The sequence below is a fragment of the Flavobacterium longum genome, from assembly GCF_965137575.1.
Taxonomy (GTDB): domain Bacteria; phylum Bacteroidota; class Bacteroidia; order Flavobacteriales; family Flavobacteriaceae; genus Flavobacterium; species Flavobacterium longum.
The window spans coordinates 57672-173014 of the sequence record NZ_CBCRZJ010000006.1 but is presented as its reverse complement, the minus strand read 5'-3'; the positions used below and the strand labels follow the sequence as shown (position 1 = coordinate 173014).

106 protein-coding genes, 4 tRNA genes and 1 pseudogene (2 of these 111 cut by a window edge) are annotated in these 115343 nt (G+C 49.1%); 60 read left to right on the top strand and 51 right to left on the bottom strand.

Translation table 11 applies throughout. The features are described from left to right. Both ACM9J1_RS11890 and ACM9J1_RS11885 read left to right on the top strand, forming a co-directional pair. On the top strand, positions 1 to 584 hold the 3' portion of the coding sequence (locus ACM9J1_RS11890) for a pyridoxine 5'-phosphate synthase (RefSeq protein WP_415582267.1). The gene continues 130 nt to the left of window position 1, outside the view; only the last 584 of its 714 coding nucleotides appear in the window; the start codon falls outside the window, past its left edge; its stop codon occupies positions 582 to 584. Positions 585 to 746: 162 nt separating this feature from the next. After that, positions 747 to 1508: an alpha/beta fold hydrolase gene (locus ACM9J1_RS11885; RefSeq protein ID WP_415582283.1), complete on the top strand. Its 762-nt coding sequence runs from the start codon at positions 747 to 749 to the stop codon at positions 1506 to 1508. A gap of 53 nt (positions 1509 to 1561) precedes the next feature. On the opposite strand, the gene ACM9J1_RS11880 is transcribed toward ACM9J1_RS11885, so the two are convergent. Continuing rightward, entirely contained in the window at positions 1562 to 2023 is a 462-nt protein-coding gene (locus ACM9J1_RS11880) for a T9SS type A sorting domain-containing protein (protein ID WP_415582282.1), read from the bottom strand. A 1100-nt stretch (positions 2024 to 3123) separates the two neighbouring features. Between ACM9J1_RS11880 and ACM9J1_RS11875 the strand changes: the two genes are divergently transcribed. The 4 genes from ACM9J1_RS11875 (at position 3124) to clpX (ending at position 6878) form a co-directional block, all read left to right on the top strand. Continuing rightward, positions 3124 to 3468: a phage holin family protein gene (locus tag ACM9J1_RS11875; RefSeq protein ID WP_415582266.1), complete on the top strand. Its 345-nt coding sequence runs from the start codon at positions 3124 to 3126 to the stop codon at positions 3466 to 3468. Between the two features lie 79 nt (positions 3469 to 3547). Further along, on the top strand, positions 3548 to 4873 hold the full coding sequence (gene tig / locus ACM9J1_RS11870) for a trigger factor (protein WP_415582265.1): 1326 nt from the start codon (positions 3548 to 3550) through the stop codon (positions 4871 to 4873). An 82-nt stretch (positions 4874 to 4955) separates the two neighbouring features. Beyond that, on the top strand, positions 4956 to 5630 hold the full coding sequence (clpP, locus tag ACM9J1_RS11865; protein ID WP_415582264.1) for an ATP-dependent Clp endopeptidase proteolytic subunit ClpP: 675 nt from the start codon (positions 4956 to 4958) through the stop codon (positions 5628 to 5630). Between the two features lie 15 nt (positions 5631 to 5645). After that, positions 5646 to 6878 (top strand): ATP-dependent Clp protease ATP-binding subunit ClpX, encoded by a 1233-nt coding sequence (gene clpX, locus ACM9J1_RS11860; protein WP_415582263.1) that lies wholly within the window; start codon positions 5646 to 5648, stop codon positions 6876 to 6878. Between the two features lie 40 nt (positions 6879 to 6918). Here clpX and ACM9J1_RS11855 read toward each other — a convergent pair whose 3' ends face one another. From ACM9J1_RS11855 to ACM9J1_RS11845, 3 genes are all read right to left on the bottom strand, one after another. Then, the gene (locus tag ACM9J1_RS11855; protein WP_415582262.1) at positions 6919 to 9384 is read right to left on the bottom strand and encodes a TonB-dependent receptor domain-containing protein; all 2466 of its coding nucleotides are present in this window, start codon (positions 9382 to 9384) and stop codon (positions 6919 to 6921) included. Positions 9385 to 9476: 92 nt separating this feature from the next. Then, a complete protein-coding gene (locus ACM9J1_RS11850; protein WP_415582261.1) occupies positions 9477 to 9605 on the bottom strand; it encodes a hypothetical protein in 129 nt (42 codons plus the stop codon). A 7-nt stretch (positions 9606 to 9612) separates the two neighbouring features. Continuing rightward, positions 9613 to 11139 carry a GH3 auxin-responsive promoter family protein gene (locus ACM9J1_RS11845; protein ID WP_415582260.1) on the bottom strand — a complete coding sequence of 509 codons (1527 nt, stop codon included), beginning with the start codon at positions 11137 to 11139 and terminating at the stop codon, positions 9613 to 9615. A gap of 59 nt (positions 11140 to 11198) precedes the next feature. Here ACM9J1_RS11845 and ACM9J1_RS11840 point away from each other — a divergent pair, with 59 nt between their 5' ends. Next, entirely contained in the window at positions 11199 to 11993 is a 795-nt protein-coding gene (locus tag ACM9J1_RS11840; RefSeq protein ID WP_415582259.1) for a DUF2797 domain-containing protein, read from the top strand. A 27-nt stretch (positions 11994 to 12020) separates the two neighbouring features. Here the strand turns inward: ACM9J1_RS11840 and ACM9J1_RS11835 are convergent, their stop codons facing one another. Together ACM9J1_RS11835 and sppA are read right to left on the bottom strand one after the other, a co-directional pair. Next, positions 12021 to 14639, bottom strand: a complete 2619-nt coding sequence (locus ACM9J1_RS11835; RefSeq protein WP_415582258.1) for an AsmA-like C-terminal region-containing protein — start codon at positions 14637 to 14639, stop codon at positions 12021 to 12023. Positions 14640 to 14859: 220 nt separating this feature from the next. Next, the gene (sppA, locus tag ACM9J1_RS11830; RefSeq protein ID WP_415582256.1) at positions 14860 to 16623 is read right to left on the bottom strand and encodes a signal peptide peptidase SppA; all 1764 of its coding nucleotides are present in this window, start codon (positions 16621 to 16623) and stop codon (positions 14860 to 14862) included. A 155-nt stretch (positions 16624 to 16778) separates the two neighbouring features. Here sppA and folK point away from each other — a divergent pair, with 155 nt between their 5' ends. After that, positions 16779 to 17912, top strand: coding sequence for a 2-amino-4-hydroxy-6-hydroxymethyldihydropteridine diphosphokinase (gene folK / locus ACM9J1_RS11825; RefSeq protein WP_415582255.1), 1134 nt, complete (start codon positions 16779 to 16781; stop codon positions 17910 to 17912). On the opposite strand, the gene ACM9J1_RS11820 is transcribed toward folK, so the two are convergent. After that, positions 17906 to 18436, bottom strand: coding sequence for an RNA methyltransferase (locus ACM9J1_RS11820; RefSeq protein ID WP_415582254.1), 531 nt, complete (start codon positions 18434 to 18436; stop codon positions 17906 to 17908). The two genes, folK and ACM9J1_RS11820, sit on opposite strands and share 7 nt — an antisense overlap. 60 nt (positions 18437 to 18496) lie before the next feature. Then, positions 18497 to 18967, bottom strand: coding sequence for a DUF1573 domain-containing protein (locus tag ACM9J1_RS11815; protein ID WP_415582253.1), 471 nt, complete (start codon positions 18965 to 18967; stop codon positions 18497 to 18499). Positions 18968 to 19163: 196 nt separating this feature from the next. Between ACM9J1_RS11815 and mutS the strand changes: the two genes are divergently transcribed. The 4 genes from mutS (at position 19164) to ACM9J1_RS11795 (ending at position 23507) form a co-directional block, all read left to right on the top strand. Continuing rightward, positions 19164 to 21725, top strand: a complete 2562-nt coding sequence (gene mutS / locus ACM9J1_RS11810) for a DNA mismatch repair protein MutS (RefSeq protein WP_415582252.1) — start codon at positions 19164 to 19166, stop codon at positions 21723 to 21725. 133 nt (positions 21726 to 21858) lie between these two features. After that, positions 21859 to 21934: transfer RNA gene (locus tag ACM9J1_RS11805), tRNA-Gly, on the top strand. A gap of 13 nt (positions 21935 to 21947) precedes the next feature. Continuing rightward, positions 21948 to 22033 (top strand) — tRNA-Leu (locus tag ACM9J1_RS11800). Between the two features lie 106 nt (positions 22034 to 22139). Then, positions 22140 to 23507, top strand: coding sequence for an exonuclease domain-containing protein (locus tag ACM9J1_RS11795; RefSeq protein WP_415582251.1), 1368 nt, complete (start codon positions 22140 to 22142; stop codon positions 23505 to 23507). A 65-nt stretch (positions 23508 to 23572) separates the two neighbouring features. Here ACM9J1_RS11795 and ACM9J1_RS11790 read toward each other — a convergent pair whose 3' ends face one another. The 5 genes from ACM9J1_RS11790 to ACM9J1_RS11770 all read right to left on the bottom strand — a co-directional run bounded on the left by ACM9J1_RS11790 (position 23573) and on the right by ACM9J1_RS11770 (position 28233). Beyond that, entirely contained in the window at positions 23573 to 23797 is a 225-nt protein-coding gene (locus tag ACM9J1_RS11790; RefSeq protein ID WP_415582250.1) for a hypothetical protein, read from the bottom strand. Positions 23798 to 23946: 149 nt separating this feature from the next. Further along, positions 23947 to 26073 carry a S46 family peptidase gene (locus ACM9J1_RS11785; protein WP_415582249.1) on the bottom strand — a complete coding sequence of 709 codons (2127 nt, stop codon included), beginning with the start codon at positions 26071 to 26073 and terminating at the stop codon, positions 23947 to 23949. A gap of 9 nt (positions 26074 to 26082) precedes the next feature. After that, positions 26083 to 26559, bottom strand: a complete 477-nt coding sequence (locus tag ACM9J1_RS11780) for an SseB family protein (RefSeq protein WP_415582248.1) — start codon at positions 26557 to 26559, stop codon at positions 26083 to 26085. After that, the gene (locus tag ACM9J1_RS11775; protein ID WP_415582247.1) at positions 26559 to 27008 is read right to left on the bottom strand and encodes a GNAT family N-acetyltransferase; all 450 of its coding nucleotides are present in this window, start codon (positions 27006 to 27008) and stop codon (positions 26559 to 26561) included. The genes ACM9J1_RS11780 and ACM9J1_RS11775 overlap by 1 nt, the downstream gene beginning before the upstream one ends. Continuing rightward, on the bottom strand, positions 26992 to 28233 hold the full coding sequence (locus ACM9J1_RS11770; RefSeq protein ID WP_415582246.1) for a 3-deoxy-D-manno-octulosonic acid transferase: 1242 nt from the start codon (positions 28231 to 28233) through the stop codon (positions 26992 to 26994). Before ACM9J1_RS11770 ends, ACM9J1_RS11775 begins: the two co-directional genes overlap by 17 nt. Positions 28234 to 28528: 295 nt before the next feature. Here ACM9J1_RS11770 and ACM9J1_RS11765 point away from each other — a divergent pair, with 295 nt between their 5' ends. Beyond that, positions 28529 to 29659: a DegT/DnrJ/EryC1/StrS family aminotransferase gene (locus ACM9J1_RS11765; protein WP_415582245.1), complete on the top strand. Its 1131-nt coding sequence runs from the start codon at positions 28529 to 28531 to the stop codon at positions 29657 to 29659. An 86-nt stretch (positions 29660 to 29745) separates the two neighbouring features. Beyond that, positions 29746 to 30759, top strand: a complete 1014-nt coding sequence (gene galE / locus ACM9J1_RS11760; RefSeq protein WP_415582244.1) for a UDP-glucose 4-epimerase GalE — start codon at positions 29746 to 29748, stop codon at positions 30757 to 30759. A gap of 104 nt (positions 30760 to 30863) precedes the next feature. Here the strand turns inward: galE and fabD are convergent, their stop codons facing one another. From fabD to ACM9J1_RS11720, 8 genes are all read right to left on the bottom strand, one after another. Then, positions 30864 to 31739, bottom strand: coding sequence for an ACP S-malonyltransferase (gene fabD, locus ACM9J1_RS11755; RefSeq protein WP_415582243.1), 876 nt, complete (start codon positions 31737 to 31739; stop codon positions 30864 to 30866). A gap of 233 nt (positions 31740 to 31972) precedes the next feature. Next, on the bottom strand, positions 31973 to 32503 hold the full coding sequence (locus ACM9J1_RS11750) for a YceI family protein (protein WP_415582281.1): 531 nt from the start codon (positions 32501 to 32503) through the stop codon (positions 31973 to 31975). Positions 32504 to 32544: 41 nt separating this feature from the next. Further along, complete coding sequence (locus tag ACM9J1_RS11745) at positions 32545 to 33255, bottom strand: pirin family protein (protein WP_415582242.1); 711 nt, start codon at positions 33253 to 33255, stop codon at positions 32545 to 32547. A gap of 112 nt (positions 33256 to 33367) precedes the next feature. Then, on the bottom strand, positions 33368 to 33946 hold the full coding sequence (locus ACM9J1_RS11740; RefSeq protein ID WP_415582241.1) for a Crp/Fnr family transcriptional regulator: 579 nt from the start codon (positions 33944 to 33946) through the stop codon (positions 33368 to 33370). Position 33947: 1 nt separating this feature from the next. Continuing rightward, positions 33948 to 34292 carry a DUF6370 family protein gene (locus ACM9J1_RS11735; protein ID WP_415582240.1) on the bottom strand — a complete coding sequence of 115 codons (345 nt, stop codon included), beginning with the start codon at positions 34290 to 34292 and terminating at the stop codon, positions 33948 to 33950. Between the two features lie 3 nt (positions 34293 to 34295). Next, positions 34296 to 35456 (bottom strand): formate-dependent phosphoribosylglycinamide formyltransferase, encoded by a 1161-nt coding sequence (purT, locus tag ACM9J1_RS11730; protein ID WP_415582239.1) that lies wholly within the window; start codon positions 35454 to 35456, stop codon positions 34296 to 34298. 204 nt (positions 35457 to 35660) lie between these two features. Continuing rightward, positions 35661 to 36848, bottom strand: coding sequence for a pyridoxal phosphate-dependent aminotransferase (locus tag ACM9J1_RS11725; protein ID WP_415582238.1), 1188 nt, complete (start codon positions 36846 to 36848; stop codon positions 35661 to 35663). Positions 36849 to 36860: 12 nt separating this feature from the next. Then, on the bottom strand, positions 36861 to 37958 hold the full coding sequence (locus ACM9J1_RS11720) for a fatty acid desaturase family protein (RefSeq protein ID WP_415582237.1): 1098 nt from the start codon (positions 37956 to 37958) through the stop codon (positions 36861 to 36863). 143 nt (positions 37959 to 38101) lie between these two features. On the opposite strand from ACM9J1_RS11720, the gene rsmG reads away from it, so the two are divergent. After that, entirely contained in the window at positions 38102 to 38731 is a 630-nt protein-coding gene (gene rsmG / locus ACM9J1_RS11715; protein WP_415582236.1) for a 16S rRNA (guanine(527)-N(7))-methyltransferase RsmG, read from the top strand. Positions 38732 to 38759: 28 nt separating this feature from the next. On the opposite strand, the gene ACM9J1_RS11710 is transcribed toward rsmG, so the two are convergent. Together ACM9J1_RS11710 and pruA are read right to left on the bottom strand one after the other, a co-directional pair. Beyond that, positions 38760 to 40430 (bottom strand): T9SS type A sorting domain-containing protein, encoded by a 1671-nt coding sequence (locus ACM9J1_RS11710; protein ID WP_415582235.1) that lies wholly within the window; start codon positions 40428 to 40430, stop codon positions 38760 to 38762. A gap of 120 nt (positions 40431 to 40550) precedes the next feature. Then, entirely contained in the window at positions 40551 to 42179 is a 1629-nt protein-coding gene (gene pruA / locus ACM9J1_RS11705) for an L-glutamate gamma-semialdehyde dehydrogenase (protein ID WP_415582234.1), read from the bottom strand. Between the two features lie 324 nt (positions 42180 to 42503). On the opposite strand from pruA, the gene ACM9J1_RS11700 reads away from it, so the two are divergent. The 4 genes from ACM9J1_RS11700 to pdeM all read left to right on the top strand — a co-directional run bounded on the left by ACM9J1_RS11700 (position 42504) and on the right by pdeM (position 48407). After that, positions 42504 to 43571 carry a ligase-associated DNA damage response exonuclease gene (locus tag ACM9J1_RS11700; RefSeq protein WP_415582233.1) on the top strand — a complete coding sequence of 356 codons (1068 nt, stop codon included), beginning with the start codon at positions 42504 to 42506 and terminating at the stop codon, positions 43569 to 43571. Next, positions 43568 to 45169 (top strand): ATP-dependent DNA ligase, encoded by a 1602-nt coding sequence (locus ACM9J1_RS11695; RefSeq protein ID WP_415582232.1) that lies wholly within the window; start codon positions 43568 to 43570, stop codon positions 45167 to 45169. Before ACM9J1_RS11700 ends, ACM9J1_RS11695 begins: the two co-directional genes overlap by 4 nt. A gap of 140 nt (positions 45170 to 45309) precedes the next feature. Then, the gene (locus ACM9J1_RS11690; protein WP_415582231.1) at positions 45310 to 47772 is read left to right on the top strand and encodes a ligase-associated DNA damage response DEXH box helicase; all 2463 of its coding nucleotides are present in this window, start codon (positions 45310 to 45312) and stop codon (positions 47770 to 47772) included. Then, complete coding sequence (gene pdeM, locus ACM9J1_RS11685) at positions 47769 to 48407, top strand: ligase-associated DNA damage response endonuclease PdeM (protein WP_415582230.1); 639 nt, start codon at positions 47769 to 47771, stop codon at positions 48405 to 48407. The genes ACM9J1_RS11690 and pdeM overlap by 4 nt, the downstream gene beginning before the upstream one ends. 3 nt (positions 48408 to 48410) lie before the next feature. On the opposite strand, the gene apaG is transcribed toward pdeM, so the two are convergent. The 7 genes from apaG to ACM9J1_RS11650 form a co-directional block, all read right to left on the bottom strand. Beyond that, a complete protein-coding gene (gene apaG / locus ACM9J1_RS11680; RefSeq protein ID WP_415582229.1) occupies positions 48411 to 48797 on the bottom strand; it encodes a Co2+/Mg2+ efflux protein ApaG in 387 nt (128 codons plus the stop codon). 78 nt (positions 48798 to 48875) lie between these two features. Further along, positions 48876 to 50132, bottom strand: a complete 1257-nt coding sequence (locus ACM9J1_RS11675; protein ID WP_462916988.1) for a type IX secretion system plug protein — start codon at positions 50130 to 50132, stop codon at positions 48876 to 48878. A gap of 90 nt (positions 50133 to 50222) precedes the next feature. Further along, the gene (locus ACM9J1_RS11670) at positions 50223 to 50990 is read right to left on the bottom strand and encodes a class I SAM-dependent methyltransferase (RefSeq protein WP_415582227.1); all 768 of its coding nucleotides are present in this window, start codon (positions 50988 to 50990) and stop codon (positions 50223 to 50225) included. Next, positions 50987 to 51808, bottom strand: a complete 822-nt coding sequence (gene map / locus ACM9J1_RS11665; RefSeq protein WP_415582226.1) for a type I methionyl aminopeptidase — start codon at positions 51806 to 51808, stop codon at positions 50987 to 50989. The genes ACM9J1_RS11670 and map overlap by 4 nt, the downstream gene beginning before the upstream one ends. Positions 51809 to 51853: 45 nt before the next feature. Next, positions 51854 to 52621 carry a DUF2490 domain-containing protein gene (locus ACM9J1_RS11660; protein WP_415582225.1) on the bottom strand — a complete coding sequence of 256 codons (768 nt, stop codon included), beginning with the start codon at positions 52619 to 52621 and terminating at the stop codon, positions 51854 to 51856. After that, positions 52621 to 54138, bottom strand: a complete 1518-nt coding sequence (gpmI, locus tag ACM9J1_RS11655; protein WP_415582224.1) for a 2,3-bisphosphoglycerate-independent phosphoglycerate mutase — start codon at positions 54136 to 54138, stop codon at positions 52621 to 52623. Before gpmI ends, ACM9J1_RS11660 begins: the two co-directional genes overlap by 1 nt. A gap of 41 nt (positions 54139 to 54179) precedes the next feature. Continuing rightward, positions 54180 to 56597 (bottom strand): DUF5916 domain-containing protein, encoded by a 2418-nt coding sequence (locus ACM9J1_RS11650; RefSeq protein WP_415582223.1) that lies wholly within the window; start codon positions 56595 to 56597, stop codon positions 54180 to 54182. 269 nt (positions 56598 to 56866) lie between these two features. Here ACM9J1_RS11650 and ACM9J1_RS11645 point away from each other — a divergent pair, with 269 nt between their 5' ends. Then, complete coding sequence (locus ACM9J1_RS11645; protein ID WP_415582222.1) at positions 56867 to 57577, top strand: murein L,D-transpeptidase catalytic domain family protein; 711 nt, start codon at positions 56867 to 56869, stop codon at positions 57575 to 57577. On the opposite strand, the gene ACM9J1_RS11640 is transcribed toward ACM9J1_RS11645, so the two are convergent. Beyond that, a complete protein-coding gene (locus ACM9J1_RS11640; RefSeq protein WP_415582221.1) occupies positions 57566 to 59152 on the bottom strand; it encodes a L,D-transpeptidase family protein in 1587 nt (528 codons plus the stop codon). The genes ACM9J1_RS11645 and ACM9J1_RS11640 overlap by 12 nt on opposite strands. 526 nt (positions 59153 to 59678) lie before the next feature. Then, on the bottom strand, positions 59679 to 59969 hold a 291-nt coding region (locus ACM9J1_RS11635; RefSeq protein WP_415582220.1), incomplete at its 3' end, for a hypothetical protein. A 51-nt stretch (positions 59970 to 60020) separates the two neighbouring features. Between ACM9J1_RS11635 and ACM9J1_RS11630 the strand changes: the two genes are divergently transcribed. Further along, positions 60021 to 60093 (top strand) — tRNA-Gly (locus ACM9J1_RS11630). A gap of 207 nt (positions 60094 to 60300) precedes the next feature. On the opposite strand, the gene pepE is transcribed toward ACM9J1_RS11630, so the two are convergent. Beyond that, positions 60301 to 61011 carry a dipeptidase PepE gene (gene pepE / locus ACM9J1_RS11625; RefSeq protein WP_415582219.1) on the bottom strand — a complete coding sequence of 237 codons (711 nt, stop codon included), beginning with the start codon at positions 61009 to 61011 and terminating at the stop codon, positions 60301 to 60303. A 189-nt stretch (positions 61012 to 61200) separates the two neighbouring features. Here pepE and ACM9J1_RS11620 point away from each other — a divergent pair, with 189 nt between their 5' ends. From ACM9J1_RS11620 to ACM9J1_RS11595, 6 genes and pseudogenes are all read left to right on the top strand, one after another. Further along, positions 61201 to 61953, top strand: a complete 753-nt coding sequence (locus tag ACM9J1_RS11620; RefSeq protein ID WP_415582218.1) for a peptidase associated/transthyretin-like domain-containing protein — start codon at positions 61201 to 61203, stop codon at positions 61951 to 61953. Further along, entirely contained in the window at positions 61937 to 62671 is a 735-nt protein-coding gene (locus ACM9J1_RS11615; protein WP_415582217.1) for a hypothetical protein, read from the top strand. The genes ACM9J1_RS11620 and ACM9J1_RS11615 overlap by 17 nt, the downstream gene beginning before the upstream one ends. Next, the gene (locus ACM9J1_RS11610) at positions 62668 to 63168 is read left to right on the top strand and encodes a DUF6702 family protein (RefSeq protein WP_415582216.1); all 501 of its coding nucleotides are present in this window, start codon (positions 62668 to 62670) and stop codon (positions 63166 to 63168) included. The genes ACM9J1_RS11615 and ACM9J1_RS11610 overlap by 4 nt, the downstream gene beginning before the upstream one ends. Before the next feature lie 2 nt (positions 63169 to 63170). Next, positions 63171 to 65378: a M1 family metallopeptidase gene (locus tag ACM9J1_RS11605; protein ID WP_415582215.1), complete on the top strand. Its 2208-nt coding sequence runs from the start codon at positions 63171 to 63173 to the stop codon at positions 65376 to 65378. A 72-nt stretch (positions 65379 to 65450) separates the two neighbouring features. Continuing rightward, a pseudogene (locus tag ACM9J1_RS11600) lies at positions 65451 to 65610 on the top strand (Sec-independent protein translocase subunit TatA/TatB); the annotation flags it as partial. Between the two features lie 271 nt (positions 65611 to 65881). Continuing rightward, positions 65882 to 66475, top strand: a complete 594-nt coding sequence (locus ACM9J1_RS11595) for a phosphatase PAP2 family protein (protein ID WP_415582214.1) — start codon at positions 65882 to 65884, stop codon at positions 66473 to 66475. Here ACM9J1_RS11595 and ACM9J1_RS11590 read toward each other — a convergent pair. Next, positions 66452 to 67093 carry an O-methyltransferase gene (locus tag ACM9J1_RS11590; RefSeq protein WP_415582213.1) on the bottom strand — a complete coding sequence of 214 codons (642 nt, stop codon included), beginning with the start codon at positions 67091 to 67093 and terminating at the stop codon, positions 66452 to 66454. The two genes, ACM9J1_RS11595 and ACM9J1_RS11590, sit on opposite strands and share 24 nt — an antisense overlap. Positions 67094 to 67296: 203 nt before the next feature. Between ACM9J1_RS11590 and rlmN the strand changes: the two genes are divergently transcribed. Next, positions 67297 to 68337, top strand: a complete 1041-nt coding sequence (gene rlmN, locus ACM9J1_RS11585) for a dual-specificity RNA methyltransferase RlmN (RefSeq protein ID WP_415582212.1) — start codon at positions 67297 to 67299, stop codon at positions 68335 to 68337. A gap of 411 nt (positions 68338 to 68748) precedes the next feature. Further along, positions 68749 to 69723: a polyprenyl synthetase family protein gene (locus ACM9J1_RS11580; RefSeq protein ID WP_415582211.1), complete on the top strand. Its 975-nt coding sequence runs from the start codon at positions 68749 to 68751 to the stop codon at positions 69721 to 69723. A 30-nt stretch (positions 69724 to 69753) separates the two neighbouring features. Here ACM9J1_RS11580 and ACM9J1_RS11575 read toward each other — a convergent pair whose 3' ends face one another. Continuing rightward, positions 69754 to 70704: a hypothetical protein gene (locus tag ACM9J1_RS11575; RefSeq protein ID WP_415582210.1), complete on the bottom strand. Its 951-nt coding sequence runs from the start codon at positions 70702 to 70704 to the stop codon at positions 69754 to 69756. After that, on the bottom strand, positions 70704 to 71081 hold the full coding sequence (locus tag ACM9J1_RS11570) for a TM2 domain-containing protein (RefSeq protein ID WP_415582209.1): 378 nt from the start codon (positions 71079 to 71081) through the stop codon (positions 70704 to 70706). Before ACM9J1_RS11570 ends, ACM9J1_RS11575 begins: the two co-directional genes overlap by 1 nt. Before the next feature lie 47 nt (positions 71082 to 71128). Between ACM9J1_RS11570 and ACM9J1_RS11565 the strand changes: the two genes are divergently transcribed. The 5 genes from ACM9J1_RS11565 (at position 71129) to dnaG (ending at position 76615) form a co-directional block, all read left to right on the top strand. Continuing rightward, positions 71129 to 72004, top strand: coding sequence for a hypothetical protein (locus ACM9J1_RS11565; protein WP_415582208.1), 876 nt, complete (start codon positions 71129 to 71131; stop codon positions 72002 to 72004). Positions 72005 to 72132: 128 nt separating this feature from the next. Continuing rightward, entirely contained in the window at positions 72133 to 72693 is a 561-nt protein-coding gene (locus ACM9J1_RS11560) for an RNA polymerase sigma factor (RefSeq protein ID WP_415582207.1), read from the top strand. Then, entirely contained in the window at positions 72680 to 73402 is a 723-nt protein-coding gene (locus tag ACM9J1_RS11555; protein WP_415582206.1) for a hypothetical protein, read from the top strand. The genes ACM9J1_RS11560 and ACM9J1_RS11555 overlap by 14 nt, the downstream gene beginning before the upstream one ends. Positions 73403 to 73430: 28 nt before the next feature. Next, positions 73431 to 74492, top strand: a complete 1062-nt coding sequence (locus ACM9J1_RS11550; RefSeq protein ID WP_415582205.1) for a hypothetical protein — start codon at positions 73431 to 73433, stop codon at positions 74490 to 74492. A 137-nt stretch (positions 74493 to 74629) separates the two neighbouring features. Further along, positions 74630 to 76615 carry a DNA primase gene (gene dnaG / locus ACM9J1_RS11545; RefSeq protein ID WP_415582204.1) on the top strand — a complete coding sequence of 662 codons (1986 nt, stop codon included), beginning with the start codon at positions 74630 to 74632 and terminating at the stop codon, positions 76613 to 76615. On the opposite strand, the gene ACM9J1_RS11540 is transcribed toward dnaG, so the two are convergent. Continuing rightward, positions 76612 to 77241: a LuxR C-terminal-related transcriptional regulator gene (locus ACM9J1_RS11540; protein ID WP_415582203.1), complete on the bottom strand. Its 630-nt coding sequence runs from the start codon at positions 77239 to 77241 to the stop codon at positions 76612 to 76614. The genes dnaG and ACM9J1_RS11540 overlap by 4 nt on opposite strands. A gap of 81 nt (positions 77242 to 77322) precedes the next feature. Further along, positions 77323 to 78135 carry an NAD(+) synthase gene (nadE, locus tag ACM9J1_RS11535; RefSeq protein ID WP_415582280.1) on the bottom strand — a complete coding sequence of 271 codons (813 nt, stop codon included), beginning with the start codon at positions 78133 to 78135 and terminating at the stop codon, positions 77323 to 77325. 89 nt (positions 78136 to 78224) lie between these two features. Between nadE and gldB the strand changes: the two genes are divergently transcribed. From gldB to ACM9J1_RS11520, 3 genes are all read left to right on the top strand, one after another. Beyond that, positions 78225 to 79193, top strand: coding sequence for a gliding motility lipoprotein GldB (gldB, locus tag ACM9J1_RS11530; protein ID WP_415582202.1), 969 nt, complete (start codon positions 78225 to 78227; stop codon positions 79191 to 79193). After that, positions 79180 to 79515 carry a gliding motility protein GldC gene (gene gldC, locus ACM9J1_RS11525; protein ID WP_415582201.1) on the top strand — a complete coding sequence of 112 codons (336 nt, stop codon included), beginning with the start codon at positions 79180 to 79182 and terminating at the stop codon, positions 79513 to 79515. The genes gldB and gldC overlap by 14 nt, the downstream gene beginning before the upstream one ends. A 65-nt stretch (positions 79516 to 79580) precedes the next feature. Then, positions 79581 to 80165: a hypothetical protein gene (locus ACM9J1_RS11520; protein WP_415582200.1), complete on the top strand. Its 585-nt coding sequence runs from the start codon at positions 79581 to 79583 to the stop codon at positions 80163 to 80165. Between the two features lie 64 nt (positions 80166 to 80229). Here ACM9J1_RS11520 and yihA read toward each other — a convergent pair whose 3' ends face one another. Beyond that, a complete protein-coding gene (yihA, locus tag ACM9J1_RS11515; protein WP_415582199.1) occupies positions 80230 to 80850 on the bottom strand; it encodes a ribosome biogenesis GTP-binding protein YihA/YsxC in 621 nt (206 codons plus the stop codon). After that, a complete protein-coding gene (locus tag ACM9J1_RS11510) occupies positions 80847 to 81623 on the bottom strand; it encodes an alpha/beta fold hydrolase (protein ID WP_415582198.1) in 777 nt (258 codons plus the stop codon). Before ACM9J1_RS11510 ends, yihA begins: the two co-directional genes overlap by 4 nt. 356 nt (positions 81624 to 81979) lie before the next feature. On the opposite strand from ACM9J1_RS11510, the gene mraZ reads away from it, so the two are divergent. From mraZ to ACM9J1_RS11410, 20 genes are all read left to right on the top strand, one after another. Beyond that, complete coding sequence (gene mraZ / locus ACM9J1_RS11505) at positions 81980 to 82453, top strand: division/cell wall cluster transcriptional repressor MraZ (RefSeq protein ID WP_415582197.1); 474 nt, start codon at positions 81980 to 81982, stop codon at positions 82451 to 82453. After that, positions 82428 to 83336, top strand: a complete 909-nt coding sequence (rsmH, locus tag ACM9J1_RS11500) for a 16S rRNA (cytosine(1402)-N(4))-methyltransferase RsmH (protein WP_415582196.1) — start codon at positions 82428 to 82430, stop codon at positions 83334 to 83336. Before mraZ ends, rsmH begins: the two co-directional genes overlap by 26 nt. A gap of 2 nt (positions 83337 to 83338) precedes the next feature. Beyond that, the gene (locus ACM9J1_RS11495; RefSeq protein ID WP_415582195.1) at positions 83339 to 83689 is read left to right on the top strand and encodes an FtsL-like putative cell division protein; all 351 of its coding nucleotides are present in this window, start codon (positions 83339 to 83341) and stop codon (positions 83687 to 83689) included. Beyond that, complete coding sequence (locus tag ACM9J1_RS11490) at positions 83683 to 85692, top strand: penicillin-binding protein (RefSeq protein ID WP_415582194.1); 2010 nt, start codon at positions 83683 to 83685, stop codon at positions 85690 to 85692. The genes ACM9J1_RS11495 and ACM9J1_RS11490 overlap by 7 nt, the downstream gene beginning before the upstream one ends. Next, entirely contained in the window at positions 85692 to 87152 is a 1461-nt protein-coding gene (locus ACM9J1_RS11485; RefSeq protein WP_415582279.1) for a UDP-N-acetylmuramoyl-L-alanyl-D-glutamate--2,6-diaminopimelate ligase, read from the top strand. Before ACM9J1_RS11490 ends, ACM9J1_RS11485 begins: the two co-directional genes overlap by 1 nt. 3 nt (positions 87153 to 87155) lie before the next feature. Then, on the top strand, positions 87156 to 88385 hold the full coding sequence (gene mraY / locus ACM9J1_RS11480) for a phospho-N-acetylmuramoyl-pentapeptide-transferase (RefSeq protein ID WP_415582193.1): 1230 nt from the start codon (positions 87156 to 87158) through the stop codon (positions 88383 to 88385). Then, positions 88386 to 89720 (top strand): UDP-N-acetylmuramoyl-L-alanine--D-glutamate ligase, encoded by a 1335-nt coding sequence (gene murD / locus ACM9J1_RS11475; protein ID WP_415582192.1) that lies wholly within the window; start codon positions 88386 to 88388, stop codon positions 89718 to 89720. 185 nt (positions 89721 to 89905) lie between these two features. After that, a complete protein-coding gene (locus ACM9J1_RS11470; protein WP_415582190.1) occupies positions 89906 to 91270 on the top strand; it encodes an FtsW/RodA/SpoVE family cell cycle protein in 1365 nt (454 codons plus the stop codon). 11 nt (positions 91271 to 91281) lie between these two features. Continuing rightward, positions 91282 to 92409 carry an undecaprenyldiphospho-muramoylpentapeptide beta-N-acetylglucosaminyltransferase gene (gene murG, locus ACM9J1_RS11465; RefSeq protein ID WP_415582189.1) on the top strand — a complete coding sequence of 376 codons (1128 nt, stop codon included), beginning with the start codon at positions 91282 to 91284 and terminating at the stop codon, positions 92407 to 92409. Between the two features lies 1 nt (position 92410). After that, positions 92411 to 93751: a UDP-N-acetylmuramate--L-alanine ligase gene (gene murC / locus ACM9J1_RS11460; protein WP_415582188.1), complete on the top strand. Its 1341-nt coding sequence runs from the start codon at positions 92411 to 92413 to the stop codon at positions 93749 to 93751. Beyond that, a complete protein-coding gene (locus ACM9J1_RS11455; RefSeq protein WP_415582187.1) occupies positions 93748 to 94473 on the top strand; it encodes a cell division protein FtsQ/DivIB in 726 nt (241 codons plus the stop codon). The genes murC and ACM9J1_RS11455 overlap by 4 nt, the downstream gene beginning before the upstream one ends. A 6-nt stretch (positions 94474 to 94479) precedes the next feature. Further along, positions 94480 to 95898, top strand: a complete 1419-nt coding sequence (ftsA, locus tag ACM9J1_RS11450) for a cell division protein FtsA (RefSeq protein WP_415582186.1) — start codon at positions 94480 to 94482, stop codon at positions 95896 to 95898. Positions 95899 to 95960: 62 nt separating this feature from the next. Beyond that, positions 95961 to 97934, top strand: a complete 1974-nt coding sequence (gene ftsZ / locus ACM9J1_RS11445) for a cell division protein FtsZ (RefSeq protein WP_415582185.1) — start codon at positions 95961 to 95963, stop codon at positions 97932 to 97934. Between the two features lie 85 nt (positions 97935 to 98019). Then, the gene (locus tag ACM9J1_RS11440; protein ID WP_415582184.1) at positions 98020 to 98469 is read left to right on the top strand and encodes a GatB/YqeY domain-containing protein; all 450 of its coding nucleotides are present in this window, start codon (positions 98020 to 98022) and stop codon (positions 98467 to 98469) included. 32 nt (positions 98470 to 98501) lie between these two features. Then, positions 98502 to 98573, top strand: a tRNA-Arg gene (locus ACM9J1_RS11435). 322 nt (positions 98574 to 98895) lie between these two features. Further along, a complete protein-coding gene (locus tag ACM9J1_RS11430) occupies positions 98896 to 99483 on the top strand; it encodes a hypothetical protein (RefSeq protein WP_415582183.1) in 588 nt (195 codons plus the stop codon). Between the two features lie 57 nt (positions 99484 to 99540). After that, positions 99541 to 100359 (top strand): zinc-dependent peptidase, encoded by an 819-nt coding sequence (locus ACM9J1_RS11425; RefSeq protein ID WP_415582182.1) that lies wholly within the window; start codon positions 99541 to 99543, stop codon positions 100357 to 100359. Between the two features lie 34 nt (positions 100360 to 100393). Then, positions 100394 to 101167, top strand: coding sequence for an exodeoxyribonuclease III (gene xth / locus ACM9J1_RS11420; protein WP_415582181.1), 774 nt, complete (start codon positions 100394 to 100396; stop codon positions 101165 to 101167). A gap of 101 nt (positions 101168 to 101268) precedes the next feature. Then, positions 101269 to 101688 (top strand): CBS domain-containing protein, encoded by a 420-nt coding sequence (locus tag ACM9J1_RS11415; RefSeq protein ID WP_415582180.1) that lies wholly within the window; start codon positions 101269 to 101271, stop codon positions 101686 to 101688. Positions 101689 to 101740: 52 nt separating this feature from the next. Then, positions 101741 to 102631: a DUF72 domain-containing protein gene (locus ACM9J1_RS11410; RefSeq protein WP_415582179.1), complete on the top strand. Its 891-nt coding sequence runs from the start codon at positions 101741 to 101743 to the stop codon at positions 102629 to 102631. 11 nt (positions 102632 to 102642) lie between these two features. On the opposite strand, the gene ACM9J1_RS11405 is transcribed toward ACM9J1_RS11410, so the two are convergent. The 5 genes from ACM9J1_RS11405 to ACM9J1_RS11385 form a co-directional block, all read right to left on the bottom strand. After that, positions 102643 to 103071, bottom strand: a complete 429-nt coding sequence (locus ACM9J1_RS11405; protein ID WP_415582178.1) for a response regulator — start codon at positions 103069 to 103071, stop codon at positions 102643 to 102645. A gap of 110 nt (positions 103072 to 103181) precedes the next feature. Then, on the bottom strand, positions 103182 to 103844 hold the full coding sequence (rpe, locus tag ACM9J1_RS11400) for a ribulose-phosphate 3-epimerase (RefSeq protein WP_415582177.1): 663 nt from the start codon (positions 103842 to 103844) through the stop codon (positions 103182 to 103184). A gap of 334 nt (positions 103845 to 104178) precedes the next feature. After that, positions 104179 to 105042 carry a sigma-70 family RNA polymerase sigma factor gene (locus ACM9J1_RS11395; RefSeq protein WP_140508168.1) on the bottom strand — a complete coding sequence of 288 codons (864 nt, stop codon included), beginning with the start codon at positions 105040 to 105042 and terminating at the stop codon, positions 104179 to 104181. Between the two features lie 91 nt (positions 105043 to 105133). Next, entirely contained in the window at positions 105134 to 105838 is a 705-nt protein-coding gene (locus ACM9J1_RS11390) for a hypothetical protein (RefSeq protein ID WP_415582176.1), read from the bottom strand. Positions 105839 to 105906: 68 nt separating this feature from the next. Next, the gene (locus ACM9J1_RS11385; RefSeq protein ID WP_415582175.1) at positions 105907 to 106875 is read right to left on the bottom strand and encodes a helix-turn-helix domain-containing protein; all 969 of its coding nucleotides are present in this window, start codon (positions 106873 to 106875) and stop codon (positions 105907 to 105909) included. An 82-nt stretch (positions 106876 to 106957) separates the two neighbouring features. Between ACM9J1_RS11385 and ACM9J1_RS11380 the strand changes: the two genes are divergently transcribed. Genes ACM9J1_RS11380 through ACM9J1_RS11370 form a run of 3 tightly spaced genes read left to right on the top strand, consistent with a single transcriptional unit; the run spans position 106958 to position 108944 of the window. Continuing rightward, positions 106958 to 107446, top strand: coding sequence for a hypothetical protein (locus ACM9J1_RS11380; RefSeq protein WP_415582174.1), 489 nt, complete (start codon positions 106958 to 106960; stop codon positions 107444 to 107446). Between the two features lie 2 nt (positions 107447 to 107448). Then, positions 107449 to 108306 (top strand): LA_2272 family surface repeat-containing protein, encoded by an 858-nt coding sequence (locus ACM9J1_RS11375; protein WP_415582173.1) that lies wholly within the window; start codon positions 107449 to 107451, stop codon positions 108304 to 108306. Continuing rightward, on the top strand, positions 108306 to 108944 hold the full coding sequence (locus ACM9J1_RS11370; RefSeq protein WP_415582172.1) for a hypothetical protein: 639 nt from the start codon (positions 108306 to 108308) through the stop codon (positions 108942 to 108944). The genes ACM9J1_RS11375 and ACM9J1_RS11370 overlap by 1 nt, the downstream gene beginning before the upstream one ends. A gap of 46 nt (positions 108945 to 108990) precedes the next feature. Here the strand turns inward: ACM9J1_RS11370 and ACM9J1_RS11365 are convergent, their stop codons facing one another. The 6 genes from ACM9J1_RS11365 to ACM9J1_RS11340 form a co-directional block, all read right to left on the bottom strand. After that, positions 108991 to 110451, bottom strand: a complete 1461-nt coding sequence (locus ACM9J1_RS11365) for a hypothetical protein (RefSeq protein ID WP_415582171.1) — start codon at positions 110449 to 110451, stop codon at positions 108991 to 108993. Next, positions 110441 to 110989 (bottom strand): RNA polymerase sigma factor, encoded by a 549-nt coding sequence (locus ACM9J1_RS11360; RefSeq protein ID WP_415582170.1) that lies wholly within the window; start codon positions 110987 to 110989, stop codon positions 110441 to 110443. The genes ACM9J1_RS11365 and ACM9J1_RS11360 overlap by 11 nt, the downstream gene beginning before the upstream one ends. A 29-nt stretch (positions 110990 to 111018) precedes the next feature. Further along, entirely contained in the window at positions 111019 to 112161 is a 1143-nt protein-coding gene (locus tag ACM9J1_RS11355; RefSeq protein WP_415582169.1) for an RCC1 domain-containing protein, read from the bottom strand. 34 nt (positions 112162 to 112195) lie between these two features. Beyond that, positions 112196 to 113332 (bottom strand): RCC1 domain-containing protein, encoded by a 1137-nt coding sequence (locus ACM9J1_RS11350; protein ID WP_415582168.1) that lies wholly within the window; start codon positions 113330 to 113332, stop codon positions 112196 to 112198. Between the two features lie 15 nt (positions 113333 to 113347). Then, on the bottom strand, positions 113348 to 114652 hold the full coding sequence (locus tag ACM9J1_RS11345) for an Lcl C-terminal domain-containing protein (protein WP_415582167.1): 1305 nt from the start codon (positions 114650 to 114652) through the stop codon (positions 113348 to 113350). A 108-nt stretch (positions 114653 to 114760) separates the two neighbouring features. Further along, positions 114761 to 115343, bottom strand: the 3' end of a protein-coding gene (locus tag ACM9J1_RS11340) for a polyribonucleotide nucleotidyltransferase (RefSeq protein ID WP_415582166.1). The gene runs 1727 nt beyond the window's last position; 583 of the gene's 2310 nt are visible here — the last part of the coding sequence; its start codon lies beyond the right edge, outside the window; its stop codon occupies positions 114761 to 114763.

Sequence of the window (115343 nt, the reverse complement as noted above, 5' to 3'; positions counted from 1 at the left end):
CGCGCCCGGACGAGCGGCACATCCGCTACCAAGACGCGCGCGATTTGCGCCCGGTGGTGTACACCGAGTTCAACATCGAAGGCAATCCGCAGCACAATTTCATCGATCTGGTGCTTGAATGCAAGCCCGAACAAGTCACGCTCGTGCCCGACGCCATTGGTGCCATCACGTCCAATGCGGGTTGGGATACCGTAACGCACAAAAATTACCTGATTGACGTCATCGCCGAATTTAAAAGGAACGGCGTCCGGACATCGATTTTCGTCGATCCGCGGCTTGATATGATAGAAGGCGCGAAAGCCACGGGCACAGACCGCGTCGAATTGTACACCGAATCTTTTGCGCACGAGTACGGCCTCGGAAATCACAAGGCCATTGAACCATACATCCAATCGGCGCAACTGGCCAACGAACTTGGACTCGGCATCAACGCCGGCCATGACTTAAGCCTGGACAATATCAAATTTTTCAAGGACAACATTCCGGGATTGCTCGAGGTTTCCATCGGGCACGCACTCATTTCCGAAGCATTGTATCTCGGTCTGGAGAACGTCGTTCAAATGTATTTGCAGAAATTAAAATAAGAATTTGGGCGTTGCCTGCGGCCGGGCTGTACGCGCTCGCTTTTGGGAAACCCATAAGGTTTGTAACCCGAGGCAAAGCCGAACTGCAGCGCTGCGCAATAAAAACTTTTGGGTTTCCCAAAGAGCTCAAACAACGCTTCCATCCCTAACGCACAAACCATGATGTTGCATTCAAAAATCGAAGGTACCGGAACACCGCTCTTGATCATTCACGGATTCTTGGGCATGTCAGACAACTGGAAAACCTTGGCTACGCAATACGCCGCCGAAGGTTTTCAAGTCTATGCGCTCGATCTGCGCAACCACGGCCGCAGCTTCCATTCTGAAGAATTTACGTATGAAGCCATGGCCAAAGACATTCTGGACTATTGCGACGCGCACGGTCTGGCTACGGTGGACATCATTGGTCATTCCATGGGCGGGAAGGTAGCCATGTTGTTTGCCGTAACGCATCCTGAAAAAGTCGGGAAACTCATCGTTGCAGACATCGCCCCAAAATATTACGCGCCACATCATGACGAAATCCTCGATGCGTTGAATGCGGTCGATTTTTCCCGAAAACCTTCCCGTGCCGATGTCGAGGAAATCCTCAAACCCGGTATTCCAGATTTCGGTACGCGGCAATTCCTGATGAAAAACCTCTATTGGAAAACGCCCGAGCAGTTGGCTTTCCGCTTCAATCTGGATGTGTTTTCCCGAAACCGTGACATCGTTGGCGAACAGCTGCCCGAGTATTCGGTTTTCGAAAAGCCGGTGTTGTTTATACGCGGTGCGAATTCCCGTTACATCAAGGACGAAGATATGGACTTGATCAAGGCACACTTCCCGAACACGCAACTGCAAACGGTTGCCAACGCCGGACATTGGTTGCACGCTGAGAACCCGCAGGTGTTTTTTGAGAAAACCGTATCTTTCTTAAAATAAAGCACAAAAAAACCCTTCCAATCGGAAGGGTTTCTTATATCTAAAAGAACAAATTAGTTCTTCATGATTTTGATGGTTTGCTTCGCGCCGTTGTCAGCAGTAGCGGTCAAGATGTAAGCGCCAGCGTTTAACGAAGTCAAATCAAGGTTTACTTCGTTCAATGCGCTGAATTTACCATTGTAAACTTGCTTGCCCAACAAATCGAACACAACCACGTCAGTGATGTTTGCGTTTTCGTTAGCCACATTCAAGATGCCGTTGGTTGGGTTTGGTGTAGCCGTAAATTGTTGACGGTTGGCCACCGTAGGGATGCCCAAAGAAGCGCCAGTGTACTTGTAAATGCCGCCAGTAGTCGCATCTTCATTGAAGCCGCCAGCCCAGCCAGTTGAACCGTCCAGGAATGAAATAGACGTCTTCTGCAAATCGTCTGCTTCGATTTCAATCCAACTAGCGCCCAAATCCGTGCTATAAGCTGAAGTATACGCCGCGCCGTTGTTGCCGGTAGCCACCAACATTGTAGTGCCAGGAATGAACTCCATGTTTTGGTATGCCGCAGTGTATGGCGTTGCTGCACTCCATGTTGCGCCACCGTCTGTGGTGGTGTAACGTGAATACGATGTGCCGCTGTTTGCTGTTGCAATCAAAACACCTGTTGCACCTGCCAATGTTCCATTCAAATTGGTAAAATGAACACGTCCGTTTGAGGTCGCGCCGCCGAAATCGGCGATTGGCGTATTCAATCTCTCCCAGCCAGTCGGGCTATTCATCGTGTTCTTAGTAGTACGATACAATTTACCGTTGTTCGTTACGAACCAGAACAGTTCGCCGTCGCCTGTGTTGCCTCCGTTGTAACCGTACTCCGCAGAATTGGTGGCGTTTGGCAAGTTGGCTGCAGGGATGCGTGCCCAAGTGGCGCCGCCATCTGTAGTTGTGTAAATTTCATAGTCGTAGATCAGGCCAACGTTAGTCGGGTCGCCCTGAACCAAACCGTTGTTTGCGTCAAAGAAATGAACTACGTTTTGGAATGAAGCAGCATAGCCAAAAGCTGGTGTGGCTTGCCCGATAGGTGTTGGGTCGATGAAATCCCAAACGGTACCGCCATCAGCAGTTTTGAACAATGAACCACCGCCTACATCACCATTGATGGATGATACATATGCAGTATTTTCGTCAATCGCTTGAAGGTTATTGATTGCCAAGTCCGGATCGCCGCCCAAATCAACGAAACCAGCTACCCAGTTTTCACCGCCGTCGGTTGTTTTAGTGAACTCTTGAACATTGTTTGCGGTGTCAACGCCATCATAAGCGACGCACCATACAACATTTGCGTTTACAATACGGATTTCATTAATGCCACGGCTGGCAGCATTAAAGCCTGTAGCCTGCTCAGTCCATTGTGCTGAAGCTACTCCTGCCGACAACATTAAAGCAGATAGTAATAGTTTTNTCATANTGTTTTTTAAGTTTAAATTAATTAATCCAAGTTCCAAAAATAAGAATTAAATCCGAATAATCTATAGTCGCAAAAAAATAATGACGGTAAGCCATTGAAAATTAACAGTCGGTCTTTTCGCGGGATTTTTTGTTACCTTTATGTCGTTTAATTTTCAGAAAAATGAATCTACTCTTAAGAATATTGGTTACGGCCGTATTGGTTACGGTCATCTCACATTTCCTTCCAGGCGTTGCCGTTGACAGCTTTTTGACTTCGGTCATCGTGGCGGTGGTTTTAGGATTGCTCAATGTTTTTATCAAACCGATTATCGTCTTGTTTACGCTGCCGGTCACGATCGTCACGCTCGGGCTCTTCCTGTTGGTAATCAATTCCTTGATGATTTTACTTTGCTCGGAAATCGTGGGCGGTTTCCATGTAAAGACATTTTGGGCTGCGCTGCTATTCAGCGTGATCCTTTCGCTGACCCAATCTATTATTTACAAGCTCGGCGGCGAAGAAAAATAATCCTGCAAACCGTTTGCTAAAAACTTGTCAGGCTGGCAAAAAAGCTATAATTTTGCCAGCCAATTTTATGCATCAACAAATGGAGATTACCAAAAAGAATATCGACGACTTGAACGCTGTCGTTACCTTGAAAATTACGAAAGACGACTACGCCGGAAACGTAGAGAAAACGCTTGACAACTACCGCAAAAGCGCCAACATTCCCGGATTCAGGAAAGGCGCGGTACCGATGAGCCTCGTAAAAAAGCAGTACGGAAAAGCCGTGTTGCTGGAAGAAGTCAATAAATTGATCCAGGAAAAACTGAATGGTTTTCTGCAAGAAGAAAAAATAGATCTTTTGGGCAATCCGTTGCCGAAAGCCGATTTGGACATTGATTGGGATGCCGACGATTTCCAATTTGAATTCGAGTTGGGCTTGGCGCCGACGTTCGATGTTGACCTTTCCGCTAAAAACAGCATTACACAATATAAAATTGTCGCCGACGAGAAAATGATCGACGATCAAGTGCGTCGCATCCGCAAACAGTTCGGGAAACTCATCTCGCAAAATGAAATCACCGAAGACGCTGATGTAACCGGTGTTTTCCTCAACGAGGACAAAGGCATCGAAAACCGCACGACGATTTCACTTGACATTTTCAAAGACAAGAAAACAAGTAAGAGTTTTATCGGGAAAAAGGTAGGCGATATTGTGTCGCTCCAAACCAAAGGGCTTTTTGACGATGACCATAAATTGATGGATTATCTGAAAGTGTCGCACGACGATGTGCACGGCCTTGATGTGACCGTCGATTTCAAGATCGAAGAAATCACCACCAGCGAGCTGGCCGAGTTGAACCAAGATTTGTTCGACAAGCTCTTCGGTCCGGGCGTCATCAGTTCCGAAAAAGAACTCAAAGCCAAGATAAAGGAAGACGCCGAGAAGCAATTTGCCACGTCGTCAGACCAGAAATTCCTGAATGACGTTACGGACTTCTTGTTGAAAAACACCAAATTCGACTTGCCGTCAGCCTTCCTGAAAAAATGGATCCAGACCGCAGGCGAAAACCCGATGACGCCGGAAGAAGCCGAAGCGGAATACAACAAATCAGAAAGTGGATTGCGCTACCAATTGATCGAGGGCAAAATCATGACCGACAACAACCTCCAACTGACATTCGATGAACTTAAGGCTTACACGTCCAACATCATCAAACGTCAGATGGCACAATTCGGCCAGATGAATCCAACCGATCAGGACGTAGAAGGCATCGTTGCCCGTGTATTGTCTAACCAAGACGAAGCCAAGCGTTTGTCTGAGCAGGTCATGAGCGAAAAAATGCTCAACCTTTTCAAGGAAAAAGTAAAAGCCAAGACCAAAGAGGTTCAGTACGAGGCGTTTGTTAAAGAACTCTACGGCGAGTGATTCAATTAAAATAATTGTATCTTTATCCGGCCTTTTATCGGCAAAAAACAACGTTTAATCGGATAACGACTTACTTAATTATATGAACTACGGTAAAGAATTCAGGAAATTTGCGGTAAAACATCACGGTGTCAACAGCTTGTATTTCGACAAGATCACGGCGGCCATGACACCTACGAACATGACGCCTTACATCATTGAGGAGCGTCAACTCAACGTGTCGCAGCTGGACGTTTTTTCGCGTCTGATGATGGACCGCATCATTTTCCTCGGCACCGGTATTGACGACCAGATCGCCAATATCGTTCAGGCGCAGTTGCTGTTCCTTGAAAGTGCTGATTCCTCTAAAGACATCCAGATTTACATCAATTCTCCGGGTGGAAGCGTTTACGCAGGCCTCGGGATTTACGATACCATGCAATTCATCAAACCCGATGTAGCCACCATTTGTACAGGAATGGCTGCCTCAATGGGTGCGGTGTTGCTGTGTGCCGGTGCAGCCGGAAAACGTTCGGCGCTGCCACATTCACGGGTAATGATCCACCAGCCGTCGGGCGGTGCGCAAGGCGTAGCCACAGACATGGAAATCAACCTGCGTGAGATGTTGAAGCTTAAAGAAGAACTTTACAAAATCATTGCGCACCATTCCGGCCAGTCTTACGATCGCGTCCACCAAGACAGCGAACGCGATTACTGGATGAAGGCCGACGAAGCCAAAGAGTACGGAATGATCGACGAGGTTTTAAGACGAAGCTAATCGCAACCTACAAAAATGGCTAAAGAAGTATTAGAATGCTCGTTCTGCGGCAGAAAGAAACCGGAAACCAATCTTTTAATTGCCGGAATCAATGCCCACATTTGTGACCGCTGTATCGAACAGGCGCATGGCATCGTGCTCGAGGAGCTGAAATCCCACGGGAATTCAAAAGTCATCGCCGACCTCATTCTCAAAAAACCAAAAGAAATCCGCGCATTCCTTGACCAGTATGTCATTGGGCAAGACCAGACCAAAAAGGTCATGTCTGTCGCGGTGTACAACCATTACAAGAGATTGATGCAGCAGCAATTCGAAGACGATATTGAAATCGAAAAGAGCAACATCATCATGGTCGGGCAAACCGGAACCGGCAAAACGCTCGTGGCCAAAACCATCGCAAAAATGCTCGACGTGCCATTGGCGATTGTCGACGCGACCGTACTCACAGAAGCCGGTTATGTAGGCGAAGATGTAGAAAGCATCCTGACGCGTCTGCTCCAAGCCGCCGACTATGACGTGCACAAAGCCGAACGCGGCATCGTCTTCATCGACGAAATCGACAAGATTGCCCGCAAGAGCGATAACCCGTCCATCACGCGTGACGTATCGGGCGAAGGCGTGCAACAAGCGCTGTTGAAATTGCTCGAAGGAACCGTGGTGAACGTTCCGCCGAAAGGAGGCCGCAAACACCCGGACCAAAAATTCGTCGAGGTCAATACACAAAACATCCTGTTCATTGCAGGCGGCGCTTTTGACGGCATCGAGCGCGTCATCTCCAAGCGGCTTAACCGCCAGGCCGTAGGTTACGCGACCGCGAAAACCACGGACAGCATAGACAAGGACAATCTTTTACAGTACATCATCCCGAAAGACATCCGTGAATTTGGGTTGATTCCGGAAATCATTGGCCGTCTGCCGGTCGTGACGCACATGGATCCGCTGGACCGCGAAACCTTGCGTGCCATCTTGACCGAACCGAAGAACGCACTCGTAAAACAATACACGAAGTTGTTCGCCATGGACGATGTGGATTTCAGCATCGGCGAAGAAGCGCTGGACTTTATCGTAGACAAGGCGCTCGAATACAAACTCGGTGCGCGCGGTTTGCGTTCCCTTTGTGAAGCGATTTTGACCGATGCCATGTATGATCTCCCGGGCACCGACGACAAGACTTTGCACATCGATAAAGGTTATGCCGAAGACAGGCTCAACAAGAACTTACTGCAACGTTTAAAAGCAGTATCATAAAAAGAAAAATCCCGTCGCAAAACGGGATTTTTTTTATGGGTTATTTCAGGCCGCCGCCGCTTTGGTTTGTCTTCTCGATGTTGATGTTCGTGTCGTCCTTTTGCAAAGACAAGTTCCCGAAATTGTACGTCAGTGAAATCCTAAACGTGCGCGAATCCATCTTTTCGTGGAAATTCGTGTTGAGGTTTCGGCCCGCAATCAACGCATTTACTTGGTACGTATTGAACACATCAAAACAATGCAGCCCGATATTTAGTTTTTTGTTCAGGAAAGACCGCGTAAAAGAAATGTCAAAAGACTGGAACGGCTTGTCGATGCGGTAGATTTCCCAACTGCCTTTCGTAAGGATGTTGTAAGACATGGTGTTGGTGATTTCCCACGGCAGGATAATTTGCGCCTGGGCCGAATAATTCATGATGCTCTCGTGCGGGAACTCGAAAGGAAAGCCTTCCACTTCTGTCTTGATGTACGCGACATTCAGGTAAATGTAGTTCATCGTCTCGATGGCATTCATGCGCTTTTGAAATTCTTCCTTGCTTTTCAGAAAATAATCCAGCGGGATCGGGAACGACACATATCCGGTAAGCGTTTTCATCTTGTCGAACGACGCGAACGTTTGGTTGCTGACCAGTTCATTGTCGTCGGCGGAAAATACGAATTGGTTTTTGTCTTTTGACACGACATAATTCACGCCAGCCTGTACGTATTGGAACGCCGTCAGTTTCAACTCGTAGATGTCAAAGAACACCGGTCGCAATTCGAGGTTGCCTTCCGAGGTGTTGTATTGATTGAAGAACGTGCTGGTATTCGGGTCTATGGTGAAGTAACCCGGTTGCGCGATCTTTTTGGTGTAGGTCGCATTGAGATTGATGTTGTTGTTGAATTCATACAAAATCCCCGCAGTAGGGAAGAAGTTGGTCGTGTTGAATTCCAGTTCGTCGGCTACCGTGCTGGCGTCGCGCTTGACGCGGAAATCCTCAAAACGTACACCTGCCGAGAAATTGAACTTTTTGTATTTCTTGCGCGCTTCCACGTAAAAGGCGAGGTTGTTCTCCAGATAATCGAAGTCTATGGCCGAGCCGTACACGTCAGAGTCAAAAATCGCATCGCTAGCGCTGTTGAAATTGTATCGCCCAAAATCCGTGACTTTCGTGACATTGAATTTGCCACCGGTATTCAGCGACAATTCCAATTTCTCGAACGGAAATGCAAAGTCATATTTTACATAGTAGTTGGCCAGCCTGAAATCCGCGTCGGAGTTGTTGTAGGTGGCCGCGGTGTTTTCGAATGCCCGCGATTGTGTCATCGGGTTTCGGCCAAAAAGGTTGGTGTACAGCGTGACGTCAAAAGTGCGGCCCAACGTGTCGAGTTTGGTCTTGTATTGCAAACTGAATTCATGCACGTAGCTCTTGTCTTTCGAGATGCCATCGGTACGGAAGTCGATGCCAGTCCCGACGGTCGTGCCATCGTTCACCTGATGGTCGTTGCCCAAGTTCAGGTTGTAGTTGAACAACAGGTTCGATTTTTCGGTCAGCCGGTAGTTCGTGCCTGTCCTAAAATAGAAATTGCGGTTGGTCGTTTCCGAAAAACTCTGCTGACGCAAGATTTCGTTAGGCTCGAACGAGGTAAATTCCTGGATGTTGTCGCGTCGCATTTCGCCATCGATATAATTGTACCCGATCATGGTTTGCCAGCTCAAGCGGTCTTTCTTGCCGTTGAGCAAAATCTGCGGACTGGGTTTCTGGTATTTGTTGAAATTATAATTGATGTTGAAACTCGCATTCATGCCTTTCATCTTGCGCATCGTCGTAACGATGTTGATGATCGAGCCGTTGGTGTTGGCATCGTACGCCGCGCCCGGATTGTAGATCAACTCGACTTTCTCGATGGATTTGGCCGGAAGCCCGGCAAGATAATTCTGCAAATCGGTTCCCGACAGCGAACTTGGCGCCCCGTCGATGTAAATCGTGACGCCTTTTCCGTTTAGCGTCAGTCCACCAACAGGCGAAGCAATCACACCCGGTAATTTCTTGACCGCTTCGAGTGCGTTGCCGCTGTTGAGCATGCCGTTTTCCTTGACGTTGACCGTGGTTTTGTCCGCATCGACCTTTATGTATTGCCGTTTGTTCCCGAAAATCGTTACCTCATTTAAATTGGTAGTGGAAGGTTTCAGTGTCACCGGCGGTAAGGTGAATGTGGCCGTTGTGCTGCCATCGATCGAGAAAGGGATTTGTTCCGGAGCAAAACCCAACGCCGATACGGTCAAGACATAATTTCCGGCAGATAACGCCGCCGAAATGGTCGTTTTGCAACCTTCGCCGCGGTAGTCGCCGATGGCTCTTGCAGATTGTCCGTCGATGCGGTCCAGGTGGTAGAATCGTTCGGCTTGGTCATTGTCGCAACTGACCGTTTGCATCGGGGCAGAAACTTCAAGGGAAACTGGGTTTTCTTGCGCAAAGGCAAGTCCGCCGGTCAGGAAGACCAGCAGGGTAAGGATTGATTTCATGATGATTGATGATGATTGATGATTTCCCTTAGTCTAAGAAGGCGTTGTGCTGTTACAAAATTGCCATAAAAAAATCCGAAAAGTTTCGGATTCTAGGCAACGGCCTTTTGCTGGTTGGTCTTGGGTTGCTGTTCAACATAGCGCTTTTTACAACTCCAACCCTGACAGGCGCACGAAGCGAACACCGTCGAGGCCAGCGCAATCAATAATATTTTCTTCATTTTAAAATCAGTTGGTCACGCGAACCTGCATGTCTTTCAATTGTTCCAGGTAATCGCGCTGGTTAGACAAACGCGGGATTTTGTGTTGTCCGCCCAATTTGTCCTGCTCTTTGAGCCAGTCGTAGAACAGTTTCGGACGTGCCACGTTCAATATTAACGGATTTAACGTCATATTGTTGTACCGCTTGGCTTCGTAGTCGGAATTGAGCGATTGCAACGCGTTGTCCAGGAAAGTCGAGAAACCATCGATGTCGTGCGGCGGATTTCGGAATTCAATCATCCACTCGTGTGCGCCTTTTTCTTTTCCTTCCATGAACACCGGTGCCACGGTATAATCGATGATTTCGACCTCGAAAGCTTTGGCGGCCCTGGCGATGGCTTGGTCGGTATTTTCCACCATGAGCTCTTCGCCGAATACGTTGATGTGGTGTTTCGTCCGTCCGGAAACCCGGATGCGGTATGGGCTGAGCGATGTAAAACGAACCGTGTCGCCAATCATGTAACGCCACAATCCGGAATTGGTCGTGATGACAATTGCGTAATTCTTGTACAATTCCACTTCGGCCAAGCGCACGGCATATTGTTGCGGCGTCCCGAAAACGTCCATCGGGATGAATTCGTAGAAAATCCCATAGTCCAGCATCAGCAGCAAATCGCTGGAATCGTTCAGGTCCTGAATGGCAAAAAAGCCTTCGGACGCATTGTAGATTTCGTAGTAGCGGAAACTGTTCTTGGGCAACAACTTCTTGTATTGGTCGCGGTATGGGTCAAACGACACGCCGCCGTGGAAATAGACTTCGAGGTTTGGCCAGACTTCCAGCAGGTTTTCCTTTCCGGTGGTTTCCAAAACGCGGTTCAACAGCACGAGCATCCACGACGGAACGCCTGCAAAACTGGTCACGTTTTCGCGTAGCGCTTCCGAGATGATGGCCGGGATTTTTGCTTCCCATTCGCTCATCAGCGAGGTTTTGCTGCTGGGCGTACTGGAGAATTCAGCCCACATGGGCATATTTTCGATCAATATCGCCGACAAGTCGCCAAAAAAGGAATTGTTGTCTTCGTAAATCTGGCGGCTGCCGCCCAATCTCAGGCTTTTCCCGATGAACAATTGCGAGTCGTCGTTGTTGTTTAAATACAAACAAAGCAAATCCTTGCTGCCTTTGTAGTGGCAATCTTCGAGCGCTTCGCCTGATACCGGAATGTACTTGCTTTTCGCGTTGGTCGTGCCGCTGGACTTGGCGAACCACTTGATCTGCGAGTTCCAAAAGACGTTCTGTTCGCCTTTTCGGGTGCGCTCGATCATCGGTTCCAGATCTTCGTAGGTTGAAATCGGGACGCGCTCTTGAAAGGCATGATAGGACCGCACGGAAGTGAAATCGTATCGCCGACCCCATTCGGTATTTTCCGATGACTTGACGAGATTCATCAGGAGTTCTTCCTGGACTTCATTTGGATATTTGAGAAACAGCTCAATTTGGTGGATGCGCTGTTTCAACACCCAAGAAGCAATCGAATTGATAATCGGCAACGGCATTTTCGTGAATTGGGTTTATTGGCTAACTTTACCAAAAGTAGCTAAAAATTCACAAACCCATGCAATACGAAGGCGTCCTGGAGAAAATGCAAACCGAATACGGCAAACCGATTCAATACTATCTGGTGTTCGAAGACAGCTTCATCAACATGAACCAACTGCTGGGCAAAGACTTAGAAATCCGGTTCGTCGGGTACCAATGCCTGCATTGCGGCAAGAAGAAAAAAATTTACCGCCAAGGTTTTTGCTACGATTGTTTTTACGCCAGTCCGTCGGCCGGAGACTGGATCATGCGCCCGGAATTGAGTACCGCGCATTTGGGCGTCCCGGACCGCGATCTCGAATATGAAACGCGCGTTCAAATCCAGCCGCATATCGTTTATCTGGCGTTGGCCACCGAGGTCAAAGTGGGCGTCACCCGAAAAACCCAAGTTCCGACGCGTTGGATCGATCAGGGCGCGAGTTCGGCCATTGCGATAGCAGAAGTCCCGAACCGTTATCTCGCCGGAATTACTGAAGTCGCCCTCAAGAACCATTTCACCGATAAGACCAATTGGCGCAAGATGTTGTGCAATGAATGTCTTGATGCCGATTTGGTTTCCGAACGCGCCAAGTTGGCGGACTTGCTTCCGGCGGAAATCCGTGAATACTTTACCGCTGAAGGTCATGAAATCTACCAATTGGATTACCCGGTGTTGGATTATCCCAAGAAAGTCAACAGTTTGAATCTTGATAAAACGCCCTACTACAAAGGCAAACTCACGGGCATCCGTGGGCAGTATCTGTTGTTTGAAGATGGAACAGTTTTCAACGTGCGCGGGTACGAAGGTTACGTGGTGCGCATGACGATATAAAAAATCCCGGACGTGCCGGGATGTTTTTTATTGGGTTGTGGTTTCCTTTTTCGGTTCTTCCTTTTTCTTTTTCCCGAACAAATCCTTGATGACATTGCCCGCTTGAGTTTTGATGTCGTTGTTCTTCGGTTGCGCCGCTTTCGTGGTATCTTTCGGTTTCGGATTGGCGGCGTTGTTCAGGATGTTTTGCAAGGTGTTCGTGCCTTGTTTGACCAGATTGTCTTTTTGTTGCTTGACGAGTTGCGTGGTCAAATTGGTCACCGCTTGCTTGACGTCGGTCTTGATTTTTGGGCTTTTGAAATTGCCCGTAATGTTGGCCATGACCGGCACATTGTCTATTTTCTTGGCGTCGGCGGGCGTGAGTTTCGCCAATAGGTTGTTCACTTCGGTACCGAGGTATTTCGCCGGAACGTCAAACTTCACATTGTAATCCATCAATTGGTCAAAGCCGTGGGCACCACTGAATTCAACCCCGACATCTTTGTATTTCAATTGTACGGGTTTGAGGTTGACTTTGCCGTTTTCAAAAGTCAGCGCGGCCTTCAAATCGTTGAGGTTGACTTTGCTCAGGTCGATAAAGTTCAGGCTATTGTCGAGCGAGGTCAGCAGCGGCGATGTCGTGCCGTTGACCACGGTCGAAAGCAACTGTCCGGTCATGTTGCCGCTGATGGTTTTCAAGTCCGGCGTCATTTCCGTCGGGTTCAGGTTGCCCGAAACCTTCACGCCGGAATTCAGCTTTCCGTTCACCACGCCAGCCAGCGGCGCAATGCTTTTCATCATGTCGAGTTGCGTAAAAGTCTGTGAAATATCGACCGAATTCAAACTCAGGTTCATGTCGAACGTCGGGATTTTTCCTTTCGTCGAGACATTTCCCGCCACGCCAATCAAGCCGCCGAACATATTGGTCTTGACGTTTTCCAGCGTCACTTTTTCGTCGCGGATGGTGAGCTTGCCCGAGACATTCTTCAGCACGAGATTGTCATATAACACCGTGTTGGCTTTCGCGTTGAGCGTGCAATCGAGGAACGCCGGGATTTTAAGCGCATCTTTCTTTGTCGTCGTGTTTGTTTTCGCCGTTTTGTCTTCGGTCATGAAATCCGACACGGCCAATTGGTTGGACTGCAAGTTGAAATTGCCCTTCAATACCTGGTTCTTGAATACAAATCCGTAAAAGTTGTCCAGCGTACCGTTCACGTTCAAATCGCTTTTTCCGGTGGCGGCATTGAGTTGTTGCAAATTGATGCGGCTCGGGTTGAATTGCACGATGGCGGTATTGATCGTGAGCGCTTTGCCGTTGTCGTCGGTATATTTGAATCCGGTCAGGTTAATGTTGCCCGAATTCTGAATTTTCTCATACTCACTTTTTTCTACCGACTGCATATCGAATTTCGTGACGACGTCGGCTTTCAAAATTCCCGAAAGCGGCTTTTTCAGCTTGATTGGGTACGCTTTGGATAAGTTTCCAAGGTTGACCGTGCCCTTCAATTCGGCATTCACCAAAGCGTTCTGGGTAATATTCCGGATGTTGGCTTTTGCATTAAAAACGTCCTGGTCAATCGCAAAAGACAGTTTGTCTAGATTGACATAGGTGTCATTCAACACGCCGGTATCGTTGACGATTTTGGTGTCGATGACGATATTGCGTACGGTTTTGGGCAAGTCCGGATATTTGAATGACGCGTCGTTCGAGGCGATGGCGATATTGAATTTCGGAACAGTCGATTCCGTGTAAACACCTTTCGCAAACCCATTAACCGTAAAGTTTCCGGTGGTTTGCACGTTGGCCAAGCTTCCGGAATATGACGACGGAATCAGCGCCAAGAAGTTCTTGAAGTCTGAACTCGGCGTCTTGAACGTCAAATCGTATTGTTGCCCTTTCTCGAGGATTTGCACGAAACCATCGAACTCCAGCGGCAATTTGTTGATGAGTGCTTTGTTCTGCTTGAAGCTGTATTTCTTTTTTGCATTGTCGATGCCCAGCGTGGCATTGAGCGTGAGCGGCACTTTGTTGAGGTAATTGACCTTGTCCATATCGAGCGATACTTTCGCCGTCGATTCTGTGACGAGATCGAGCGTGGTTTCTGTGAAATCGCCCGAGCCCGAATGGTTCAGGCTATCGATGGCAAGCTTCATTTTTGACTTGTCATCGGTGTATTTAAAACGGAAATTCTCGATTTTGTATGCCTTGATTTTCAGCGCCAACGGATCACTTTTGTCATTGTCTTTTTTCTTTTCGGCATTCTCGATCGCAATGTCAAAGTTGCCGATGCCGTCTTTGTTGAAATGGATGTTGACCAAACCATTTTTAGACCGGATTGCATCGATGTTGATGGGCTCGCCCGCGTCTTTAAACAACTCTTTAATAGACATGTCCAAGTCGAGCTCGCCGAATGAAAGCAAGGTGTCGCCTGCGAATGGCGCTTTGTTCACAATCGTAAGCTTCTCGAGATTCACACTGGCATCCGGAAAATTCCGGAACAGGCTCAAATCATAATCTTCCAACGACACGGTGGCATCGAGATTTTTGTTGACTGTGGCGATGATTTTGTCCTTGATGGCGTCCTTGAAAAAGTAAGGGATCGCAAACAACGCGACGATGAGCAAAAGCAGGGTTATACCGGTGATTTTGAGGATTTTCTTGAGCATGGCAATCTGGTTTTAAGAAAAATAACGAGCAAATGTAAACGTAATAAACGGAAAAAGCGCGACAAAATTTAACACTTGTCGCGCTTTTAGAATTTAATTAACGTTGGTATTTCGACTTTTTTGGGTCTGGGCCAAACCTGCAAGGTTTTCAAAACCTTGCAGGTTTAAACCTACGCGAAATCCGGTAGCCTCATTACGGTAAACCCGCAGCAATTATAAATTACTGGATCCGCAACTCAAAAGGCATCAACGCCTGTACGCCTTGCGTAGCCGTCGCTTTCTTGAGTTTTTCCAGTATGGCGTAATTTTCCGCGCCCAATTCCTCTTTCAACAATGCCGCTTTTGACCGTGTGAACGGCAACCCGAGCGAAGCCAATAAGTCGTCAAAATCCTTTTCGTACTCTGGATAATTCCGGGTCGAGTACTTCTTTATTTTCGCTTTTTCCGCCGCAGCCTTAATGGCATCATCCAGCCCGCCGATTTTGTCCACCAAGCCAATCTTGAGCGCATCCGTGCCAGACCAGATGCGGCCTTGCCCGATGTTGTCAACTTGTTCAAAAGTCATCCTGCGTCCGGCCGCGACACGGTTTACGAAAGTGGTGTAAATCGTTTCCACTTGTTCTTGCGCCAAAGCCCTGAATTTTGGGTCAACCGGCATGAATGCGCTGTAATCGGCGCCGTTGTCGTGTGTGGCAACCTTTTCGGTGTGGAGCCCAATCTTGTTCCCCAAATTGGTCAAATTAGGCAACATACCGAATACGCCAATCGATCCAGTGATGGTATTTTCCTCGGCATAGATTTCATTGGCGTTGCAGGCGATGTAGTAACCTCCGGAAGCCGCCAGATTGCCCATGGAAACCACTACGGGTTTCACCTTTTTCGTGAGTTCGATCTCACGCCAGATTAACTCGGCAGTAAGTGCGCTGCCGCCTGGTGAGTCAATCCTCAGGACGACGGCCTTTACATCTTTGTCTTCACGGGCATCGCGCAACGCCCGGCGCATCGAGCCTTCGCCGATGTAGGTTTCATTGCCTTCGCCGCCAATCAATTCGCCTTGCGCGTAAATGATGGCAATCCGGTCTTTCGCGCCACCTGAAGTCGCGGTTGTCGCCACGTTTTTCGCGTAGTCGAGGATTTTCACGGTTTCGTAGTCTTTGTCTTTTTTCACATCCAGTGATTTCCGGATGGCGTCGTGATACGTGTCTTCGTAGGCGATTTTGTCCACCAGCTTTTGCGCTTTGGCCATCTCCGGGGTACGCGCCGATACGTTTGTCGCAATGTCGTTGAGTTTGTCCACGGAAATCTTGCGGCTGGCCGAGATGTCTTTCAAGAGCGATGCCCATACCGAGTTCAACAGCGTCGAAATCTGTTCACGGTTGGCGTCACTCATTTTGTTGTCCAAGAACGGTTCAACCGCGCTTTTGTATTTTCCATGACGGACGACTTCGATGTTTACACCCGATTTGTCCTGTAAATCCTTGTAATACATCACTTCCGAAGACAGGCCTTTGAATTCAAATATCCCAACGGGGTTGATGTAAACCGTATCGGCTACTGACGCGAGATAATAGTCTTTCTGGGTATAATAATCGGCGTAAGCCAATACGAACTTGCCGGATTTCTTGAAGCCTTCCAACGCATCGCGCAACGCCTTGGTTTGTGCGACGCCCAACGCCGCAGCCGGGTTCAAGATGGAAATGCCTTTGATTTTGTCGTCGGTTTTTGCATAATCGATGGCTTTGATGATGTCCGACACACCGTCGTGATTTACTTCGGAATAGTCAAAATCCTTGTAAAATGATTTTCCACCGTAATCCAGCGTAACTTGCCCGAGGTCGAGTTCGATGACCGAATTCCTTGATACATGCGTCGTTTCGTCGCCGCTCCCTGCGATGGCGCCAATGAGCAAAATCCCAAAAAAGAAAATCATGGTGAAAAGAAAGAGGCCAACCAACACGGCCAATACGTTAGATAGGAATTTCATGTTTTTTATTCGTTTAGTGCGCTAATCTACCGAAAAGTTACAACTTTTTGCGGTGAAAAGAAGTTATCAACAGACGGTAAATATAGTTTTATTCTGCTGTTCTTTTTAGTTAATTTGTGCTCCGCAAACCGTTGCTGGCCGCAGGCCGGAATTTTATGAGGGTACAAAATCTGGTCGTTTTATCGTTGGGCAGCAACTTGGGTGACAAACTGGAAAACATCCGCAAAGCCATTGCATTGGTGCACCAAAAGGCAGGCACGGTCATCAAGGTTTCCAGGCTTTACGAAACGCCGGCCTGGGGTTTCGATGGCGATCCGTTTTACAATTGCGCGCTGACGCTTCACACCACACACGAGGCGGCAGAAATCCTGGATCGCATTCTTGGCATCGAAAAGGAAATGGGCAGGGAACGCGCCGATGCCCAAGGTTATCAGCCCCGGCTTATCGATATTGATTTGATTGCGTTCAACGAAGACATCATTTCCGATGCGAATCTCAGCGTGCCGCATCCGCACATGCAAGACCGCTTGTTCGTGCTTTTGCCGATGCGCGATTTGAACCTGGACTGGCGGCATCCGATCCTGCAAAAACACCTGCCCGATTTGCTCCGGGTATCTGAAGACCAAAGTCTTTGCAAAATGGTCGGAAAGCTGGACAATCCTTTGGACGACATCGATTTGTCGCACTACAATTATATCGCGATTGAAGGAAATATTGGTGCCGGAAAAACAACATTGACCACAAAAATCGCCGAAGATTTTAACGCAAAAACCGTCTTGGAGCGGTTTGCGGACAACCCGTTTCTACCGAAATTTTACCAAGACCAAGCGCGGTATGCATTTCCGCTTGAGATGTCGTTCCTTGCCGATCGCTATCAGCAAATCGCCGACGACTTGGCGCAATTTGATCTTTTCAAGGATTTCATCGTGGCCGATTACCACATTTTCAAGTCTTTGATTTTTGCGAAAGTGACCTTGACCGAAGACGAATACCGGTTGTATCGGAAGTTATTCGAGATCATTTACCGGGAAATGCCCAAGCCCGATTTGTATATCTATTTATACCAGAATACCGAACGTTTGCTGGAAAATATCCGGTTACGCGGACGCAGCTACGAACAGGAAATTCCGGCAGATTACCTCGAGGCCATCAACCGTGGTTACCTCGATTACATCAAGTCGCAGACCGGGTTGAACATCTTGATCATCGATGTTTCAGACAAAGACTTCGTCAAGAATCAGTCGGATTATATCGCAATCTTGGACGAAATCAAAGCCAGTATTCAGTAATGTAGTTTCTGGAATAAATCCCAGACGACAATCCCGGCGCTGACCGAAATATTCAGCGAATGTTTTGTACCCAGTTGTGGAATCTCGATGCTGCCGTCGCACAATGCAATGGCTTGTTGCGCCACGCCAAAGACTTCATTTCCGAAAACCAGCGCGTATTTTTCATCGCCGTTGATTTGGAAATCCTGGAGCATGACTGCGCTTTCTACCTGTTCAACCGCAAAAACCTTGATGCTTTGTTGTTTGAGTTTGAGAATGGCATCCGTAACCGATGGAAAATGTTCCCATGCGACGGTTTCGGTGGCGCCCAAAGCGGTCTTATAAATTTCCTTGTTCGGCGGTGTCGCCGTAATCCCGCACAGGCAAATCTTCTCTAGCAGGAACGCATCAGCGGTGCGGAATACCGAGCCAATGTTGTGACCGCTGCGGACATCGTCCAGGACGATGGTGATTGGGGTTTTTTCGGCGTTGATGAAATCATCCACCGATTTGCGTTCGAGCTCGCTGTTTTGGAGTTTTCTCATGGCGAAAGTGTATAAAAAAAGCTTCCGATTGGGAAGCCTTTTTATGATGGTATGCGGTAATTAGCTCTTAGGTGTTTCCTTCGGTGCTTCTTCGGGCATTACGTTTCCTTTGATGGTCAATACTTTTGACGGTTCTGTTGCGTTCGTAGTCAGTGTTACTGTTTTCTGGAACGCGCCGTTGCGGTTGGTGTCATATTTTACACCGATGACGCCTTTTGCACCCGGAGCGATTGGCTCCTTTGGATACGTAGGAACGGTACAACCACATGAACCTTGAGCATTGGTGATTACCAGCGGCTTGTTGCCGTTGTTGACGAACACGAATTCACGCTTTCCGTCTGCACCGTGAGGAACGGTTCCGTAGTCAATGGTTTCGCTTTCGAAAAGCATTCCGGCACCGTCAACTTTTGGTGTCGTTTCCACTTTAGTGACTTTTGCGTCGCCGGATTTCTTGGTTGATTTCGCTGTCTGGGCGTGTGCAGCCGTCATTCCGAAAACTGCAATCACCGCTAACATGGCTATTTTTTTCATTTTGTTATTAAATTTTAATTAACGAACAAATCTATCGAAAAAATAAAAACGGCCGCTTTTTTTTCGTCTTAAAATTAATTTAATTTTTCCCGACGGCCTTTTTTCGGGGTGAAATCTTTAAATTCGCGGGTTCAGAAATTCCAAATAAAAGTCGGTTTTGGCATCAAACGAAAAGCTTCCGAAGGAAACCCCTTTGATGAAGCAATACAACGAAATCAAGCGCAAATATCCAGACGCATGCCTGCTGTTTCGGGTCGGCGATTTCTATGAAACCTTTGGAGAAGATGCCATCCGCGCGGCAAAAATCTTGGGAATTGTCCTAACCAAACGCGGTTCGGGCACGGAAACCGAAACGGCCTTGGCAGGATTTCCGCACCATTCGCTCAATACGTACTTGCCAAAACTCGTGAAAGCCGGCCTCCGGGTGGCCATTTGCGACCAACTGGAAGATCCGAAGATGACCAAGACCATCGTCAAACGTGGCGTGACCGAACTCGTGACGCCCGGCGTTGCCATGAACGATGAAGTGTTGCACGCCAAGACGAACAATTTCTTGGGATCCGTCCATTTCGGGAAGAAAGCCGTCGGGATTGCCTTTCTGGATATTTCTACCGGAGAATTCCTCACGGCGCAGGGCAACGACGAATACATCGACAAATTATTGCAGAACTTCGGGCCTAGCGAAGTCTTGGTGCCGAAGGCGAACAAAGCGGACTTCCGCGACAGATTCGGCGACCGTTTCAATACATTTTTCCTGGAAGATTGGGTCTATAAACCCGATTATGCCTTGGAAACGCTCACCAAACACTTCCAGACGAACTCGCTCAAAGGTTTCGGTGTTGAAGATTTGCCGGAAGGCATTATCGCTTCGGGCGCGGTGTTGTATTATTTATCGGAAACCCAACACAGCCGTTTGGGCCATATCACGAGCATCCAACGCATCGCCGAAGACGCGTATGTCTGGATGGATCGCTTCACCATCCGCAACCTTGAACTTTATCATAGCTACAATCCAAATGCGGTAACATTGCTTGATGTGATAGACCGTACGCTCTCGCCTATGGGCGGCCGTTTGCTCAAACGCTGGCTGGCGCTTCCCTTGAAAGACATCGGCAAAATCAGGAATCGTCATGAAATTGTTTCTTACCTCATGGAAGACCGCGACGCCCTGTCGAAAATCCAACAGCAGATCAAGCTTATTTCAGACATGGAACGCCTGATCTCGAAGGTTGCCGCCGGAAAGGTTTCGCCGCGTGAAGTGGTTTATTTAAAGGATTCGCTCGACGCCATCATTCCCGTTAAGACTTTGGCCACCGCCAGTAGCCAACCTGCGGTGAAAGCAATGGGCGAGCAGCTGCACGCCTGCGATGTACTCCGTGAGAAAATCCGGACGATGCTCAATCCGGACGCGCCGGTAGCCATTGCAAAAGGCAACGCGATTGCGACGGGCGTAAATGCCGAATTGGACGAACTGCGCAGCATCGCCTATTCCGGAAAGGAATTCTTGGAAGGCATCGAAAGGCGCGAATCGGAACGCACCGGGATTTCTTCGCTCAAGATATCGTTCAACAATGTATTCGGATATTACATCGAAGTCCGGAATACGCACAAGGAAAAAGTGCCCGAGGAATGGATCCGCAAGCAAACCTTGGTCAACGCCGAGCGTTACATCACCGAGGAATTGAAGGAATACGAAACGAAAATCCTGGGCGCCGAAGAGAAAATCCAAAAACTCGAATCCGAACTTTTCGAGCAATTGGTGATCTGGATTGGGTCTTACATCCAGCAGGTGCAGCAAAATGCGATGCTGGTCGCGCAGCTTGATTGCTTGGCGTCGTTTGCGCAATTGGCCATCGAGAACAAGTACGTTTGCCCTGTATTGGATGAAAGTTTTTCACTGAAAATCAACGCTGGCCGCCATCCGGTCATCGAAAAGCAATTGCCGGTAGGAACGCCGTACATCGCCAATGACGTTCTGCTCGACCGCGATAGGCAACAAATCATCATGATTACCGGGCCGAACATGTCTGGTAAATCGGCTATTTTACGGCAAACGGCACTCATCGTACTGCTCGCGCAAATGGGAAGTTTCGTGCCTGCCGAAAGTGTTGAAATGGGTGTGGTTGATAAGATTTTTACCCGCGTGGGCGCGTCGGACAACATCTCAATGGGCGAATCTACATTTATGGTTGAGATGAACGAAACGGCGTCTATCCTCAACAATATTTCAGATCGAAGCCTGGTGTTGCTCGATGAAATCGGGCGCGGCACCAGCACGTACGACGGCATTTCCATAGCTTGGGCGATTGCGGAATACCTGCACGAACATCCGGCAAAACCCAAAACACTTTTCGCAACACATTACCATGAACTCAATGAAATGACGGATTTGTTGCCTCGAATCAGGAATTTCAACGTGTCGGTCAAAGAACTGAAAGACGATGTCTTGTTCCTGCGTAAACTCGTGGAAGGCGGCAGCGCGCATAGTTTCGGTATCCATGTCGCGAAAATGGCCGGCATGCCGCAAACGGTAATTTCAAATGCGCAGAAACTCCTGAAGAAATTGGAGAAAGACCATTCGGGCGAAGCTTTAAATGGAAAGTCCGACCCGGAAATGCAGCTCAGTTTCTTTAATCTTGATGATCCGCTTTTGGAGGAAATCCGCGAGGAAATCATCGGGATTGACATCAATACACTTACGCCGGTGGAAGCCTTGATGAAACTCAACGAAATCAAACGGATGCTCGGGAAGAAATAAGTTGTTGACGAAAACCTGACTTTCAGGAACTTAGTTTTTGCGACGATTTTTTTTGAAAAAAGGCTTGCTTAATCAGATTTAAGTTTTAAATTTGCCTCCGCAATACAGCAGTTGTATTGGTTCTTAAACATACGCGAAAATAGCTCAGTTGGTAGAGCGCCACCTTGCCAAGGTGGAGGTCGCGGGTTCGAATCCCGTTTTTCGCTCCATTGTGTACTCCGGGCTCGAGTGGTGGAATCGGTAGACACGCTGGACTTAAAATCCAGTGGGCAGCAATGTCCGTGCGGGTTCAAGTCCCGCCTCGAGTACAAGAAAATTTAAAAGCTCAACTTCGGTTGGGCTTTTTGTTTTTTAACAATCCCCGTTTTTTGATTTGGCTTTTTCATGCGTGCCAAAATTTTATTTTTGTAAGTCATGAACAATCTCCTATACGCTATTGTCGATATTGAAACTACCGGCGGAAACGCCAGTGGCAGCCGCATTACCGAAATCGCAATCTTAATCCACGATGGCATGAATGTCATTGAGCGCTTCGAGACGTTGGTCAATCCGGAGCGGGAAATCCCGTTGCCTATTTCGGCCCTGACAGGTATCAGCAACGATATGGTACGCGCCGCGCCACGGTTTCAAGACGTCGCAGAGACAGTTTACACGTTGTTGTGCGGAAAGATTTTTGTGGCGCACAGCGTCAACTTTGACTATTCTTTTGTCCGTCACCAATTGCAGCAAGCCGGTTTCAAATGGACCGCCAAGAAACTTTGCACGATCCGCGCCGCGAGAAAAATCAGGCCTGGACTGGCTTCGTACGGTCTGGGCAATCTCTGTCGCGCATTGGAAATCCCTATTGAAAACCGTCACCGTGCCGGCGGCGACGCGAATGCCACCGCTATCTTATTCTCAAAGTTACTTGCGTGGGATGTTGATGGTGTCATCGAAAAAATGCTCAAAAAGGCAGCGCACGACCAACGGCTACCGCCCAATCTGCCGCCCGAGGATTTTGAGAAATTGCCATCCAAACCGGGTGTTTATTATTTCTACAACCAATACCGGAAAGTAATCTATGTAGGGAAGGCCGTGAATTTGAAAAAGCGTGTTGCATCGCACTTTTCAGGCCACAGCGTCAAGCAGCAAAGACAACACTTTCTGCGCGACATCCATGGAATTTCGTTTGAAGTATGCGCCACCGAATTGATGGCGTTGCTTCTGGAGTGTGTCGAAATCAAGAAATTGTGGCCAACTTACAACACGGCTTTGAAGCGTTTTGAACCCAAGTTTGGCCTGTTTGAATACGAGGCGCGTAACGGTTACCGGTATCTGGCGGTCGGAAAGCGGGCGAAACTCCAGCGTTGTGTTCGGGAATTCGGGACGTTGTACGATGGGGTAGAAACGTTGCGGACTTTGGTGGATCAGTTCGCTATAGACCAACGGTTTGTGAAATTTGGGTTGGTCAACAATGGCGAGTTTTACGTGAGTTCCGAAGTGTCGAACTTGCCGGATTTGCGCAAGCACAATCGTAAAGTGCAAAAGGCGATTAATTTTTTGGCGCAACAAGCGTACAGTTTTGCCATTATCGATAAAGGAAGATCCGCTGAAGAGCGAAGTTGTATTTGGGTTGAAGATGGCTGTTTTTACGGAATGGGTTACTTGCCGTCAAGTCTCGACATTGCAACGGCCACGTTGAAAAAATACGTTACGCCCTACGGCGGAAACCCTTACATGCTACAACTGGTCCTGTCTTTTGCAAAAAAGTATCCCGAAAAGGTGTTGTTGCAACAATTTTAGCGTCACTTCGGTGCATAAAAAAAGCCGCGACATGCGCGGCTTGATTTTTTTCAGTAATCCTGAAATTACTTTTTCTCAGCTGGTGCAGCCTCAGCAGCAGGAGCAGCTTCAGCAGGAGCAGCAGTAGCTGTAGTGTCAGCAGCAGGAGCAGCTTCAGCAGGAGCAGCTTCAACTGGTGCAGCCTCTTCAGTTGGAGCTACAGTTTCTTCAGTAGTTTCAGTTTTAGTCTCTTTGCAAGATACTACTGTCAAAGTAGCGATCATAGCCAAGCTCAAGAATACTTTTTTCATCTTACTTAATTATAAAAGGTTAATTATTAATTCGAGGCAAAGATATAAATTTTTTAATATGTAAAATTATTTTTGAATTTTTTTTTCAAAAATGGGATTCGGCTGTTTTTCAGTGCAAAAAAGCTTTAAAAGCAGGACGTTACCTGCGGTTACTTCACGATTTTCATTTCATCGATCAGGCGTCGGCAACCGGCGAACTTGTCAATGACAAACAGGACATATCGCAAGTCAACCATAATGTTGCGGCAAATCTCAGGATCGTAGTAAATATCACTCATCGTGCCTTCCCACACGCGGTCAAAATTCAGTCCGACCAAGTTGCCTTTTGCGTCTAATGCCGGGCTTCCGGAATTTCCGCCGGTGGTGTGGTTCGTGCCGATGAAACAAACCGGCATCCTACCGTTCACGCCATATGGGCCGTAATCTTTGTTGTTGTAGAGTTCAATGAGTTTTTTCGGGACATCGAATTCGTAGTCGCCGGGAATGTATTTTTCCATGACGCCATCCAGATAGGTAAATGCGCCGTAGGTCACGGCATCGGCGGGTTTATAGCCTTTCACCTTGCCGTAGGTAACGCGGAGTGTGCTATTGGCATCGGGGAAAATGCGGTCGTTCGGGCTCATTTCCAGAATCGCTTTCATATACGTGCGTTGCAATCCGGTAATCTTCAGGTTGATTTCGTCATATTTTGGGACAATGCGCTGGAGGTAATTTTCCGACACCGATTGCATAAACGCAAATCCTTTGTCGGCGGCCAATTTCGCCATGACCGTTTTGGCATCGCCGTCGAGCAATTCCTTCAGGCCGTCGTACGATACCAGTTTGGACGTATAGACTTCTGTAGCGAGTTTTTGTGCATCGGCATTTTTCAGCGATTCGGGCAAGAACTGTTGCGGCGCTTTTTTCGCGTAGATGTCAATGAGTTGTTCGAACACTTTCTGATCCACGACCTTATTGAAATCCTTGTAGAATTCTGGTGTGTTGGCCAGCATGTTTGCTTTTCGGTCATTGAATGCTTGTTCGCCTTTGTTCTGGTACACTTGCGTGAGCTGATACACTTGGTATCCCACCAAGGTCAGTTCGGTGTTGCGCAGGAATACTTCCTGGAAATAGTCACGGCTCAAGGCATACGGCGCAATATCCTGATAAGCTTTCTCAAATTCCGGAAGCAAGTGGCCGTACTGGTTTTGCTTGCCCGCGATGGCGATATTCTTTTTGAACGCTTCCTCTTTTTGGCGTTTGATGGCTACGGCGTTCGATTTTTTCAAGCCCTTCACTTCACCAATCCATTTTTTCCAATAGTTGGCCACGCTTGCGTATTTTGCGGCATATTGGATTTTGATCGCTTTATCGGCGCGCATAAAGCCGTCTTGCACTTTGAGCGCGGCATCCCGGACACCAATCCTGGCCGGATCCAAATCATTGACGATCTGTTCCACGGCTACGGCGGGCAAGTATTCTGTTGTGCGGCCCGGGTAACCCATGACCATCGTGAAATCGTTTTCCTTCATGCCTTTGATGGACACCGGGAAATAATGCTTTGGCACGTACGGCACGTTGTCCTTGGAATATTCGGCCGGGCGGTTGTCTTTGCCGGCATACACGCGGAAGATGGAAAAATCGCCGGTATGCCTCGGCCAAACCCAGTTGTCGGTATCGCTTCCGAATTTGCCGATGGACGATGGCGGCGCGCCCACAAGCCTGATGTCTTTGAACGTCTCGGTCACGAACAACAAATATTGGTTTCCGTCGTAAAAAGTCCTGATGCGGTTTTCCTGCCATTTTTCTTTTGGGAACGACGCGGTAACAGCGGTAATGTTATCTTGTATTTTCTTTTGTTTTTCAGCTTCAGAACCCAAAGATGCGACGCCATCAAGCACTTGCGTCGTTACGTCTTCTATCTTCACGATGAACGACACAACCACGCCCGGGTTGGGCAATTCTTCTTCCATGGTCATCGCCCAGAAGCCGTCGGTAAGGTAATCATGATCGATGGTTGAATGGGATTGGATTTGCTCGAAACCGCAGTGGTGATTGGTCAACAGCAGTCCTTTGGGCGAAATCATCTCAGCCGTGCAACCGCCGTTGAATTGCGGCACTGCATCCTTGATTCCGGGTTTGTTGGCATCGTAAATATCGGCTGCCGAGATTTTCATCCCGAGTTTTTTCATTTCGCTTTCGTTCATGCCGCGCAACAAAGACGGAACCCACATGCCGCCTTGTTGGGCACTGGCGTTAAAGACTAACAGTAAAAGGACTAAACGGAGTAATTTCATGGGAGTGGTTTATCGGTTCTGGAAAAGTTCTGGTCGTTTCTCGGTCAAGTTGCGGTTGCCGATGTAAAGGTTGGCTTGTAACAACTCGGTTATTTCTTCTGGTTCAAGAATGATACTGTGCTCAGAATACGGGTTGATGATAATGCGGTTTCCGCGTGTTTTCATCAGGGCAATCCGGCCAGGGAACATCAGGCATTGCAAATTACTTCCCTGAACCGCTTTGTTGTCGTCTAATCTGTCCGGCGATGTAAAGACGCCCAGCGCGCCGTTCTCGTACACCCGCAGTTTAAAATACGTATCTTCTGTAGCCACTTTTTTGTCCTTCGGAAAAGTGTCGGCATCGGTCGCGATCCATAGTTTTTCGGCCAACAATGCCCGATAAAAATCAGGCAATACCGACGGATGGTTGACGGCTTCGCAGAGCAAATCATCAACGGTTGCCGAATGATGTGGTTTGCTTGCCTTTAAAAAATCGAATAATCCCATCAGTCAATCCTGAGTTGCATGAATTTGCGTTTGTGCTCCGAAAAGCCGCCCGAAAGATACAGTTTTTGCGCGAGCGTGTTGTGGTGTTCCACTTCCAGATACAGCATTTTAACATCCAAAAGTTTCGCTTCCTTCTTGATGAACGACACGGTTTCCCGGCCGATTCCTTTTCCTCTTGCGCGGTCGGAAAGGTACAATTCGTCCACGAATGCGATCTTTCCGCCGAATTCAAAACTGAAAATAAACGTCAGGATAGCATACCCGACAACATCGCCATCGGCCAAAATCAGCCAGCATTTTCCGAGGGTTTCGTCCTGGATGAATTCCGCGAACAATTGCCGCGAACGGCGTTCATCCAAAGGATAACCGTCGATGGCGTAAAACTCGCGCATCATCGCCATCACGAGGTCAAGGTCTGAAGCCGAAATCGGTTTATACGTCGTGGCCATCGGGTAAATGTTTCAATATGGTTGGCGTCGCGCCTTTATTCATCTCGACAAAAGTGCTGCAAATGTGGCCTTTTTCATGGCGTTCATCTTCGTTTCTGAGCAGCAATTCCAAAATATCGTCGAGTTGTTTTTGGTTTGCGATCGATACACAGCCGCCGGCATGCACCAATGCCGTGGCTTCTGCAAAATGGCTGTAATTCGGGCCGATGACAATCGGAACGCCGAATGTGGCAGGTTCCAAAATATTGTGAACGCCCGGATTCCCGAAGCCGCCGCCTACATAAGCCACATCGGCATAACTGTAAATCTTGGTCAGGATTCCGATGGTGTCGATGAGGAACACGTCAAAATCAGCCAGGTTTTCACCGTCTTTTTCCGAAAACAAAACCGTCTTTTTATTGATGGCGTTCCGCAAGGACAATATTTGCGCTTCCTTGATGTTGTGCGGGGCGATGATGAATTTCACGCCAGACGACGCGTTGATATAGGCCGTGAGCAATTCCTCATCTTTCGGCCATGAACTTCCTACGACAACGGTGGCGATGTTGTTTTTGAACGATGCAATGAAATCCAGCGTGTTGTCTTTTTCGAGTATTGCCGCCACGCGGTCAAATCTTGTATCGCCCGAAACGGTTACATTGGTTTTCCCAAGTTGCCCCAATAAATCCTTCGATGCCGCGTTCTGCACAAAGAAATGGGTAAACGTATCGAGCGCGCTGCGGTAAAACCCGCCGTACCATTTGAAGAACATTTGCTGCGGACGGAAAATCCCCGAAATCAGATACGTGGGCGTGCCCGCTTTTTTGAGCTGGTTGAGGTAATTCGGCCAGTATTCATACTTGATGAAAAACACAAAGTCGGGATGCGCCAGTTTCAGGAATTTTCGGGCGTTGGCTGCGGTATCGAGCGGCAAATAAACCGTTACGTCGGCTGCTGTATTGTTCTTGCGGACTTCATATCCGGAAGGCGAAAAAAAAGTGAGGATGATTTTGTGTTTGGGGTATTTCTCGCGTACTTTTTCCATCACCGGAAGGCCTTGTTCGTATTCGCCCAGCGATGCGGCGTGGAACCAAATGGTTTTATCCGTATTGGAGATTTCCCTCTGCAAGGTCTGGAAAACGGTCTTTCGTCCGCCGACGAACAATTTGAGTTTTTTGCTCCACAACGCGGCAATCCTGAGAAAAAATCCGGCAATGATGACCAGCAGATTGTAGAGGAAAAACATAGGCTGTGTATTGCGGCGCTAAAATACGGCAGTTTACAGAATTTTCATTGCGATACATCATTTAATTAGTAGTTTTGCCGGAACTTATTTAAAATTTTTCCAATTGGTTGTAAAATGATCTTTTCCTTTTATATTTCACCTTTTTCTTGTCCGTAGCGCTGCTATGAAACGCGAAAAACACAAAATCTAAAAGAAAGATCTCTATTTTACGCCTCACCCGAGGGCTAGCCCGAACTGGCTGAACGAAGGTGAAGCAATCAAAAAACTTTAAATCAGTTCAGTTAAAATTCGCCCGATGAAAAAAATCCAGATGGTCGATCTCAAAGGCCAATACGATCAAATCAAGGAAACGGTTAATGCGTCGATCCAGGAAGTGCTCGACAACACGGCTTACATCAACGGCCCACAAGTGCATGCGTTCCAGAAAAACCTGGAAGAATACTTGGGTTGCAAACACGTTATTCCGTGCGCCAACGGTACCGATGCCTTGCAGATTGCCATGATGGGTTTGGATCTAAAACCGGGCGATGAAGTGATTACGGCCGACTTTACCTTTGCCGCAACCGTTGAAGTTATTGCCTTGTTGCAACTCACTCCGGTATTGGTGGATGTGAATTTGTTCAATATGAACATCGATATCGATGCCATCAAAAAAGCCATCACACCAAAGACAAGAGCAATTGTCCCGGTCCATTTGTTCGGGCGTGCCGCGAATATGGAAGCCATTATGGAAATCGCTGCCCAACACAATCTTTACGTGATAGAAGACAACGCTCAGGCCATAGGCGCGAATTGCAAATTCTCCGACGGCAGTAAACGAAAGGCCGGAACAATCGGGCATGTAGGCGCTACCTCTTTTTTCCCGTCTAAAAACCTTGGCGCGTATGGCGATGGCGGAGCGATATTTACCAATGACGACGAATTGGCGCATAAACTTCGGGGCATTGTAAATCACGGCATGTATGTGCGCTACCATCATGACGTTGTGGGCGTGAACTCCAGATTGGACAGTGTCCAGGCTGCGGTGCTCAATGCAAAACTGCCAAAACTCGATGAATACAACAGGGCGCGTCAGGAAGCAGCCAGGAAATATACGAAAGCCCTTTCGGGACATAAAAACATCATTGCGCCTGAAATTTGCGACGTGTGCGATTGCCACGTGTTCCATCAATATACGCTGCGCATCGTTGGGGCAGACCGCAATGGGCTGATGCAACACTTGCTTGACAAGGGCATTCCGTGTGCGATTTATTACCCGATTCCGTTGCATGCACAGAAGGCATATCTTGATCCGCGTTACAAGGAAGAGGATTTTCCGGTGACCAACCTTTTGGTGAACGAGGTGATTTCGTTGCCGATGCATACAGAACTCGATGACGAACAAATTCAATTCATCACCGATTCTGTTTTAGAGTTTTTAAAGTAAACCGCGAATTCGCGAATTTGTAATTTATAAAAATTAAATGCTCCACGAGAATCGTAATTCGCGAATTCGTGGTCAAATCAAAGCATATGAAGGTACTTGTTACAGGAGGTTTGGGTTTTATCGGTTCGCATACCGTAGTCGAATTGCAGAATGAAGGTTTTGAAGTCGTCATCATCGACAACCTTTCGAATTCTTCGGAAAAGGTAATGGATGGAATCGTGGCCATTACGGGTAAGAAGCCGATTTTCGAAAAAATGGACTTGCGCGACAAAGCAGATGTGGTCGATTTCTTTAAAAGACATTCAGACATCACCGGAGTGATTCATTTCGCGGCGTCAAAAGCAGTAGGCGAGAGCGTCGAAAACCCTTTGTTGTATTACGAAAACAACATCAATACGCTTGTGTACGTCTTGCAGCAATTGCAGGAAAAGGCCGAAGCTAATTTCATTTTCAGTTCCTCTTGTACGGTGTACGGCGAGGCTGAAAAAATGCCGATTACCGAAGATGCGCCGGTACAGGTTGCCATGTCACCATACGGAAACACCAAGCAAATCGGCGAGGAAATCATCACCGAAACTTGTAAAGTAAGTTCAATCAATGCGATTTTGTTGCGTTATTTCAACCCGATTGGTGCGCACCCGAGCGCTGAAATCGGGGAATTGCCGATTGGCGTGCCGCAGAACCTCGTACCGTTCATCACCCAGACCGGCATTGGGATGCGCGCGCAATTGTCTGTTTACGGTAACGATTACCCTACGCCGGACGGCACTTGCATCCGTGATTACATTCACGTCGTCGATTTGGCGAAGGCGCATGTCGTGGCGTTACAGCGTTTGTTGAATAAGAAGAATGTCGATAAAGTCGAAACCTTCAACCTCGGCACGGGAACCGGAAGCTCTGTGCTCGAAGTCATCCAGGCCTTTGAAAAGGTAAGTGGGAAACCTTTACCCTACAGAATAGTTGACCGACGCGAAGGCGATATCATCTCTGCTTACGCCAATACCGACAAAGCGAACAATATATTGGGCTGGAAAGCGCAATCAACGCTCGAAGACGGTTTGGCGAGCGCGTGGAAATGGGAGCAGAAAATACGGAGTTAATGGAAAATCGACAACAAAGTTTCCATCATATGTTCTGATAAAAAAAAACCGGCATCAGCCGGTCTTTTTTTTTTAATTATCCATTATTAATCACTAGCGAATAACTATCCCGCCGCCACTTCCGCCGTCGGGTCAATCTTCTTCACCAATCCTTGCAACACATTGCCCGGACCAATTTCGGTGAACAATGTAGCGCCATCTTTCACCATTTGTTGTACCGATTGCGTCCATTTTACCGGCGCCGTCAATTGGATGATGAGGTTTTTCTTGATCTCGTCTGGGTCGGACACCGCGCTGGCCGTGACATTCTGGTAAATCGGACAGATTGGTTTTGAGAATGTCGTTTTTTCGATCGCGGCGGCCAATTCTTCGCGTGCCGGTTCCATCAATGGCGAATGGAATGCGCCGCCGACGGGTAATACGAGTGCGCGTTTTGCACCAGCGACGCGCATGGCTTGGCAGGCCATTTCAACAGCGACCGTTTCGCCGGAAATCACAAGTTGCCCCGGACAGTTATAGTTGGCCGGAACCACAATCCCGTCAGTGGTCGCACATATTTCTTCCACGATTTTGTCGTCGAGACCTAACACTGCTGCCATCGTGGAAGGCTTGATTTCGCAGGCTTTCTGCATCGCCATCGCACGGGTTGAAACCAATCTCAGCCCGTCTTCGAACGATAGGCCGCCAGCCGCTACAAGCGCTGAGAATTCACCTAACGAATGTCCCGCAACCATATCTGGGGCGAAACTTTCGTTTAGTGTTTTTGCTTTGATGACCGAATGCAGAAAGACGGCAGGTTGCGTGACTTTGGTTTCTTTGAGTTCGTCGGCGCTGCCTTCAAACATGATGTCCGTAATCCGAAATCCTAAGATGGCGTTGGCGCGTTCAAAGAGTTCTTTTGCCAGATCCGAGTTTTCATAAAGGTCTTTTCCCATTCCGGTAAACTGCGCGCCTTGGCCCGGAAAAACGTATGCTTTCATTGTTGGTGTTTTTTGGTTTTGTTTGGTTTGCTTTGCTGTGAGTGCCGCTAATTTAGGAAAAATAGTTAAATGTCTGTGTTTGGGGTTTTGGGCATGCGTTGTCGCGTAAAACCTGAAAGGTTTTTTTAAACCTTTCAGGTTTTACCACACTAAAAGTAACATTATCAATTCAAACGGGGATGCGGAAATCCCGCATCATTTCATAAAAAAAGCTCCGTTTCCAGAGCTTTCATTTAGGCTTTCACAAGCTGTATCTCGATATGGAGCCGCACTTCCTCGCTCACCAGCACACCGCCGGTTTCCAAAGCCGCATTCCAGTTCAAACCAAAATCCTTACGGTTGATTTTCCCTGAAATGCTCCAGGCCGATTTGCGATTGCCCCAAGGATCGGTCATCAAGCCACCGAATTCGGCGTCGAGACGTACGAATTTAGTAACGCCATGCAAAGACAAGTCGCCAGAGATTTCGTAGTCGCTTTCACTTTTCTTGACCACAGATGAAGACTTAAACGTCAATTTTGGATGGTTGGCTGCGTCGAAGAAATCAGCGCTGCGCAAGTGATTGTCGCGATCGGTGTTTCCGGTATTGATGGAGTCCACGTCGGCAGAAAACGTTACTTCTGCATTTTCGAAATGGTCACCGTCCGTAAGGAATTGGCCTTGGTAACGGTCAAATTTTCCGGATACATTGGTGAACATCATGTGCTTTACTTTAAACCCGATTTCAGAATGGGTTGTGTCGATATTCCAAGTAGTATTCATAATATATAGATTAAAGATTTAAAAATGATAAGATTGAATCGGTCTTATTTCATCGGGACTTCCATCAGCAGAAACTCGCTGTCCTGATTGGCTTTAATTTCGAGCGTGTCAAAATCAGTTACGCCCAATCCGTCACGGGTTTCCAGCGTCTGCCCGGCGATTTCAATGTTGCCTTTCAGGACAAAAACGTACAATCCGTTGCCTGCTTTTTTCAATGGGTAATTTGCCGTTGCGCCCGCATCGAAATTGCCCATATGGAACCACGCATCCTGATGGATCCAAACACCGTCGTCATCTGGGTTGGGTGACAGGACTTGCTGCAATTTGTTGTGCCGGTCGGCCACGTCAAGCGTAATTTGCTGGTAGCGTGGCGTCACGTTTTCGGTTTTAGGAAACAACCAAATCTGCAACAATTTGGTTTGACGATCATGATTCGGGTTGAACTCACTGTGTTGGATGCCTGTTCCGGCGCTCATGACCTGAATATCGCCACTTTTTATCGTGGCGGCATTTCCCATCGAATCCTTGTGGGCCAAATCGCCCTCGAGGGGAATCGTGATGATTTCCATATTGTCGTGCGGATGCGTACCGAAACCCATTCCGGCGGCAATCGTGTCATCGTTAAGTACGCGCAAAACGCCGAAGTTGTGTCTTTCAGGGTTAAAGTAACCGGCGAAACTGAAACTGTGGTACGCATTAAGCCAACCGTGATTGGCATGGCCGCGTGTGTTTGATTTGTGAAGTGTTGTTTTCATTGCATTACCTATTTTGATAACGCAAAGTTATGGCAGCAATCCACTTGCGGCTGTTAATGTAGATTAAGAAATGGCAGGATTGGTAATGCTGTCTGGAAAAATATACGCTGTTTCAAGACCTTTTCAGCATCCGCGCTTTCATGGCGCTGAAGAATTCCGGTGTGACGCCCAAATAGGAAGCAATGTGTTTCTGCGGTACGCGGTGCGCCAAATTGCCAAACTTTTGCAGGAATTTGTCATAGCGCGCTTCAGCCGTAAACGATAAATTGTCGAGCAGGCGTTGTTGGTTGGCCACCAGTGAGTTGCCAATCAAAATCCTGAAAAACCGTTCCATCTTGGGCACTTGATCGTACATTTTCTCTTGATTTTCGCGCGTGATTTCCGTGACTTCGGCGTCTTCGACTACTTCAATATAGAGGTTGCCCGGTCGGCCCGAGATAAAACTGTACATGTCTGCGATGAACCAATTGGCGCACGCAAAACTGACCACGTGCTCCACGCCGTTCTGGTCGATGGAGTAGCTTCGCAAAATGCCGCTATGGACAAAATACGATACGCTGCAAACATCGCCGGCCTTGAGCAGTACGGTTTTCGCTTTGTAGGTTTGTACGGTCACCAACGCCATCACTTGCTCTTGTTCAGACGGTGTCAGCGATACGTGTTTGGCGATGTTCTGCAGGAACAGGTTCAACTTATTTTTTCTTTTTGCCTTTATCGGTTGCAGGCAGCAATTTAAATGAAGTCGCTTTGAATTTGTCGCCAACAAGCTCGCCTTGCACTTCGGCCTGGCGGACAGCATTGCACATGCCATCGTGTGCGTGCGCGTCGCCTTGCTGGTCTAGCGTGACGCCTTCAACGAAGTAAGGTTTGCCGTCGAGCATCACCGCCAGCGTACAGCCTTTGCCATCCATTTTAAACTGGCATTGGCCGCAAGCCACGTCCACGACTTTCGCCCTCGGCGGTTCGGGGCGTGTCATGTCTTGCGCAGCCATCGACGCTGAAAAAACCAATGCCAAAAAGAGAATAATTTTTTTCATTTCCTAAGGGTTAACGGTTACTGATTGGGCAGCCGAAACTGCCGTTTGCACGACCTCTTCCACTGGTGTTTCCAATGGCGCTTTGGCCAGTGCCACGCCCATGCGGCGGTAAGGCCGCGAGGTCGGTTTTCCAAATATACGGAAATCAACGTTTGACAGCGAAGCAATTTTTTCGATGCCGGAATAGGTAGGGTTTTGTGAATCTGCGGAAGCTAGGATTACCGCACTGGCGCCTGCTTTTTCCAATGTTATTTCAGCAATCGGCAACCCGAGGACGGCGCGCAGGTGCAATTCAAATTCATTGAAATTTTGCGTGCCCGAGAGCGTGACCATTCCGGTGTCGTGCGGCCGTGGAGACAATTCGGAGAAATAAACGCCGTCATCGGCCAAGAAAAACTCCACGCCAAACAAACCCGCGCCACCGAGTGCTTCGGTGACCTTTCGCGCCATGTTTTGCGCTTCTTGTAAATCTTTGTCCGAGACGTTTGCCGGTTGCCAGCTTTCCTGATAGTCGCCGCGTTCCTGCCGGTGGCCGATGGGCGCACAGAACAAGGTATTTCCGTTTCGTTGCGTCACGGTGAGCAAGGTGATTTCGGAATTGAACTTGACGAAGGCTTCCACGATGACTTCCACAACGTCGCCACGCGAACCTTCGACGGCGTACTGCCAGGCTTTTTCGATGTCGCTTTCGGTCTTAATCGTGGATTGTCCTTTCCCTGACGACGACATGAGCGGTTTGACCACGCACGGCATGCCCACGGCTTCGACGCCTTTCCGGAGTTCTTCGGCCGATGTTGCGTAAAGGTAATTGGCGGTTTTCAGGCCCAGCTCTTTGGCTGCCAGGTCGCGGATGGCTTTGCGGTTCATGGTGAAGTTGGCCGCTTTGGCCGACGGTACGACCGTGATGCCTTGTTTTTCGTAGTCGTAAAAGCGTTCGGTGCGAATGGCCTCGATTTCCGGGACGATGTAGTCGGGTTGGTGTTTGGACACGACTGCATCGAGCGCGTTTCCGTCGAGCATGTTGATGACTTCGAACCCGTGTGCGACCTGCATGGCCGGTGCATTTTCATAAGAATCGACGGCTATTACGGTCTGGCCGATGCGCTGTGCGGCGATAACGAATTCCTTGCCGAGTTCGCCGGAGCCGAGAAGAAGGATTTTCATTTGGTTGCTAGTTTATAGTTGCTAGTTGTTGTTTGTTCTGGGTGATCGGCTGCGTTAGCGATTGCAGCGGCTATCCTTTTTTGAGTGCGCGAAAAAAAGATAAGAGCGGAAAGCGCGGCGCTTGCGCAACGCCCAAAAAAAACACGAATCCACGAATTTTTTGTTATTCGCGAATTCGTGGCTTTTTTTTCATTTCAATGTAATCTACGCCAGAGCTTCCTTGATTCTTTTGATGGCCTCGGTGAGCAAGGCTTCGCTGGTGGCGTACGACAGGCGCAGGCAGTTGGCGTTTCCAAAGGCTTCACCGGTCACGGTAGCGACGTTGGCTTCGGATAGTAAATACATGGCCAATTCGTCGGCGGTGTTGATGGTTTTGCCGCGGAGCGTCTTGCCGAAAAACGACGATACATCCGGAAAAACGTAAAACGCGCCTTCGGGTACGTTGAGTTTGATGCCCGGGATTTCCTGCATGAGTTTTACGACCAAATCGCGGCGGTTGTGGAAGGCTTTCACCATATCGTTCAAAACCGAAGGATCGGCATCAACGGCGGCAATGGTGGCGCGTTGTGCAATACTGTTGGCGCCGCTGGTCACTTGGCCTTGCATTTTCGTACAGGCTTTGGCGATGAACTCTGGCGCGCCGATATAGCCGATGCGCCAGCCGGTCATGGCAAATGCCTTGGCGACGCCGTTTACGGTAATGGTGCGTTCGAACAGTCCGGGAATGGAACCAATACTGCAGAAGTTTCCTGAAAAATTGATGTGCTCGTAGATTTCGTCGGAAACAATGTAAATGTTCGGGTGTTTGTCGAGCACTTTGCCCAATGCCGTCAACTCTTCGCGGTTGTATACGGAGCCGCTTGGGTTGCACGGCGATGAAAACCACATCATCTTGGTTTTGGGCGTGATGGCTTTCTCGAGTTGTTCGGGCGTAATCTTGAAATCGGAATCGACTGAAGTCTCAACCACGACAGGAACGCCGCCAGAGAGTTTGATGATTTCGTAATACGAAACCCAGTATGGCGCGGGCAAGATCACTTCATCGCCGTCGTTGAGCATGACTTGTGCGATGTTGTAAAGCGATTGTTTTGCCCCGGTGGAAACCACGACATTCGCGGGTTTGTATTCGAGGTTGTTGTCGCGCTTGAATTTGCGGCAGATGGCTTCCTTTAATTCAAGATAACCGTCAACGGGCGTGTACGTGCTGTAATTTTCGTCGATGGCTTTCTTGGCGGCTTCCTTGACGAAATCGGGCGTGTTGAAATCGGGTTCGCCCAAGCTCAGGCTGATGATGTCTTTGCCCTGCGCTTTGAGTTCGCGCGCCAATGCGGCCATGGCCAAGGTTTGCGACGTCGATAAGTTGTTGATCCTATCTGATAACAGATGATTCATTTCGGTGTTGTTTTACGCCGTCATGGCCGGTTTCATCCCGAGTTCCTTCAAATGGCGGAAGTGCGCCGCAACTGCGCTGCGCATGGTTTTGAACTCGTGGTAAGGCAAATTACATTCTTTTGCGGTTTGCTTGATGATATCGGAAATCTTGCTGTAATGGACGTGGCTGATGTTCGGGAACAAATGGTGCTCAATCTGGTGGTTGAGCCCGCCAGTGAACCAGTTCACGATTTTGTTCTTCGGGGCAAAATTCGCGGTGGTGTACAACTGATGCACGGCCCAAGTGTTGGCCATTTCCCCGTTTTCGTCTGGAACTGGATTTTCTGTTTCCTCCACAACGTGCGCCAATTGGAACACGATGCTCAAGATTAGGCCAGCGGTGTAATGCATTACGAAGAAACCGATTAGCACTTTCCACCAGGCAACACCAACAATGATGGGAAGCGCAATCCATAGAAATGCATAGATCATCTTCGTAATGATCAGTGTCGTCCAGAGGATTTTGGGTGATTTGGCCTCACCGTACGACAGTTTGCGTTTGAGGTAGCTGCGCATCTGGCGGAAATCCGTTGTGAGCGCCCAGTTGAAGGTCAGCAGACCATACAGGAAAACCGAATAATAATGCTGGAATTTGTGGAAACGGTGCCACTCTGCGTCTTTGGTGAAGCGGATAATTTTTCCGGCTTCAAGATCCTCGTCATGCCCGTGGATGTTGGTGTAAGTGTGGTGCAAGACGTTGTGCTGCACCTGCCAATTGTACACGTTTCCGGCCAAGATGTAAATGGTGCCGCCCATGATTTTATTGACCCAAGACTTGGTGGAATAGGAGCCGTGGTTGCCGTCGTGCATGACGTTCATCCCGATGCCGGCCATGCCCACGCCAATGACGATGTTCAAGAGCAATTGCAACCAGAACGGCATGTCGAGCGCAAGGATGATGAAATAAGGCGTCAAAAAGATACTGAACAAAACAACCGTCTTGAGGTGTATTTTCCAGTTGCCGGTTTTTTTGATGTTGTTGTCTTTGAAGTAAGCATTTACGCGGGAATTCAGCGTCCGGAAAAATTTGAGGCTGTCCTGCTTTGAGAATGTAGGTATGGTGGTACTCATAGGTGAAAATTCTGGCACAAATGTAACCAATATATGACTATGCTAACGCCAAAATAGTCAAAATGTTTCAACAGGAAAATGTTACTTTTGTCAAAAAAGTGGTCGTCGGCACGTGGCCGTCTGATGCCAAGCCAAACCGTAATATGAACGACATTTTAAACCATTTCCCAGACCTGACCGAGTTGCAGCAGCAGCAGTTCGAAAAGCTGTATGCATTGTATCAGGACTGGAACGCCAAGATCAACGTCATTTCCCGCAAAGACATAGACGAACTCTACACGCGCCACGTTTTGCACTCTTTGGCGATTGCGAACGTCCAGCCGTTCGGGCCGGGCGCGCAAATCCTTGATGTGGGAACCGGCGGCGGTTTTCCGGGCATTCCGCTCGCGATCTTGTTTCCGGAAGCGAAGTTTTACCTGATTGATGTCATCGGTAAAAAAATCACCGTGGTCAAAGCGGTGGCCGAAGCACTCGGGCTCAAGAATGTCAAGGCCGAACAATTGCGCGCCGAAAACGTGAAAGGCGATTTTGACTTCATCGTCAGCCGCGCCGTGACCAACATGCCCGATTTTGTTTCCTGGGTGCGCGACAGAATCAAGAAAGCGCAGCAACATGCCCTGCCCAACGGCATTCTCTACTTGAAAGGCGGTGATTTGTCCGAAGAACTCAAAGACTTCCCGAAAGCAACGCAATACAACATTTCAGATTTTTTCAAGGACGATTTTTTCGAAACCAAGAAAGTCGTGCACTTGCCGCTAAAATACAAACCATAAAAAAGTCCCGCTAAACGGGACTTTTTTGTTAGTTCTTTACAATTTTCTTCGTGATGCTTCCTTCGGCATTGTTCACCCGCAGGAAATAAACGCCCGGAGGCAATGATACGGGAATGTCCATTTGTCCCGAGATGGAAACCTCGGCTTGGCTGAACACGGTTTTCCCGGTCACATCTACGACAGCCAAAGACGCTTGACTGATTTCCCTGGTCGAATACAGGCTCAGCACATTTCCAACAGGATTTTGCACCTGTAGTCCCGAAATCGCCGTCTCGGGCGTCGCCAAAACAGGGTTCAGGATTTCGTTCAACGCGAATGCCATATTGCCGGCAGTCAAGGTGACGTGGTTTTCGTTTGCCGTCGGAACGTAATACGCATCAAACGGTGTGATGCTCACATCGGTCACAGGCGAATAGAGATTTTGCGTACCAGAGACAGCCAGCGAGCTGTGCGTTGGGATGAAATCGAAATAATTGATGTTGAGGTTATCGAAAAATTCCGTCAGCAAGGCGTTGCTGCCCGCCGCGCCAGCCAAAGACGTGATGTCGAACTTGCCGCCCGGAGCCGAATCGAGCCCGTCGGTGTAACTTGGTGATGTGGAATTGGCCAGACTTTCATAAACAGTCAGCCACACAAAAACGAATGCCTGACCCCGGAAGCGGCTTACCTGGATGCTTTGGTTGGCCACCGGCGTAAAATTCAGGTTGATGATGGCGCGTTGGGTTGAAGTCACGTTGAATGTATGATCCATGACCACCTGCCCAGGCGTGCCGTTCGTTGAACCGTTTCCGGCACCATTGGAAATTGCGACGTTGCGTACGTTTTGTGGAAAGCCCATCGCGTCGAGTTCGCCCTGGAACGCATTGCGGTAATTCGGTGCGCCCGTTGGCAATTGTACGGCATTGTTGAATTCCGTCGTGCTGCCGGTCTGCAGATGGCCTTCGAATTGGTCGATCAGCATCTGGCGGGAAGCCGTACTTTTCAGCATCGCATCGGTCAAGACCTGAACCGTTGCGTCGCCCAGTGGGCCATAAGCCATATAGTTGAACAAGTGCTGGAAACCAATTGGGATGTTCGCGCCTTTGTGCGGTGCGTCGAAAGAAATATACAATCGTGTGTCGTGCGTCAAGCTGTTCATTTCCATGTAACGCAGGCCGTAACGGGCAATCAATCCGCCCATACTTGGCCCAATCACGACGTTCTTTTCCGTGCCGACTTTTTGCGCATTGATTTGGTTGAGCAATTCCACGAGCACCATGGCGTTGCGCTGGATGAAGTCCGACCCGCCGCTTACGAGGGCATTGTCGGCTGGTCGCGTATAATTCGGGAAATTCAGGATGACGACGTCGTAACCCTGATTGCGCAAATCGTCGGCAAGGTTTTGCCCGATGCCATACGTGAGCAAGCCGTAAATGGCAGGAATCGTGCGGCCATCGTTCGGGTCGAAACCATCGAGCAACACAATCGGTTTGTCGAACACACCGTTGGTGTTGTCGAGAAAAATCTCATATTCTCCTTGCCCGAGGAATGCTTGTGTTTCACCGTAACCCTGATACGGAATTGTGGCCGTAATCGATTGTATGGCATTCACGTTCTGGACCGCTGTGGGCCGAAGCGTCGTGCCTGTATAGTTAGGACGGTTTTGTGCAAAGCCTGCAACAGCAACCGCCAACAAAAAAGAAAGGGTAATTTTTTTCATGCGAGAAAGTTTTGCCGAATATACAAAATTTTCATTCCCAGATATATACGAAACCCGCGTACCGCCCACAAAAAAACCCAGACGAATGGCCTGGGTTATATTCATATCGATGTATTGCTGCTATTCGCCCAAAAACGGATAACGATAGTCTGCAGGCGTCACAAACGTTTCCTTGATGGTTCGCGGCGATACCCAACGCAAAAGGTTTTGCGCCGAACCGGCTTTGTCATTCGTTCCCGAACCGCGTGCGCCGCCAAACGGTTGCATGCCCACGACGGCTCCCGTCGGTTTGTCATTGATGTAGAAGTTTCCGGCGGCATTGCGCAGGGCGTGTGTCGCTTCATTGATGGCGTAACGCTCACGCGCGAAAATCGCTCCGGTCAAGGCGTACGGTGACGTCGTATCCACCAAATCCAGCATTGATTTCCAGTCTTTGTCCTCGTAAATATAAATCGTGATGATCGGGCCGAAGAGTTCGGTTTCCATCGTTTTGTACTTCGGGTTGGTCGTAACAATTACCGTCGGCTCAATGAACCAGCCTTTCGATTTGTCATAACCGCCGCCGGCAATAATTTCTGCATCGGCGTCTTTCTTCGCCTGCTCGATATACGAAGCCAATTTGTCAAAGGAGTTCTCGTGGATGACCGCCGTAATGAAGTTAGAAAAATCCTCCGGCGAACCCATTTTCAAGGTCGCCATATCTTTCATTAATTCTTCTTTAATGGCCGGCCACAAACTCTTCGGCAAATACGCTCGCGACGCCGCCGAACATTTCTGTCCTTGGAATTCAAACGCGCCGCGCACGATTCCCGTCACGACTTGCCTGACGTTTGCGCTCGGATGCGCCACGATGAAGTCCTTGCCGCCGGTTTCGCCCACGATGCGCGGGTAGGTTTTGTACACGTCGATGTTCGCGCCGATGTGGCGGAAAATATCCTTGAACACGCCCGTCGATCCGGTAAAATGGATGCCGGCAAAATCAGGGCTTGCATATACGGTTTCAGAAATCATCGCCGCGTCGCCCATCACGACGTTGATTACACCATCGGGCAAACCAGCTTCCTTGAATACGTCAATGATGACTTTCGCAGAAAACGCCTGTGTATCGGCGGGTTTCCAAACCACGGTGTTGCCCATCAAGGCCGCGCACGACGGCAAATTCCCGGCAATCGCGGTAAAGTTGAACGGCGTCACGGCATATACGAAACCTTCGAGTGGCCGGTATTCGGTGCGGTTCCACATATCCGACGTCGACTTCGGCTGGTCTTGGTAAATCTGCGTCATGAACTCCACGTTGTAGCGTAAAAAGTCAATCAGCTCACACGCCGCGTCGATTTCGGCCTGGAAAATATTCTTCGATTGTGCAATCATGGTGGCCGCGTTCATTTTCGCGCGGTACGGTCCGGCGATGAGTTCGGCCGCTTTCAGGAAAATCCCGGCGCGTTGTTCCCAAGGCAGGTTTTCCCAATCGTTTTTCGCCGACAAAGCAGCCGCAATGGCTTGCTCTACGTGTTTTTTCTCGGCTTTATGGTAATGTCCAACCACATGTTGGTGGTCGTGCGGCGGACGCATTTCACGCAAGTTTCCGGTGCGCACTTCCTCGGCGCCAATGTACAACGGCATATCGATTTTCTCGTTCCACATCCTTTTGTATTCGGCCAGTACCGCTTCTTTTTCAGGCGAACCCGGTTTATACGTTTTTACCGGTTCATTCACCGCAGTCGGTACGTTGAAAAATCCTTTGAGCATATTTTTAAAATTATGTTGTTATTGTTTTGGGCGTTCCGGCGGCCGAAACCGCTTTTTGCCGGTAATAAATATAGTCAGGCCGCCGTCGGGCTGTGCGCTGCAATCTTTTCCCGTTCGAGTGCGCCTGCAAAGGCGTGTATCGAGAACCGGGAAAAGGATTTACGCTGCCATCCCTAACGCGGGCGGCGTGCCAAAAGCAGCACAAAAGTACAAAGGAACTTTCAAATAAATGATACCCAGCGTGCTTAATCAACAAAAGTTAAACTTATTCCAAAAGCATTTTGGCGTCCGGGCCGCGCTTTGTAACTTTAAGCAAACCAAACCATGAAAATCCCGCTACTTGTATTCAACGACAAAGGCATTTATTGCCAGCAGGCAGATGTCTATCTCGATCCGTGGCGGCCCGTAGACAAAGCCATCATCACGCACGGCCATTCAGATCATGCGCGTTGGGGTCACAAAAATTACATCACGCACCACACGAACGTGCCCATCATCAGGCACCGCTTGGGCGACATTTCCGTCACCGGGAAAGACTGGGGCGAAATGTTTACCATTAATGGCGTAAAATTCTCGTTGCACCCGGCCGGGCACATCATCGGGAGTGCGCAGGTACGCGTGGAATACAAAGGTGAAATCTGGGTATTCACCGGCGACTACAAAACCGAAGACGACGGGATTTCCGTGCCCTTCGAGCCCATCCGTTGCCACACTTTCATCACCGAATGCACGTTCGGGTTGCCTGCCTTCAAGTGGCTGCCGCAGTCCGAAACCTTTGACGACATCAATACCTGGTGGGCCAACAACAAAGCCAATGGCCAAACATCCATATTGTTTGGTTACACGCTCGGCAAGGCGCAACGCATCTTGAAACATTTGGATTCGTCCATTGGGCAGATTTTTACACATGGCGCCGTCGAGAACATGACCGAAATCATCCGACCGCTCGCCAGTTTGCCGGAAACCACACGCATCACACCCGAAACCAAAAAAGAAGAATTGCTCGGCAGTATGGTCATTGCGCCACCCAGCGCACACGGCACGGTATGGCTCCGAAAAATGACCCCGTTTGTCACCGGAACGGCCAGCGGCTGGATGGCGTTTCGCGGTGCCCGTGCCCGCCGCGCCATAGACCGCGGCTTCGTGCTCAGCGACCATTGTGATTGGCAGGGTTTGCTCGAAAGCATAAAGGCCACCGGCGCCCATAAAATCATCGCCACACACGGTTACTCAGATATTTTCTCACGCTATCTGCGCGAACTCGGGTACGATGCACGAACGGCAAATACACAATACGAAGGCGAATCGGCCGAAGTTTCCGGGGCAAAAACCGCCGAGGACAATGTGGCGGAGGAAGAACCGGACGGGATTAAATCATTCCTCAAGCCATGAAGCACTTCGCCCAACTCATCAAAGCGCTCGACAGCTCCAACAAGACATCGGTCAAGGTCGATGCCCTGACGGAATATTTCCTCACGGCTGGTGATTCCGACAAAGTTTGGACGATTGCGCTGTTGTCTCACCGCCGGCCGCCGCGCCCCGTGAATACGACTTTGCTACGGTTGTGGGCCAATGAACTGGCCGGAATCCCGCTGTGGCTTTTTGAGGAATCGTACCACATCGTCGGCGATCTGGCCGAAACCATTGCACTGGTCATCCCGACCACAAAGGAACATACCGAGAAAACGCTGACCGAATTCCTGCGGGAAATCATTGCCCTGAAAAAGAAAACCGATGATGAAAAACGCGCTTACTTACACGAGAACTGGCTGGCCCTGAACTATTACGAGCGTTTCGTATTCACCAAGCTCATCACCGGAAGTTTCCGCATCGGCGTCAGCCAGAAATTAATGACGCGAGCGTTGTCCAAGGCCGAAAATATCGACGAAGACTTGCTGGCTTTTCGCTTAATGGGCGATTGGAACCCAGACAAAATCACCTTCGATGAACTCATCCGCGCCGAAACCAACGAAGATTCGCTCTCGCGGCCATATCCGTTTTATCTGGCGTACCAAATTGAAAACACCATTTCAGACTTGGGCAATCCAGCCGAGTGGAGCGGCGAACACAAATGGGACGGCATCCGTTCGCAAACCATCGTCCGCAACGGGCAGTTGTATGTTTGGAGCCGCGGCGAAGAACTCGTCACCGACAAATACCCGGAGTTTTCCGCATTGATTGGCGTCATTCCAGACGGTACGGTCATCGACGGAGAAATCCTGCCGATGGTCGAAGGAAAAATCGGAACTTTCAACGACCTGCAGACGCGCATCGGGCGCAAGACCATTTCGGCAGCAGTGTTAAAAAATACGCCCGTTATTATCAAGGCGTATGATTTACTGGAATGGAATGGCGAAGACATCCGCGAGAAAGCCTTTGAGGAAAGGCGTGATTTGCTGGAAAATTTACTGGAGTCGGTCAAAGATAAAAGTTTGCCATTGCATTTGTCTGAACGTTTTTCATTTGAAAGCTGGGATAAATTTACCACCGAGCGCGAACGTTCCCGCGAACTGGGCAGTGAAGGCTTGATGCTCAAACGCAAGTCGTCTCCATACCAGGTTGGGCGTAAAAAAGGCGATTGGTGGAAATGGAAAGTCGATCCGCTTTCGATTGATGCGGTACTGACTTACGCCATGCGCGGCCATGGGCGGCGGTCTAATTTATTCACCGATTACACGTTTGCATTATGGCAACAAAACGCCGACGGCAGCCGGGAATTGGTCACGTTCGCCAAAGCCTATTCCGGGTTGACCGACGCAGAATTCCGGATGGTGGACGACTACATCAAGAAAAACACGGTGGAGAAATTCGGGCCGGTGCGCAGTGTCGTTCCAAAGCTGGTGTTCGAGATTGGGTTCGAAGGGATTTCATTCTCGAAACGCCACAAAAGCGGCATCGCCACGCGCTTTCCACGTATTTTGCGCTGGCGGACGGATAAAAATATTGAGGAAGCGAATTCGATTGAGGATTTGAAGGCATTAATAAGCTGATATAAAAAACTGAAAAGTGCGGTTTTCCCGTAGCGACAGTATACTGTAAAATCGTAAGTTACCTTCAGGGAAGGGGCAAGATTATCCCTTACAAAAACGTAAGAAATTAAACATGCGGTAAACCCGTAACCTTTGTTAAAATGACCCGCGAACAACTTTTCCATATCGCCGACGACTGGTTCCAAACGCAAAGCTGGAAACCATTCCCGTTCCAGAAGCAAACCTGGACGGCATTCCTACAAGGCAAAAATGGGTTGTTGAACGCGCCAACGGGAAGCGGCAAGACCTATGCGCTCTGGATTCCGATCGTGCTCGATTACATCCAAAAAAATCCTGATTATAAAAATAGACACAAACAAGGGCTGAAGGCCATTTGGATTACGCCGTTGCGCGCGCTGTCGGTCGAAATCAAACAGGCTGCCGAGCGCATCGCCACCGATTGGAATGTGCCGATGACGGTTGGCATCAGATCCGGCGACACGACGTCGGCCGAACGCGCGAAGCAAAAGGAAAAGATGCCCGATTTGCTCATCACGACGCCCGAAAGCCTGCAACTGTTGTTGGCCACAAAAGGCTACGACAAAATCTTCAAGGACTGCACTGCCATCGTCATCGATGAATGGCACGAGCTGCTCGGCACCAAACGCGGCGTTCAAGTGGAACTCGCCTTGTCACGACTGAAAACCATTGCCCCGAAGATGCGGATCTGGGGCATTTCGGCGACGATTGGAAATCTCGAACAGGCCGCCGAAGTATTGCTCGGCCCTGAATCTGAAGCGTATAGGAATTCCGTGTTGATCCGGGCGCACATCGACAAGAAAATCACGGTCAAATCAATCCTGCCGGAAAAAATGGACAGTTATCCGTGGCGCGGACACATGGGTTTGCATTTGATTGATGAAGTCATGCCGATTGTCCGAAAGAGCAAAACCACGCTCATTTTCACCAATGTGCGATCGGCCTGCGAAATCTGGTTCCAACGGTTGCTCGAAAAATACCCGGAATTGGCCGGCGACATGGCGATGCACCACGGCAGCATCAGCCGCGAGACGCGTTTGTGGGTCGAAAACGCCATCCGCAATGAAGAGTTGAAAGTCGTCGTTTGCACGTCTAGCCTTGACTTGGGCGTTGATTTCGCGCCGGTGGAATCGGTAATACAAGTTGGCGGCCCGAAAGGTGTTGCACGCTTCCTGCAACGTGCCGGACGAAGCGGACACCAACCCGGTAAGGAAAGCGTCATTTATTTCCTGGCGACACATGCCATCGAACTCATTGAAGCTTCCGCGCTTAAGAAAGCCGTAAAAGACACCACGGTGGAAGACCGTATTCCGTACCTGAACAGTTGGGATGTTTTGGTGCAATATCTCGGCACACTCGCGGTTTCGGACGGTTTTTTTCCGGATGATATATTTGAAGAAGTCCGCCAGACATTCTGCTACCAAGCCATGACGCGTGCCGATTGGCAATGGCTGCTGAATTTCATCACCAAAGGCAGCCAAAGCTTGCAGGCGTACGATGAATTCAAGAAAGTGGAAATCGAATCCGATGGTCGTTATAAACTCAACGACCGGCGCATGGCCTTGCACCACCGGATGCAGATCGGGACGATTGTCGGCGACGCGGTCATGAATGTAAAATACCTGTCGGGCGGTTATATTGGCTCCATCGAGGAATGGTTTATCTCGAAATTAAAACCGGGCGACGTGTTTGTGTTTGCGGGAAAAAAACTCGAACTTTATCGGGTCAAGAACATGCAGGTGTTGGTGAAGGCGGCCGAAGGAAGCAAACCCACGCATCACGCGAGTTGGCTCGGCGGAAGGTTGGCACTTTCGGCGCAAATGTCGGAATTGCTCCGGCAGGAATTGTACGATGCGAATTCCGGAAAACCGTCGGTGGAATTGAACTCCATGGCACCGATTTTCAGGCGGCAAAGAAAAGAATCCATCGTGCCCAACGCAGACGAATTCCTGATTGAAATGTTCAAGACGCGCGAAGGTTTCCATGCGATTTTTTACCCGTTCGAAGGCCGGTTCGTGCATGAAGCCTTGGCAAGTTTGCTGGCGTACCGCATCAGTTTGCTGTCGCCGATTACGTTCTCGCTGGCCTACAACGATTACGGATTTGAATTGTTGTCGGACCAGGAAATCGACATCGAATCTGTGCTGGACAACAACCTGTTCGCCTCGATTCACGTACATCAGGATTTGCAGGCAAGTTTAAATGCCACCGAAATGGCGCGTCGCAAATTTCGCGATATCGCCGTCATTGCCGGAATGGTATTTACGGGTTATCCGGGAAAAGTGGTGAAATCGAAACATTTGCAAAGCAGTTCGCAGTTGCTTTTTGAAGTGTTCCGGGAGTATGAGCCGGACAATTTATTGTTTCAGCAGGCGTATCGCGAAACCTTTGAGCACCAGTTGGAAGAAGGCCGATTAATCAAGGCTTTGGAGCGGATACAATACCAGAAGATAGTTGTCAAACATTGTGAAAAACCCACGCCGTTCAGCTTCCCGATCATCACAGACCGGTTGCGCGAAAGGCTGTCAAGTGAAACACTCGCGGAACGCATCAAAAAGATGACCGCGCAATACATGAAAACATGACCATAACCAAGAATATTTCAGGAGACGAATTTATTTTGCATCCGTCGGGTGCCATTTTCTGGACCGCAAGAAAAATGCTTTTGGTGGCCGATGTCCATTTGGGCAAAGTGGCGCATTTCCGGAAAAACGGTGTGGCGATTCCGCTCGAATCGGCCTCGAAGAATTTTGAGATGTTGAATGACATCGAGCAGTTTTTCCAACCGGATATCGTGTGTTTCCTCGGCGATTTATTCCACAGCGACATGAACAACGAATGGCTGCTCTTCGAGGATTGGGTCAAGCGCAACCCGTGCAAGATTTTGCTGATTGCGGGCAACCACGATGTCATCGACCCAGACCATTACGAACGCATCGGCGTGCATGTCTTCGACGAAATGACCTTGGGTGAGTTTCTCTTCACGCATCATCCCAAAGAGCGCGAACGGGTTTTTAACTTCTGCGGCCATGTGCATCCGGCGGTAAAACTCACTGGGAAAGGCCGGCAGCAATTGACCTTGCCGTGTTTCTTCCACAGTCCGCACCAGATGATTTTACCTGCGTTTGGGCAATTTACCGGAAAGCACGTGCTTACGCCACAACACAATGACTGCGTTTACGCCTTGTCTGGCGAGGAAGTGATTACCGTTTGTGAATAAGGATTAGTTGAGTGCGTACGGTGCGCTCAGCCTGAAAGTAGGTACGATGACGCGGAAACTCTTGGTAGAGGTAAAGTTGATCATGTTGAAATAACCCTTCATGGAGCCGAATGGAGAAGACAGCAAGCAACCGGAACTGTAGGTGTGGCTGTCTCCAGGTTTCAATACGGGCTTTTTTCCGATGACACCTTCGCCATCAACCGCTTCGGTTTCGTTGAGCGAATCGTAAATGTCCCAATGGCGCGAGGTGAGTTGCACCGAATCTTTCCCGTGGTTCTCAATCGTGATCTCGTAACTGAACGCAAAATGGATTTTGTAGTTCTTGAAGTACGTGCCTTCAAAACTAGTCTGTACGGAAATCTTTATGCCTCGCGTGATTTGAGAAACCATGGTTTATTCTAGGAAATCGCGTTAACGATGTCAAATTTACGAAAATTACGTTTGGGCGGCGGCCTTTTGCGTTAAATTTTAGTTAGTTATGCCTTCGGAATTGGCATAACCGCGCCCAATGACTTTGTCGTAACGCCCGTTGGGTTCGCGGTAATACACCAGCACGATGTAGTCATTTTCGGTCTGCCAGAAATTGCCGTCCACTGCGGCTTTGTAATCTACGACGCCTTTTTTATCGGCCACGACGAATTGGTAATTCGTAAACCCTTGCTTGATCATCAGGGCTTTTTCATAAATGCCTTTGTCGGCATTGTAGTCCATTTTATTTTCTTCGGACAGCGCAAAATTGTTGAACATGCCGTTGATGTAAACGTCTTTATTGGTGAAAAGCGACGGCGCCGACAGCGAGAAATAAATCCAGGCGTAATCGGCTTCAATGGCGTTGTTGGTTGCTCCGATGTTGTTCACCAAATACCGGCCGTTGATGTCTGGGGCGAAGGTGTATGGCTGGTTGCCGCGTGCTTCGGCCCGATACAAATAGGCGCTGTAGGTGCCGTTGTCTTTGCCCGGATCGATTTTGATGATGTTGTTGTTGGCCGCCCGGATGTCTTTGTTCTCGAAGAACCGGAATTCGTTTCCGCCCCAAAATTGCGTTTGCGCGTCGTACCGGTAAATCAAATCATTGCCTATGGTGAACTGTGGTTTCACGTTTGTAATCACATTGTCAAGCCGGCCATTCTGGATGAGCATGACCTTGACATTGGTAAGCGGGTTAATGAACGTGATGTTCTGCGACTTGATGGCGAAATCCAGGTTTTGCTTCTGTTCGATGAGGTCCATGCTGCGGGCACGTTTGATTTGCAATGGCACGCTTACGCGGTCTTCATACAACACGAACTTCCTTGAGAATACTACTTCATGCGCTTCGTTCAGGATTTTCAACAGGTAATTACCCGTAACCTTGAATTTCGTGAAACGGTTCGGGAACGCCAATTTGTAATGCGAATACAACTGCAACGTCGTGAGCGAGTTCGTGTAATCCTGGATGCGCTGGTTGTCAAAGCCTTGAAGGTATTCGGCTTCGGCGAGATCAGACGGCGTCCAATCGTAATTGCAGTGCACGATTTCGTAATAATAATTGGCTTCGTTGCCGTACAAATCGTCAAACTCAAATTGGAAAGAATCAGTCAGCAGGAATACGGGCGATGTCACTTGCCCGCTCTGTACGAATTGGACAGTCTTGATGTTAAATGGCGGCTGTAATTCAGTTTGTTTTTGTGCAACCGAAAAGAGCGTCGCTAGCAATAGCAAGTACGTTAGCTTCATGTTGGGCATATGGTGTTATTTGAGTCGCTGGCCATTGTCGGTGGTCGTTCGACGTTCGACATTTGACTTTTCCGTAAATATAACAAAAATGCGCGTTGGTTATTGCTTAAAGCAAACCGGAATGATTTCGCCCGGCACCAGACAATATTTTTCCACGAGTTCGGGTGCGAGTTTTTCGGTGTAATCTTCTTCGACGACCGTAAAACCGACGGCCCGCAATTTATCGAAGTAGTCTCGGCCATACACACGGACATGGTCATATTGGCCGAAGATTTCTGCGCGTTGTTTCGGGTCGGTAATGGAATCGTCATCAAAGGTTTCCGCACGCTTCAAATCCTGCGGAATCTGGAAAATGCCCATGCCGCCGGGTTTCAGCACCCGATACAATTCTTGCATGGCCTTGTTGTCGTCGGGAATGTGTTCCAAAACATGGTTGCACAAAATTACATCGTAGGTGTTGTCAGGAAAAGGCAAATTGCAGATGTCGGCCTTTACATCGGCGAGCGGTGAAAACAAATCGGTCGTGGTATAGTCCAGGTTTTTCATCTGCCGGAAGCGCTTGTAAAAGGCCTGTTCGGGTGCGAAATGCAATACTTTGTGCGGCGCGGTGAAAAAATCGGTCTCGCTCTGCAGATACAGCCAGAGCAAACGATGCCTTTCTAACGACAGCGTGCTGGGCGACAACACGTTGTTGCGTTGTTTGCCGTAGCCGTAAGGCAAAAAGCTGCGGAATGATTTCCCGTCGATCGGGTCGGTAAAACGGTTGCCTTTGAGTGCAAAAGCCAAGACCGGACGCGCCACATAACTCAAACGGATGAGCAACGGCCGCGGAATGGTGTTCAATATGAATTTGAATATTTTTTTCATCCCAGAACCAGCGGCTGCCTGCGGAACTCGTCTTCTTCGTTGGATTCGATCCCCAACGCTTGGTAAACGTATTGGAACGTCGAGAGCAATTCGGGTTTGCCGTCGATCAGCGCCACGTCGTGTTCGAAATGCGCCGATGGCTTGCCGTCTGCCGTCAGGATCGTCCAGCCGTCCTTGAGTTGTTTGATGTTGCGCGTGCCCATGTTGATCATCGGTTCGATGGCTACCACCATGCCTTCCACGAACAACTTGCCGCGTCCGCGTTTGCCGTAATTGGGCATTTCCGGATCTTCGTGCATTTTGCGTCCCAAACCGTGCCCGACCAGTTCTCGCACCACGCCATAACCGTGGCTTTCCGTATATTTCTGGATGGCGTTGCCCACGTCTTCAACCCGGTTGCCTGCGCGGAATTCCCGGATGCCGACATACAATGATTCCTTCGTAACCTTCAGAAGTTTCTTTACTTCCGGTGCTACTTCACCAATCTCGAACGAATACGCATGATCGCCGTAAAAGCCGTTCTTGAACACGCCGCAATCCACCGAAATCACATCGCCTTCCTCCAGCGGTTTGTTGTTCGGGATGCCGTGCACGACCTGCGCGTTCGGGCTCATGCAAAGTGAATTCGGGAAACCGTAAAGGCCAAGGAACGCCGGTTCTGCGCCATGGTCGCGGATGAAAGTCTCTGCGAGTTTGTCCAGATACAACGTCGTGACGCCCGGCCCGATTTCGGATGCAATCATGCCGAGGGTTTTAGACACCAAGAGCGCACTTTCGCGCATCAGTTCAATTTCTTCTCTGGTCTTAGGGATAATCATACGTTTGTTTTGAGCCGACAAAATTAACGAAACTAACCGACTAATCTACTCGGTCGGCGTTTTCTTGCGCAGGTCGATGTTCAGCAGCGCCGATAGGATGAAACCATTGTTCTTCTGGAAGGCGTTTTGCCCGTCGATTTCCCTGCCGTACTGTACGATCTGGTTGAGGTAGCCGCCTTCGATCTTCATTGATTTATTGACCGGACAACCCAGTAATATGCCGAGTCTGTTCTGGTCGAAGATGTTTTCGCCCATGTTGTGCCCAAACCCGATGAAAATCTCGTCGTACACCGCCAAATACGGAATGCGTTCACCTGATTTTTTCAAAGGCAACTGCCAGCGCATCATATACCGGACGCGGTTGGTGTACAAAAATTCATCTTCTGTTTCAGAAGTGGCAGCGTCATAACGGCCAACCCAGCGCTGTTCGAGCATCACCCGGTGGCTCAAGTCAAAAGGTTTCACTTTCGTGTTGATTTGAAGCATTTCGTAAGCGCGGTGTTCGGTGAAGGTTTTTCCGAAACCGTTGAGCGGAATCTCGCCATATGCGAAGGTCTCTGCCCACGCATATCCAACACGTGCGGTCATATCAGGTGTCAGTTTGTAATTAACGCCCAAACGCAACAAACCTTGCTGCCAGTTCTCGAGGAATTCAGTGCGGCGCCATTGGTATTCCGTATGGATGCCCACTTTCTCCGTGAGTTGGAATGTGCCGTTGTATGCCAACCAACCGATGGCATTGTGGTCGTTCACGCGGCTGCTTTGGGCCAAAACCATCATTGGCCACAGCAAAAACAGGAAGTATTTCTTCATTATAAAAGGGAATGCCGTGTCATGGCGTCAGGTTTCTCGATGCCCAGAATGTCTAGGATTGTCGGTGCAATGTCGCCCAAAATGCCATCGTGGATTTTCTTGCGGTCCGGATCCACCAAAACAATCGGCACCGGATTGGTCGTATGTGCGGTGTTCGGGCTGCCGTCGGGGTTGCGCATGGTTTCGCAGTTGCCGTGGTCTGCAATGACAATCGTCGTGTAACCGTGTTTGAGTGCGGCTTCGATGACTCTCTCGGCGCACTGGTCAACGGCTTCGCAGGCTTTGATGGCTGCGGCAAAATCGCCGGTATGGCCAACCATGTCGCCGTTGGCAAAGTTCAAACAGATGAAATCGGCTTCCTCTTTTTCAATTTCCGGAACCAGCGCATCGGCCAGTTCATACGCGCTCATCTCGGGTTGCAGATCATAGGTGGCGACTTTTGGCGAATCTTTCAGGATGCGGGTTTCGCCCTCGAACGGTTCTTCGCGTCCGCCCGAGAAAAAGAACGTCACGTGCGGGTATTTCTCGGTTTCGGCAATCCTGATTTGTTTCTTGCCATACTTTTCCAAAACTTCGCCCAGCGTATCGGTAATGTTGGCCTTGTCGTAAATCACATAGACGTTGTTGAACGTGTCGTCGTAGCGCGTCATCGTCACATAATACAAATTCATCTTGTGCATGTTCAGCTCCGGACGGTCTTTCTGCGATAGGACTTCGGTGAGTTGGCGGCCGCGGTCTGTCCTGAAATTAAAGAAAATCACCACGTCGCCTTCTTTGATCGTAGCGGTCGGGTGGCCTTCTGCATCGGTCATCACGATGGGTTCGATGAATTCGTCCGTGATGCCGTTGGCGTAACTTTCTTCAATCGCTTTAACCGCGTCCTGCGCCGGAAGGCCGATGGCATTCACGACCAAATCGTACGCTTTCTTGACGCGTTCCCAGCGTTTGTCGCGGTCCATGGCATAATAACGTCCAACAATCGTCGCAATTTTCGCCCGCCGGCCTTTGACAAAATCAACGATGTCGCCAATGAAGCGCGTGCCCGATTTGGGATCGACGTCGCGCCCGTCAGTAAACGCGTGGACGAAAATATCCTGTACGCCGGCATATTCCGCAGCGGCAATCAAGCCTTTCAAGTGGCTGATGTGCGAATGGACGCCGCCGTCCGAACAAAGCCCGAGCAAATGCACCGGACGGTCGTGTTCCTTGGCGTAAATGAAGGCATCGGCGAGCGCCTTTTCCTTTTCGATGGAACGGTCGCTCACCGTAAGGTTTATTTTCTCCAAGTCCTGATAGACGATGCGGCCTGCGCCCAGATTCATGTGCCCGACTTCGGAATTGCCCATTTGGCCATTGGGAAGCCCAACGTTAAGGCCGTCTGTTCGCAAAGTGGCGTGCGGATATTTCTGATACAGGCTGTTGATGAATGGTACATTGGCGTTGTCTGGCGCCGATACGGTCGGGTCTGGCGAAATGCCCCAGCCGTCTAAGATCATCAGGATGGCTTTGTTGTTCATAGTGTAAAAACTGCCTTATGGCAAAAGGCAAATTTACGGAATCAAAACCACTTTTTGGCGTCGTTGTAATCGATAAAATAACGGATGCTGATCGAGAAAACATGATTCAGGTTGTCCTTGAACATGTTCGAAAAGTTGGTGTTGAAGTCGCGGTCGATCTCGCGGGTAAACGTGCTGGAATTGTTCCGATACAAGATGGAAACCTGGCTGCCCGGCGCGAACCACCAAGAATAATTCAAATCCATGTTCCAGGTGCTGAAGTTGGAATTCTGGTTGGCAGTATAAACGGCCGGATCGAGGTAGCCGTCGTCATTCAATGTGAAAAATTCCCGATTGTCGGCATAAGACCAATAATAGCGCGCGTTGAAATTGAACGTCATGTCTTTGTTGACGGAATATTTCCAGGTTCCGGTCAAGATGTACGTAGAGCGATTGCGCTTGGCGTAGTAAATCTCGTACGGCGTAGCGTCATCCACATAGGTGTCGTCAATGTAGCCGACGTTGTTGTTCTGGCGCAGGTAGCTGAACCCAAGGATGACGTTGAACCGGTCGCTGAATCGGTAGCGCGGCCCGAAGTAAATACTGAAGGCTTCGCGGTTTTTCTCATCCGTCAGCGAGAAAGCAGGATTGATGTCAAGCGCCCATTTGCGGTTGTAGTTCGAGGAGTAAAAGGCCGACAATCCGTAGGAAGGCGGCAAATACGAATAGCGGCCGGGAATCCGCGGATCGTAGAAATCAAAAGTTTCGGTCACGCGAGAGGTGAAACTCATGCTGTAAAAATCATTCTTGCGCGAGGTGCTGTTTACATAGGCGTCGAAATCGGCCTGCTGAAGTATTCCGGTCGTGTTGTTGAATTCGAAGTATGGATTAGCGCCTACTTGGAAGGTATTGAACACTTTCGTCGGGTTCAGGATGCGGTAGCTGGCGTTGGCGAAAAAGCCGTGGTAATTGTTCTCGAATAAGATGCCGAGGTCGTTGTTGTCGTATTCGTCGGACACGTAATTTGCCCCGAAATTGTAGCGGAATTTTCCGGCCGTTTCACCCAGACTGATGTAAGAACTGATACCGTCGCGGTTTTCTAAGTTCCCATATTCGTTGATGTAGCTGTATTTGAAATCGCCCGAAAGATTGTACGTGTTCGCTTTCGTGTTCAAGTCATACACGATGGCCGACACATTGGCGTCGCGGAATTCGCCGTTGCGTTCGACGTTGGTGTTCACAAACGACACCGATGAATTCCGGTTGAAGCGTTGGTCGAGCACGACCACATTGAAATTCGTAAGCGGTTCCACGAGCACTTCGCGGGTTTGGTCTGTATCGATGTTGCGCACTGTGGCGTAGGTTTTTTCGGTGATCGCATTCAAAATTCCGATGCCCAGTCCGCTCTTGGTCCGGCCCGAAATCTTGACGGCGTTCAGCAAATCTACGGTAATCGGGTTGTCGGCCACTTCGTTGCTTCCCGGAACATAATACGTTGATGGGCTGCCGCCGATGCGCCTCGAATACAACAGATTTCCCTTGTTGAACAAGTCGGTGCCTTCAGTAAAAAACGGCCGGTTTTCATTGAACTGCTGCTCGAATGGTCCGAGGTTCAATTCCACGTTGTCGAATTTGGTCTGTCCAAAATCAGGAATCAGGATCGCATCGAGCGTAAAAGCGTCGCTGATGCCGTACTTGATGTCGAGTCCGCCTTTGAAGGTATGGTCGGTTTCTTCCTTATTGGTGTTCAGATAATACGATGAATAAGGGATGAAGAACAAACGCGTCGGCGGCTTGATGTTCTCGATGCCGCGCAATACGCCGTTCTGCTGCAATGTGCCCTGAATCTGCGAGTTGATGAAATTCCAGGTGTATTGCTGGCGGTCGCGACGGAATTCGCGGTAAAAATTCACGCCCCAATTCTGGATGGCTTCCTTCGGGAAACGCAACGCCGCGTAAGGAATCCTGAATTCCGCGATCCAGCCAAAATCCGTGACCTTCACGCTGCTTTGCCAGATGGCGTCCCAACTGTAGTCTTCGCCGTTGGTTTCGGTGGCCACGCAATCCATCTGCACGCCCGCCGCGCTCACATAAAACTGGAAATCCTGCTGGCCGTCGTTGAATCCGTTGAGGTAAACCCCGAAATGTTCCGCAGACCCGAAATTGTCCCGCTGGGTCATTTCCTTGAGCATGAGTTGTGGCTCGTCGTCAAACATCACCGCGCCAATGTAAACTGCGTCGTCGTCGTACAAGACTTTGACATCGGTTTTTTTGGCCGGGTTGATGGGTTTGCCGTTGTCCGGGTTGTACATGATGAAATCCGTAGCGACTTCGGCGGTAGCCCAACTGTCTTCTGTAAGTTGCCCGTCGATGGCGATTTTTTCGGTCGTGCGCGAAGTAAAAAGCGTTTTCCGCTGCGCCCGCGCGAATCCTGCAAGCATGAGCATGGAGACCAGTAAAATGTAAGATTTTTTGCTCATACTACGTGCAGTTCGTCGAACAAAAATAGCCATTATATTGACAATTCCAAGGCATCGGCAATATTTAACGGAAGTGCCGCGTTATCCTTTCCCTGACCTGAAAAGGCAACGTATTTTACTCTGTTTTCGTCGCTTCCGCCGTCACAAAAAGATGTAATTCGTCGATTAATTTTGCACTTTAACGATGTTTTTTATGTTAAAAAGTTTGCGTCGCGTCTCGAAATGTGTAGTTTTGCCAACCCAAGTCTCCATTAACCTATAGCATGTCAATGATTTATAAAACTGTTTCCATCGTTTCGCTTTTCTTGTTGTCGGTCACAGCGAACAACATCGTCCAGCCCAAAAATACACCTGAATTGCTTGTTGCCACAACGGTTTCCCCGTTTGAAGCCAAGGCCGAAAATATCTACCATTCACTCAACCCAAACCAGTTTTCCCTGCCGACTATGGACAGCTTCAAGCAAGCCTTGCAAGCTTTCTACAGCCTGAAAGACAAAGGCCTGCTCAAGAAAGACATCTTGACGTTGGTTGATTTTGGCTTGTCGTCCACAGAGAAACGCCTTTGGGTGATTGATTTGTCTACGCAAACCGTACTGTACAACACGTTTGTCGCCCACGGCAAAAACAGCGGAATGGACTTCGCGACCAAATTCTCCAACAAGAACGCATCAGAGAAAAGCAGCCTCGGGCTTTATTTAACTGGCGAAACTTATACAGGAAAACACGGCCTGTCCATGAAGTTAGACGGCATGGAACGCGGCGTCAACAACAACGCCAGGATGCGTTCGGTGGTGATGCACGGCGCCGACTACGTGTCCGAAGCCGTCATCAGGATGCAAAACAGATTGGGCAGGAGTCAGGGTTGCCCGGCCATCCCCGTAGAACTCACCGAAGACATCATCGCTACGATTAAAGACCAATCGTGCTTGTTCATCTACCATCCGTCGCGCGCCCGGAAATCTTTCGGGTCACTTTCGTAACGCCTCGTACAGTCGCCGGTCCCAGTCGTAAATGTCTGGCCTGAAGATGAGCTGGCCGTTTTCGCTCCAGGCGGTCCAATACAATTCGTGGATGTAAATCTTTTCCTTTAATGTAATAGAAGTCGTTTTCTTCGTGTCAACGACTTTTTTTATGGAGTCCAGTGGCCATTTGATCGAATCGTTCAGCATGTGCGCGGCCAACGGCAACGGGTTTTCGACCCTGATGCAACCCGAAGAATACGAACGGTTGTGCATGATGAACATTTCCTTGTGATTCGTGTCGTGCAAATACACCATGAACCGGCTCGGGTAGTTGAACTTCACGTTACCCAATGAATTGTCGTCGCCGGGTTTCTGTACATAACGGTATTTCTTTGATTGCGACGGAATCCAATCGGCGGGCTTGACCACTTTCCCGTTGCGGTAAATCGTGATGTTTTTCGAGGCAAAATACCCGCGGTTTCTCGTGGCTTCAGGCGTCAGGTCGCGTTCGATGATCGTCGGCGGAACGGTCCAGGTCGGGTTCAGGATGACGTTGCTGAAGGCCGAGGAAAGCACCGGCGATTTCCGGGCATTTTTCCCCACGACGATGCGTTTCTGTTCGAGCGTATCGCCATCTTTCACGACCGAGAGCAAATAGCCCGGAATGTTCAAAATCACGTAGTGTTCGCCCAAATCGCGCGGAAACCAGCGCCAGCGTTCGAGGTTCGCCAGGATTTGGCCTTTGCGGTCTTCCAACGAATAATTCAATTGCTTGATCGTGCCGCGCGAAATAATTCCGTCCGGCACCAAACCGTGCCTTTTCTGGAAATTGATCACGGCGTTGTAGGTTTTTCGGTCGTAAATCTTGGAGAGCGAATCCTGCGGTTCGAGTTCTTTCCAGAAAACCAACTTACGCTTGATGTAAGGCATGACATCCGACGTATCGCGGCGTTTGATCTTGAGCATCGTGTCCAAGACCTGGAATTCTTTTTCCTCCGGAAAACGGTTGATGAGCCGCCATGCCGTGAGCAGTTGCTTGTACATCTGGTGCGGCGGCCGCGCTTTTTCAATAATCGCAGAAACCGAATCGCCGCTGATGCCGCCCGAAAGCAACCGGTTGGTGTCAAAAGTATTGCGCTTCAAATCCCAGGTGTTGTACACCGCCAAAGGATTCAATTTTCCGCGCGAAAGATGGCGCAGATATTTCCGCATCGCTTTGGTCAGCAAAATGTCGTAGGCGATGCGTTTTTCGGTGGTGAGCAATGGCTTGTTTTTCTCGTAAACCGCAAGTTTGTTCACATAATAATCGGCCGGATTTAAGCCTTCTTCCTCGCCGGTTTTCTGGAGCATGAAAATGAGCGCTTCCCTGATTTCGGGCTTGTTCCAGACCGTTTCGAAACCGTTCATGCGGTAAAAATCCACGACGATGGAATCTTCGTCTTCAATAAGCGCGGTCGAGTCAATCACCAAACCCTTTACGTCTTTCTTAAATTCGTTTTTTACGACAGGTTTTGCGCCCGGAACCGCTTCGGGCTTGTCTTTCTTACAGCTTATGAAAGCCAGCAACACAAAAATCAGCAGTAAATTTTTCATAAGTTTTGGATGGGGCAAAGGTAGTGAAATTCGCAGTCGAAAGTCGAAAGTCGAACGACAAAAGAAGCAAGACCGCTTCGCTGAAAGAAGAAAGACGTCAAACGTTGAAAGTCGAACGAGGAACGCCAACTTTGAACCTGAAACAACAACATAAGCAAGACCGCTTTGCTGGAAGAAGAAAGACGTCAAACGTTGAAAGTCGAACGAGGAACGCCAACTTTGAACCTGAAACAACAACAGAAGCAAGACCGCTTCGCTGAAAGAAGAAAGACGTCGAATGTCGAACGAGGAAAGACCAACTTTGAACCTCGAACTTTGAATCTGAAATAGCAAAAGAAAAAAGACCGCTTCGCTGAAAGAAGAAAGATGTCGAACGTCGAACTAGGAACGCCAACTTTGAACCTCGAACTTTGAACCTGAAACAACAACATAAGCAAGACCGCTTTGCTGAAAGAAGAAAGACGTCGAATGTCGAACGAGGAACGCCAACTTTGAACCTCGAACTTTGAACCTGAAACAACAACANAAGCAAGACCGCTTTGCTGAAAGAAGAAAGACGTCGAATGTCGAACGAGGAACGCCAACTTTGAACCTCGAACTTTGAACCTGGAACAACAAAAGAAGCAAGACCGCTTTGCTGAAAGAAGAAAGACGTCAAACGTCGAACGTCGAACGAGGAACGCCAACTTTGAACCTCGAACTTTGAACCTGAAACAACAACAGAAGCAAGACCGCTTCGCTGAAAGAAGAAAGACCGAATGTCAAACGACAAAGACCAAAGGCCAGCGACCAATCTCAACTCCCAAACTTTTTTCAAAAAAATATTTGCACTCCCCAAATCTTGCCTTATATTTGCATCCGCATTTAAGCGGAAGTAGCTCAGTTGGTAGAGCTCCAGCCTTCCAAGCTGGTTGTCGCGAGTTCGAGCCTCGTCTTCCGCTCTAAAGAAGCCTGATCGAAAGATTGGGCTTTTTCTATTTTGGGCGTTGCGCAAGCGCCGGGCTTTCCGCGGTGCGCGGCACCTAGCTGCAATCCCTAACGCAGATCATCACGGTGCTACGCCCGGAATCCTCAACTTCAAAAACAAGAATCCAACGAATTGCACAAATTTGCTCGACAAAAATTCGTGCAATCCGGGTATCGTATAATTATTTTATCCAACTTAAATCGCTTCCCGTTTCCAATTCTTCTGCATCTTTCCCTTGCCGGAACAGCCGCGCCGACAAGTTGCCTTTCAGCGTAATCTGGTCACCTTTCACCTCCAGCCAGCTGCCTTCGCGCAAGCCCAACACCGGAACCGTGTTGAATTGGTGGAATTCCTTGATACGGGTTTCGCGGGTTTCGCCCATGTGTTTAGATTGCATATCGGCATCCAGATAATGTGGGTTCAAATTGAACGGAATCAAGCCCAAGGTCCTGAAATCCGGCGGGTAAATAATGGGCATGTCGTTCGTCGTCTGCATCGTCAACCCCGTGATATTGCTGCCGGCGCTGCTGCCTAAATAAGGCGTTCCGTTTTTTACGACTTCGGCCAAAACGCCCATGACTTTGTATTTGTACAACTGCGTCACGAGCAGGAAGGTGTTGCCGCCACCGGTGAAAATTGCCTCGGCTTCCCGGACGGCCTGTACCGGGTCTTCAAACTCGTGCAAACCCGTAACCGTTTTTCCCAATGGCGCGAACGCCGTTTTCACGCGCGCCGTATAATCGTCATGGGTCATGCCGCCCGGCCGCGCATACGGAATGAACAAAATCGATTGGCAATCCGCGAAATGCTTTTCCAGTTCAGGTATCAGGTATTCCAGATAGCCGCCGCCGTACAAGGTAGACGTGCTGGCGATGATGAGGTTTTTTTGCACGGGTTAATGCTTTTGTAAGTATTCGTAAATCTGCTATGCTGCCGCAGCCGCTTTTCAAAAATAACAGTTTCGCATACAAGCCTTGCGGTATGGCCGCTACTCTTTATTAACATACTTTTACCAGCGCATTAGTATTTCATTGGCAGCGCGCCCGATAATTTTACGACTTCCGTTTTCAATTTCCCTAGCATGAAATACGCTTACATCCTGTTGCTTGTGATTTTTCCAAAGGCGTATGCCCAAGAGCAAGATCGCAAACCGTTGCGTGGAAAAGTATCGGCGAACACCTCGAATTTTGCCGAGCTTTTTGTCGTAAACCGGCAATCTGAACAAGCCGTGGCTGTAGAAGACCGCGGGTATTTCACCATTGCAGCCAAACCCGGCGATACGTTGCAATTCTCCTCAACCCGTTTCAGGGCGCGGCAAGTAAAGATAAAGCCCGACGATTTCAACGGCGATTTATTGCTCGTTGAATTGCAGGCCATGATCCAGCTGGATGAAGTGGTTTTGGTGCGGTATGACAAGATTAACGCTGTCGATTTGGGCATTCTTCCTCAAGAAGCCAAAAAATACACGCCAGCCGAACGCAGGCTGAAAACCGCCGGCGATCTCAAACCCAAAGATTTCCTCGGATTATTGGGCGGCGGCATGCCAACCGACCCGATCATCAATGCCATTTCTGGCCGTACGGCTAGGCTCAAAAAAGAAATCGAAATCGAGAAGAAAGAAACGTTCATGAAACAAATCGAGGAATTGTTCGACGAAACGTTTTTTACCGGAAACCTGAAGTTGCCCGCGATTTATGTAAAAGGTTTCCTTTATTTTGTGGTAGAAAATGATAGTTTTACACGGCTGTTGGTGCAACGGAACAAAACCACGCTCGCGTTCCTGATGACCCAGTTGGCCGAGAAATACAAAGAAACCATTGGTAAAACCGAATAGCATCATCTTGTTTTTGCTGTTTTTCCTCCCGACGATCGTCTTTGGGCAGGACGGCGAAAAGATGCTTCGTTTTAAAGTGGTCAGCAACGATTCCACGTCGGTTTCCGGGATTAACGTGGTGAACATCGTCAACGAAAAATCTGCTGTAACCAATGGTGCCGGTGAATTTTACCTGCTCGTGAAACCCGGCGATTTGCTCATCCTTCAGAAAGAAACCTTTGAATACAAGCGACAGCCTGTAGATGAAGATGATATGGGCAAAAGTGTCGTGCCGATCAAGATGATTTCAAAACCCATCGCACTCGATGAGGTCGTCGTCAATCAAAAGGCCGCGACAGACGATTTAATCATGCGGCACAAGGACCACAAAAAATTTACGCCCGGCGAAAGAAGGCTTTACACTGCCACGACCGGCTTATTTGACCCTTTGATCAACTTGATCTCAGGCCGGACGGCACAATTGAAGAAAGAGCTTCAGGTAGAAATGAACGAGCGGTTGCTGGCCAGGATCGACCAGGTGTACGACGACCAATATTTTATCGAGCAACTGAAAATCCCTGCAGATTATGTCGGTGATTTCAAACGATACATCATCGATGATCCGGCCTTCGTGTCGGCCTTGAAAGCGAAGAACAAAACCCTGATGCAGTTTGAAGGTGCGCGTCTTGCCACTTCATATAAGAAATTGATGTCCGCAGTCTTTAAGGAAGAGAAATGAGAAAGCGATTTATTCTTTTGACGGTTATGGTTTCGGCGGTTTTGCTGACGGGGTTCGCCCACAAATTCTACGTCGGGATTGTCCAGATCAACCATGCGCCCGAGAAGAAAATGCTCCAAATCACGACGCGCCTTTTTGTGGATGATTTAGAAAATGCCCTCGAAAAAAAATACGGCCATCGGTTCCATCTCGGCGAAGCCTCGCAAACCCAGCAGGACGTCACCCAAATGAAACAATATTTGGCCGAGCGCCTGATCATTGAGGTCAACGGGCAGCCGCAGCCACTCACATATCTGAGCAACGAGCTTGAAAACACGGTTTTGATTTGCTATTATCGGGTTGCCAATGTGGAGAAAATCACGTCGTTGCACGTCAAGGCCAAAGTGTTGTTTGACTATGTAACAGATCAGCAAAACATCATACAAACCAACATCAACGGGAAAAAATCGAGCCTGTTACTCACGCCCGACAACCCCGAAGGAACCGTAAATCTTTAAGCATGAAACAATTCGGATGGCTGCTATTGCTGGCGGCAACGTCAATCGTCGCGCAGGAAAAAGTAAAAGAACCGGGAAAAACCGATGCCAGTAAATTCAGGCAAATGTATGACCTGATGGCCACGCCAAATATGTATCGCACCGCGTCAGGCGCGCCTGGGCCGGAATACTACCAGCAGCAGGCCGACTACAAAATGGACATCGAAATCGATGACCGAAACGCCAAACTCTTCGGGACGGAAACCATTACGTACACCAACAACGCCAAGGAATCGCTGGAATTCCTATGGTTGCAGCTCGATCAAAACCTGTACGCCAGGAATTCACAATCGCCGCTCGCCGATTCCAACGAAATGGAAGGTTCCACAACCGCGCGCCGCTTCACCAATGAATACCTGAAAGAACGTTTCGACGGCGGTTTCAACATCGATTACATAAAAGATGCGTCCGGGAAACCGCTGTCCTACACGATCAACCAAACCATGATGCGCGTTGACCTGCCCAAACCACTGGCGCACGGCGAGAAGTTTTCGTTTACGATCAAATGGTGGTACAACATCACGAATTATCTGGAAATCGGCGGGCGATCAGGCTACGAATATTTCCCCGAAGACAAAAACCGCATTTACGTCATTGCACAGTTTTTTCCACGAATGGCGGTTTATAATGACGTTGAAGGCTGGCAGAATATGCAGTTTTGGGGCGCCGGCGAATTTGCCCTGCCGTTCGGGAACTACGAAGTAAACATCACCGTCCCGGCCGATCACGTTATGGAAGCCACAGGTGCGCTACAAAACCCGAGCGAAGTCTTTACACCGGAACAATACAAGCGCTATCTGGAAGCGCAAAAAAGTTATGACAAACCGGTGATAGTCGTGACACAGGCAGAGGCGACGGCCGCAGAGAAAGGATTTTCGGAGAAAAAGAAGACTTGGCGTTTCAAGGCCGATAATGTGCGAGACTTCGGGATTTCGACTTCCCGCAAATACATTTACGACGCCATGGCTGTTAAGATCGGCGACAAAAACGTGATGGCCATTACGCTCTATCCGAAAGAAGGCAATCCGCTTTGGGGCGAATACGCGACACGCGTCGTGGCACATACGCTCAAGAGTTATTCATCTTACACGTTTGATTATCCGTACCCGAAAGCCGTGGCCGTGAACGCCAAAGACCAGGGCATGGAATACCCGATGATTTGCTGGAATTGGGGCAGGCCGGATACAAAAGGCAAGTACGACGACCGCACGAAATATGGCATGATGGAAGTCGTGATCCACGAAGTCGGGCACAATTTCTTCCCGATGATCGTCAATTCGGACGAACGCCAATGGACGTGGATGGACGAAGGCTTGAATTCGTTCATCGAGTATTTGGCCGAAATGACTTGGGATCCGAAATTCCCGTCGCGCCGCGGCCCGGCCAAAAACATCACCGCGTATATGAGCGGCAGCCAGGACAATCTGGAACCGATCATGAGCAATTCCGAAGTCTTGCGCCAATTTGGGAACAACGCATACGGAAAGCCCGCGGCGGGATTGAATATGTTGCGTGAAGTAATCATGGGACATGAGTTGTTCGATCATGCATTCAGGGTTTATTGCAACCGTTGGAAATTCAAGCACCCGACGCCGGAGGATTTTTTCCGCACGATGGAAGATGCGTCGGGCGTTGATCTGGACTGGTTTTGGCGCGGCTGGTTTTACACGACAGATTACAACGACATTGGCATCAAGGAAGTCAAACAATTTTACGTAACGGCCGAAGCGCCCAAGAATGCGAGCACACCCAAGAAAGGCGAACAACGCGTGTATATGGTGGCCGAAGGCAGTGAAGGGTTTAACGACAACTTGAAAAAGCCGCTCGATTTGGCGTCGGTAAAGCCGCTGAACGATTATTTGACTGAAAATTTTTCTAAGGAAGAGCGCGCCAAGTTGGCCAATCCGAAGTATTTCTACCAAGTCACTTTCGACAAACCCGGCGGACTCGTGATGCCGATTCTCGTTGAACTGACTTTTGACGACGGGACTACCGAAAGCCACCAATTCCCGGCGCAGATCTGGCGTTTCGACGACAAACAGGTGTCGCGCGTGTTTGCTACAGGGAAGAAAGTAACCAAAATTGAAGTGGATCCAAAACAACTTACAGCCGATATTGACACAACCAACAATACCTGGCCGAAATCGGCGGTGAAATCCAAGTTCGACTAAAATTATTTGTTAAGCTTTCGCATAGAGCGCGGCAAGTTTGTACCTTTACGGCCGTATCCAAAAAATGACTTTATGTTCGGTATAGGCGGCGGCGAATTCCTGTTCATCATCATTGTCGTGCTGATGCTTTTCGGGTCTGATAAAATTCCTGAAATGGCACGCGCACTCGGCAAAGGAATGGCGCAATTGCGCAACGCCACCAATGAAGTCAAGAGTGAAATCAACAAAGGCATGCGTGACAACGGGATCGATGCCAACAGCTTGACTGGCGGTATTACCGAAGAAATCGACAAGGCCAAACAAGGCTTGACCAAGATGATTTCCGAAACCAACGCCGATGCTTCGGTCAAGAATGAGATCGATCAAATCCGGGAGAATTTCGCTTCGATGAATGCCGATGTCAACCCTGACGTGCGGGAATTCAAACCGGAAATCCCTGAAGTGTTGCCCGAAACCGACCCGATTCCGGACGCGCCCGACGGCCCAATCAAACGACAGGTTTAATGGTGGAGACGATTCTGCAATGGGATAAGGATTTGTTCATCTTCCTGAACAGTCTGGGCAGCGAGAGCTATGACGGCTTTTGGCTTTTCATCACCAAGCAAATCAACTGGTTGCCCTTTTTCTTGATTATGGCATACCTGGTTTTCAAAAGGCTCGGCTGGCGACATGCCGTCATGATTTTAATCCTGATGGCTGTTTTGCTGACGTTTACCGACCAGACCACCAATCTCGTCAAATATTATTTCCAAAGGCTTAGGCCGGGCAGTAATCCCGAATTGGCGCATTTGATACGCGCGGTGCAGAAACGGAATTCCTTTAGTTTCTTTTCGGGCCACGCCTCGAATTCCATGGGTGCGGCCATGCTGCTGTTTTTGGTCATGCGTCCGTACCTGAAATACATGGGTTTCATTTTCCTGTGGCCGCTTATCTTCGCTTACAGCCGGATTTATCTGGGTTTGCACTATCCGCTTGACATCACGTGCGGCTACATTTGGGGCGCCATTTCAGGATTTTTGATGTATCAGGTCTACAAAAAAGTGCGCGACCACTATTTCCCGGAACACGAACAACTAGACCACCCGACTAACGGTTAGCCCGTCGCGGATGGGGAGCAAAACGGTTTCCACACGCGGATCGTTCTTCAGTAGCTCGTTATATTCCAGTAAGACTTTGGTGCTTTTGTCGTTGGGCTTCACCGGTTCTAAAACCTTTCCGCTCCACAAAACATTGTCGGACAAGATCACACCGCCTTTGTTCATCAGCGGCACGACCAGGTGGAAATAGTTGATGTAGTTTTCTTTGTCCGCATCGATGAAGACTAAATCAAATGTCGTGTCCAATTGTGGAATCACCTCCAGCGCGCTCCCCAAATGTTGCTTGATTTGCCACGCCCACGGCGATTGGTCAAAATACTTCCGTTGGAAATCCTGGAGCTCTTCCTTAATGTCTATCGTGTGGATGATGCCGTTCTCGGCCAAACCTTCGGCCAGACAAAGCGTCGCATAACCGGTATAAGTCCCGATTTCTAAAATGGTTTTTGGCCGGACGAGTTTTGAAATCATGCTCAGCACACGCCCTTGGAAATGCCCGCTTAACATTCTCGGCTGCAGGATTTTCACATGGGTTTCGCGGTTGAGCGCAGCCAGCAAGGCAGGTTCGTCCTGCGAATGGTCGGCGGCGTATTTTTCGAGTTCGGGCGAGAGGAAATGCATTGAAATTGTGAATTGTGAATTGTGAATTGTGAATTGTGAATTGTGAATTGTGAATTGTGAATTGTGAATTGATTGAGACAGTTCAATTCAAAGATACAATTTCGGTATTTCCAAGTTTCGATTTACCATAATATTTGGCTATAGACGTAGTTCATTCACCATTCATAATTCACCATTCATCATTTAACAGCTATCTTTGCGCCATGGAATCCGAAAAGAAAGACATCCGCGCGCTATCCAAAGACCAGCTTCGGGATTTTTTCGTGGCCAATGGCGACAAAGCCTTCCGCGGGAACCAAGTGTATGAATGGCTTTGGGGTAAAGGCGCGCACACTTTTGAGGATATGACCAACCTGGCCAAACCCACGCGCGAGATGTTGGAAAAGCATTTTGTGATCAACCACATCAAGGTAGACCAGATGCAGCGTTCTGAAGACGGCACGGTGAAAAATGCGGTGCGTCTGCACGACGGCTTGGTCGTGGAATCGGTGTTGATTCCTACTGAAACGCGGACGACGGCCTGCGTGTCGAGCCAAGTGGGTTGTAGCCTGGATTGCGAATTCTGCGCAACGGCGAAACTCAAACGCATGCGCAACCTGAACCCGGACGAAATTTACGATCAGGTCGTGGCCATTGACCGCGAAAGCCGTTTGTATCATGGGCATCCGCTCTCAAACATCGTGTTTATGGGCATGGGCGAACCGCTGATGAATTATAACAACGTCATCAAGGCGATTGACATGATTACCTCGCCGGAAGGCTTGGCCATGTCGCCCAAACGCATCACGCTTTCGACTTCGGGGATTTCTAAGATGATCCGGAAAATGGCCGACGAAGAGGTGAAATTCAAACTGGCGGTCTCGTTACACTCTGCGATTGAGGAAACGCGCAACCGCATCATGCCGTTCACCAAAAACTTCCCGCTCACTGAACTGCGCCAAGCGCTGGAATACTGGTACGCGAAAACCAAAAGCCGTGTCACGTATGAATACGTGGTTTGGAAAGGCGTAAACGACGACCGGCAATCCATAGACGCGTTGGTGAAATTCTGCAAATACGTGCCGTGCAAAGTAAACCTGATTGAGTACAATGCCATTGGCGACGATGCGTTCCAACAAGCGCCGGAAAGCGCCATCAACGCATACATCAAATCTTTGGAAGCGGCCGATATTGTCGTAAAAGTACGCCGCAGCCGCGGGAAAGACATCGATGCGGCGTGCGGGCAGTTGGCGAATAAGAGCTAGTGGCTAGTTGTTAGTAGCTAGAAGAACAGGCTTTGGATTCGCAATCTTTTAATCTGCGTGTTTTGTCTTCGTGAATGGCCGTGTTTTGCCTTTTGGTTGGTGTATTGAATCTTTGTTTGGCTGTTAAGAAAAGATGCGGGTTTGCCGTAATGGGATTGGAGAGAACAAGGGTAAATTTGCTTGGGTGGGCGCGAAAGCGCAGCCATTGAAAACTGAAAAAATAATTTTGAGGACAGCATCCAGCACGGCTCGCGGATGCGTAACTTCCGGCGCGGCACAAACCTTTGCGTGACTGCGTTAGCGATAGGAGCGAAGTGCCGTGCACTGCGGATAGCGCGGGCCACAGGCAACGCCCAAAAAATCAATACACCCGATAAAAAATAATCGAACAATCGGCTTATCTTTGAAGCCGTGAAAACCACCGAGCAAATCAAGCAGCCCATCAAGGCGGAAATGGATCTTTTCGAAAAGAAATTCCATCAGGCCATGGCTTCAAAAGTGGCGTTGCTCAACCGCATCACGTACTACATCGTTAACCGAAAGGGTAAACAGATGCGGCCGATGTTCGTGTTCCTGACCGCCAAAATGATATCGGGCGAAGTGAACGAACGAACCTACCGCGGCGCATCGGTGATTGAATTGATCCACACGGCCACTTTGGTTCACGACGATGTGGTGGACGATTCCAACCGCAGGCGCGGTTTCTTTTCCATCAACGCTTTATGGAAGAACAAGATTGCGGTTTTGGTGGGCGATTACCTGCTCTCGAAAGGGCTTTTGCTCTCTATCGACCATGGCGATTTCGACTTGCTCCGGATCATTTCGGTAGCGGTGCGCGAGATGAGCGAAGGCGAGTTACTGCAGATTGAAAAGGCTCGTCGTCTGGACATCGTGGAGGAGGTGTATTATGACATCATTCGGAAGAAAACTGCGACCTTGATTGCGGCATGTTGCGCGTTGGGTGCGCGGTCTGTGTGCGACGACGATGCGCAGGTAGAGAACATGCGCAAATTCGGCGAACTCATCGGGATGGCGTTCCAGATTAAGGATGATTTATTTGACTATACCGACGACGCCATTGGGAAACCCACAGGCATTGACATCAAGGAACAAAAAATGACCTTACCACTGATTCACGTGCTTAACACATGTACCGAAAAGGAGAAAAGCTGGTTGATCAATTCAATAAAGAACCACAACAAAGACAAGAAGCGCGTCAAGGAAGTGATTGCGTTTGTCGTGAATCACGGCGGGCTGTCGTACGCGGAGCAAAAGATGGTGCAATTCCAGCAAGAAGCTTTGGCGCTCATTTCATCCTATCCCGAATCTGAATACAAAAGCGCATTGACGCTGATGGTAAACTACGTTATTGAAAGGAAGATATAAAAAGCCGCCCAATTGGACGGCTGATTTATGCTAGTCTATGGCGCTCGACAGTTCCGATAGGTCTTTCGGTTTGATCGAATAGCTCATGGTCTGGTAATCCTTGTAGATTATTTTTCCGGTGCGGCCGTTAATAACACTGATGATTTTTTGCCCATTCACGCGGGTGTACATCAAATAATAAAAATCTTCTTTGCCACCGGCTAGAATCTTCTCGTTGAGTGTGGCGTCATCAATGAACTGGTACTTAAAGTCGTACTTCTTGAACAGTTCGTCAGGGTTTGCGCGTTCTTCATCTTTGTAACCCCATACCGACTTTGTCTTCATATAGTCGGGAACATACAAAGTGGCGGTAGCGAGTGCCTTAATCTCTTTTTTGTCGTACGATTTGTCATAGGCGAATGCGTAGTCCTTGTCGCGAAGCAAATCATTAATGTACTGGAGGTAATTCTTGAAATAACCCAAACGGTAGTTGTACATTTTGTTCAGGTCGCCAAAATTGGCCGTTCTGATGAGTTCCCACATCGTAGCCGAATCGCCGCTCAAAAAGACCGATGCAATCTCATTGCGGTCATATTTGAGTTCGTTTTTCTTGTTCTTCTTGATGTCGGTTGGATAGAAATAACCATAGTTTACGTAAACATACTCCGTGGTCATACCGCTTGAACTCGTCACGGTCCTTACGTATCCTTCCACCAACATAATGGCGTTGCTTTCGGTGATGTATTTCTCGCGGTCGTTTTCGAAAATGGCGCGCGTGACAACGGTATATGGAGTAATGGTCCAAACGCCTTTGGCGATCTTGTCGAAATCGGCAACGCTGAAATCGTCCACCACGAAAATCGTGTGTTTGCTCTTGATGAGGTCGTATTCACCCTTGCGGAAATCCTTAAAAGGCCCAATACTGGAGCGCCCAACAGAAACCTGGCCGTAAACCCCAAAGGTAACGGCCAGGAATAAGGTAAAAATGAAAAAATTTCTCATTAGAAGAAACTGTCTTTATAACGTCCGTTGACCGGGCCGAGATCGCCGGTACAAATGCGGATGATGTCAATCAACCACCAAATGCCCAAACCACCTAACGTCAGGATGAAAATCACGTTAATTGGCCATGGGGTGCCCAAGTACCAGCGGTGCGCGGCAACGATGCCCAACAGGAGCGCAAGGACAAGCGCAATACCTTGGCTTTTTTCGGTAGCCACTACCGGTGCATACACTTCTTTCTGGTCCTGCTTTTTCGCCGGCGCGGAAAGTTGGGTGTTTTCGGATGCCGGAACAGTGCGTTGTACCGGGAATGACGCGAACGCAAAGCTGGTTGAGAACGCAATCATAATCAAACTGAGAAAAATTTTCAATTTCATTGGTTTAAGTTTAATTTTGATGAATCGCAAATATATAATTATTTAGCATGGAAAAAATTCTGGCGGTTATTTTCTGTTTTTTTTTGACCCAGGGCTTATGGGCGCAGGAGTATGAGTTTCTGGGCCTACTTAAATTTAACCAAACCACCATGATTTCTTACCGTTTGGTGTTCACGGAACACAACGGAAAAATAGAAGGTTTTTCTGTGACGGATTTGCAGGGCGAGAACGAAACCAAGAATCGCATCAGCGGTACATATGACAGGAAGTCCAAGGTGTTCAAGTTCGACGAAATGGACATCGAATATACCAAATCGGTCATCAACACCAAGGATTTCTGCTACCTGCACTTTACGGGGAAAATCGAATTGACCGACAAAAGCCGCATCAAAGGGAAATTCCGGGGCCTTTTCCAGGACGGTAAGGAATGCGTCAACGGATCGTTGGAATTGATTGGTTCGGCAAAGGCGTATGAGCGCATCAACAAGATGGAGAAGCGCATCAAGAAATTCCAGAACAGCAAAAAAGCAACGCCGGAATTGAAGCAACCGGTAGATTTGGCGCCGATGGTTGAAAAACTCAAAGTAAATACCTTGCGCAAGAATGAAAAGACGACGGTGTATTTGCGTGCCGATAAGGTTGATTTGACGATTTGGGACGGTGGGAAAGAAGATGGCGATAAGGTGTCCATTGTAATCAATGGCAAGCCTTTTCTGGAAAATTACACGGTGACCAACGCAAAAAAGACAATGTCGATCACATTAGATCGGCCGGTCACGATGGTCAAGATTGAGGCTATTGGTGAAGGCGCGGCCGCCCCAAATACGTCCCGACTGAGTTTTGCCGTCGCCGACCAAAGCATCGATTTAACCACAGATCTTAAAGAAGGCGATACCACGACCGTGCAGATTATCAAAAAATAATTTTTCGTAAAGCCCGTATCTACTGGGTTTTTTCAATATTTCTGTATTTAATTCCTTTTTTTTTTCGCGCCGGGTGCAACCATTTCCTGACCGCGTCCGTCTTCCTTCCAAACACCAACAAAACGATTGTGAAAGTAATCGATTTACACCAACACCAAGCAGACTTAATCGCGAAGGCCGCGGGCAATGACCGGCAGGCACAGCAGAAGATTTACCAGCAGTTTGCCCCGAAGATGTTGGGTGTTTGCCGGCAATACGTCAAAGATATCCATCACGCCGAAGACTTAATGATTACGGCTTTCATGAAAGTGTTCACCCATTTGAAAAGTTTTGAGCATAAAGGCAGTTTCGAAGGTTGGATCAGGCGTATCATGGTCAACGAATGTATCTCATTCATCCGTGTCCAGAAAAGGGTATCGTTCCTCGAAGACCAATTTTACGTGGAGGACACCTTTAACAACATCGAGAGCGGGTTGAGCGTGGACGACATCCAATCTTTGATCGATGCACTGCCCGAAGGCTACAAAATGATTTTCAACCTGTACGCCATCGAAGGTTACAAACACCGGGAAATCGCCGATATGCTCGGCATCAATGAAGGCACTTCAAAATCGCAACTGTCGCACGCGCGCCGGATTTTGCAGGACCAAATCAACCAACGAAAAAACTATGTCTATGGAACGGAATAAATGGGAAGAGGAGTTCAAGGAAAAACTCAACCAACGCGAAATTACGCCCACGCCACACGCCTGGGACCGGCTCGATGCCATGCTCAATGCGGCCGGCAACACAGAAAAGCCGAAGCGGAACCGCACGTGGTTGTACATCGCCGCGAGCGTTGCCGCGCTGGTATTGCTCGCCGTAGCACTCGTGGCAAAAGGTTCGCAACAGCAACAGGAAAATGGCGTGGCTACCGAAGAACATCCGCAAACGGAAAGCCCGTTGAACCAAAACGGGACATCTCCAATCGATACGCTCCAGCAGGAAGCACAAACGCAAGTAGCAGAAGTTGATACCGCTACGCCGCAGGCTGAAAACCCCGTAGAAGCGCCGAGAAAGCCTGCACAGAAAAGCAACGATATCGATAGGAAAGCGGCATCTCAAACCAACTCGGTGGCGGCTATCGTACCCAAAGCAAACGAGGTTCAGCCCGCAACGGCCAACACAATCCAACCATTGGTCAACAACCCGGTTTCGCTGCGCACAGACAGCCAGATTGCGGCCATCGATCCGCAACTCAAGAAGCCAAAAGCAGTTAAAGTAGATGCGAAGTCATTGCTTTCGCAGGTTGACGGCGAACTGGAAATGTCATTCCGGGAAAAAGCGCTTACCACGATCAACAAGAAGTACCAGGATGTAAAAGTTGCCTTGGCGAACCGCAACAACAAAAAAGAATAGTTTCAATCATCATCAAAAATCAACAGTCATGAAGAATTTTATCATTCACTTCACCATTGCCCTATGTCTTTTTGCGGCCGATGCCTTCGCGCAGGAAGACAAACAAGACCAGCGTGCCAACGACGTTTTTGAAAATCAGGCGCTGCTCATCGGCAACCGCATCGATGCCATCACCAAAGAAGAAAAAGCGGCGCTCAAGGAAGAAGTTGAAGCCGTCAACAAAGAACTTGAAGCCGGAACAATCACCCGCGAACAAGCAGATCAAAAGAAGCTCGAACTGGCGCAAACGCGTGCCAACAACATCGAAACCCGCGTGGCCGTGGAGCAGGAGAAACTGAACCAATTGGTCAAAGACAAAGTCGATGGCAAACTCAAGGAGAACGATTCCACGAGAACGTTCATCATCCGGTTTACCAATAGGAACAGGAAGCGAGAAGAAGCCCACGGCGAATCGCGCACCACATCGCAATTCGTATTTGCGGCAGGCGTGAACAACGTAGTGACCAATGGCGCAGTAGCCCATTCCGACTTTCGTTATTGGGGTTCACATTTCTACGAATGGGGCGTAAGCTGGAATTCCAGGATTTTCAAGAACGACAACCTGTTGCATGCCAAATATGGCCTGTCATTACAATACAACAATTTACGTGCGACCGACAACCGTTACTTCGAGGAAAATGGCGACCAGACCAACTTGGTGACGTCGCCCGTGAGCCTAAAAGAATCGCGGTTCCGAAACGTTAATCTGGTGGTTCCGGTGCATTTGGAATTTGATTTCACCAAGAAAAAGATGATCAATGACAAGCCGGCCTTTTTGACGCACAATGCCTTCCGTTTCGGCATCGGCGGTTATGCAGGCGTGAATGTCAAGAGCAAGCAAATCCTGAAGTTCGAGGACGAAGATGGCAATAAAGTCACCCAGAAAACCAAAGGCGATTTCAACGTTAACGATTTGATTTACGGGCTGAGTGCGTATGTCGGTTACGAAGAAATCAGCATGTATGTGAAGTACGACCTCAATCCGATCTTCGAGGACAATGCCGTAAGCCAGCGCAACGTATCGCTTGGGGTAAGGTTCGATTTCAACTAGTACATTTTGTTTTGGTTATACCGCAGGAAGCGCCTTTTTCAGGGCGCTTTCTTTTTGGTTTCCGCTTCGTTTCCGGGAAGTGAATCTGCGGATAAACGCTTGCCAGAAAACAGTATATTTGCTCCAATGCTGCAACCATGATTTCCAAGGCGACCATTGATACCGTTTTTGAAACTGCGCGTGTGGAAGAAGTCATCGGCGACTTTGTCCAGCTCAAGCGCGCGGGCACGAATTTCAAAGGATTGAGCCCGTTTACCGACGAGCGCTCGCCGTCGTTTATGGTGTCGCCGGTGAAGCAGATCTGGAAGGATTTCTCGTCGGGGAAAGGCGGCAATGCCATCACATTCTTGATGGAGCACGAGCACTTTACGTATCCGGAAGCCATCCGTTACCTCGCCAAGAAATACAACATCGCCATCGAGGAAACCGAGAAGACCGACGAGGAGAAAGCGACTGCCGATGCGCGCGAAAGCATGTATCTCGTGTCTGAATTCGCCCAGCGGTATTTTCAGGATGTATTGCACAATACCGAAGAAGGCAAAGCCATCGGATATTCCTATTTCAAGGAACGCGGTTTTACTTCGGACACGATCAAGAAATTCGGATTGGGTTATTCGCCCGAAGGCTATGAAGTATTCAGCAAGGAAGCGCTCGGGAAAGGCTATCAGTTGGAATTCCTCGAAAGTACTGGCCTGACGATTGTCCGTGAAGATGGACGCATGGCAGACCGTTTCCGTGGCCGCGTGATGTTTCCGATCCATTCCATGTCTGGGCGTGTGCTGGGTTTCGGCGGACGGATCTTGACCAACGACAAGAAAGTCGCGAAATACCTGAATTCGCCCGAAAGCGATATTTACCATAAAAGCAAAGTCCTGTACGGGATTTTCCAGGCCAAACAAGCCATCGCCAAGCATGACAATTGTTATCTCGTGGAAGGTTATACCGATGTCATCCAGTTCAACCAGGCCGGCATCGAGAACGTGGTTGCTTCGTCCGGAACGGCCTTGACACCAGACCAAATCCGACTGGTTAATCGGCTCACGAAGAACATTACCGTGCTTTTCGACGGCGACGCGGCGGGTTTGCGGGCATCGGTGCGGGGCATCGACCTGATCCTGGAAGAAGGCATGAATGTGAAGGTCTGCACATTCCCGGACGGCGACGATCCCGATAGTTTCGCCCGAAAAAACACCCATGAAAGTCTGGTGGCGTATTTGGAGTCAAACGCCAAGGATTTTATCCGGTTCAAGGCGTCATTGCTGATGGAAGAAGCGGCGAATGACCCGGTGAAAAAGGCTGGTCTGATACGCGATATGGTCACGAGTATTTCCAAAATCCCGGACCGCATCCAACGCGAAATCTATGTTCAGGAAACTTCGCGTATCATGGACATTTCCGAAGATATCCTGCAGAATACGCTCGCCCAGATTTTCCAGAAAGACATTTCGGAAGCCGGCAAGAAAATGAAGCAGGCCGAGAAGGAAAAAGCTTTCGAGGTCGTTCGGAATGAAACGCCTGAAACACTTGCCAAGGTCGATATCTTATACGAACTCGAGCGAAAAATCATCGAAATGTTGCTCTTGTACGGCAATCAGGATGCGGAGTTCGAGGACGTTCTTCTAAAAACCAATGAGGAAGGCGAAGTCGTAGAAGTTGCCGAAAAGAAAGAATACAAAGTCTATCAGCGCATTTACCTGAGCCTTCAGGAAGATGAAGTGGAATTGGCCAACCCGATGTTCCGCGGTATTTACAATGATTTGATTGGGTATTTCAATCAGGAAGAAACATTTGCGCTGGACCAATACCTGCAACGGCTGCCCGAAGAATTCCAGCACGAAGTCACGAGCATTTTGATGGCCGAGGAACGCGAAAAACTGGACAATTGGGAAGTGAAACAAATCTACGTCAAGCAGAAAGACCAAAGCATCGGGCAATATGTTTCCGAAACAATCCTGACATTGCGGTGGTTTCTGGTAAGCGGCATCATCGAGGAATTGAAAAGTTCCATTTCGCCGGAACCTGATGCAGACAATTCTGAACCGCTGTCGCTCGCGATGGATTACCACAAGCTCATCAATTCATTTTCCAGGAAACTCGGTAGGGTAATGTCTCGCTATACTTAAACGATTTCGAGCGTTTTCGCCTTGTTCACCAAATCGACCAGATTGGTCACATTGAGTTTGGTGAGCAACCTCAGCTTATACGTACTGACCGTTTTCTCGTTGAGGTTCAGGATTTTGGAAATCTCGTTGTTCTTTTTGCCGTCGCTTAAGTAACGCAGCACCTCAATTTCACGGTTGGATAATTTCCGGTATAAACGCTCACTCTTGTTTTGTTTCGCGATCAAGGCAAGGTTTCGCTTGATGGCGTCACTGAGCACAATCGTACCATTATGGACTTTGACGATGGTATTGCCCAAATGCTCGAGTTTCGAGGTCTTGTGCACAAACCCGGCCACGCCGGACTTGATGGCATTCGGGGCATAAATCTGTTCGGAGAGTGCGGTAAATATGATGATTTTGGTTTTCGGGTGGTTTTTGATGATGGCTTTAACCTCATAAATACTGGTCAATCCTTCGAGTTCGAGATCCATGACCAGCACGTCGATTTCACGGTTTTTCAACGCCTCCGGAATCATGAAAAAGTTTCCGACGTTGGAAATGACGTTAATTTCGGCGTGATCCCGAAAGTAAGATTTAACGCCGTAATGAACCACCGGAAAGTTATCCGCTAAACATACATTAATCATAACTTAAAAATTTAGAATGTTTATCGATTCGGAACGTAAAAGTAAAAGTAGTTAAAAAATGCAAATCGACCTTTTAAAATGTTAAATTTTTTTCCATTCATCCGGAATGATACAGACTGGTATCGGGTTCATTTTGTGTTGGTTAGCGCGGTTCAACCGTTGGTAAATCTCGAAAACTTCGCGCTCTCGACCAGAAAAGTCACCCGCCGATTTCCCATTCTCGTTTTCCAGCATCGCCCATTCCAATTCGTCATAACTTGCGCCCAATTGTTCTTCGTCGCTGCGGCTGTCAGCAAACAATCCGTCGCTTGGTGCGGCTTTCAGGATGCTTTCCGGAACATTCAAGTAATGTCCTAACGCAACAACATCAGACTTCATTAAATCTGCAATCGGACTTAAATCCACACCGCCGTCGCCGTATTTCGTAAAAAATCCGACACCGAAATCTTCCACTTTATTTCCGGTTCCGGCCACCAATAATCCGTGAATGCCGGCCAGGTAATACAGCGTCGTCATCCGCAACCGGGCGCGTGTATTGGCCAGCGAGAGATGCAATTTGTGGGTTTCCGCGAACGTAGGTGCTTCGGCTTTGAACGCTTCGAATACCGGCGTCAGGTTCACTTCGATGTGTTCCACATTTTCAAACCGGGCTTTGAGTTGCGAAATGTGTTCCCGACCGCGTGACACGTGACTTTCCGCTTGATGGATCGGCATTTCCACACACAATGTCCGCAATCCGGTCTGTGCGCATAGCGTTGAGGTAACCGCCGAATCAATTCCGCCGGAAATCCCTACAACAAAACCGCTTACTTTCGCGTTGTCGGCATACCGCTTCAGCCAGCCTACGATGTGTTGGTTAACGGCCGAGGTGTTGATTGTACTTTTTTTAATCATGATGCGTTGAGAAATTAGGCTCATGGCGCGTATATTTGCACCGATTTTTACCGCCGTTTGGGCGAAATCGAGGCTAAAGTAACAAAGAAATGAAGAAACATTTTATATTATTTTTCTTATTTATTGCAACAGTCGCCTGCGATAAACAAAGCAAAACCGAAAAGGCCGTCGAGCAAATTCCGATGGACATCAAAATCCAGCGGTTCGACAAAATCTTCTACGAAACCAAGCCAGAAGATTTCCCGGCGCTTCGTGCCCAATATCCGAAGTTTTTTTCGGGAACCGATGACATTTGGGTTGAACGGCTTAAAAATCCGATGTGGCGCGAGTTGTACAATGAAGTCCAGAAGAAATACGGCAATTTCGGCAAGCAACAAACTGAAATCGAGGAACTTTTCAAACACATCAAATACTATTTCCCGAAGACGACCGCGCCAAAACTCGTGACGGTCATCGGCGAAGTCAACCCAAGCAACAAAGTTTTTTACGACAACGGCCTGGTGATCATTTCGCTCGATTTGTATCTGGGTGCAGACCATCCGTTTTATCAGGACATTTACCAATACCAAAGGCAAGGCCTGACCGAGCGCCAGATGATGCCTGATTTGGCCGCGGCTTTCGTGGAAACCCAAGTGCCGCCGGGGAAAGACGCCATGCTGATTTCGGGCATGATTTACTACGGCAAACAATTGTATCTGAAGGATTTGCTGTTGCCCGATTACAACGATGCGGAAAAAATCGGTTACAAACCTGAACAACAGGCGTGGTGCGAAGAATTCGAAAGCTACATCTGGCGGTATTTCATAGAGAACAAATTGTTGTATGATACCGATGCCAAACTGCCGCCGCGCTTTTTGAATCCGGCGCCTTTCTCGAAATTTTACCTCGAGATCGACAACGATTCACCGGGCCGTGTCGGGCAGTGGATCGGCTGGCAAATCGTTCGCTCGTTCATGAAAAACAACGACGTATCTTTGCAGGATATGCTCAAACTCGACGGCCGCGAAATATTCGAGCGTTCCCGTTACAAACCCAAGAAAATAGATGAAACAGAATAACACGTCAGACATCAACATCCACATCGAACTCGACGAAAACCGCGTCCCTGAGCAACTGAGTTGGACGGCCAAAGACGGCGGCGTCGAGAATGAAGCGGCCAAAGCATTCCTGCTTTCCATCTGGGACAGCAACGCCAAGGAATCTTTGCGCATCGACCTCTGGACCAAAGACATGCCCGTCGATGAAATGAAGGTGTTTTTCCACCAGACGCTCGTGGCCATGAGCGATACGTTCCAGCGCGCTACCGGCGACGAGAAAATGGCGGACACCATGCGCGATTTCTGCGCGTATTTCGCCGAGAAGCTCGAGTTGATGAAATAATTTGGTTTTTAACAAGGTTGCCGTCGGAAGTTTCCTATATTCGGCTCCAAATAAAACCAACCTTAATGAAAAATCCTTACAAATTGGCCTTTTTGGCCTTGGCAACTTTTTTTGTCGGATGCAGTAGCGACAGCGACGGCGGTTCGTCTTCCGGAACTTGTGAGTCAGACATCGCGTGGTTCCAGACCGGCAAGTACGAAAAATTCAAGATTACACAATTCGGTTTTGATGCGGGTACCATGAAGCTCAGCTTCGGCGAGTGCAATGGCGACGGCTTGCTTTCCACCATGGAATTCAGGAATACGGCTGGCGCAGTAACCGGAACGGTTGACAATCTTTTCTGGCAAGACGGCGCTTTTCTGGTCAACGATGCGAACGTCGACGGCATTGATTTCCATAAGATTTACAAAAAGAATGCGGCCTTGAACGACACCTGGACCGAGACCGACGAAGACGGTGCCATCATTACCCATACCGTAGTCGACACCGATTCCCTGATTACCGTTCCGGCCGGGACATTTCACTGCAAAGTCTATCTGCGTGAGAAGTCAGACATCGCCAACGTGTCGCATATTTTTTGGAATGACGAGATCGGTCAGGTCATGGAAGATGCCGAATTCATGAAACTGGAGTTGATGGAATACAACTAACGGCAATTTACGCTGAACATAAGCCGCGAATTCTCGAATTTACCCGAGGATTCGCGGTTGTTTTTTAGAATTGGCTTTCGTTTTTGAAAATGTCTTGGTTCAAGCCATCGATATACGCCAACAGTTCGTCTTTTCCGAAACCGTTTTCCGACGATGTTATAAAGTGTTGCGGCATTTCTTCCCAATGGTTTAGGAGCATCTGTTTGCGGTATTCCGCGACGTGCGAGGCAATTTTCGTCTTCCCGATTTTGTCGGCCTTGGTGAAGATGATGCAGAACGGGATTTCGCTTTCGCCCAGCCATTCCATGAATTCCAGGTCGATTTTCTGCGGCTCGTGCCGGATGTCAATCAGGACAAATCCACAGACCAATTGTTGGCGTTTTTCGAAATAATCGGTGATGAATTGCTGGAAGACGCTTTTGGTTTTCTTGGACACGCGTGCGTAACCGTATCCCGGCAAATCCACAAGGAACCAATTGCCGTTAATTTTAAAATGGTTGATGAGCTGCGTTTTTCCGGGCTTTCCGGACGTTTTAGCCAGTGATTTGTGGCCGGTGATCATGTTGATCAGCGACGACTTTCCCACGTTGGACCGCCCGATGAACGCGTACTCCGGAAGGAATTCCTTTGGGCATTTCGCCACGTCGGAATTGCTGATGACGAATTCGGCGGAATTGATTTTCATGGTTTGTGGATTTCCGGATTTTTCTCCAGCCATTCAAACATGATCCGATTAAATTCGTCCGGATGTTCCATCATGGCCGCGTGCCCGCATTTGTCGATCCAGTATAGTGCTGAATTGGGCAACTTCGCATGGAATTCTTCGGCCACGTGCGGCGGCGTTACCTTGTCGTTCTTGCCCCAGATGATACAGGTCGGGACGTGCATTTTAGGCAAATCCTTCGCCATGTTATGCCGAATCGCGCTTTTGGCGATGGTGAGTGTTTTAATTAACTTCAGCCGGTCGTTCGCCACGGCATAGACTTCATCGACGATTTCCTTGGTCGCGACTTTCGGGTCGTAAAAAACATCCCGCGCTTTTTGTTCGATATAATCGTAGTCGCCGCGCCGTGGATAACTGTCGCCCATGGCGCTTTCGTACAAACCAGAACTTCCGGTGATGATTAATCCCGCCATTTTTTCCGGATACATTTTCGCATGGTACAGCGCGATGTGTCCGCCAAGGGAATTCCCAAGTAAAATCACGCGCTCAAAACCTTTGTACGTGATAAAATCCTTCACATACTTGGCGAACGCCTTGACGTTTGTTTTCAAGATGTTCATCGTGTAGATCGGCAATTCCGGGATGACCACTTTGTAGCCGTGTTGCGGGAAAAATTCCGATACGCCGTCAAAATTGCTCAGTCCGCCCATCAGGCCGTGCAACACCACAATCGGGATGCCTTCACCTGCTTCGAAATACCTGTATTTGCCGTCTTTGACGAGATTTCCGTCCATATTAAAATGTTGTTTTGAGCGTCGCACAAATATATGATTTTAACACCAAACCCAGACAAGCCTTCCTGAATTCATTCCACTGTTTGTTAACAAGCGCGCAATCAAAGCACTGGCGCGCGGTTACGTCAATTCATTGCTGATTTCGAAGCGGATTTCTAAAATCACCGTTCAAATTTTCAACTGTAATTTCTTTTCATCGGGAATTCTTAACAATCCGTTAAAAAACAAACAACTAGCGTTTTTCAAGGCTCGCGAATCGAATGGTGTCAAAGTGGTAAAACTTATCAACAAAGTGGTAGAAAATGGTAATCGGTGGGAATTAATTGTATATTTTTGCTCCAAACGATTATCGCTACGTGGAATCATTCATCGGGACATACGAGTGTAAAGTGGACAACAAAGCGCGTTTGTTGGTTCCGGCACCGCTCAAAAAGCAACTGGCCGCAGCGCTTCAGGATGGTTTTGTCCTGAAACGCGCCGTGTTCCAGCCGTGTCTCGAATTGTATCCGATGAAAGAGTGGAATGCCGTCATGGAGAAAGTCAACAAGCTCAACCGTTTCGTCAAGAAGAATGACGATTTCATCCGGCGTTTTACCGCGGGCGTGAAAGTGGTCGAGATTGACAACCTTGGGCGTTTGCTGATCCCAAAGGATTTGATGGCTTTCTCGCAAATCACCAAAGACATCGTGTTGAACACGAAAGTCAACATTGTCGAAATCTGGGACAAGCAGCTCTACGAAAAAGCGATTGACGATTCACTGGTTGATTTTGCCGAACTGGCCGAAGACGTAATGGGCAATGTTAATGACGACGACAATGGAATATCATAATCCGGTACTCCTGAAGGAAACCGTTGACGGCTTGAATATCCAGCCGGGCGGCATCTACGTCGATGTCACGTTCGGTGGCGGCGGGCATTCACGGGAAATCATGTCAAGGCTCGACGCTGACGGCAAACTCTATGCGTTTGATCAGGACGAAGATGCGCTGGCCAATGTCATTGCCGACGATCGATTTACCCTAATCAACGAAAACTTCCGTTACCTGAAGCGCTTTTTGCGGTTTCATGGCGTGCGCCAAGTAGATGGAATCCTGGCCGATTTGGGTGTGTCGTCGCACCAATTCGACGTGGCCGAGCGCGGGTTTTCTACCCGTTTCGAAGGCGATCTGGACATGCGCATGAGCCAGAAAAATGCGCTCAATGCCTACAAAGTGGTCAACGAATACGACGAGGCGAACCTGCGCCGCGTGTTCCTGGAATACGGCGAGCTAAAGAATGCGCCCGTGATTGCCCGGACCATCATGGAGGCAAGGACGCAAAAACCTGTCAAGAATACAGAACAACTCAAGGCTGTGCTGGCCAAACTCCTGCCGCCGCACAAAGCCAACAAAATATTGGCGCAAATCTATCAGGCGATCCGCATCGAGGTGAACCAGGAAATGGAAGCGCTCAAGGAATTTTTGGAACAATCGCTCGAAGTGCTCAAGCCCGGCGGTCGGTTAAGCGTGATTTCCTACCATTCGCTCGAAGACCGGCTGGTGAAGAGGTTCATCCGCAACGGCATGTTCGAAGGCGAACCCGAACGCGATTTCTTCGGAAATTTCTCGGTGCCGTTCAAAACGATTGAAAAACTCATCGTGCCCGACGAAGCCGAAATCGCCCGGAACAACCGCGCCCGCAGCGCCAAACTCCGGGTAGCAGAAAAACTGTAACGATGAAGCAAAACGTCTATGACATCCTGAAAGCCCGGTTCCTGATCAAGGAAGATGCGCTCAAGAACTGGCGTTTCATCGTGTTTTTGATCGTACTGGCCATCATCATGATCGGCAATACGAACCGCTACGAGCAGAAGGTCATGTACATGGCCAAACTGAACGATGAAGTGAAAGAGTTGCGCTCCGAATTCGTGGACCGCCGCTCAGAGTTGATGAAACTCAAAATGGAATCGACGGTTTCCGAACAAATGGCGCTTAAAGGGATCGTGCCATCGTCGGTGCCGCCGCAAAAAATAGAAGTAAAGCAAGAAGAAAACGACAGCTTCTGGAGCAAGCTCAAGTTATGGTAGAGGAAAAGAACACATCGTACCGCATTTATTTGGTAGCCTTCGGGATGTTCCTGATGGCCGTCGGTATTGTCGTGAAACTCACCAATATCCAGTGGGTCGAGGGCGACTACTACCGCAAGCTCGCCAAGGAACGCACGGTAAAGAACTTCGTGATTCCGGCCAACAAAGGCAACATTTACTCCGCCGACGGCAGCCTGCTGGCCACATCGATCCCGAATTACGACATCCGTTTCGATGCCGTGTCGCCAAAGAAAGACGATTTCGAAAAGAACGTGGTGGCCTTGGCCGATTCACTGTCACTGATGTCGGGCAAACCGGCCAGTGAACATCTCAAGCAATTGCGTCGGGCGCGCTCGTCAAACAACCGTTACTGCGCCATTGCACGCGGGTTGAGCTATACACAGTACATGCGGCTCAAGAAGTTTCCGCTGTTCAGCCTTGGCGCCTACAAAGGCGGCATCATCGTCGAGCAGAAAACCGTCCGCAAGCACCCGATCGGTGAAATTGCCGAACGCACCATCGGGTATGAAAGGCTCAATCCGGCCACCGGCGAGAAAGAAGGCAAAGGCATCGAACTCGCCTTCGGGAAATACCTCAATGGAAAGGACGGCAAAATCGTCAAGCAGAAAATCGCGAAAGGCCAGTGGAAACCCATTCGCGACGTGAACGAAGTCGATCCGCAAGACGGCTACGATATCATTTCGACGATTGACGTCTACATTCAAGACATTGCACACCATGCGCTAATGAAAGCGCTCAAGGAATACAAAGCCGATCACGGTTGCGTCGTCGTGATGGAAACCAAGACCGGCCGCATCCGTGCGATTTCGAATCTCGGAAAACTCAATCCGTCGGACAGCACGTATTATGAAACGCAGAATTACGCGGTAGCCGAATCGCACGAACCGGGCTCCACGTACAAACTCGCCGATTTGATGGCCTTGCTTGACGACAAGAAAGTCGATACCAGCGCGGTCTATGACAGTTTCGGAGGCATCATCACGTATTCTGGAAAGAAGGTCCGCGATTCACACGAAGGCGGTTACGGTAAGATTTCCTTAGGCCGCGGCTTTGAAGTGTCGTCCAACACCGTTATGGTGCAGGCGGTTTACAACGCGTATAAAAACGACCCGAAACAGTTCGTCAACCATTTGAACGAATGGGGTTTGAACCAGCGTTTGGGCTTGCCGATCAAGGGCGAAGGAAAACCGTACGTGCCGCAACCGGGTGACAAACACTGGAGCGCGATTTCACTGCCATGGATGGCGTTCGGCTATGGCGTTTCCATTACGCCGTTGCAAACCCTGACGTTCTACAATGCCGTTGCCAATAATGGCGTCATGGTGAAGCCACAGTTTGTTTCGGAAATCAAGGAATGGAACCGCACGATCAAGAAGTTCAACCCGGAAATCATCAACCCGAAAGTTTGTTCAGACGAAACGCTCAAGAAACTGCACGCGGTATTGGAGAACGTCGTGAAGAAAGGCACGGGCGCGAAATTCTATTCAAAGGATTTTTCGATGGCCGGAAAAACCGGAACGGCGCAAGCCAATTATGCCAAGAACGGTGGCTCTGAAAAGCATTACATCTCATCTTTCGTGGGCTATTTTCCTGCCGATAAACCGAAGTATTCCTGCATCGTCGTTGTCCACGATCCGGATGCTTCACGCAACAATTACTATGGCGCCGACGTGGCCGGACCAGTGTTCAAGCGCATCGCACAGAAAATTTTTACCGATGTGCCATCCACCAACGCTGTCAAGAACCTGAACCGTAAAATAAACCTTCAGGAAAAAAATTACGCGGCCTATGATGAGCGCGCGAACGAAACCCACAAAGTCGTCCCGAACGTACAAGGCATGCCGGGCATGGACGCGGTGTCGCTCCTTGAAAATCTCGGGATAAAAGTCAAGGCCGTGGGCACCGGAAAAGTCAGGAAGCAGTCGCTCAGGCCGGGCGAAGCTTTGGGTAAAAACCTAACCATTACACTCGAACTGTCGTGATTAACCTCAAAGACATATTATATAAGGTAGGCATCGAAGCCGTAAAAGGATCTACCGACGTCGTGATTGGCGGCATCCATTTCGACTCGCGCAAAGTGGGCGAAAGCGATGTGTTCGTGGCCATCCGCGGAACCGTTTCCGACGGGCACGAGTTCATTGCGAAAGCTGTTGGCCAAGGCGCGATTGCGGTGGTTTGCGAAACATTTCCGGACGAGATCGCTCCGGGCGTAACCTATATTCAGGTGAAAGACACCAATTCGGCGCTGGCTTTTATCGGTGCGAATTACTACGGCAATCCGTCGCAGCACTTGAAGCTCGTCGGGATTACCGGCACCAACGGGAAAACAACCGTAGCGTCGTTGCTGTACCAGTTATTCCGCAAAGCCGGTTTCAAGTCTGGGCTAATCTCGACCGTGAAAATCATGGTGGACGATTTGGAGCACAAGGCCACGCACACGACGCCCGATCCGCTGACGATCAACCGCTATATGGCCGAAATGGTCGAAGCCGGCGTGGACTATTGTTTCATGGAAGTGTCGTCGCACGGCATCCATCAGAAAAGGACCGATGCGTTACAATTTGCCGGCGGCGTGTTTACGAATTTGTCGCACGACCATTTGGATTATCACGATACGTTTGCAGAATACCGCGATGTGAAGAAGTCGTTTTTCGACCATTTGCCGGTGTCGGCTTTTGCGTTGTCCAACGTCGATGACAAAAATGGCGTGGTCATGTTGCAAAACACCAAGGCGCGAAAGCTCACTTACGCCTTAAAGACATACGCGGACTACAAAGCGCAGATTTTAGAGAGTCAGCTTAGCGGATTGTTGTTGAAGATCAACGACAACGAAGTCTGGACAAGGCTCATAGGGACGTTTAACGCCTACAACCTGCTGGCGATTTTCGGTACGGCCGTAGAACTTGGATTGGAAAAATTGGAAGTGTTGCGGCTGCTGTCTGAATTGGAAAGCGTTTCAGGAAGATTTCAGTTCATCATCTCGGACAATAAGGTGACGGCCATTGTGGACTATGCGCACACGCCAGACGCGTTGGAGAATGTGCTCAACACCATTAACGACATCAGGACCAAAAACGAGCAACTCATTACGATTGTGGGCTGCGGCGGCGACCGTGACCGCACCAAACGCCCGGTGATGGCACACATTGCCTCGAGCATGAGCGACAAAGCCATTTTGACCTCGGACAATCCGCGCACGGAAGATCCGGATGACATCATCGCAGAAATGGAGAAAGGCGTCGAGGCCCAAAACCAGCGCAAAACCATCGCCATCACAGACCGCAAACAAGCCATAAAAGTGGCGTGCCAGTTGGCGGCATCGGGCGACATCATCCTGATTGCCGGGAAAGGCCACGAAACGTATCAGGAAATCAACGGTGTGCGCCACGATTTTGACGACATGGCCGTCGTAAAGGAATTATTGGAACAACTAAAAAAATAAGCCATGCTGTACTATCTTTTTGAATACCTCGACAAGATGCTGAACATTCCGGGAACGGGCGTGTTCCAGTACATCACGTTCCGTTCAGGACTTGCAGTACTGCTGTCGCTGACCATTTCAACGATTTACGGCAAGCGCGTCATCAACTTCCTGCGCCGCCAGCAAGTGGGCGAAACCGTGCGCGAACTCGGGCTGGAAGGCCAGACGCAGAAAGCCGGAACACCAACCATGGGTGGGCTTATCATCATTTTCTCGACACTTATTCCGGTGTTGCTGCTGGCGAAACTCAATAATATTTACATCGTACTGTTGATTGTGACCACGCTTTGGATGGGCACCATTGGTTTCATCGACGACTACATCAAGATATTCAAGAAGGACAAACAAGGCCTGAAAGGGATTTTTAAGGTGATTGGCCAGGTAGGTTTGGGATTGATTGTGGGCGCGGTATTGTATTTCCATCCGAACGTCACCGTGCGCAAAGACGCCGTTCCGAACGTGTACAGCTACAGCCAGACTACCAACGTGATCCGTCAGGCCGGTATCGAGGAAAAATCGACCACGACGACCATTCCGTTTGTCAAGAACAACGAGTTGGATTACGCACAAGTGTTGTCGTTCATGGGCGACGGTTACGAAAATTGGGCCTGGCTCATCTTCATTCCGATTGTCATTTTCATCATCACCGCAGTGTCCAACGGCGCCAACTTAACCGACGGCATCGACGGCTTGGCCGCCGGAACCTCGGCCATATCGGTGCTCGCGCTGGGCATTTTCACCTTCGTGTCGGGTAACATCATCTTTTCGAGTTACCTGAACATCATGTACATCCCGAATTCAGGCGAAATGACCGTGTTCATCGCGGCGTTCGTAGGTGCGCTCATCGGTTTCCTGTGGTACAATTCGTATCCGGCTGCCGTGTTCATGGGCGACACCGGAAGCTTGACCATCGGGGGCATCATTGCGGTACTTGCCATTGCGGTGAGGAAAGAACTACTCATTCCACTGTTGTGCGGAATTTTCCTGGTCGAGAATTTCTCGGTCGTGCTGCAAGTCAGCTATTTCAAATACACGAAGAAACGCTTCGGCGAAGGGCGCAGGATTTTCCTGATGTCGCCGTTGCACCACCATTACCAGAAGAAAGGCTACCACGAGAGCAAGATCGTGACGCGCTTCTGGATCGTCGGGATTTTGCTGGCTATTTTATCCATCGTAACGCTTAAACTCAGGTAAATGCAAAGATTGGTTGTATTGGGCGGCGGCGAAAGCGGTGTAGGCACGGCGATCTTGGGCAAGAAACAAGGCTACGATGTATTCGTGTCCGACTTCGGCAAGATCAAGGCGCATTACAAGGAAGTGTTGATCATCAACAAAATCGAATGGGAAGAAGAAACCCATACCGAGGAACTGGTGCTCAACGCCGATGTCGTGATGAAAAGCCCGGGCATTCCGGACAAATCGCCCATCGTCAAGAAGCTGTCTGAGAAAGGCATTCCTGTGATTTCCGAGATTGAATTCGCGGCGCCGTTCACCAAGGCGAAAACCATCGGGATAACGGGCAGCAACGGCAAGACGACGACGACCTCGCTCACGTATCATCTGCTCAAACGCGGTGGATTGAACGTTGGGCTGGGCGGCAACATCGGGAAGAGTTTTGCGTGGCAGATCGCCGAAGACAAGTTCGATTGTTACGTGTTGGAGTTGAGCAGTTTCCAATTGGATGGCATCGTCAACTATCGGCCGGACATTGCCATCATCACCAACATCAGCCCGGACCATTTAGACCGATACGAATACGATTACAACAAATACATCGCGGCCAAATTCAGGATCACGATGAACCAAACAGAAAACGATTACCTGATTTATGACGGCGACGACGAAGCCATCACAAACTGGTTGCACAACAATAAAACAAACGCCCAACTGATTCCTTTTTCGCTCGAGAAAATCTTTGAGAAAGGAGCATTTATAAAAAACGACACTATGGAAATCAACATCAACGAAGAAGAGTTCACGATGGAAACCGCCAACATCGCACTTGAAGGCAAACACAACCTCAAGAACGCGATGGCCGCCACGTCGGTGGCCAAACTCATGAACATCCGCAAGGCTGTCATCCGGGAAAGTCTGTCGAATTTCCAAGGCGTTGAACACCGTCTGGAGAAAGTGCTCAAAATCCAGAACGTGCAGTACATCAACGACTCAAAAGCGACCAACGTGAACGCGACCTTTTTCGCCCTCGACAGCATGACCGTGCCTACCATTTGGATTGCGGGAGGCGTTGACAAAGGAAACGATTACGCCGAACTCATGCCGCTGGTCCGCGAGAAAGTGAAAGGCATCGTGTGTCTGGGTGTCGACAACAAGAAAATCATCGATGCGTTTGGCGGCGTGGTCGATATCATGGTGGAAGTCAACAACATGCAGGAAGCGGTGAAAACGGCTTCGCACATGGCCGAAAAAGGCGACGCGGTATTGCTCTCGCCGGCGTGCGCGAGTTTCGACTTGTTTGAGAATTATGAAGACCGCGGCAGGCAGTTTAAGCAGGCGGTGCAGAATCTGTAGTGGCTAGTTTTTAGTTCCTAATGGCTAGATATTGCTTGTAGCCGAAAGTGCGAACTAAAAGAGAAGCCAAAGAATAAAAGCAAAAAATGATAGTAATGCCGTCGCATTCAAAATGATGAGGTTAAGTAAAATCACCCGGCAAGACAAATTATCTAGCCACTAGCAACTAAAAACCAGCAACTAAAATGGTTGAACTACTCAGCAAATTAAGAGGAGACAAAGTCATCTGGGCGTTCGTAGCGCTGTTGGCGTTGTTTTCTTTTATGCCGGTTTTTTCGGCGAGCAGCAACCTGGCCTATATGGGCAATGGCACGGGCAATACCATTGCGTATCTGGTTAAACATTTTGCCCACGTGCTCATTGGCTTCTGCATGATTTATTGGGTCCACAAAGTGCCGTACCATTATTTCCGCGGAATTTCCATGATTGCCCTTCCGATTGTGTGGTTGTTATTGGGTTACACACTGATAAAGGGCAACGTGATCGCGGGAGCCAATGCCGCACGTTGGATCCAGGTGCCGTTCATCGGAATCACGTTCCAGACCTCAACCCTTGCTTCCATTATCCTGATGGTGTTCGTGGCGCGTTACCTTTCGAAAAAGCGTGAAACACCGGTTACGTTCAAAAATTCACTTTGGGAATTGTGGACACCGGTATTCGTGACCATCGGCCTGATCTTGCCGGCCAACTTTTCCACCGCCGCCTTGATGTTTGCGATGGTCATCATGTTGGTGTTCATCGGGCAATATCCGCTGAAATATATCGGATTCATCCTGGCTACAGGCGTGGCGGCCTTGGCGTTCTTCGTGATTTTGGGCAAGGCATTTCCGGAAGCGAAGTTCTTCAACCGAGTCAACACCTGGGAAGCACGTCTGCACAATTTCTCGTCCGATTCAAAAGACAAAGATGCCGACGACGAACACTACCAGATCGAAAAAGCGAAGACAGCCATTGCGTCCGGCGGTATTTACGGCCTCGGACCGGGCAAAAGCGTCCAGAAGAATTTCCTGCCGCAGTCGTCGTCCGACTTTATTTACGCCATCATCGTTGAAGAATGGGGTTTGATCGGCGGTTTGGGCGTCATGGCCTTATACCTGCTGCTCTTTTTCCGGTTCATCGTGGCGGCGCACAAAGCCAATTCCATGTTCGGAAAACTGGTGGTCGTCGGGCTCGGCTTCCCGATTATTTTCCAGGCACTCATCAACATGGCGGTCGCGACCGAGTTGCTCCCGGTAACCGGACAGACGTTGCCGCTCATTTCCTCGGGCGGTAGTTCCATCTGGATGACGTGCATCGCCATCGGGATCATCATCGGCGTGACCAAGAAAGAGGAAGAAATCGCGGCTGAACTCGACGAGAAACAGAAACGCGAAGAAGCGTTGCAGCGCATGATCGACAAACAAATCGAGCGCGAAGAAGCCGCCGAAGCCGCATTGATTGCAGCGGCGAACGGCGAACCAACTGAAACGGAGAAAAAAGAAGGCGAAGATTATTCCATAGAGGAAAGCTTATCGAGCAATCCGATGAATGCAGTCTTAAAAAAGAAATAAATACAGGATTCGTGGCAAACAAAAGATTCATATTGAGCGGCGGCGGTACGGGCGGACACATTTATCCGGCCGTGGCGATTGCCAATGAGTTGAAGCTGCGGTTTCCCGATGCAGAGTTCCTGTTCGTCGGCGCGCAGGACAAAATGGAAATGCAGAAAGTGCCGCAAGCCGGTTATGCCATCAAAGGCTTGTGGATTGCCGGCCTGCAACGCAAACTGACTTTGCAGAATTTGATGTTTCCGTTAAAGCTGATGTCGAGCTTGTGGAAAGCGCGCGGCATTGTCCGTGGATTCAAGCCCGACGTCGTGATTGGTACCGGTGGTTTCGCCAGCGGCCCAACGTTGCAGGCAGCAGGTGCGATGAACATCCCGACGGTTGTACAGGAGCAGAATTCCTATCCGGGCATCACCAATAAGATGCTGGCCAAGAAAGCCGCGAAGATTTGCGTGGCGTATGAAGGCTTGGAGCGGTTTTTCCCCAAAGATAAAATCGTGTTCACCGGCAATCCGGTGCGTCAGGATTTGATTGCGATGCACGACCATAAAGCACAAGCCGTTGACTATTTCAAACTTGATCCGAACAAACGAACGTTACTCGTTTTGGGCGGAAGCCTTGGTTCACGCCGCATCAACCAATTGATCGCCAAGGAAGTGGTAAACATCGCGGCGCAAGGCGTACAAGTCATCTGGCAGTGCGGCAAGTTCTATTACGAAGAATATCGTCATTTCGCCGAAAAGGAAAATATCCAGGTCATGGCGTTCATCGATAGGATGGATCTGGTCTATGCCGCGGCCGACATCGTGATTTCACGGGCCGGCGCTTCGTCGGTTTCCGAATTGTGCCTGGTGGGCAAACCGGTGATTTTCATCCCGTCGCCCAATGTGGCCGAAGATCATCAAACCAAGAACGCCAAAGCCATCGTCGATAAAGGCGGCGCGATATTGTTGAGGGAATCCGAACTCGATACACAGTTCGGCGAAACCTTCAGCAAATTGCTGGCGGACGAAAATTGGCAACGCGAACTGGCCGAGAACATATTAAAGTTGGGCAAGCCCAATGCTACAAAAGAAATCGTGGACGAAATTGTTAAGTTATTAAACCGAACATCTAACAACCGGCCACTCAGAACTAGCAACTGAAATGAACCTGAACCAAATCCATAACGTCTTTTTCATCGGCATCGGCGGCATCGGGATGAGCGCGTTGGCGCGTTATTTCAAGGCCATCGGCAAGGACGTGGCAGGTTACGACAAAACGCCGACTGAATTGACGTCCGAACTCATCGCAAGCGGCATCCCGATTCATTTCGAGGATGACATCCAATTGATTCCTTCAACCTTCAACCAAGACAATACGCTGGTTGTGGTCACGCCGGCCGTTCCGGTCACACATTCGCAATGGAATTATTTCATCGAACGCGATTATGAGCTTCGGAAAAGGGCAGAAGTGCTGGGCATCATTACGAAAGACACCTTTTGTTTTGCAGTGGCTGGCACGCACGGAAAAACCACTACTTCCAGTATTCTCGGGCATATTCTCTATGAAAGCGGCGCAGATGTCACGGCATTTGTGGGCGGCATCGTCGAGAATTACAATTCAAATTTGATCGGGGAAGGAAAAACTGTCACGGTCGTGGAAGCCGACGAGTTTGATCGCTCCTTCCTGCATTTGCATCCGGATATCGCATGCGTAACCTCGATGGATGCAGACCATTTGGACATCTACGGCGACAGCGCCTCCATTGAAGCATCGTTCACGGAGTTTGCCGACAAGGTCGAAGACAAAACCAATCTGTTCGTGGCCAATGGGCTGCCGCTCAAAGGTTTTACGGTAGCGGTCAACAACGACGCAGATTATAAAGCACACAACATCAGGATCGACGACGGGCAATACGTTTTCGACGTGCAGACACCAACCGGAATCATTGCAGATTTGCGGTTCGGCCTGCCGGGAAACCACAATCTATCAAACGCGGTAATGGCTTTGGCCATGGCTCAAAAATATGGCACCCCAACCGACGCCATCGCCAAGGCTTTACTGTCGTTTAAAGGCATTCGCAGAAGATTTTCGTACCAGATCAGGCGCGATGACAAAGTTTTCATCGACGATTATGCACACCATCCCACCGAAATCAACGCTGTCCATCAGGCGGTTCGTGAACTCTATCCGACCGAGAAAATATTGGCCGTGTTCCAGCCGCATCTGTTCAGCCGCACACGTGATTTTGCCGATGGTTTCGCCGAAAGCCTGTCGCAATTCGACGAGGTGATCTTGCTGGACATTTATCCGGCGCGCGAACTTCCGATGCCCGGCATTACGTCGTCCTGGCTCATGGAAAAAATGACGAATCCGAACAAGAGATTGCTCCAGAAGAATGAACTGATTCCAGTGCTGAAAGCCGCGCCAAATAAGGTAATCGTGACCATCGGTGCCGGCGATATCGGCGAAATGGTCACCGACATAAAACAGGCATTATCATGAAGAAGATTTTCAATTGGACGAACATTCGGTTGGTGCTCATGCTGGGCGCCGTCGGGTTTCTTTTGGCCTTTACGTCGAAGCGGAACCAAGAGCGCATGTTGGCCAAATCGGAGGTGATTTTTACGGGCGACGATAACCTTTTCATTACCAACGAAGCGGTTAATAAATTGTTAATAGAAAATAATACCACCGCCAGAAGCATTCGTAAAGATAAAGTAGATTTGAACAGGCTGGAAAAGTCGCTCAACAGGCACGAAATGATAGAGAAATCGGAGGTTTTTGTGACGATTGACGGAGTACTGAAAGCCAAGGTAAAACAAAAAACTCCCATTGCCAGAGTGTTGGACGAAAACGGTTCCTTCTACATTGATTATGAAGGGAATAGGATGCCGCTGTCTGAACAATATTCGGCCCGCGTGCCGCTCATCACGGGCGATGTCAACGATGGCAACAGGAAGAAAATTGCCGAAATGTTCAAAATGGTCCACGACGATGATTTTTTAAAGAAGAACATCATCGGCGCGACGGTTTCGCCCAACGGCAACATCGTTTTGGCCAACCGGAATTTCAGTTACGACATTGATTTCGGCAGGACGATCAACATGGAAAGAAAGTTCAGCAATTACAAGGCTTTTTTCCAGAAAGCGGTAACAGACAGTACGATTAACAAATATAAACTGATTAACCTGAGGTTTACGCAACAGGTGGTTTGCACCAAATAGGAGGTTATGGAAAGAGAAAACATCGCAGTAGGTCTAGACATCGGCACGACGAAGATTGTGGCCATGATCGGGAAGAAGAACGAGTACGGCAAGCTGGAAATCCTCGGTGTCGGAAAGTCCAAAAGCCTTGGCGTGGCGCGCGGTGTGGTGAACAACATCACGCAAACCATCCAATCTATCCAGCAAGCGGTTGCCGAAGCCGAAAGCAATTCAGGATACAAAATCAAAGATGTCGTGGTGGGCATTGCCGGACAACACATCCGCAGCATCCAGCACGCCGATTATATTTCCCGCAACAATCCGGAAGAAGTGATTGGCGAGGCCGACATCCAGCGTCTGATCGATCAGGTGAACAAACTGGCCATGTTGCCGGGCGAGGAAATCATCCACGTCTTGCCGCAGGAATTCAAGATTGACGGGCAATCCGAAATCAAGGAACCGATTGGCATGTACGGTGGTCGTTTGGAATCCAGTTTCCATGTTGTGGTCGGGCAGGCGTCATCCATCCGGAATGTGGGCCGATGCGTCCAGAATTCGGGCATTGAATTGTCTGGACTGACGCTCGAACCGCTGGCTTCGTCGGATGCCGTGTTGAGCAACGAAGAAAAAGAAGCCGGTGTGGCGCTCATCGACATTGGCGGCGGCACGACCGATTTGGCGATTTTCAAGGACGGCATCATCCGTCATACGGCGGTTATCCCGTTTGGCGGCAACGTCATCACCGACGACATCAAAGAAGGTTGCTCCATCATTGAGAAGCAAGCCGAATTGCTGAAAGTGAAATTCGGTTCGGCCTGGCCGGGTGAGAACAAAGACAACGAAATCGTGTCAATCCCAGGGTTGCGCGGTCGCGAGCCGAAAGAGATTTCGCTCAAGAATTTGTCCAAGATCATCCATGCCCGCGTGGTGGAAATCATCGAGCATGTGTACGCCGAAATCAAGGCATACGGTCACGAAGATGCAAAGAAAAAACTCATCGCCGGTATTGTGCTTACGGGCGGCGGTTCGCAGCTCAAGCACATCAAGCAATTGGTGGAATACATCACGGGAATGGACACGCGCATCGGTTACCCGAACGAACATCTGGCGGGCAATTCGAGCGAGGAGATTTCCAGCCCGTTGTATGCTACGGCCGTTGGGCTTGTCATGAACAGCATCGGCAACCGTACGCAGAGCGCAGTAAAAATTGAAACGGCAGCAGTGCAGTCCGAGCCGGTAAAACCAGTGCAACAAACATATGTGCAGCAACCGCAGGCGCAACCTGAACCGGTTTTCGAAAAAGTGGCCGAACAAGCGCAACCGGTAGAGCAAAAAGTGGCTGTGGAAGAAATGGCGCAGCCAGAAAGCACCGAGACCAAAATCAGGAAATCATTCTTTGACCGTTATGTGGACAAGATCAAGGATTTCCTGGATAACGCCGAGTAGTTGGCGTCACAAGAGTAAGAGCAATAAGAAGCAATAAGACATAAACAAATATCCTGAAGATTATGAACAGCAACTCAGAAATCGGAAGTATTTCATTCGACTTGCCTAAAAACCAATCGAATGTTATAAAAGTTATCGGCGTGGGCGGCGGCGGTAGCAATGCCATCAACCACATGTTTAAGCAGGGAATCAAAGGCGTGGACTTCATCGTCTGCAATACCGATTCACAAGCTTTGCAGAACAGCCCTGTGCCGAACAAAATCCAATTGGGCGTTCACCTCACCGAAGGTCTTGGTGCAGGCGCGAACCCTGAGGTTGGGCAACAATCGGCCATTGAAAGTATTTCCGACATCGAGAAAATGCTCGACAGCCAAACCAAGATGGTGTTCATCACCGCGGGTATGGGCGGCGGAACCGGGACAGGCGCGGCGCCGGTCATTGCACAATTGGCCAAGGAGCGCGACATCCTGACCGTGGGCATCGTGACCATTCCGTTTGCGTTCGAGGGCAAAGTACGTCAGGATCAGGCGATGGCAGGCGTGGAGAAACTTCGCAAGCAAGTGGATTCACTCATCGTCATCAACAACAACAAACTGCGCGAGGTTTACGGAAACTTGGGCTTCAAGGCCGGTTTCTCTAAAGCCGACGAAGTATTGGCGACCGCATCACGTGGCATCGCCGAGGTCATCACACACCACTACACGCAGAACATCGACTTGAAAGATGCCAAGACCGTATTGTCTAACAGCGGCACGGCCATCATGGGTTCTGCAACTGCCATCGGCGACAACCGTGCGAAGGAAGCCATCATTGCCGCACTGGACTCACCGTTGTTGAACGACAACAAAATCTCTGGAGCCAAAAACGTATTGTTGCTGATTGTTTCGGGCGCCAACGAAATCACGATTGACGAAATCGGCGAGATCAACGATCATATTCAAGCCGAAGCCGGTTTCAACGCCAACATCATCATGGGTGTGGGCGAAGACGAAACCTTGGGCGATTCTATTGCCGTGACCATCATCGCGACGGGATTTAATTTGGAACAACAGAGCGAAATCGTCAACACCGAGCCAAAAAAGATCATCCACTCGCTGGAAGGCGAACAGAAAGTGGTACAAGACCTGACGCCTAACAAAGTCGTTTCGGCTTTTGAAATCGACGTGGAAGCGCCAACGGCCGTGGGAAACGAAGAGAAGATTGTATTTGACCTGATCGAAGATTTTGAAGCGCCGGTAGCTGCTGAACCCGTTGTTGCCGCATTTGAAATGGACTTGGTGCCAACATCGGAATTTTTGAAGAATCTGGATGTGACTTTTGAAATCGTGTCGCCGGTAAAAGGTTTCGATACCGATTTCTTTACGACCACGCCAGAAGCAAAGGAATTGACTGTCAGCGAGCCGGTTTTCGTCGCGAAGGAAGAACAAGTGTCCTTCACTTTTGATTTGCCGGTTCCTAAAACAGAAGAGCCGAAGATGGAAGAAGAAGTCCGTTTTTCGCTCGATGAGATCAACGAAATTAAAGTAGTCCAGCCGGTACAAGTAGTGCCGATGACCGAACTCAATGAGAGCGGCATCGTGAAATATTCGCTTGAAGAATATATGGAACTCGAAAACGATCTGCTCAACTCTAAGCCGGTGGAAGCCGCAAAGACGGAAGAGCCAATCGCCCCTGAACTCAATATCACGATGGAAGTGAAAGCGCCGTTAACCGCTACACCAGTGGCCGAAAGTGCGCCATACACGCCACCAACCAATTACGACGACGTCTTGCCAACCGAGATGACCATTGAAGAATCGCTGAAAATGCGTGCCGATGACCGCCGACGCAAGATGAAGGAATTCAACTATAAATTCCACAACAGCACGTCAAAAATCGACGAGTTGGAGAAAGTGCCAGCTTACAAGCGCGCCGGTGAAGATATTTCGAGCAACATGCCGCAATCTGGCAATTCGCGCTTGTCTGTCGGCAAAGACAGCAACGACGATCCGCAATTGCGTTCAAACAATTCATTCCTACACGACAATGTAGATTAGTAACTTAACCGATACTTTTGTTGAACCCGAAAATTGAATGATTTTCGGGTTATTTTTTTTACCTTCGCACGGCAAAACCGAAACCATGAGTTTACAGGCCAACATCAACGAGGAAATCAAGAACGCCATGCGCGCCAAGGATACCGTTGCACTCGAATCATTGCGTGCCATCAAATCGGCATTATTGCTCGCTCAGACCGAAACCGGCGCGAAAGAAGAATTGTCTTCTGACGACGAAATCAAATTGCTTCAGCGTTTGGTCAAGCAGCGCAAAGACAGCGCAAACATCTATACGCAACAAGGTCGCGCCGATTTGGCCGAACCGGAATTGCAGCAAGCCGCCATCATCGAGAAGTTTTTGCCGGCGCAATTAAGTGAATCGGAGATCGAAGCCGTGGTGTCCAACATCATTAGCCAGACCGGCGCATCTGGCATGGCCGATATGGGCAAAGTCATGGGCGCAGCCTCGGCACAACTTGCCGGCCAAGCCGACGGCAAAACGATTTCAACAATAGTCAAGAAGCTATTGTCATAATATTGGTGCGGCACAAGCACGCCACCAATCCCGGCCTCATAGTTCAATGGATAGAATTTCAGATTCCGGTTCTGAAGATTTGGGTTCGAATCCCGATGAGGTCACAATAAAAGGAAAAGGTCAAAAAGAAAAGAAAGCTCGCTTTCAATTTTCTTTTTGACCTTTTCCTTTTTCAAAACGGAGCCCGAGGGAAGCGTGTAACGCAGTGGAGCGCAATCCCGATGGGTGAGTTTTGATTCGGAGCCCGAGGATATGAGATATAGAGGAGGAAGCCCAGTGGGCTTCAGGTATATTTGCTTTAGCAAATTTTGAAAAGCCGTCATGCTACAAAAATCTAGATGAATTCTGATTGGACGCGCAACGCAGTGAAGCGCAATCCCGACAGGTGAGTTTTGATAAAATCCATACCTTCGCACAAAACCATCTATGAAGCCATCGCATTTCCTCAGGTTTTTCCTTATCCTCATGTGCCACCAAGCCTTTGCGATCCATTTCAAAGGCCGGACATCGCAAGCCATTAACACTAGCGAGGACCGCATTTACGTGGCGGCAATCTGGCATTATTCCGATGGTCGCGCACATGTTGCCGGTGAACAAGTCGGCGAAATCACAGACGGAAAATTCGAACTTGAATTGCCCGCGATGCCGCCGCAGGAAGGCGTACTGAGTCTGCACGGTGCCGATTTTTCCGTGGCCTATATCATCTTATTCGAAGACACAAATGGCGATAAACGCTATGACCGCAAGACCGACAACATTGTCGGGGCAGCCGAAAACCATTGCTTCACTTACGTGAACGGTGATTGGAATGGCGCACTCGACAAAATCGAACAGCAAAAAGGCCGCAAGACACAATTGCGCAAACTTTCGCACGGCCTACAACTGGCGCGCGTCATCCGCTACGATGATACCGAAGAATTCCAATTCGACGGTTTGGAAACCATCGGCAGTAATGAACTCATCATCATTCGTGTCGCACCAAAAGAGGATTTGGACTTCCCGAACTGGACATAGCCATCCGGGCAGCGCTTCGTTGTTCAACAATTCCCACTTTATCCTTATCTTACCGCTATGGAATTTCTTATTGCGGCCGTCACCATTTTTTTGGTCGGATTCATCGTCTTCATGTTGGCCTCACATTTTATCTCGTCGGTCATCGAACCCTTTTACATCGCTGCTTTCGAAAAGCCCGTGTACGTCCATTTCTATCTGTTTCCGAAACAATTGGACGAGCGGCAAAGACATCTCTTGCGCACCCGGTTTGCCTTTTACAAGCGGCTGTCTGAGAAACGTAAAACGTATTTCGACCATCGCGTGTATCAGTTCATGGCGCATTACACCTTTCACGGCAAACAAGGTTTGGTGGTCACCGAAGAAATGAAACTGATGGTGGCAGCCACATACGTCATGCTTACGTTTGGCTTCCGCGTGTATCGGTTCAATGTGTTCGACAAAATCATCCTGTATCCGGATTCGTATGAATCAACACTACATGACCGTCTGCACAACGGCGAATTCAACCCGGCGGTAAAGGCCATCGTCTTCTCATGGAAACATTTCCTGGAAGGCCACGAATCCAGTTCTGATAATTTGAACCTCGGCATCCATGAATTTGCGCACGTCGTCCATTTTTACGGGTTACGGCGCAAAGACAACGGTGCGGCTTTGTTCGCCTCTCGATTTGAACGCTTGTTGAAGGAAATCAACCATGCGCCCAACCGGCAGCGTTTGATGGAATCTGACTATTTCCGGAATTATGCCTTCACGAACAGTTTCGAGTTTGTCGCGGTCATGCTCGAGCATTTTTTCGAGACGCCTCAGGATTTCAAGCGGGCGTTTCCGGAGTTGTACAATCACGTCCGGATCATGATAAATTATCGCGAAAACTGACGCAATCTTCGTAACTTGACAAGAAACGAAGAATATGAAAATTGCCACTTATAACGTCAATGGTGTCAACGGCCGGCTTCCGGTGCTACTGAAATGGCTTCATGAAGCCAAACCGGACATCGTCTGCTTGCAAGAATTGAAGGCGCCACAGGAGAAATTCCCGATAGAAGCCATCACGGCCGCCGGTTACCACGCCGTATGGCACGGACAAAAGAGCTGGAACGGCGTGGCCATCTTAACCCGAGGACTTGAAATCAAGGAAATAGGCCGCATACTTCCCGGGGATGCCGAAGATGTACAAAGCCGATATCTGGAGGCGATGGTAGGCGATATGGTCATTGGTTGTCTGTATTTGCCCAACGGAAATCCTGCGCCGGGCCCGAAATACGATTACAAATTGCAATGGATGTCTCGTTTTGCGGCACGTGCGGCGCATCTCTTCCAATATGATTTACCGGTTGTCTTGGCGGGCGATTACAACGTCATCCCGACGGAATTCGACGTGTATAAACCCGAACGCTGGGTGGACGATGCTTTGTTCCGGGAAGAAACCCGATCGGCCTTTGAAACGCTTATGGCGCAAGGCTGGACCGATGCCATCCGGGCGCTGCATCCGCAGGAAAAAATCTACACATTTTGGGATTATTTCCGGAACGCGTATGGCCGCGACGCTGGTTTGCGGATTGATCATTTCCTTTTGAACCAGAAAGCATCGGCGTTGCTTCTGGATTCGGGTGTGGATAAACATGTGCGTGGCTGGGAAAAATCCAGCGATCATGCGCCGGTTTGGATTTCAATGGATCGCTAGCCTATAAGATACGGAAATAATATCGGAATCGCGCTAATATCGGTCAGGTTTTTTGCCGAATACCGATACTACATTTGGGTATAATTTAAACACTAGACCAAATGAAACACAGAGTTCCGGTTTCGACCATTATGACCAAAAATTTGATTTGCCTGAATCCGTCAGACGATTTGACCAAGGCGGAAACGCTTTTTAAGAAACACCACATCAGGCATATCCCGGTGGTGAACGGCAACCACATCGAAGGCATGCTCAGCTACAATGATTTGTTGCGTATTTCGTTCGTGGATGCCGTTGACGACGACGCGCAGAATGTCGACACGACCGTTTACAACATGTTTACCCTCGAGCAAGTCATGACGCGCCGCGTGATTACCATCACGCCCGAAACGACGGTTCGTGAAGCGGCGGAAATCCTGGCCAACCACGAATTCCATGCACTTCCAGTGTGCGAAGACGAAAAGCCCGTAGGCATTGTCACCACAACCGACATCCTAAAGTATTTCCTGGAACAGTACTGAGAACGCCCCGAAAGGGGTTTTCTTTTTTCGTATCTTCGGGGAAAAGACAATCATGAAATTTGGACAAGTTGACAATCCCGGCGCTGTAGATTTTACCTTGCCGCCAGACGCGCCGCAAACGGCAAAAATCTTGGCGAAGCATAAGTCTACCGGACCTTTTGAAGTTTACATCGGTTGCGCCAAATGGAACCGCACCGACTTGAAAGGTTTTTACCCGCGGGGCACGAAAGACGAATTGGAGTATTATGCTACGCAGTTCAACTCCATCGAGCTCAATGCCACGTTCTACGGCATGCCCAAATGGGAGCAAGTGGAAACCTGGCGCAACAAAACCCCTGAGGATTTCAAGTTTTTCCCAAAAGTTTCGGATTTAATTACACATTACCGACGGTTGAACAACGTTGAGGAACCCATCCAGACTTTTTCCAACGCCGTGAGCAACTTCCAGGAAAAACTGGGCATGGCGTTCATGCAATTGCACGACAATTTTAAGCCGAAAGATTTTGCGAAGTTGGAAGCCGCGCTTAGGATTTTTCCGAAGGAATTTCCGTTGGCCGTGGAAGTGCGTAATGCCGAGTGGTTTGAACCGGCAATGCTGGAGCAATTCTGCAGGCTGTTGGAGGAATTACATATGGTAAACATAGTAGTTGACACTGCCGGACGTCGTGACATGTTGCATATGCGATTGACTTCGGGCGAGGCGTTCGTGCGTTACGTGGGCGCGAATCATCCATCGGACATTGATAGGCTGGACGATTGGATTGACCGTATCGAAAAATGGCGAAACGAAGGCTTGAACAAATTGTATTTCTTCGTGCACCAAAATATTGAGTTGGAGTCGCCGCTGCTGGCCACACATTTCATCCAGAAAATGAATGAGCGTTTCGGGCTGGACTTGCATCTTCCGGCCAAACAGGCTGCGCAGAAATCGATGTTTGATTGAATTTTGAGACGTTATGCCGTTAGGATGAAATTCTCCTCATTACGCGTATAGTGTTGCCAGTCTATCGAATTGACCTGCGCAAGGATTTCTTTGTAGCGAACGACAGACTGGCCTTTTCGGATGTACATGTCGGCACCGAGTTGCCAGCATTTTTCGATGGTTTCCAAGTCGTGCCCGGTGGAGAAAGTCACAATCGGGAAATTGTGGCAGGTTTCGGAATGTTTGAGTTCTTCGAGTAGGTCGAAGCCGCTTCTTACCGGCATATTCACGTCCAGAAAAATCACTTTCGTGCCTTCTTTCTCTGCACAGATTTTGTCTTGTACCCCATTGGTTTCGTGGATAGGAATCACTTCAATGCCCATGCCCATACCGATTTCGGCCAGCACGTCCAAATCTTCCGGATCATCGTCCACGTAGTAAATGACAAGATTTTTCCCCATAAGGTATTCGTAACCCATACAATATTAGGGAAGCCCATTGTCAATACCTCGAAAACTCTATATATAGCTGAGTTTATCGACGAACTGCATACTTTTGAAAATTTGCGTGGTCAGATTCGCGTTAAATTTTTCAGGTCGGCGATGGTTTGTGTCGGATTACCGGATTTGAATACGAAGTTGCCTGCCACTAATACGTCTGCGCCTTTTTGCACGAGTTCCAGGGCGTTTTTGTCAGATACGCCACCGTCAATCTCAATAAGCGTGTCGGCATTGTTCCTGACGATGATTTCACGCAATTGTACAATTTTCTTGTACGTATTCTCAATGAACGATTGCCCGCCGAAACCTGGGTTCACGCTCATCAAGCAGACCAAATCAATGTCTTTGATGGTGTCTTCGAGCAACGCCACGTTGGTGTGCGGGTTGATGGCAACGCCGGCTTTCATGCCTTCTGCCTTGATGGCTTGCAACGAGCGGTGCAAATGCGTACACGCTTCGTAATGTACGGTAAGGTTGTTCGCACCCAACGCCGCGAAGGTTTTGATGTATGGGTCTGGGTTGACGATCATCAAATGCACGTCGATGGTTTTTTTGGCGTGTCGGGCAATGGCTTCTAAGATAGGCATGCCGAAAGAAATGTTCGGTACGAAAACGCCGTCCATGATGTCAATGTGAAACCAGTCGGCGGCTGAATTGTTGATCATTTCGATGTCGCGCTGCAGGTTGGCGAAATCGGCCGAAAGCACTGATGGTGCGATTAAGGTATTCTTCATAGTTGTGTTGTTGGCGCAAAAGTACGAATTTGAAAATTTGGAAATTTGGAAATTTGAAAATGTTTCGGTGACAGTGATGTTGCGTTAGCGATTGCAGCGGCATCCTTTTGCAAAGCATGAGCAAAAGATAGAGCGGAAAGCGCGGCCACTATCGAGGTGAAAGCGTCTAGCTTTTGCCGAAGATATTGGCAACGCCCAAAACATAGACACATAAAAAAACTCCGGTAATCAGCCGGAGTTTCAATCATCAATCAAAAAACGAACAGTTAATCAGACTGTTTGTCGCGGTACGATTTCCAAAAGCTGTGCCGTTGGAAAAGTCGGGATGTTATAATTATCCCAAATATGTCTTTAAAATCTTGCTTCTCGAAGTGTGTTTCAACCTGCGGATGGCTTTTTCCTTGATTTGGCGTACGCGCTCGCGGGTCAAATCAAAGGTCTCGCCGATTTCCTCAAGTGTCATCGGATGTTGGTCGCCCAGTCCGAAATACAAACGTACAACATCTGCCTCACGTGGCGTCAAGGTTTCCAAAGATCTTTCAATTTCCGTACGCAATGACTCGTGGATGAGTTCGCGGTCTGGGTTTGGCGATTCACCCGAACGCAATACGTCATACAGGTTGGAATCTTCGCCTTCTACAAGCGGCGCATCCATTGACAGGTGACGGCCAGAATTTTTCATGGATTCTTTCACGTCATTCACCGTCATGTCAAGCTCTTTTGCGATTTCTTCTGCGCTCGGCGGACGCTCGTTCGATTGCTCGAGCAAGGCGTACATCTTGTTGATCTTGTTGATGGAACCAATCTTGTTGAGCGGCAAACGCACGATACGCGATTGTTCGGCCAACGCCTGCAAAATAGACTGGCGGATCCACCAAACGGCGTAGGAAATGAATTTAAAACCACGTGTTTCGTCAAAACGCTGGGCGGCTTTTATCAAGCCCAAATTGCCTTCATTGATCAAATCGGGCAATGTCAACCCCTGATTCTGGTATTGTTTAGCCACCGAAACCACGAAACGTAAGTTGGCTTTGGTCAATTTTTCCAAGGCTTTCTGGTCTCCGGCTTTGATTCTTTGTGCTAATTCTACCTCTTCGTCAGCGGTAATAAGGTCAACTTTTCCTATCTCTTGGAGATACTTGTCTAAAGAAGCGGTTTCCCTGTTGGTCACCTGCTTGGTAATCTTGAGTTGTCTCATGTATGTGTGGAGCGTACTTTTTAGCGTACCCGGCTTTTACGGCATAAGATAACTAAAAGTTACAAAACGTTCGAAAAAAAGTTTGATTTAATTACAATTTGCGCGTAGCGATCCAATTTCCACCACCGCTTTCGTTGTTGGTTAGGCTTCCGTTCATGGTGTTTCCGGTGCGTGTGCCGGTAAAATCGCCGAAGTCGTAAAACCCGCTTACCACATCTGTTTCGATTGTTCCGTCGAGGTAGGAAACATCAGGCGTGTCATCGGATTTGGTTAGGCCACGGACGATACCGTTGGAAATCAAAAGATTGAACGTGCCCGAACCTTCGCCGCTGTACGTGCCTTCCCAACATTCCACCAATTGGTCAGAAAATTCTTTTGCAATCTGGATCGTACCACTGTCATGGCCGGGAAAAATAACGTCGGCCACGTAGGCGCCATTGCCGTCTGCATCTGCATAAAAATCGAAAGACAAATCGTCTGACGTGAACGTCAAGGCCACGATGGGTTGGTTTTGCGCAACGGCTTCAACTGTCGCAAAATCGTAAATGTCGCCGTCCATGATGAGCCGCGCCGAGACTTCGCCGTCGTTCGCCATATTGATCAAAATGCTGCCCGACGAACCTACGAAAATACCTTTGTAAATGCCGAAATTACTCGTGTCGAAAGCTTCATTGGCCATTGGGTCGTTGGTGATTTCGAAGCCGTTGGTGTTTCCGCCGTTTCCGGAATCGTCACTGGAGCACGAAGCCAGCAGGAATAGTACGCCAACTGCAGCCGCGCGGATCGAGTTTTTCATTATGTAGGGATTTTGCCCGCAAATGAAACAATAATTTTAACATTTCAATCTTAGGAATTGCTTAAATGTCAGTCTGTTGGGTGCGCGATGGCCTGCAGTTTTTCGCGGCAATAATCGATTTTACGCAGTGCGCGGTTGAAGAATCGGTTGCGTTCACGCACACCGGTTTGGCCCAGCGGCATGGAGTTTTGCGTTTGTTGGGCGAAAAATCGCGAAACGTTGGTGCACGCTTCCTTGTCGTTGGTCACGAAATAGCCCAGTAGTGTGTACGGCACGAACAGCGTTTGGCGGCCCGCGGCTTCCACGAGCACGTTGTTGTTGAGCAGCAACAGTTCGTTATGGTACAATTCAAATTTTGCATGGTCGCATTTTTTAGCGATATCGCCCATGATGCGTTGGATGTCGTCTAAAATGGCTTTCGCACTTTTGAAATTCAACAGACCCGATTCGTAAAAGTAAACCACTTGCTGCAGCGTACTGCTGATGGTGTTGTCGCTCCAGATTTCCTTGACATTAATGCGCTCATAGATGTTCTTGAATTTCTGGGTGTGTTCAAGGAACGATTCCGTGATGACAAAGTGCTCGAAACTTACCGGCCGCAGGTTTGGGTTGAGCATGTTCAACCAAGCGAAAGCCTTGAATTTGGACAAGATCGTGGCGTCCATGAAATAGAAGATCGGAATGTCTTTCGCAAAATAGTAAAGGTTGGCGTCCGGAGATTGGGCCAGTTGCCGCAAACGCTCCGCAGATTGTGCGAAGTACGCGAGCATGTCTTCCAGCGTTTGGATTTCGAGGGTTTTCTCGACGATGACCTTTTTGCCGGATGTGAACAAACTGTCCAACGACAGGTTGTAATGCGTGGCAAGCGTCGCTGTTTCTTCAATCGAGAATTTGCTTTTCCCGGAAACGCGCCGGTGCGCTGCGTCATAGCTGATGTTGAGCACGGCTGCAATCTCGTCGTTGAGCGAGGCCGACTGTCGCTGTTTCCGGATGGCCTGAAGTAACAAATCTTGCGCGTTCATTTTTGCGATTTTCACAAATATATAAATTTAATTAATTGATTTTCGCGTATCGTCTGGTGAATATCGCAATACGTTTGCCCTGAAAAAACCAATCGAAATGAAACAGATTATCCTTTTAGCAACATTAGTTTGCTGCGCATGCGGCCCGGCAAAGGTCAGCAAACGCGAAACAGAACCTTTGCCCAGAGATTTCAAAATGACGTTCAAAAATCTCCCGATTGATTCCACTGCACACGTGTCGCTGGCTTCAATCTTCGGACTGGGAAATCCCGCAGACGGAAAAGTTTCTATCGGGTTTGACCATCAGGGCGATTTAAAGTTGAGCTGCAAAAACAACCTCGGCGGCGACTATTTTGTCGCCTATAAAGGCAAGTCCAAGAAAAACAGCTACGAGATCTTTTTGCGTAGAAAGCGTATTCCGTTTTATCCGTTTTACGCCATTACAGACGTGAGCCGCGTCAGACTCAGACTGAAACGCGACAGTACTTTAGTCGTTGATCATTATTGGAACCGCTCGGGGATGATTTTGGTCGTGGCCGCTGGACACAGCTCCAAAATGCAATACCAATTCAATAAAGTAAAATAATCATGGAAACCATCAAAAATTGCCGATGCAGCATCTGTACGCTGTTGTGCAACACACGGACTATTATCTTATTCTCGCTGCTGTCCGGGTTTTCCGCATGGGCGCAGGATTCGATTTATGAGAAAAAAATGCAGGCCGTAATAGAAAGCACACGCCGTTACGACAGTATCGCAAAGCCTTATTACGACAGCATCCGGCGCGGCCCATTCAAGACGCGGTACGGGTTCAGTTTGTCGCCCATCGCCCGTAACGTGGAAACCGTAAACGGATTGACACTCGGCATCGGTCATTTCAGGAGCGAGTTGATTCCGATGCAAACCGTCAACGGCATCAACGCCGAAATTTCGCCAGTTGGTTTAGGCATGTTGCTCGTCTGGCCGTTCCTCGATTTCAGACATACGACTTTTGACGATCTTTTCGAAACCGATTCCACTTGTACGGTAATCAACGGACTGAATGTGAGCACCGGCGGATTCCTTGAAGGCGGCGAAGTGCGCGGTGTGAACATTTCCACTTTCACGAAAATGAATAAAATGAACGGGCTGTCCGTGTCGGCGGGTTTTCTTATTTCCAAAAGGGCAAATGGCGTGAGTGTCGCCGGGTTGTACAACGCCGCAGCCAAACGCAACGGATTGTCTATCGCGTTGGTGAATACTGATTTGAAAACAAACGGGCTCCAAATCGGGCTAATGAACTACGCAGGGCAATTGAAAGGCGCACAAATAGGGTTTGTCAACGTATCGCCCGAGAAAGCCGCCGGATTGCAAATCGGGTTGGTGAACCATTCCAAAAGCAAATGTTTCCAGCTGGGGTTGTTGAATATAAACGGTAAACGGGCGCTGCCCATAATCAATTGGTGATGAAAACACACGTATATTTTTTCTCCTTATTGCTGTCGGCCACGGTTGTCGCGCAGCCAGATTCAAATGCCCAGCATATGAAACAGTTTGCACCGGTTGAAAATGTATATGTTGAATTTGGCGGGTTGTCGCCCATGGGCACGCTTCGGGAATACCAAAAAGCAAGTGCCAATTTCGGATTTTGGGCCGTCGCAAAACGTTTCGCCAATGAACAATTAGAAGCTGGCTTCAACCTCACACTGGCCAAACCCGGTAAGGCTTTCACTTCCCAAAAGTTCGACAGTATTTTCAGCAACCGGGCGAAGGCCGTTTCAGGAATGATTGGGCTTCGGTATGCGCGCCGTTATCCGATGGGTAAAGGCGGTTCATGGACCGCTGAAGTCTTCCCTTCATTGGGCTATGGTTTCTTCGGTTACGAGTCGCAGCTCAAGTCCACGCAAAGTGACGGCCAAATCCCGGACGGCGAGCGTAAATTCAAGGCGCTGAGTACGATTCACGTAGGGCAAGGGTTCAGGATTAACTACAAGAATGTCGGGTTGCAGGCGCAATACCAGTTTACGCCTTACGATTGGTTTTCACGGAACGATGAAACCATCGGCGCACACAGCCTGACCTTCGGCATTGTTTATCGCCAATAAAAAAACCCGGCCGAAACCGGGTTCCAACAATTTAACTAACTAACCTCTATTTTTTCTTGTTCTTGCTTTTCCAGTGGAAAGTGTATTCAATGCCACCCAGGACAACCACCGAATAGGGCTGTAAAGCCGTGCTCGCCGTACGGAAATGGTATTTGAATATCGGTTCCACATTCAGCCGGAAATTCTCGGCGAACTGCCAATAGAAACCCACGCCCGCGTTGGCCGACAGATACCATTTGTATTGGTCTTTGGTGCTGCCCAGGATGACAGATCCATCATTTTGGCTTTCGGCGGTAATGGTATTGGCTTTCAAGAAACTGCTGCTGATGCCGCCAATGGCTTCGATGCCGATTTTGTCGTCGCGCAACTTGTATTTGAGTTCCATCGGGAATTCCAGATAGGAAATCTCTTGGATCAAATCAAAGTACTCGGAATTGGCGAATCGGGGCTGCAAGTCTGCGTTCGATGCATTGCCGTAATCCACATTATAATAATTTACCTCTCCGAGTGACGATACCGCGATGTTCTGCGTGCGATGACGCAGCGTCGTTTTTGCGGCACCAAACCGGAACGACCATTTGTCGTCGTAGTCAAAACACAGATAGCCGCCGTAATTGTAGGTGATTTCCGCCTTACGTGAAAGTGTGTCCAGACGTTTGTCTATGGATGAAATCTTTGAAAACGTATTGTAATAGGTAGGCGCGGCATAAAGGAAAATCCGGAAAGTCTTGCCGCCGTCCGTGAATTCATCGGTCTTCAGGCTGTCTTTGGGTTTTTCCTCAGGTTTCTTGTCTTCGGTTTTTGCGATGGCCGTTTTCAAGGAATCTTGCTGGGTTTCGTTTCCAATTTTTCCGTCTGTAGCGCCCGAAACTGCGGCTACGGTATGGTCGTTCCCGGAGCGACTTTGGCTCGCGTCATCTCCATTTTCAGCTGAAGCCGAAATTCCCTTGTCATTTTTGGGATTACCTTGTTTAGTTTGATTGTTGAAATCCCATTGCTGGCCTTGGGCTTCATGCTTTTTGCGATAGGCGACCGCCGAACGTTTTTTTAGGGCTGCGTGCTTGTTCTTCCGTTCCGCGACCGCTGTTTTGTTGGCGCTTTGGCCCGATGCGTCGCTCACGTTTGTTGAAGACGCCGATGCATTTCCGCCTATGGCATTTTCATGCGATGGTGATGCGGTTTCGGTAGCGGGATCCGCCGCTGGGGTTTGCGCTCCGGCTGAAGATTTGTCGTTACTGTCGCTGCCCGGTCGGCTCCCTTTTCCGGTATTTGTTGAAGTTCCGTCATCTTGGGGTTTTACGCCTGCGCCATCGGCGTCGCGTCCGGACCAAATCCAGATGCCGACAACCATTCCGGTAATCAGAAAAAACCAAAACGGCAGGATGCGGCGCTTTTTCTTTTTCGGCAAATCGGCCTCGATGGCGCTCCAAAGCTGGTCGCCGGGCGATTTGTCCAACGCGTCGAGTTTGTCGCGGATGGCTTTGCCGATGTCTTTTTTATGCTCCATTTCGTATGTTTTTTAGCGAAGGATTCCTCGCCATGATTTTCTCCTTCAAAATAGCCTTCGCCTTGTGCAGGTTTGATTTTGATGTACTTTCCGTAATAGACAACATTTCCGCAATTTCCTTGTGCGGATAATCGTCCAATTCATAAAGGCAGAACACCAAACGGTATTGATTGGGCAATTCTTGGATGACAGACAACAGATAATCCAGCGGAATATCCATGTCTTGGTCGCTTACCGATGTGTCTTCGATGATTTCGTCGTACACCGGAAGCAAATACACCGTCTTTTTGTAACTGTCTATCGCTTTGTTGATGGTAATGCGTTTCATCCAGCCTTCAAATGACCCGTTTCCTTTGTAGCGGTCGATTTTACTGAAGATTTCGATGAAAGCGTTGTGCAGGTTGTCTTCGGCTTCAGCTTCGCTGGGACAATACTTCAAACAAAGCACATACAGCGGACGCTTGTACATTTCGTACAGCGTGTTTTGCGCCTTTCGGTCCTGCTTGATGCAGCCTTTTATGATGTGTTCTAATTCCAAGTATGGTCGATGAATTGTTTATCTGGCTTTTATTGCGGACATGGGATTAAAACGGGAACGTTGCTGTTTGTTTCGGTTCCGTTACCAAGTTGACCTGCTAAATTCCATCCGAACGCCCATAAAGTTTTATCGGTTTTCCGAGCCACTGAATGCCGACCCATCGGCGCCGTCGCGATATAATCCCACGTACTGCCGATGCCAATTTGAACCGGAAATCCACTATCTTCGCTAGCACCATTGCCAAGCTGACTATCGCTGTTTTCACCCCATGTCCAAATAGTTCCGTCGGTTTTTAACCCTATCTTATGCCAATTGCCCGAACTGATTTGTTGCCAACCCGAATCTGTTCCGATTTGGGTAAGCGTGGAATGAATGTCGCCTTCACCTGCGCCCAACGAATAATTGTGACCGATTCCCCAACGGACGCCAGTTGATTTGACGGCAATTAAACTATTGCTTCCGATTGAGAAACTGTTCCAGGATGAATCGCTTCCGACCTGTGTTGGTACCATCAACTGAATCGCCGTTCCGGGTTTTGCACCCCATAGCCATAACGAACCGTCGCTTTTCAGGGCCAGCGATGCGACTTCGCCCGCTTTAATTTTTACCCAATCCGTATCTGTTCCGACTTGTTGCGGCGAAAGTACTTCGTCGTCGATTTCTCCGTAACCTATTTGTCCATGCGAATTACCGCCCCAAACCCATAAAGAGCCATCGCTTTTAAGCGCCATCGAATGACCGTTGCCTGCCGAAACAGCCGCCCAATCGTTTTCAGTGCCGATCTGCGTCGGAGTATATTTTGCGACACCAGTGCCGTCGCCCAATTCACCGTTTGAATTGATGCCCCAACCCCAAAGTGTTCCGTTAGATTTGATTGCGAGTGTGTGCGCCGTGCCTACTGCGACTTTGTTCCAGTCAGTATCGGTGCTGATTTGAATAGGAGTGTGAAATTCTGCGGGAGTTGTCGAACCAACGCCGAGTTGTCCCCAATAGTTTTGCCCCCAACCCCAAAGCGTTCCATCCGATCGCATGGCTGTGGTATGTTGCCAGCCTGGATAGACTTCTTTCCAATATAGGGCTTCCGGTTCTGGATCTGGCGAATTGGTTTCGTCTGACGAACAACCAAAAAACATCAATGCGAAAAAAGGCAGTAGTTTTACTAGATTTCTCATGGCCATTTATTTTGAATTCGTAATATAGAAAAAATTATTGCGGGCACGGAATCAACACGGGTGTCGTCTGTCCGGGCGCATTGATCATTGGTCCGGGATGTCCCCAGCCCCAAAGCTCGTGGTCGGCATTAAGGGCCAATCCGTGCGCATCGCCAACGGAAACAGCGACCCAGTTATTTCCAGGGAGTAATTGTGTGGGAACCGTATAGTAATCCTGGCCCAATAGCCCGAGCTGCCCTTGTTGGTTCGATCCCCAGATCCAAAGCGTCCCGTCCGATTTGATTCCTGCAGAGACATAAACGGCAGCATCTATCATGGTCCAGGTGTCATTCCCGATTTGCATCATCGGAACGCGAACCTCGTCGATGTCCGAACTGCCTATTTCTCCCCAGATATTCGTGCCCCATCCGTAGATTTTACCATTGGTTTTCATGGCGATGGAATGGGTGCCGCCAGCCAACATTTTCCAATTATGCATCGCTGCGCTGGTGACCTGTATGGGCTCGTAAACGAAGTCGTACGGCATGCTCAATAGTGGTCCTTCAATATTAAATCCCCAGCCCCAAAGATTTCCATTCGCTTTTTTTGCGAGCGTGTGGTGGCTTCCCACGCCAATGTCTATCCAATCGTTTGCTGTGCCGATCTGCGTGGGCACGGCACAACCGTCAATTTCTTCGCCCAAGCCCAGCATTCCCCAGAAGTTGGCACCCCAACCCCAAAGCGTTCCGTTGGTTTGGAGCCCGATACTGAATAAATCACCGAGTGCCAGGTTTTCCCAAGTCGCGTTCCCTATTTGCACAGGTGTAGGTTGGTCTGCATTGCTGTTATTGCCCACCTGAAGTCCATTGTTGTTGCCCCAGCCCCAAAGCATACCGTTGGTCTTGATCGCCATGGAGTGATATGAACCAGCATAAATATCTTTCCAATCGTTATCTGTGCCCACTTGCACTGGAGAGACGCGGTCTATTTCGGTCCCGTCGCCCAACTGGCCGAAGGCATTCCAGCCCCAAGCCCAAAGCGTTCCATCCGAACGAAGCGCCAGCGCATGGCGTTGGCCGGTGGTAATTTTTTGCCAATACAAGGGTTCGGGCTGCGGTGCGTCGTCGCTTGAGGAACAACCGATGAGCAGGAGCATGAACGTCAGGAGCAAAATGGTGTAGTTGGTTTTCATAAGTCTGTTGTGTTTTTAAAAATACCTAATTACTCTCGTATAGACGGTGTTTACAATCTGAATTTTGGGTGATGGTGCCGCAGTTCCGGTGGCGAAATCAACAGTCTGTGCATTTCCGGCATCGGCTTCGGTTGAACTCCAGTAGGCCGCGTTGGCGAAATTCCCGAAGCCCAGCAGATGCAAATTTGCGTGCATCAAGGCCAATTCAACCTGCGATGGCAGAAACCAATCGTCAAAGCCGTTCAAAGTATATACTGACGCCTTTTGTGCGGCTACGGTTCCGTTATTCGCTGCGTTGCATACTGAAGGATTGTTGTAATAGTCGGCAAGGTTGTCGTGGAAGAAGGTAACCCTACCGGAATTGGTTAATCCCGTACCAAGTTCTGCGGTTGTATTTCCAACTTCGGATGACGCGCAACCCCATTCGAAAGCGAATAGATCTTCTGGCGCGGCTTCCATGTAACGCCAGCCGTCGCTGTAGAAACCTTTGTCGAAGAACACGATACCGCCCGCCGGGCCAACATCGCCCAGTTCATAGGTTCCGGAATCCTGACAATGGCGTCTAAGCAGGATGTGTTTGGGTTCGGTGGCGATATCGATCCGGTCTTGCCAGATGGCCATGCGGCGGTCAATATTCCAATAGACAGCCACTTCCGACGTGCCTTCTAGGTTGATGTTGATGTGGAGTTGATCGGCCACGAATTCAAAGATCCAGTTGCCGGGATATTCTTCGCCGCGGTAGGTGAACACCAAAGTATTGTCAGGATTGATCTGGAATACGCCGCCCACATATTGGTTGTCGTAATTTTCGGCGTAATCTACACGCCATACGCAATCGGGACTGCCATCTGCGCTGAGCCCGCTCTCGAAAACCGAACCGCAGTAGGATACGATGTCTTCACGGCTGCAGTTGTCTATGGCCAATTTCAACTCTGAATTGTTGTTGACGCTAAACGTTGAGCCGTCCGAAAGCGTGGTCGAAATGGGGTAGCTGATGGACAGCGCCTGCGTGGGCGAGATGGCGCCCAGGAATTGGCTGAATTCATCATCGCTCCACAAAGTGACGCTTCCGATGGCAATCAAATCCTCATCGTATAGTTTTACATTGACCGGATAAATAAAGTCGATACAAACCACATCCTGCAATGGGTCGTCGGTATCGGTCGTGACGCGCTCAATCAAATTGAAGAGTTCTGAATCTTTGGTGATGACGTCTTGGGCGCGTGCCACTTCCAAGTTGTCGTCTAGGTCTGTGCAGCCACTGAATCCCAAAGTCAGCAGGAACAGCAGCAGTTTGATTGGATAGCAATTATTTCCCATCTCGAGTCGTTTTACCCTATAGTCTGCCAAGGAAAAAAAGGTTGCCTCAAAAAGTGGAAAAATAAAAAACCCCAGCGTTAACTGGGGTTTCTATGAATCAAATATGAATTAACCTTGTGATTCTTCGTTGTTCTCGTTGCGTGGTTCGCGCGGCTCACGGTCTTCACGTGGTTCGCGGTGTTCACGCGGTCGTTCATCGCGGCGGCGGTCATCACGACGTCCGTCACGTCGGTCATCACGGCGTCCGTCCCGACGGTCACCATCACGCCTTTCAGGACGCGGTGCATTCTCATCCCTTGGCGGACGTGGCAAAAGTGCTTTCATGGAGACGCGCTCTTTTTTCGTCTTCGGATCAATGCCCATGTATTTGACGTTGATTTCATCGCCCAAGTTCACGACATCGGTAACGTTTTCTGTGCGTTCCCAAGAAAGTTCAGAGACGTGGAGCAAAATTTCTGCGCCAGGAGCGTCCATATATTCTACGACGGCACCGAAATCCATAATCTTGATGACTTTCACTTTGTAAGTCTCACCGATTTGCGGTTTGAATACGAGCGAGTCGATTTTCTTCAATACCATGTCGATGCCTTCAGGTGATGTGCCCAAGATTTCGATGATGCCTTTTCCGTCGGCTTCATTGACGACGATGGTCGTTCCTGAGTTCTTCTGCAATTCCTGAATGACTTTTCCG

Excerpts from the sequence above, each read along its gene's own strand:
- ACM9J1_RS11885 (WP_415582283.1), top strand. The coding sequence starts at position 747 with ATGTTGCATTCAAAAATCGAAGGTACCGGAACACCGCTCTTGATCATT.
- ACM9J1_RS11880 (WP_415582282.1), bottom strand. The coding sequence starts at position 2,023 with ATGTTGGTGGCTACCGGCAACAACGGCGCGGCGTATACTTCAGCTTAT.
- ACM9J1_RS11875 (WP_415582266.1), top strand. The coding sequence starts at position 3,124 with ATGAATCTACTCTTAAGAATATTGGTTACGGCCGTATTGGTTACGGTC.
- tig (WP_415582265.1), top strand. The coding sequence starts at position 3,548 with ATGGAGATTACCAAAAAGAATATCGACGACTTGAACGCTGTCGTTACC.
- clpP (WP_415582264.1), top strand. The coding sequence starts at position 4,956 with ATGAACTACGGTAAAGAATTCAGGAAATTTGCGGTAAAACATCACGGT.
- clpX (WP_415582263.1), top strand. The coding sequence starts at position 5,646 with ATGGCTAAAGAAGTATTAGAATGCTCGTTCTGCGGCAGAAAGAAACCG.
- ACM9J1_RS11855 (WP_415582262.1), bottom strand. The coding sequence starts at position 9,384 with ATGAAATCAATCCTTACCCTGCTGGTCTTCCTGACCGGCGGACTTGCC.
- ACM9J1_RS11850 (WP_415582261.1), bottom strand. The coding sequence starts at position 9,605 with ATGAAGAAAATATTATTGATTGCGCTGGCCTCGACGGTGTTCGCTTCG.
- ACM9J1_RS11845 (WP_415582260.1), bottom strand. The coding sequence starts at position 11,139 with ATGCCGTTGCCGATTATCAATTCGATTGCTTCTTGGGTGTTGAAACAG.
- ACM9J1_RS11840 (WP_415582259.1), top strand. The coding sequence starts at position 11,199 with ATGCAATACGAAGGCGTCCTGGAGAAAATGCAAACCGAATACGGCAAA.
- ACM9J1_RS11835 (WP_415582258.1), bottom strand. The coding sequence starts at position 14,639 with ATGCTCAAGAAAATCCTCAAAATCACCGGTATAACCCTGCTTTTGCTC.
- sppA (WP_415582256.1), bottom strand. The coding sequence starts at position 16,623 with ATGAAATTCCTATCTAACGTATTGGCCGTGTTGGTTGGCCTCTTTCTT.
- folK (WP_415582255.1), top strand. The coding sequence starts at position 16,779 with ATGAGGGTACAAAATCTGGTCGTTTTATCGTTGGGCAGCAACTTGGGT.
- ACM9J1_RS11820 (WP_415582254.1), bottom strand. The coding sequence starts at position 18,436 with ATGAGAAAACTCCAAAACAGCGAGCTCGAACGCAAATCGGTGGATGAT.
- ACM9J1_RS11815 (WP_415582253.1), bottom strand. The coding sequence starts at position 18,967 with ATGAAAAAAATAGCCATGTTAGCGGTGATTGCAGTTTTCGGAATGACG.
- mutS (WP_415582252.1), top strand. The coding sequence starts at position 19,164 with ATGAAGCAATACAACGAAATCAAGCGCAAATATCCAGACGCATGCCTG.
- ACM9J1_RS11795 (WP_415582251.1), top strand. The coding sequence starts at position 22,140 with ATGAACAATCTCCTATACGCTATTGTCGATATTGAAACTACCGGCGGA.
- ACM9J1_RS11790 (WP_415582250.1), bottom strand. The coding sequence starts at position 23,797 with ATGAAAAAAGTATTCTTGAGCTTGGCTATGATCGCTACTTTGACAGTA.
- ACM9J1_RS11785 (WP_415582249.1), bottom strand. The coding sequence starts at position 26,073 with ATGAAATTACTCCGTTTAGTCCTTTTACTGTTAGTCTTTAACGCCAGT.
- ACM9J1_RS11780 (WP_415582248.1), bottom strand. The coding sequence starts at position 26,559 with ATGGGATTATTCGATTTTTTAAAGGCAAGCAAACCACATCATTCGGCA.
- ACM9J1_RS11775 (WP_415582247.1), bottom strand. The coding sequence starts at position 27,008 with ATGGCCACGACGTATAAACCGATTTCGGCTTCAGACCTTGACCTCGTG.
- ACM9J1_RS11770 (WP_415582246.1), bottom strand. The coding sequence starts at position 28,233 with ATGTTTTTCCTCTACAATCTGCTGGTCATCATTGCCGGATTTTTTCTC.
- ACM9J1_RS11765 (WP_415582245.1), top strand. The coding sequence starts at position 28,529 with ATGAAAAAAATCCAGATGGTCGATCTCAAAGGCCAATACGATCAAATC.
- galE (WP_415582244.1), top strand. The coding sequence starts at position 29,746 with ATGAAGGTACTTGTTACAGGAGGTTTGGGTTTTATCGGTTCGCATACC.
- fabD (WP_415582243.1), bottom strand. The coding sequence starts at position 31,739 with ATGAAAGCATACGTTTTTCCGGGCCAAGGCGCGCAGTTTACCGGAATG.
- ACM9J1_RS11745 (WP_415582242.1), bottom strand. The coding sequence starts at position 33,255 with ATGAAAACAACACTTCACAAATCAAACACACGCGGCCATGCCAATCAC.
- ACM9J1_RS11735 (WP_415582240.1), bottom strand. The coding sequence starts at position 34,292 with ATGAAAAAAATTATTCTCTTTTTGGCATTGGTTTTTTCAGCGTCGATG.
- purT (WP_415582239.1), bottom strand. The coding sequence starts at position 35,456 with ATGAAAATCCTTCTTCTCGGCTCCGGCGAACTCGGCAAGGAATTCGTT.
- ACM9J1_RS11725 (WP_415582238.1), bottom strand. The coding sequence starts at position 36,848 with ATGAATCATCTGTTATCAGATAGGATCAACAACTTATCGACGTCGCAA.
- ACM9J1_RS11720 (WP_415582237.1), bottom strand. The coding sequence starts at position 37,958 with ATGAGTACCACCATACCTACATTCTCAAAGCAGGACAGCCTCAAATTT.
- rsmG (WP_415582236.1), top strand. The coding sequence starts at position 38,102 with ATGAACGACATTTTAAACCATTTCCCAGACCTGACCGAGTTGCAGCAG.
- ACM9J1_RS11710 (WP_415582235.1), bottom strand. The coding sequence starts at position 40,430 with ATGAAAAAAATTACCCTTTCTTTTTTGTTGGCGGTTGCTGTTGCAGGC.
- pruA (WP_415582234.1), bottom strand. The coding sequence starts at position 42,179 with ATGCTCAAAGGATTTTTCAACGTACCGACTGCGGTGAATGAACCGGTA.
- ACM9J1_RS11700 (WP_415582233.1), top strand. The coding sequence starts at position 42,504 with ATGAAAATCCCGCTACTTGTATTCAACGACAAAGGCATTTATTGCCAG.
- ACM9J1_RS11695 (WP_415582232.1), top strand. The coding sequence starts at position 43,568 with ATGAAGCACTTCGCCCAACTCATCAAAGCGCTCGACAGCTCCAACAAG.
- ACM9J1_RS11690 (WP_415582231.1), top strand. The coding sequence starts at position 45,310 with ATGACCCGCGAACAACTTTTCCATATCGCCGACGACTGGTTCCAAACG.
- pdeM (WP_415582230.1), top strand. The coding sequence starts at position 47,769 with ATGACCATAACCAAGAATATTTCAGGAGACGAATTTATTTTGCATCCG.
- apaG (WP_415582229.1), bottom strand. The coding sequence starts at position 48,797 with ATGGTTTCTCAAATCACGCGAGGCATAAAGATTTCCGTACAGACTAGT.
- ACM9J1_RS11675 (WP_462916988.1), bottom strand. The coding sequence starts at position 50,132 with ATGCCCAACATGAAGCTAACGTACTTGCTATTGCTAGCGACGCTCTTT.
- ACM9J1_RS11670 (WP_415582227.1), bottom strand. The coding sequence starts at position 50,990 with ATGAAAAAAATATTCAAATTCATATTGAACACCATTCCGCGGCCGTTG.
- map (WP_415582226.1), bottom strand. The coding sequence starts at position 51,808 with ATGATTATCCCTAAGACCAGAGAAGAAATTGAACTGATGCGCGAAAGT.
- ACM9J1_RS11660 (WP_415582225.1), bottom strand. The coding sequence starts at position 52,621 with ATGAAGAAATACTTCCTGTTTTTGCTGTGGCCAATGATGGTTTTGGCC.
- gpmI (WP_415582224.1), bottom strand. The coding sequence starts at position 54,138 with ATGAACAACAAAGCCATCCTGATGATCTTAGACGGCTGGGGCATTTCG.
- ACM9J1_RS11650 (WP_415582223.1), bottom strand. The coding sequence starts at position 56,597 with ATGAGCAAAAAATCTTACATTTTACTGGTCTCCATGCTCATGCTTGCA.
- ACM9J1_RS11645 (WP_415582222.1), top strand. The coding sequence starts at position 56,867 with ATGATTTATAAAACTGTTTCCATCGTTTCGCTTTTCTTGTTGTCGGTC.
- ACM9J1_RS11640 (WP_415582221.1), bottom strand. The coding sequence starts at position 59,152 with ATGAAAAATTTACTGCTGATTTTTGTGTTGCTGGCTTTCATAAGCTGT.
- ACM9J1_RS11620 (WP_415582218.1), top strand. The coding sequence starts at position 61,201 with ATGAAATACGCTTACATCCTGTTGCTTGTGATTTTTCCAAAGGCGTAT.
- ACM9J1_RS11610 (WP_415582216.1), top strand. The coding sequence starts at position 62,668 with ATGAGAAAGCGATTTATTCTTTTGACGGTTATGGTTTCGGCGGTTTTG.
- ACM9J1_RS11605 (WP_415582215.1), top strand. The coding sequence starts at position 63,171 with ATGAAACAATTCGGATGGCTGCTATTGCTGGCGGCAACGTCAATCGTC.
- ACM9J1_RS11595 (WP_415582214.1), top strand. The coding sequence starts at position 65,882 with ATGGTGGAGACGATTCTGCAATGGGATAAGGATTTGTTCATCTTCCTG.
- ACM9J1_RS11590 (WP_415582213.1), bottom strand. The coding sequence starts at position 67,093 with ATGCATTTCCTCTCGCCCGAACTCGAAAAATACGCCGCCGACCATTCG.
- rlmN (WP_415582212.1), top strand. The coding sequence starts at position 67,297 with ATGGAATCCGAAAAGAAAGACATCCGCGCGCTATCCAAAGACCAGCTT.
- ACM9J1_RS11575 (WP_415582210.1), bottom strand. The coding sequence starts at position 70,704 with ATGAGAAATTTTTTCATTTTTACCTTATTCCTGGCCGTTACCTTTGGG.
- ACM9J1_RS11570 (WP_415582209.1), bottom strand. The coding sequence starts at position 71,081 with ATGAAATTGAAAATTTTTCTCAGTTTGATTATGATTGCGTTCTCAACC.
- ACM9J1_RS11565 (WP_415582208.1), top strand. The coding sequence starts at position 71,129 with ATGGAAAAAATTCTGGCGGTTATTTTCTGTTTTTTTTTGACCCAGGGC.
- ACM9J1_RS11555 (WP_415582206.1), top strand. The coding sequence starts at position 72,680 with ATGGAACGGAATAAATGGGAAGAGGAGTTCAAGGAAAAACTCAACCAA.
- ACM9J1_RS11550 (WP_415582205.1), top strand. The coding sequence starts at position 73,431 with ATGAAGAATTTTATCATTCACTTCACCATTGCCCTATGTCTTTTTGCG.
- dnaG (WP_415582204.1), top strand. The coding sequence starts at position 74,630 with ATGATTTCCAAGGCGACCATTGATACCGTTTTTGAAACTGCGCGTGTG.
- ACM9J1_RS11540 (WP_415582203.1), bottom strand. The coding sequence starts at position 77,241 with ATGATTAATGTATGTTTAGCGGATAACTTTCCGGTGGTTCATTACGGC.
- nadE (WP_415582280.1), bottom strand. The coding sequence starts at position 78,135 with ATGATTAAAAAAAGTACAATCAACACCTCGGCCGTTAACCAACACATC.
- gldB (WP_415582202.1), top strand. The coding sequence starts at position 78,225 with ATGAAGAAACATTTTATATTATTTTTCTTATTTATTGCAACAGTCGCC.
- gldC (WP_415582201.1), top strand. The coding sequence starts at position 79,180 with ATGAAACAGAATAACACGTCAGACATCAACATCCACATCGAACTCGAC.
- ACM9J1_RS11520 (WP_415582200.1), top strand. The coding sequence starts at position 79,581 with ATGAAAAATCCTTACAAATTGGCCTTTTTGGCCTTGGCAACTTTTTTT.
- yihA (WP_415582199.1), bottom strand. The coding sequence starts at position 80,850 with ATGAAAATCAATTCCGCCGAATTCGTCATCAGCAATTCCGACGTGGCG.
- ACM9J1_RS11510 (WP_415582198.1), bottom strand. The coding sequence starts at position 81,623 with ATGGACGGAAATCTCGTCAAAGACGGCAAATACAGGTATTTCGAAGCA.
- rsmH (WP_415582196.1), top strand. The coding sequence starts at position 82,428 with ATGACGACGACAATGGAATATCATAATCCGGTACTCCTGAAGGAAACC.
- ACM9J1_RS11495 (WP_415582195.1), top strand. The coding sequence starts at position 83,339 with ATGAAGCAAAACGTCTATGACATCCTGAAAGCCCGGTTCCTGATCAAG.
- ACM9J1_RS11490 (WP_415582194.1), top strand. The coding sequence starts at position 83,683 with ATGGTAGAGGAAAAGAACACATCGTACCGCATTTATTTGGTAGCCTTC.
- mraY (WP_415582193.1), top strand. The coding sequence starts at position 87,156 with ATGCTGTACTATCTTTTTGAATACCTCGACAAGATGCTGAACATTCCG.
- murD (WP_415582192.1), top strand. The coding sequence starts at position 88,386 with ATGCAAAGATTGGTTGTATTGGGCGGCGGCGAAAGCGGTGTAGGCACG.
- ACM9J1_RS11470 (WP_415582190.1), top strand. The coding sequence starts at position 89,906 with ATGGTTGAACTACTCAGCAAATTAAGAGGAGACAAAGTCATCTGGGCG.
- murC (WP_415582188.1), top strand. The coding sequence starts at position 92,411 with ATGAACCTGAACCAAATCCATAACGTCTTTTTCATCGGCATCGGCGGC.
- ACM9J1_RS11455 (WP_415582187.1), top strand. The coding sequence starts at position 93,748 with ATGAAGAAGATTTTCAATTGGACGAACATTCGGTTGGTGCTCATGCTG.
- ftsA (WP_415582186.1), top strand. The coding sequence starts at position 94,480 with ATGGAAAGAGAAAACATCGCAGTAGGTCTAGACATCGGCACGACGAAG.
- ftsZ (WP_415582185.1), top strand. The coding sequence starts at position 95,961 with ATGAACAGCAACTCAGAAATCGGAAGTATTTCATTCGACTTGCCTAAA.
- ACM9J1_RS11440 (WP_415582184.1), top strand. The coding sequence starts at position 98,020 with ATGAGTTTACAGGCCAACATCAACGAGGAAATCAAGAACGCCATGCGC.
- ACM9J1_RS11430 (WP_415582183.1), top strand. The coding sequence starts at position 98,896 with ATGAAGCCATCGCATTTCCTCAGGTTTTTCCTTATCCTCATGTGCCAC.
- ACM9J1_RS11425 (WP_415582182.1), top strand. The coding sequence starts at position 99,541 with ATGGAATTTCTTATTGCGGCCGTCACCATTTTTTTGGTCGGATTCATC.
- xth (WP_415582181.1), top strand. The coding sequence starts at position 100,394 with ATGAAAATTGCCACTTATAACGTCAATGGTGTCAACGGCCGGCTTCCG.
- ACM9J1_RS11415 (WP_415582180.1), top strand. The coding sequence starts at position 101,269 with ATGAAACACAGAGTTCCGGTTTCGACCATTATGACCAAAAATTTGATT.
- ACM9J1_RS11410 (WP_415582179.1), top strand. The coding sequence starts at position 101,741 with ATGAAATTTGGACAAGTTGACAATCCCGGCGCTGTAGATTTTACCTTG.
- ACM9J1_RS11405 (WP_415582178.1), bottom strand. The coding sequence starts at position 103,071 with ATGGGGAAAAATCTTGTCATTTACTACGTGGACGATGATCCGGAAGAT.
- rpe (WP_415582177.1), bottom strand. The coding sequence starts at position 103,844 with ATGAAGAATACCTTAATCGCACCATCAGTGCTTTCGGCCGATTTCGCC.
- ACM9J1_RS11395 (WP_140508168.1), bottom strand. The coding sequence starts at position 105,042 with ATGAGACAACTCAAGATTACCAAGCAGGTGACCAACAGGGAAACCGCT.
- ACM9J1_RS11390 (WP_415582176.1), bottom strand. The coding sequence starts at position 105,838 with ATGAAAAACTCGATCCGCGCGGCTGCAGTTGGCGTACTATTCCTGCTG.
- ACM9J1_RS11380 (WP_415582174.1), top strand. The coding sequence starts at position 106,958 with ATGAAACAGATTATCCTTTTAGCAACATTAGTTTGCTGCGCATGCGGC.
- ACM9J1_RS11375 (WP_415582173.1), top strand. The coding sequence starts at position 107,449 with ATGGAAACCATCAAAAATTGCCGATGCAGCATCTGTACGCTGTTGTGC.
- ACM9J1_RS11370 (WP_415582172.1), top strand. The coding sequence starts at position 108,306 with ATGAAAACACACGTATATTTTTTCTCCTTATTGCTGTCGGCCACGGTT.
- ACM9J1_RS11365 (WP_415582171.1), bottom strand. The coding sequence starts at position 110,451 with ATGGAGCATAAAAAAGACATCGGCAAAGCCATCCGCGACAAACTCGAC.
- ACM9J1_RS11355 (WP_415582169.1), bottom strand. The coding sequence starts at position 112,161 with ATGAGAAATCTAGTAAAACTACTGCCTTTTTTCGCATTGATGTTTTTT.
- ACM9J1_RS11350 (WP_415582168.1), bottom strand. The coding sequence starts at position 113,332 with ATGAAAACCAACTACACCATTTTGCTCCTGACGTTCATGCTCCTGCTC.
- ACM9J1_RS11345 (WP_415582167.1), bottom strand. The coding sequence starts at position 114,652 with ATGGGAAATAATTGCTATCCAATCAAACTGCTGCTGTTCCTGCTGACT.